The 94,149-nt window shown below is 65.5% G+C and carries 82 protein-coding genes (1 of these 82 cut by a window edge); 45 read left to right on the forward strand and 37 right to left on the reverse strand.

The window, feature by feature from the left end:
• On the forward strand, positions 1-4,316 hold the 3' portion of the coding sequence (locus tag U4012_RS22905) for an RHS repeat-associated core domain-containing protein (RefSeq protein ID WP_321801718.1). Its footprint begins 328 nt before the window's first position; only the last 4,316 of its 4,644 coding nucleotides appear in the window; its start codon lies off the left edge, out of view; it ends in the stop codon at positions 4,314-4,316.
• A 71-nt stretch (positions 4,317-4,387) separates the two neighbouring features.
• A complete protein-coding gene (locus U4012_RS22910; protein ID WP_321801720.1) occupies positions 4,388-4,747 on the forward strand; it encodes an SMI1/KNR4 family protein in 360 nt (119 codons plus the stop codon).
• Positions 4,748-4,805: 58 nt separating this feature from the next.
• On the opposite strand, the gene U4012_RS22915 is transcribed toward U4012_RS22910, so the two are convergent.
• Positions 4,806-5,120 carry a hypothetical protein gene (locus tag U4012_RS22915; RefSeq protein ID WP_321801722.1) on the reverse strand — a complete coding sequence of 105 codons (315 nt, stop codon included), beginning with the start codon at positions 5,118-5,120 and terminating at the stop codon, positions 4,806-4,808.
• A 661-nt stretch (positions 5,121-5,781) separates the two neighbouring features.
• On the opposite strand from U4012_RS22915, the gene U4012_RS22920 reads away from it, so the two are divergent.
• The 3 genes from U4012_RS22920 to U4012_RS22930 all read left to right on the forward strand — a co-directional run bounded on the left by U4012_RS22920 (position 5,782) and on the right by U4012_RS22930 (position 7,554).
• A complete protein-coding gene (locus U4012_RS22920; protein ID WP_321801724.1) occupies positions 5,782-6,312 on the forward strand; it encodes an imm11 family protein in 531 nt (176 codons plus the stop codon).
• Positions 6,313-6,550: 238 nt separating this feature from the next.
• On the forward strand, positions 6,551-7,081 hold the full coding sequence (locus U4012_RS22925; protein ID WP_321801726.1) for a hypothetical protein: 531 nt from the start codon (positions 6,551-6,553) through the stop codon (positions 7,079-7,081).
• 173 nt (positions 7,082-7,254) lie between these two features.
• Positions 7,255-7,554, forward strand: coding sequence for a hypothetical protein (locus U4012_RS22930; protein ID WP_321801728.1), 300 nt, complete (start codon positions 7,255-7,257; stop codon positions 7,552-7,554).
• Between the two features lie 103 nt (positions 7,555-7,657).
• Here the strand turns inward: U4012_RS22930 and icmH are convergent, their stop codons facing one another.
• The 3 genes from icmH to tssJ form a co-directional block, all read right to left on the reverse strand.
• Positions 7,658-8,440 carry a type IVB secretion system protein IcmH/DotU gene (gene icmH, locus U4012_RS22935; RefSeq protein ID WP_044845934.1) on the reverse strand — a complete coding sequence of 261 codons (783 nt, stop codon included), beginning with the start codon at positions 8,438-8,440 and terminating at the stop codon, positions 7,658-7,660.
• Positions 8,437-9,783 carry a type VI secretion system baseplate subunit TssK gene (gene tssK, locus U4012_RS22940; RefSeq protein ID WP_321801731.1) on the reverse strand — a complete coding sequence of 449 codons (1,347 nt, stop codon included), beginning with the start codon at positions 9,781-9,783 and terminating at the stop codon, positions 8,437-8,439. Before tssK ends, icmH begins: the two co-directional genes overlap by 4 nt.
• Positions 9,784-9,885: 102 nt before the next feature.
• The gene (gene tssJ / locus U4012_RS22945; RefSeq protein WP_044845932.1) at positions 9,886-10,497 is read right to left on the reverse strand and encodes a type VI secretion system lipoprotein TssJ; all 612 of its coding nucleotides are present in this window, start codon (positions 10,495-10,497) and stop codon (positions 9,886-9,888) included.
• Between the two features lie 378 nt (positions 10,498-10,875).
• Here tssJ and U4012_RS22950 point away from each other — a divergent pair, with 378 nt between their 5' ends.
• The 14 genes from U4012_RS22950 (at position 10,876) to U4012_RS23015 (ending at position 29,257) form a co-directional block, all read left to right on the forward strand.
• The gene (locus tag U4012_RS22950; RefSeq protein WP_044845931.1) at positions 10,876-11,517 is read left to right on the forward strand and encodes a tetratricopeptide repeat protein; all 642 of its coding nucleotides are present in this window, start codon (positions 10,876-10,878) and stop codon (positions 11,515-11,517) included.
• Between the two features lie 44 nt (positions 11,518-11,561).
• Positions 11,562-12,077, forward strand: a complete 516-nt coding sequence (gene tssB / locus U4012_RS22955; protein WP_059465242.1) for a type VI secretion system contractile sheath small subunit — start codon at positions 11,562-11,564, stop codon at positions 12,075-12,077.
• Positions 12,078-12,092: 15 nt separating this feature from the next.
• A complete protein-coding gene (gene tssC, locus U4012_RS22960; RefSeq protein WP_006751237.1) occupies positions 12,093-13,583 on the forward strand; it encodes a type VI secretion system contractile sheath large subunit in 1,491 nt (496 codons plus the stop codon).
• 70 nt (positions 13,584-13,653) lie between these two features.
• A complete protein-coding gene (locus U4012_RS22965; RefSeq protein ID WP_006477093.1) occupies positions 13,654-14,157 on the forward strand; it encodes an Hcp family type VI secretion system effector in 504 nt (167 codons plus the stop codon).
• Positions 14,158-14,219: 62 nt separating this feature from the next.
• The gene (tssE, locus tag U4012_RS22970; RefSeq protein WP_044845929.1) at positions 14,220-14,705 is read left to right on the forward strand and encodes a type VI secretion system baseplate subunit TssE; all 486 of its coding nucleotides are present in this window, start codon (positions 14,220-14,222) and stop codon (positions 14,703-14,705) included.
• Between the two features lie 77 nt (positions 14,706-14,782).
• Positions 14,783-16,618, forward strand: coding sequence for a type VI secretion system baseplate subunit TssF (gene tssF / locus U4012_RS22975; protein ID WP_124487868.1), 1,836 nt, complete (start codon positions 14,783-14,785; stop codon positions 16,616-16,618).
• Complete coding sequence (gene tssG, locus U4012_RS22980) at positions 16,582-17,682, forward strand: type VI secretion system baseplate subunit TssG (protein WP_257775214.1); 1,101 nt, start codon at positions 16,582-16,584, stop codon at positions 17,680-17,682. Before tssF ends, tssG begins: the two co-directional genes overlap by 37 nt.
• 40 nt (positions 17,683-17,722) lie before the next feature.
• Complete coding sequence (gene tssH, locus U4012_RS22985) at positions 17,723-20,392, forward strand: type VI secretion system ATPase TssH (protein WP_321801739.1); 2,670 nt, start codon at positions 17,723-17,725, stop codon at positions 20,390-20,392.
• 44 nt (positions 20,393-20,436) lie between these two features.
• Positions 20,437-21,558: a type VI secretion system protein TssA gene (gene tssA, locus U4012_RS22990; RefSeq protein ID WP_321801741.1), complete on the forward strand. Its 1,122-nt coding sequence runs from the start codon at positions 20,437-20,439 to the stop codon at positions 21,556-21,558.
• Between the two features lie 67 nt (positions 21,559-21,625).
• Positions 21,626-24,187: a type VI secretion system Vgr family protein gene (locus U4012_RS22995; protein ID WP_321801743.1), complete on the forward strand. Its 2,562-nt coding sequence runs from the start codon at positions 21,626-21,628 to the stop codon at positions 24,185-24,187.
• On the forward strand, positions 24,187-25,209 hold the full coding sequence (locus U4012_RS23000) for a DUF4123 domain-containing protein (RefSeq protein WP_321801745.1): 1,023 nt from the start codon (positions 24,187-24,189) through the stop codon (positions 25,207-25,209). The genes U4012_RS22995 and U4012_RS23000 overlap by 1 nt, the downstream gene beginning before the upstream one ends.
• Before the next feature lie 13 nt (positions 25,210-25,222).
• On the forward strand, positions 25,223-26,047 hold the full coding sequence (locus U4012_RS23005; RefSeq protein WP_052664705.1) for a DUF3304 domain-containing protein: 825 nt from the start codon (positions 25,223-25,225) through the stop codon (positions 26,045-26,047).
• A 143-nt stretch (positions 26,048-26,190) separates the two neighbouring features.
• Positions 26,191-26,970, forward strand: a complete 780-nt coding sequence (locus U4012_RS23010; protein ID WP_321801846.1) for a hypothetical protein — start codon at positions 26,191-26,193, stop codon at positions 26,968-26,970.
• A complete protein-coding gene (locus U4012_RS23015; RefSeq protein ID WP_321801748.1) occupies positions 26,963-29,257 on the forward strand; it encodes a DUF2235 domain-containing protein in 2,295 nt (764 codons plus the stop codon). The genes U4012_RS23010 and U4012_RS23015 overlap by 8 nt, the downstream gene beginning before the upstream one ends.
• Positions 29,258-29,425: 168 nt before the next feature.
• Here U4012_RS23015 and U4012_RS23020 read toward each other — a convergent pair whose 3' ends face one another.
• The 5 genes from U4012_RS23020 to U4012_RS23040 all read right to left on the reverse strand — a co-directional run bounded on the left by U4012_RS23020 (position 29,426) and on the right by U4012_RS23040 (position 37,071).
• Positions 29,426-30,001, reverse strand: a complete 576-nt coding sequence (locus tag U4012_RS23020) for a DUF3592 domain-containing protein (RefSeq protein ID WP_321801750.1) — start codon at positions 29,999-30,001, stop codon at positions 29,426-29,428.
• A 40-nt stretch (positions 30,002-30,041) separates the two neighbouring features.
• Positions 30,042-30,992, reverse strand: coding sequence for an OmpA family protein (locus tag U4012_RS23025; RefSeq protein ID WP_321801752.1), 951 nt, complete (start codon positions 30,990-30,992; stop codon positions 30,042-30,044).
• Between the two features lie 4 nt (positions 30,993-30,996).
• Entirely contained in the window at positions 30,997-31,986 is a 990-nt protein-coding gene (gene tagF, locus U4012_RS23030) for a type VI secretion system-associated protein TagF (RefSeq protein WP_044845917.1), read from the reverse strand.
• Positions 31,983-35,924, reverse strand: a complete 3,942-nt coding sequence (gene tssM, locus U4012_RS23035; RefSeq protein ID WP_321801754.1) for a type VI secretion system membrane subunit TssM — start codon at positions 35,922-35,924, stop codon at positions 31,983-31,985. The genes tagF and tssM overlap by 4 nt, the downstream gene beginning before the upstream one ends.
• 301 nt (positions 35,925-36,225) lie before the next feature.
• Positions 36,226-37,071: a M15 family metallopeptidase gene (locus tag U4012_RS23040; RefSeq protein WP_044845915.1), complete on the reverse strand. Its 846-nt coding sequence runs from the start codon at positions 37,069-37,071 to the stop codon at positions 36,226-36,228.
• Between the two features lie 121 nt (positions 37,072-37,192).
• Here U4012_RS23040 and U4012_RS23045 point away from each other — a divergent pair, with 121 nt between their 5' ends.
• Together U4012_RS23045 and U4012_RS23050 are read left to right on the forward strand one after the other, a co-directional pair.
• Positions 37,193-38,158 (forward strand): phage tail protein, encoded by a 966-nt coding sequence (locus tag U4012_RS23045; RefSeq protein ID WP_321801757.1) that lies wholly within the window; start codon positions 37,193-37,195, stop codon positions 38,156-38,158.
• A gap of 204 nt (positions 38,159-38,362) precedes the next feature.
• Complete coding sequence (locus U4012_RS23050) at positions 38,363-39,391, forward strand: transporter (RefSeq protein WP_321801848.1); 1,029 nt, start codon at positions 38,363-38,365, stop codon at positions 39,389-39,391.
• Between the two features lie 181 nt (positions 39,392-39,572).
• On the opposite strand, the gene U4012_RS23055 is transcribed toward U4012_RS23050, so the two are convergent.
• Entirely contained in the window at positions 39,573-41,741 is a 2,169-nt protein-coding gene (locus U4012_RS23055; protein WP_124487880.1) for a M1 family metallopeptidase, read from the reverse strand.
• A gap of 645 nt (positions 41,742-42,386) precedes the next feature.
• On the opposite strand from U4012_RS23055, the gene U4012_RS23060 reads away from it, so the two are divergent.
• From U4012_RS23060 to U4012_RS23075, 4 genes are all read left to right on the forward strand, one after another.
• Positions 42,387-42,884 (forward strand): LEA type 2 family protein, encoded by a 498-nt coding sequence (locus U4012_RS23060; RefSeq protein WP_321801760.1) that lies wholly within the window; start codon positions 42,387-42,389, stop codon positions 42,882-42,884.
• Between the two features lie 167 nt (positions 42,885-43,051).
• Complete coding sequence (locus U4012_RS23065; RefSeq protein ID WP_321801762.1) at positions 43,052-43,384, forward strand: YegP family protein; 333 nt, start codon at positions 43,052-43,054, stop codon at positions 43,382-43,384.
• Between the two features lie 146 nt (positions 43,385-43,530).
• Complete coding sequence (locus tag U4012_RS23070) at positions 43,531-44,664, forward strand: methyltransferase (RefSeq protein ID WP_124522201.1); 1,134 nt, start codon at positions 43,531-43,533, stop codon at positions 44,662-44,664.
• Between the two features lie 88 nt (positions 44,665-44,752).
• Entirely contained in the window at positions 44,753-45,643 is an 891-nt protein-coding gene (locus U4012_RS23075; RefSeq protein ID WP_321801765.1) for an SAM-dependent methyltransferase, read from the forward strand.
• A 75-nt stretch (positions 45,644-45,718) separates the two neighbouring features.
• On the opposite strand, the gene U4012_RS23080 is transcribed toward U4012_RS23075, so the two are convergent.
• Both U4012_RS23080 and U4012_RS23085 read right to left on the reverse strand, forming a co-directional pair.
• On the reverse strand, positions 45,719-46,291 hold the full coding sequence (locus tag U4012_RS23080; protein WP_321801767.1) for a DUF1415 domain-containing protein: 573 nt from the start codon (positions 46,289-46,291) through the stop codon (positions 45,719-45,721).
• 82 nt (positions 46,292-46,373) lie between these two features.
• Positions 46,374-46,997 (reverse strand): TetR/AcrR family transcriptional regulator, encoded by a 624-nt coding sequence (locus U4012_RS23085; protein ID WP_044845907.1) that lies wholly within the window; start codon positions 46,995-46,997, stop codon positions 46,374-46,376.
• A gap of 217 nt (positions 46,998-47,214) precedes the next feature.
• On the opposite strand from U4012_RS23085, the gene U4012_RS23090 reads away from it, so the two are divergent.
• From U4012_RS23090 to U4012_RS23100, 3 genes are all read left to right on the forward strand, one after another.
• The gene (locus tag U4012_RS23090) at positions 47,215-48,498 is read left to right on the forward strand and encodes an MFS transporter (RefSeq protein WP_044845906.1); all 1,284 of its coding nucleotides are present in this window, start codon (positions 47,215-47,217) and stop codon (positions 48,496-48,498) included.
• 157 nt (positions 48,499-48,655) lie between these two features.
• Positions 48,656-49,261 (forward strand): nitroreductase family protein, encoded by a 606-nt coding sequence (locus tag U4012_RS23095; RefSeq protein ID WP_044845905.1) that lies wholly within the window; start codon positions 48,656-48,658, stop codon positions 49,259-49,261.
• A gap of 359 nt (positions 49,262-49,620) precedes the next feature.
• Positions 49,621-50,871, forward strand: a complete 1,251-nt coding sequence (locus U4012_RS23100) for an Hsp70 family protein (RefSeq protein WP_321801770.1) — start codon at positions 49,621-49,623, stop codon at positions 50,869-50,871.
• A 103-nt stretch (positions 50,872-50,974) separates the two neighbouring features.
• Here U4012_RS23100 and U4012_RS23105 read toward each other — a convergent pair whose 3' ends face one another.
• The gene (locus U4012_RS23105; RefSeq protein ID WP_006477070.1) at positions 50,975-51,178 is read right to left on the reverse strand and encodes a cold-shock protein; all 204 of its coding nucleotides are present in this window, start codon (positions 51,176-51,178) and stop codon (positions 50,975-50,977) included.
• A gap of 421 nt (positions 51,179-51,599) precedes the next feature.
• On the opposite strand from U4012_RS23105, the gene U4012_RS23110 reads away from it, so the two are divergent.
• On the forward strand, positions 51,600-53,198 hold the full coding sequence (locus U4012_RS23110; protein WP_321801773.1) for an APC family permease: 1,599 nt from the start codon (positions 51,600-51,602) through the stop codon (positions 53,196-53,198).
• Between the two features lie 115 nt (positions 53,199-53,313).
• Here the strand turns inward: U4012_RS23110 and U4012_RS23115 are convergent, their stop codons facing one another.
• The 7 genes from U4012_RS23115 to U4012_RS23145 form a co-directional block, all read right to left on the reverse strand.
• Positions 53,314-54,105 (reverse strand): DODA-type extradiol aromatic ring-opening family dioxygenase, encoded by a 792-nt coding sequence (locus tag U4012_RS23115; protein ID WP_059607887.1) that lies wholly within the window; start codon positions 54,103-54,105, stop codon positions 53,314-53,316.
• Positions 54,106-54,329: 224 nt separating this feature from the next.
• A complete protein-coding gene (locus tag U4012_RS23120; protein WP_321801776.1) occupies positions 54,330-54,926 on the reverse strand; it encodes a UbiX family flavin prenyltransferase in 597 nt (198 codons plus the stop codon).
• Positions 54,927-54,939: 13 nt separating this feature from the next.
• Positions 54,940-55,251, reverse strand: a complete 312-nt coding sequence (gene grxD / locus U4012_RS23125) for a Grx4 family monothiol glutaredoxin (RefSeq protein ID WP_011883132.1) — start codon at positions 55,249-55,251, stop codon at positions 54,940-54,942.
• 67 nt (positions 55,252-55,318) lie between these two features.
• Complete coding sequence (prmC, locus tag U4012_RS23130) at positions 55,319-56,161, reverse strand: peptide chain release factor N(5)-glutamine methyltransferase (RefSeq protein ID WP_321801779.1); 843 nt, start codon at positions 56,159-56,161, stop codon at positions 55,319-55,321.
• 7 nt (positions 56,162-56,168) lie between these two features.
• Positions 56,169-57,251: a peptide chain release factor 1 gene (prfA, locus tag U4012_RS23135; RefSeq protein ID WP_044845899.1), complete on the reverse strand. Its 1,083-nt coding sequence runs from the start codon at positions 57,249-57,251 to the stop codon at positions 56,169-56,171.
• Between the two features lie 85 nt (positions 57,252-57,336).
• Positions 57,337-58,635, reverse strand: coding sequence for a glutamyl-tRNA reductase (gene hemA / locus U4012_RS23140; RefSeq protein ID WP_044845898.1), 1,299 nt, complete (start codon positions 58,633-58,635; stop codon positions 57,337-57,339).
• Positions 58,636-58,661: 26 nt separating this feature from the next.
• Entirely contained in the window at positions 58,662-59,423 is a 762-nt protein-coding gene (locus U4012_RS23145) for a response regulator transcription factor (RefSeq protein ID WP_044845897.1), read from the reverse strand.
• 171 nt (positions 59,424-59,594) lie between these two features.
• On the opposite strand from U4012_RS23145, the gene U4012_RS23150 reads away from it, so the two are divergent.
• From U4012_RS23150 to U4012_RS23165, 4 genes are all read left to right on the forward strand, one after another.
• Positions 59,595-59,849 carry a hypothetical protein gene (locus U4012_RS23150; protein ID WP_044845896.1) on the forward strand — a complete coding sequence of 85 codons (255 nt, stop codon included), beginning with the start codon at positions 59,595-59,597 and terminating at the stop codon, positions 59,847-59,849.
• A gap of 18 nt (positions 59,850-59,867) precedes the next feature.
• Positions 59,868-61,682 carry an aminopeptidase P family protein gene (locus U4012_RS23155; protein ID WP_321801783.1) on the forward strand — a complete coding sequence of 605 codons (1,815 nt, stop codon included), beginning with the start codon at positions 59,868-59,870 and terminating at the stop codon, positions 61,680-61,682.
• 66 nt (positions 61,683-61,748) lie between these two features.
• Positions 61,749-62,300 carry a cysteine hydrolase family protein gene (locus tag U4012_RS23160; protein WP_321801785.1) on the forward strand — a complete coding sequence of 184 codons (552 nt, stop codon included), beginning with the start codon at positions 61,749-61,751 and terminating at the stop codon, positions 62,298-62,300.
• Complete coding sequence (locus tag U4012_RS23165; RefSeq protein ID WP_321801787.1) at positions 62,297-62,920, forward strand: HAD-IA family hydrolase; 624 nt, start codon at positions 62,297-62,299, stop codon at positions 62,918-62,920. Before U4012_RS23160 ends, U4012_RS23165 begins: the two co-directional genes overlap by 4 nt.
• A 143-nt stretch (positions 62,921-63,063) precedes the next feature.
• On the opposite strand, the gene ettA is transcribed toward U4012_RS23165, so the two are convergent.
• The 3 genes from ettA to gcvA form a co-directional block, all read right to left on the reverse strand.
• Complete coding sequence (ettA, locus tag U4012_RS23170) at positions 63,064-64,731, reverse strand: energy-dependent translational throttle protein EttA (protein ID WP_044845892.1); 1,668 nt, start codon at positions 64,729-64,731, stop codon at positions 63,064-63,066.
• 189 nt (positions 64,732-64,920) lie between these two features.
• On the reverse strand, positions 64,921-65,229 hold the full coding sequence (locus U4012_RS23175; protein ID WP_124487898.1) for a DUF3761 domain-containing protein: 309 nt from the start codon (positions 65,227-65,229) through the stop codon (positions 64,921-64,923).
• A 113-nt stretch (positions 65,230-65,342) separates the two neighbouring features.
• Positions 65,343-66,260 carry a transcriptional regulator GcvA gene (gene gcvA / locus U4012_RS23180; RefSeq protein ID WP_044845890.1) on the reverse strand — a complete coding sequence of 306 codons (918 nt, stop codon included), beginning with the start codon at positions 66,258-66,260 and terminating at the stop codon, positions 65,343-65,345.
• Between the two features lie 193 nt (positions 66,261-66,453).
• On the opposite strand from gcvA, the gene U4012_RS23185 reads away from it, so the two are divergent.
• From U4012_RS23185 to U4012_RS23205, 5 genes are all read left to right on the forward strand, one after another.
• The gene (locus U4012_RS23185) at positions 66,454-67,773 is read left to right on the forward strand and encodes an MFS transporter (protein ID WP_321801792.1); all 1,320 of its coding nucleotides are present in this window, start codon (positions 66,454-66,456) and stop codon (positions 67,771-67,773) included.
• Positions 67,774-67,876: 103 nt separating this feature from the next.
• Entirely contained in the window at positions 67,877-68,221 is a 345-nt protein-coding gene (locus tag U4012_RS23190; RefSeq protein ID WP_321801794.1) for an MmcQ/YjbR family DNA-binding protein, read from the forward strand.
• A 38-nt stretch (positions 68,222-68,259) separates the two neighbouring features.
• Positions 68,260-68,454 carry a hypothetical protein gene (locus U4012_RS23195; RefSeq protein WP_124571704.1) on the forward strand — a complete coding sequence of 65 codons (195 nt, stop codon included), beginning with the start codon at positions 68,260-68,262 and terminating at the stop codon, positions 68,452-68,454.
• A gap of 223 nt (positions 68,455-68,677) precedes the next feature.
• A complete protein-coding gene (gene gabP, locus U4012_RS23200) occupies positions 68,678-70,069 on the forward strand; it encodes a GABA permease (protein WP_321801798.1) in 1,392 nt (463 codons plus the stop codon).
• Between the two features lie 333 nt (positions 70,070-70,402).
• Complete coding sequence (locus U4012_RS23205; RefSeq protein ID WP_321801801.1) at positions 70,403-71,272, forward strand: alpha/beta fold hydrolase; 870 nt, start codon at positions 70,403-70,405, stop codon at positions 71,270-71,272.
• A gap of 415 nt (positions 71,273-71,687) precedes the next feature.
• Here U4012_RS23205 and ychF read toward each other — a convergent pair whose 3' ends face one another.
• Positions 71,688-72,782, reverse strand: a complete 1,095-nt coding sequence (gene ychF, locus U4012_RS23210) for a redox-regulated ATPase YchF (RefSeq protein WP_044845885.1) — start codon at positions 72,780-72,782, stop codon at positions 71,688-71,690.
• Between the two features lie 247 nt (positions 72,783-73,029).
• On the opposite strand from ychF, the gene U4012_RS23215 reads away from it, so the two are divergent.
• The 4 genes from U4012_RS23215 (at position 73,030) to U4012_RS23230 (ending at position 77,697) form a co-directional block, all read left to right on the forward strand.
• Positions 73,030-74,208, forward strand: coding sequence for a UbiH/UbiF family hydroxylase (locus U4012_RS23215; protein WP_124487905.1), 1,179 nt, complete (start codon positions 73,030-73,032; stop codon positions 74,206-74,208).
• A 90-nt stretch (positions 74,209-74,298) separates the two neighbouring features.
• Positions 74,299-75,027: a DsbC family protein gene (locus U4012_RS23220; protein ID WP_044845883.1), complete on the forward strand. Its 729-nt coding sequence runs from the start codon at positions 74,299-74,301 to the stop codon at positions 75,025-75,027.
• Positions 75,028-75,153: 126 nt separating this feature from the next.
• Positions 75,154-76,953, forward strand: a complete 1,800-nt coding sequence (locus U4012_RS23225; protein WP_321801805.1) for a PDZ domain-containing protein — start codon at positions 75,154-75,156, stop codon at positions 76,951-76,953.
• Between the two features lie 147 nt (positions 76,954-77,100).
• Entirely contained in the window at positions 77,101-77,697 is a 597-nt protein-coding gene (locus U4012_RS23230; RefSeq protein WP_044845881.1) for an FMN-dependent NADH-azoreductase, read from the forward strand.
• A gap of 128 nt (positions 77,698-77,825) precedes the next feature.
• On the opposite strand, the gene U4012_RS23235 is transcribed toward U4012_RS23230, so the two are convergent.
• The 8 genes from U4012_RS23235 to rpe form a co-directional block, all read right to left on the reverse strand.
• Positions 77,826-78,767, reverse strand: coding sequence for a uracil-DNA glycosylase (locus tag U4012_RS23235; RefSeq protein WP_321801808.1), 942 nt, complete (start codon positions 78,765-78,767; stop codon positions 77,826-77,828).
• A gap of 13 nt (positions 78,768-78,780) precedes the next feature.
• Positions 78,781-79,407, reverse strand: coding sequence for a CYTH domain-containing protein (locus tag U4012_RS23240; protein WP_321801810.1), 627 nt, complete (start codon positions 79,405-79,407; stop codon positions 78,781-78,783).
• The gene (gene trpC / locus U4012_RS23245) at positions 79,407-80,192 is read right to left on the reverse strand and encodes an indole-3-glycerol phosphate synthase TrpC (protein WP_044845878.1); all 786 of its coding nucleotides are present in this window, start codon (positions 80,190-80,192) and stop codon (positions 79,407-79,409) included. The genes U4012_RS23240 and trpC overlap by 1 nt, the downstream gene beginning before the upstream one ends.
• Positions 80,193-80,221: 29 nt before the next feature.
• Positions 80,222-81,253 carry an anthranilate phosphoribosyltransferase gene (gene trpD, locus U4012_RS23250; protein WP_039318793.1) on the reverse strand — a complete coding sequence of 344 codons (1,032 nt, stop codon included), beginning with the start codon at positions 81,251-81,253 and terminating at the stop codon, positions 80,222-80,224.
• 13 nt (positions 81,254-81,266) lie between these two features.
• A complete protein-coding gene (locus tag U4012_RS23255) occupies positions 81,267-81,866 on the reverse strand; it encodes an aminodeoxychorismate/anthranilate synthase component II (protein ID WP_044845877.1) in 600 nt (199 codons plus the stop codon).
• Positions 81,867-81,879: 13 nt separating this feature from the next.
• Positions 81,880-83,373 carry an anthranilate synthase component I gene (gene trpE / locus U4012_RS23260; protein WP_059449739.1) on the reverse strand — a complete coding sequence of 498 codons (1,494 nt, stop codon included), beginning with the start codon at positions 83,371-83,373 and terminating at the stop codon, positions 81,880-81,882.
• Between the two features lie 358 nt (positions 83,374-83,731).
• Positions 83,732-84,478 carry a phosphoglycolate phosphatase gene (locus U4012_RS23265; RefSeq protein ID WP_321801815.1) on the reverse strand — a complete coding sequence of 249 codons (747 nt, stop codon included), beginning with the start codon at positions 84,476-84,478 and terminating at the stop codon, positions 83,732-83,734.
• 4 nt (positions 84,479-84,482) lie between these two features.
• The gene (gene rpe, locus U4012_RS23270) at positions 84,483-85,169 is read right to left on the reverse strand and encodes a ribulose-phosphate 3-epimerase (protein WP_321801817.1); all 687 of its coding nucleotides are present in this window, start codon (positions 85,167-85,169) and stop codon (positions 84,483-84,485) included.
• Positions 85,170-85,345: 176 nt separating this feature from the next.
• Here rpe and apaG point away from each other — a divergent pair, with 176 nt between their 5' ends.
• Together apaG and U4012_RS23285 are read left to right on the forward strand one after the other, a co-directional pair.
• Positions 85,346-85,720 carry a Co2+/Mg2+ efflux protein ApaG gene (gene apaG, locus U4012_RS23275; RefSeq protein WP_057924835.1) on the forward strand — a complete coding sequence of 125 codons (375 nt, stop codon included), beginning with the start codon at positions 85,346-85,348 and terminating at the stop codon, positions 85,718-85,720.
• Positions 85,721-85,799: 79 nt separating this feature from the next.
• The gene (locus U4012_RS23285; RefSeq protein WP_415750397.1) at positions 85,800-87,032 is read left to right on the forward strand and encodes a murein transglycosylase A; all 1,233 of its coding nucleotides are present in this window, start codon (positions 85,800-85,802) and stop codon (positions 87,030-87,032) included.
• A 136-nt stretch (positions 87,033-87,168) separates the two neighbouring features.
• Here the strand turns inward: U4012_RS23285 and paaK are convergent, their stop codons facing one another.
• From paaK to paaN, 5 genes are all read right to left on the reverse strand, one after another.
• Positions 87,169-88,467, reverse strand: coding sequence for a phenylacetate--CoA ligase PaaK (gene paaK / locus U4012_RS23290; protein WP_044845874.1), 1,299 nt, complete (start codon positions 88,465-88,467; stop codon positions 87,169-87,171).
• A 38-nt stretch (positions 88,468-88,505) separates the two neighbouring features.
• Entirely contained in the window at positions 88,506-88,958 is a 453-nt protein-coding gene (paaI, locus tag U4012_RS23295; RefSeq protein WP_321801824.1) for a hydroxyphenylacetyl-CoA thioesterase PaaI, read from the reverse strand.
• Position 88,959: 1 nt separating this feature from the next.
• Positions 88,960-89,751 (reverse strand): 2-(1,2-epoxy-1,2-dihydrophenyl)acetyl-CoA isomerase PaaG, encoded by a 792-nt coding sequence (paaG, locus tag U4012_RS23300; protein ID WP_321801826.1) that lies wholly within the window; start codon positions 89,749-89,751, stop codon positions 88,960-88,962.
• A gap of 45 nt (positions 89,752-89,796) precedes the next feature.
• Entirely contained in the window at positions 89,797-90,999 is a 1,203-nt protein-coding gene (gene pcaF / locus U4012_RS23305; protein WP_321801828.1) for a 3-oxoadipyl-CoA thiolase, read from the reverse strand.
• Positions 91,000-91,086: 87 nt separating this feature from the next.
• Entirely contained in the window at positions 91,087-92,793 is a 1,707-nt protein-coding gene (gene paaN / locus U4012_RS23310) for a phenylacetic acid degradation protein PaaN (protein ID WP_044845870.1), read from the reverse strand.
• Between the two features lie 129 nt (positions 92,794-92,922).
• Here paaN and U4012_RS23315 point away from each other — a divergent pair, with 129 nt between their 5' ends.
• On the forward strand, positions 92,923-93,699 hold the full coding sequence (locus tag U4012_RS23315) for an enoyl-CoA hydratase (RefSeq protein WP_321801831.1): 777 nt from the start codon (positions 92,923-92,925) through the stop codon (positions 93,697-93,699).
• The last annotated feature ends 450 nt before the right edge of the window (positions 93,700-94,149 follow it).

Genomic DNA, 94,149 nt, shown 5'->3' on the forward strand with positions numbered 1-94,149 from the left:
CGGCACGGCCGCTGCTGGCGCTCGTGCGCAATCAATTGCTGGTGTCTCGCGGAAATCTCGGCGCGGCGCTCATTTCGGTGCTCGTCACGCACGTCAACGCCGCGGCCGCGACCGAAATCGAGAACTTCCTGAAGACCCTGCAGGACGTTCTTGTCGAACTGCTGAACGACTGCGCGCATAAGGCGCAGGAGTTGATGCTCGGTATTGCTACCGGGCTGGAACTCGCCCTCAAAGGGCAAATTTTCGACAGCAGCGCCAACGTGCGGCGTACTGCGCAGATCGCCCGGAAGATGGACAAGCGGTCCTGGTACAACCCGATGCTGGTGGTCGATGCGATCGAGTACGGTTACGAAGGTTCGATCGCGTTGGGGAAGGAAGCCGGGAACGCGACGGTCGGGACCGCTGCGAAGCTTGCTCCGGACTCGTGGCTGCAACCGTTCCGCGATATCGTCGCGTTCCTGAAGGACGAGGCGCCGAAAGTCGCGAAGGCGATCCGCGATCTGAACGGCAGCGAAGAAGGCAAGATGCTGTGGCTGATCGCGCAAGTGATCGAGGCCGTGGCAAGGGTGCGCGCACGCGGGAAGCTTCACGAAAAGACCGCCGACGTGCCGCCCGGCGGCAAGGGGCGCGCGCAGCATGAGCGTCCTCAGGAGCCGGCGGGTGCGATCGGACAGCAGGCGCATGCGGAAGGTGCCGGCCAGAGTCCTTGTAAAAGTTGCGGAATTGGCGCATCGACCGGGTCGATCGATTTTGCTTTCGGCGATGAGACTTTCACTCACACGGACTTTGAACTGCCCGGCGCACTGCCGCTCGTCTGGGCGCGCACGTACCGGTCGCGCCTTTCCGCATACGACAACGGGGAACTTGGCGCGCGGTGGCTCACGCCGTATACGACGCGCATCGATGTCGAAGGCGATACATGGTTCTTTCGCGATGCCAGCGGGCGCAGCATCGAATATCGAGCGCTTGCAGCCGGAAGTGTGCATGACGATCTCGCGGAAAACCTGACGCTGACGCGTCTGGACGAGACGTGGGTCACGATCGCATACGGCCACGACGAGCTTCACGTGTATGAACGGCGCGGCAATGCGTTCCGGCTGGCGATGCAGAAGGACCGTGCGGGCAATACGATCACGCTCGATTACGACGCGCTCGACCGCGTGGCACGCCTGATCGATGCGAGCGGCAACGTGCTGTCGTTCGAGCACGACAAGCAAGGCCGGATCGTGCTGATCGAGCAGGTGCTGGACGATGGAAAGCGCCGTACGCTTGCGAGTTACGCCTATGACGAAGCGGGCGATCTCGTGCGCGCAACCGACCGGTATGGCAACGCATGGAGCTATCAGTACCACCGTCATCTCGTGACGCGCTATACCGATCGCACCGGCCGCGGGATGACGCTCGAATGGGACGGCGCGGACGCTGAAGACAACGCGAACGCGAAATGCGTGCGCGAGTACGCGGACGACGGTAGCCTCGATATCCGCCTTGCATGGCATCCGAACATTCGGCTGACCTACGTGACCGATGCGCTCGGTCAGATGTCACGCTACTACTTCAACATCAAGGGATACGTTTATCGAATCGCCTATCCGGACGGCAGCGAGGAATGGTTCCGGCGCGACGAGCATAACAATCTGACGCTGCACATTCTGCAGGACGGCAGCATCGAGCAGATGCGTTATGACGCACGTGGCAACCGGACCTGGCACGAGCGCGCGGACGGCAGCATCGTCGAGATGGCGTACGACGACAAGGATCAGATGATCCGGCTCGTCGATCCGAACGGGCATGTGTGGCAGCGCAAGTACGACGATGCGGGCAATCTCGTCGAGGAAATCGATCCGCTCGAGCATGCGACGAAGTACGCCTACAACGACAAGGGGTTGCCTACGCAGATCACCGATGCGAAGGGCGGCTCGAAGGCGCTTGGATACAACGACGCCGGGCAATTGACGAGCTACACGGACTGCTCCGGAAAGAAGACGGAGTGGCGGTACGACGATATCGGCCGCGTGATCGAGACAAAGGACGCGTCCGGTGGCGTGGTTGCCTATGGTTATGGCCCGAACGGCCAATTGACGGAGACGCGTTCGCCGGCCGGTGTCGAGCACGTGCAATACGACGCTGAAGGCCGGTTGTTGCGGCATACGGATCAACTCAATCGATCGACCCGATACGGCTACGATGCAGTGGGTCGTATTGCGAGCCGCGCGGACGCGCTCGGGCAGACGATTGCGTATCGCTACGACCGTATCGGCCGCTTGACCGCGCTGACCGATGCGAACCTTGCGACGTACCAGTTCCGCTACGATCCGGCGGGGCGGTTGATCGAGGAAATCGGTTTTGACGGCAAGTCGACGCGTTATCAATACGACCCGGACAGCGGTAGCCTTGTTTCGGTTGATGAAGCGGGTTGCGTGACGTCGATCGACGTCGACGCAAACGGTCGCCTGATGAAGCGTGTGGCGGGGGAAAGCGAGGAACGGTTTGCCTACGACCGGAGCGGCAGGCTGATCGACGCGGTGAACCGGTACAGCCGCGTGCAGTTCTTCTTCGATCCGGTCGGCAATCTGGTGCGCGAACATCACGCGTACGATTTGTTCGGCGAGCGGCGTAGCTACGTCTGGCACCACGAATACGACGAGCTCGGCAACCGACGACGTACCGTGCGGCCGGATGGGCATGCGGTTGACTGGCTGATGTATGGCTCGGGGCATGTGCACGGGATGCTGCTCGATGGCGACGAGCGTGTGCAATTCGAGCGCGATGACCTGCATCGCGAGACGGTACGCGTGTTGTCCAGCAAGGTCGGACAGCGCACGCATTACGATCCGGCAGGACGCGTACTGCAGCAGACGATCCAGCGATCGACCTCGCCCGCGCCGCTCGCCGAGCGGCGGTATCGCTATGACGCGGTCGGGCAATTGTCGCGGATCGAGGATAGTCGCAAGGGCGGGACGGACTATCGATACGATCCGGTCGGGCGGCTGATCGAGGCGATCAGTCCGGTCGCGAAGGAGCGGTTTGCGTTCGATCCGGCGAGCAACATCATCGATCCGGTGCGGTCCCCCGAAACGCCGGCCTCCCGTTCGAGCCCGGTGCGGCCGGAAAGCACGTTGCCGGTCGAGGTGCCGAAGGTGTTGGGCAACCTGCTGAAGGCGTATGCGGGGATGCACTTCGAGTACGACGCGCGCGGGAATCTGGTGCGCAAGCGCACGCCGGCGGGGGAGCAGGAATACGAGTGGGATGAGTTCAATCGCTTGCTGTCGGCGCGGGTTGCGGAGGCGTCGCGGCAGAGTCAGTCACGGTATTTCTATGACGCGTTCGGTCGTCGTATTGCGAAGGAGGTGAATGGCGAGCGGACGGTGTTCGGATGGGATGGCGACACGCTGGCGTACGAGAGCGATGGCGAGCGTGGCACGCACTATCTTTACGAGCCGGGAACGTTTGTGCCGCTGGCGCAGTATGTGGCGGAACCGGTTGAAGGAATCTCGACGCCGGAGTGGAAGAGTACCGACCGCTATGTGCCGGAGGAGGATCCGCTGCAGAAGATGCCGGAGCGGCGGGGTGACGCGGCGCTGTTCTATTACCACTGCGATCAGATCGGGACGCCGCAGTTGCTGACGGATGACGACGGCGACGTCGTGTGGGAAGCGTCATATAAGGCGTGGGGCGAAGCGCGGGAGGTCATTGCGCGAGCGTCGAAGGCAGCTGGGATCACGGCGAGGAATCCGCTGCGGTTTCAGGGGCAGCAGGGAGATGACGAGACGGGGCTGCATTACAACCGGTATCGGTACTATGATCCGAGTAGTGGCCGGTTTATTAGCAAGGACCCGATCGGTCTCGCGGGAGGTATCAATGTCTATCAATACGCGCTCAACCCTGTAGAGTGGATCGATCCGCTGGGTTTGAGTCGCTTCAAGAAAGGGAGCTGGGGGCCGTGTAAGAAAGGTACAGGTCTCACGTACACTGTTTTTCAGCAGGATATTGATTGGGATATGGAGCATCGAGGGAAAACCAATTTGCAACGAGCAATGGAAGGTGGTGCGCCATTTATGATGAAAGGCGGCGTGCCTCAGCAGATTCAATTGCACCATTCTCGTCAGCAATCAACCGGTCCCTTGTTCGAAGTAACAACCAGCACACATAGGGCTGCCAGGGGCGCAGGTCGCGAGGCATTGCATCCGTATGGAAATCAAAAGAATCCTGATTTCCCCGTTGATCGCGATGCCTTTGACATTGATCGAAAGCAATACTGGCAGGATCGCGCGGCAGAGGCAAATGCATCAAAAAATGGAGGGTGTAATCTGTGATTCCATCAACAGTCGATCAGTATCTGGCTGGATCTACCGGTGACGTCGCCAGAGGTGATCCGAAAGCAGCCATGAGGGCACTTCAAGATCTGGGCGTTGCTTCGGATACTGATTTTGGGCAGTTCTACCTCAAGTATCAGGGCGGCTTTATAAGTTCGCGACCTGTTGCTGAGTTGCTTGATATCGAGGGGCCATCTATTCCCGCAATTCCGGACCAAACGGATTATGTTAGGGATCGCTACGGTATTCCGGAGCAGTATCTGGCTTTAACGTCGGATGAAAGCGAAGGTATGTACCTGTACAGTAAGGATGATGGTGCTGTCTACGATCTCGATATTTCGGTTTTAAACGATTTCATAAATGGGAAGATCCCGGCTCGCTGGGCTACGTTTAATGATTTCTTGATATGGTATTTTGAGTCACGGGTATAGATAAAAAGGGCCGCGAGAGCGGCCCTTGTTGTTTGTGTGATGAGTTGAAACTCGGCGTTCAGGTGGCGGTGATGGTGAGCTTGCCGTGTTCGAAATGAACGCGAACCTTCTGACTAGCGTGGAAACCTGCATTGTGGACCAGCTGTTGATGTCCACGCAAAATTGACCCACCTGAGGCAGCAATTTTCATCGAATTTTGACACACACGATCGAACGGCGTCGTATAAGGCGTGGGGCGAAGCGGGGAGATGATTGCGCGAATTTCGAAGGCCGCGGGCATCGTACGAAGAACCCGCTGTAGTTTCGGGGGGCAGGTGTTGAAAATAAAGGGCAGCGATGTTGGCAGTGTTGCGGGAATTTGGTGGAATTTCATTCATCTTTGATTTGAAAGAGTGTGAGGTATTCCTCGGGACGCTCAATGGTCTCAAGGAACGTCAAAAATTCGAAACGCTCGTGAGTGATAGATCGGGCGGGGAAGTGACGATGGCTTTAGAAATACAAAAGATGGTGCGGAGGTTATTTTGTCGGCCGAGGCGTGTGAATATGCCGGTCACAAACTGGAGGAGTTGAAGATGGGTGGATGATTTTCGACGCCTGAATTCGTACGGTTGAGAAATTTGAAATCGAATGGCAAGGTCGTGGATACTTTTTTTGTTCTCAGAAATTAGCCTTGCAAGCGCGAATCGTATCAAAGGATTCGATCGATCTTGCGGGTGGCGATAACCTCTATCAATATGCGCCGACCCCGATGCGGTGGATCGATACGCATCACGAAACGCCCATACGCCGATGACTGCGAGAAGATCTCGCAGATGAATGAGAAATCAACAATGACGTGACGATAGGAAAGCAGCAGGGTTGGGGCCAGAAACAGTATGACCAGGCTCTGCGCGGAATCATTGCACGAGAGCGGGCCGAGCTGAAAGCAGGGAACCGTATGCTCAACAAGAACCATCGATCATGGGCGTGTCCAAACTGAGTGAGGAAATATGACGAAAATCTGGACCACAGAGGCGGACTATCCGGAAAGTCGGATGGCGCTCTACGATGAGGTAAAAAATGGCGTGGATCGCTTCGAGTTGCAGGCGGCAACTCGCCTCGTAAGATCTGATCCATTGGTATTCGAGCTTCCCAAAAAGGGTCTTTCAAAGATTCAAGATTACGGCGTCATCTGGTCGGACATCTTGATTCCGCTCGTAAGCGAAGCGGTGCGTATTGCGATTGAGGAGCTGGCGATTGACGGCGACGTACAGTTCATTCCGGCAGTTATTAAATCGAATGGAGAGGCTATCGGTGGCTCATACTTTCGTCTCAATCCGATGAGGAAAGTTGACGTGGTCGATCACGACGCTTCTGAGCCGATAGTGGTGAAAATATCGGGATTCCCTGATGCCAAAGTCGGCTTCAAAAAGATGGTCTTGCGCTCCGATTTCTCTGCCAATGGTATTGGCCGGCAATACGACTCTCCGACATACATTGTCGTGGGGGATCAACTGGCTGACGCTGTATTGCGTGCCACGAAGAAGGGAGTCAGGTTCACAACGGGTATCCCGCCGGCCGGTTGATGCCAAACTGACCGACTGCTCCCCCGGAGCAGAGCGCACATTCGGCCATTGGGTTCGATAGTTGGGGCGAGGCGAAGCAACTCGCAAGTAGTCTTGGCGGAGTCAGACTGGGATTGGCCAGGATGTGACTTGATATGGTTATTATGCGATCCGTTCCGTAATTTTTATCCTCTTGTCGTTCGTAACAGCGTCATATGCCGACGATTTCTGGCCGAGAGCTGCAGCGGCCCCTGATCTGATGCATCCGAAGCTCTTCAAAGCCAATGGTTTGAGTTTCCAGCTTCCGGCAGATTGGCGGATCACGGCAAACGATCCGCTCCAGGGCACCGATGGCCGAGGAGTTAGTATCGAAGCCGACAAATCCGCATTCGAGGTACTGAATCTGGACGTCGTCGTTCAGGTGCTGCGAACCAAGGTCGCACCTTCTTCCGAAGGTACGGCGCAGTACCTGTACGAGAGCCAGGTCGACGACAAGCCCGCCCAGTACGCGAAGCCGGAATTTGCACCGTTCATGCTGAACGGCAAGTATCCGGCGCTTGCTTCGCGCTATATGCACACGATCTTCAATCAAGACGAACTCTACGCGCATCGTCTCGATCTCGTCACCAGCAAGGTCTGTGGCAAGGGCTGGACCTGCGTGATCTTCTCGTCCGGATTGGCCGCGAACGAGCGCGCCGCCGAAGCAGGGCATGGCCAAGATCTACGAAACGGTCCGCTACCAACCCTGAAGGGCAGTCCGACGCGGGAAACTAGACGTGGTCCCGAATGACGGTATTACATGAGCCAACTGACCGACAGCCGCCACAGCGCCAACCCCGCGCATACGAACTTGGCATAATCACGCCTTGCTCGACACGAGCGCCGCTGCGCAGACACGCTTGTGCAACCGCCGCATCTTGGCTCGGGCGTATTGACTCCAGTCCCGTTACCACCGCAATACCCATGTCGACCATCACCGCGACCACCGCGTCGCTGAAACACATTCTCGAACATCCCGGCGATTTCTCCGGTTGGCTCTGTTTGCCGCCGATGCCGTGGACGCTCGATACAGAGGGCGCATTCACCGAAGCCGCCACGCCGCCCGCTACCGCACCGCAACCCGGCTGGCGCGTCACGCTGAATAGCGCGACGATCGAGGACATCGTGATCAACGCGCATGACCAGGTCGACGAACCGAGCGTCGCGCAATTGTTCGACGCGTTCGTGTTCTACGTCGACAACGAGGAATTCATTCTGCTCTGACGACGCACGACGCACGACGACGCGCCCCACGCGCCACAGTAAAAAAGGACCGCCGAGCGGTCCTTTCTTCACGAAGCGTCAACATCCGAACGAAGCCTGCCCCTCAAGGCAACGAAATCGTCAAATTCGCCGACTCCGGCCCGACCTTGATCACCTGCGAATAAGGCGCCAACGCCTGCAGCGTCTTGTCCTTGAGATAGGTATTGAGCCCGAGATACCCGAGCAGGGCCACCAGCGCAAACACGGCCCCGATCGCCCAAACCGGCACCTCCCGCTTCAGCCGATGCGCGATCTGATCCGGCAGCGGCCAATGCGGCGCAAACGCCGCCCGCTTGCCCTTCATATGCGCGATCTCATCCCCCAGCCGCGCGGTGAGGTAAGCGAGCTTCTCCGGCCCCTCGAGCAGATACTTGCCCTGGAACCCGAGCAGCAGGCACATATGAAACACCTCGAGCGACTGCAACCGCGCCGCGCCTTGCGCGCGACATTCCTCGAGATACTGAAAGAACTTCTCCCCCGCGAGCTGCTCGCCGAACAGCACGAGCTGCAGCGGCCGGCGTTCCCAGTCGGTGCGGATCTTGAACTGCGACGACAGCACCATTTCATCGACCGCCGCGCAATACGCGAACTTCGCGCCATACACGTCCTCGGCCGGGATGTTCAGCTTCTTCGCGCCACGCTCGAAATCCGCCAGAAACTCCTGGATCTTCGTGCTGAACTCGCTCGCGCTGTCCGGCTCGCGGCCGTTCTTGAGCAGGAACAGCATGAAGAACCCGTCGTACAGCAGGTCGAGCAGCGAACGGGCCTGGAACGCGGCGTCGGTCGACGCCGGGGTATGCAGCGGGGCCGGCGCGTTGTCGCCGAACAGGGAAGGCGCGTAGCTCATGATGTGACCGCGATCAGTTCGAATTTCAGGTCATTGATGCCAGTCGGCGCGTAGATCATCGCGGACTGGGCCTGCAGCATGCGCTCGTACAACGCGCCGCGCGAGTCGAGCTGGAAATAGCATGCACCGGGCCGCACCGGAATCGCGGGCGGCACCTGCGGCATGTACGACAGCCGCACGCCGGGCATTGCCGACAGCACGAGCTTGTCGACGTCGTCGGGCGCGCCGACCTTGAAGCGCGCCGGCACCGCATCGATGAGCTCGACGTTCGGCATGTCCGCTGACACCGCGAGATAGAACTCGGTCTTGTCGTCGATCTTGCCCGAATCGAGGCGGCCGAGGTGGAACGACGGACGCACCTCGTCGAGCGTGATCGCGAAGTAGCGCGTCGAGATCACGGTGTCGAGCAGCTCGCGCAGCATCAGGTCGAGACGCGCAAAGCTCGGGCCCGGATCGTCATGGCGATACACGGGCAGGTCGGCGAGCGTGTAGCCCTTCGAAAACGTCATCAGCTGCCCCGCGAGGCGCAGCAGTTCCTGGAATAGCCGCTCCGGATGCAGCGCCGCGTGCTGGTGCAGGTGCGCGAGCGTCGCGAACGCGGCGTTCGCCGTGTGCAGCAGCCAGAACGACGCGATGTCGCCCGAGCGGAATTCGATGATGTTCTTCGACGGTTCGCGGTGAAAACCGTACAGTGCGTTCACCTTCGCCTGCAGCGCGTCGACGAGCTGGCGCAGCCGCTGGTGCAGGATCGGCGACGCGTCGATCGCGAGGCACGGCGGCACGAAGCTGTCGTCCATCTCGAAGCCGGACGTCGCGGTGCGGCGCACGCGCACGAGCGGCACCGACAGCAGCTGGTCGCGCGGCTCGCTGTGCGCGATCAGCTTGACCTGCGTCTTCAGGAACGTGATGTCGGCTTCGGCGGCGTCGGTGAAGTTGTCGGCGACGCTCGTCTGCTCGCTGACGAAGCGCGTGATGAAGCCGGCGGCCGGATCGTCGCTGTAGTTGGTGCCGTTCTCGCGCAGCGGGTGCAGCGCGAGGTAGAACACGAATTCGTTGATGCCGTCGGGCAGCGTGTCGAGCGCGATCGGCGGCGGCAGGTCATCGGCCTGCGGCGCGGCGTAAAGCGCGCCGTCCGGGAACACGAGCGCGAGCTCGGCCACGCGCAGCACGTTGCTGCCGAGCGCATCGCGGTCGATGCGCACCGAGCGCACGCCCCAGTTGTACGGCTGGATCGCCTGGATGGATTCGAACAGGCGCGCCTCGTGGTACGCGTCCTGCCGCTGAAAGTGTTGAGGCCGGAGGAACAGCCCTTCCCCCCACAGCACCTTGGCCGTATAACTCATGTCAAATCCGGTTAATGTCGCGTTGCGATGTAATCGATTTGTTCGTGCCCGAATTAATCGCCATTTTGTTAACTCTTGTTAAATGACATTCGTGCGTCATGTTTAACCGCAGGTCACCGACGAAAGCAAATTCAGCGGTTGCGAAGGCGCACCCTGTTGCGGTGCGATGACAGAGCCGTCGGTGACCGTCATCGCGCAATTATGCAGGCCGATGATTATGCCGGATTTCTCCGACTTTGCCGGGTCGAACGTCAGTTTCCATCGCTGGATTGCGGGATCGCGGAACAGCGCGACGATGCCGAATGCCTGCGCTTCGCGCGATAGCTTTTCGGTTGCCGTATAGCGCTGGCCCGGAATCAGCGTGATTTCACGCACGTTCAGCAGATCGGCGCCCAGCGCGGCCTTTTCCTTGGTCGGATCGGTGAATGCATCGAACGGCGCTTGCTGGAACGAAGTCGGATCCTTCAGCGCGTAGAGCCTGACCACTAACGCGAGCGGCTTGTGATCGTTCGCGGCATTGAGGTTCGGCGCGGCGGCGAGCGTGAGCCCGATGTTGCGCGGCGGTTTCTGGGCATCCGGCACGTCGGGCTTGCCGACGCCGGCGGCCTGCATGACGGCGCTCGCGGCGGAGCCGAGCAGCGGGGCGGCCGCGCATCCGGCCAGGAGCGCGCAGGCAATCAGCGGCAGCGCATAGCGAATCATGGACGATCTCATCGTGTTTCCGGCGTGCCGCCTTTAACTCCCCTGTCAAAACTGCCGGGTATTTCCGCGTTCGCCGCGAATCCCCGGCGTATCGGCCGTTCAACTATTAAGCACACGCGCCCGGCAGCGTGCCTTCGGAAATTTTTTCCGTCGTTCGCGCAAAGCGTTGCAGGCCAAGTAAAACTTGCGCATTCCGGTCGATGCGAAAGCCGTCGGCCAGCCGCTGCCAGAGGCGTTTCGAGGGGGTAGCGCACGATTTTAAAAGGAATTACTCTGCACGCAGCGATTGAATTATGAAAAATTGATCGGTACTATACCCGCGCGCTTCTTGCAAAGCAAAAGAACCAGATTCTCAACGATTTTAATACTCACGCGCCGGTGGATATAACGATGAAAGACCGTCTCTTCGCAAAACTTTCTGGGGTAGTGCTGGCTTGCGGCGTGATCGCCGGTTGTGCGAGCCAGCCGCCGGCGCCGCCGTCTGCCGAGGTGTTCAACAAGTCGCTGGCCGATGCGGACGCCGTCGCGAAATCGGGTGACCAGGACAAGGCGCTCGGCCTGTACCAGCAGCTCGCGAAGTCGGATCCGACGCGCGAGGAGCCGTGGTCGCGCATCGCGCAGATCCAGTTTGCCCAGAACCACTACGGCCAGGCGATCGTCGCCGCGCAGGAAGCACTGCAGCGCGACGCGACCGACCGTCAGGCGAAGAGCGTGCTCGCGGTCGCGGGGCTGCGGATCGCGACGCAGTCGCTCGGCGAACTGCGCCAGGATTCGTCGCTCGCAGGCGATGCGAAGTCGGACGCGCAGGCGCTCGCGAAGCAGCTGCGCGACACGCTCGGCGAATCGGCGCTGTTCCCGCCGGAGCAGAAGACGCAAACGCGCAAGGTCGTGCGTCGCCAGATTCACCGTCCGAAGGCCGGCGCCGGCGCTGCAACCGAGGTCGCCGCCGGTGCTGCCACCACGCCGACGGCGTCGGGCAACACCGCGCCGCAGAAGGGCGGCGCCGATCCGTTCAGCGCACTGCGCAACTGACCGCAACTGACGCGATAACCACAACTAACCTGGGAGCCGTCGAGATGGCCAAGAAAGAAAGCATTCAGAAAAGCTTGCAGAAAATACGGCCGCCGCGCGTCCAGCTGACCTACGAGGTCGAGAAGGGCGACGCGATCGAGGTAAAGGAACTGCCGTTCGTCGTCGGGGTCGTCGGCGATCTGGCGGGCCAGTCGGAAGTCGAGCAGCCGAAGCTGCGCGACCGCAAGTTCGTCAACATCGACCGTGACAACTTCGACGACGTGATGAAGGCGATCGAGCCGCGTGCCGCGTTCCAGGTGGAAAACCGCCTGAGCCCGGAAGGCGGCAAGTTCGCGGTCGACCTGAAGTTCCGTTCGCTGTCGGATTTCAACCCGGACGAAGTCGTCGAACAGGTCGAGCCGCTGCGCCGCCTGCTCGAGGCGCGCTCGAAGCTCGCCGACCTGCGCAACAAGCTCGCCGGCAACGACAAGCTCGAGGACCTGCTGTCCGAAGTGCTGAAGAACACGCAGCAGCTGCAGGAGCTCGCGAAGGGCACCGGCGGCGACAAAGACGGCGAATGACGACGGAGTGTTGAGATGAACCAGCAAACGGCTGCGGCCCAAGCGAGCGGCGCGGAATACGCCGCCGGGACTTCGCTGCTCGACGACATCGTCGAGAAGAGCAAGGTCGCGAAATCCGATTCCGAGCATGCACGTGCGAAGGACCTGATCGGCGAACTCGTGCACCAGGTGCTCGACGGCACGGTGATCGTGTCGGACAACCTGTCGGCGACGATCGACGCGCGCGTCGCGGAACTCGATCGCCTGATCTCCACGCAGCTGTCCGCGGTGATGCACGCGCCGGAATTCCAGCGCCTCGAAAGCACGTGGCGCGGGATGGATTACCTGGTCAAGGAAAGCAACACCGGCCAGACGATCAAGATCAAGGCGCTGCACGCACCGAAGCGCGACCTCGTGCGCGACTTCAAGGGCGCGAGCGAGTTCGACCAGAGCGCGCTGTTCAAGAAGGTCTACGAAGAAGAGTTCGGCACGTTCGGCGGCTCGCCGTTCGGTGCGCTGATCGGCGATTACGAGATCTCGCGCCAGCCGGAAGACATGTACTTCATCGAGCAGATGTCGCACGTCGCGGCGGCCGCGCACGCGCCGTTCATCGCGTCGGCGTCGCCCGAGCTGCTCGGCCTCGAGTCGTTTTCCGACCTCGGCAAGCCGCGCGATCTCGGCAAGGTGTTCGACACGGTCGAATACGCGAAGTGGAAGTCGTTCCGCGATTCGGAAGACTCGCGCTACGTCGGCCTCACGCTGCCGCGCTTCCTCGGCCGCCTGCCGTTCAATCCGAAGGACGGCCAGACGGCGGAGAACTTCAACTTCGTCGAGGACGTCGACGGCACCGAGCACGACAAGTACCTGTGGTGCAACGCGGCGTGGGCGTTCGCGGCACGCCTGACGGCCGCGTTCGACGACTTCGGCTGGTGCGCGGCGATCCGCGGCGTCGAGGGCGGCGGTCTCGTCGAGGACCTGCCGACGCACACGTTCAAGACCGACGACGGTGAAGTCGCGCTGAAGTGCCCGACCGAAATCGCGATCACCGATCGCCGCGAGAAGGAGCTGAGCGACCTCGGCTTCATCCCGCTCGTGCATTGCAAGAACTCGGATTACGCTGCGTTCTTCGCCGCGCAATCGGTGCAGAAACCGAAAAAATACAGCACCGACAGCGCGAATGCGAACGCCGTCCTGTCCGCCCAGCTTCAGTACATCTTCTCGGTATCGCGCGTCGCGCACTACCTGAAGGCGATGATGCGGGACAAGATCGGCAGCTTCGCATCGGCGCAGAACGTAGAGACTTTCCTCAACCGGTGGATTTCGCAGTACGTCCTGCTCGACGACAACGCATCGCAGGAACAGAAGGCGCAATTTCCGCTGCGCGAGGCATCCATACAAGTGTCGGAGATTCCGGGCAAGCCGGGCTCGTATCGTTCGGTCGCGTTCCTGCGTCCGCACTTTCAGCTCGACGAACTCTCGATTTCTCTGCGACTTGTCGCTGATCTGCCCAAACCGGCAAATTCATAAGCGAGTAAATCGCCCGGGCGGGCCGCCTGGGTAGGACGTTAAAACCACCTCTTTGGGGAGTCGAAGGGCCATGTTACATATGCACTTGCAGTTTGGTAGTCCGGCGGTGAAGGGTGAATCCGCGGACAAGGACCATCAAGGCTGGATCGAGCTGAAATCGTGGGATCACTCGATCGTTCAGCCGCGTTCGGCAACGGCATCGACCGCAGGCGGTCACACGATGACGCGCTGCGAGCACGGCGACATGATTTTCACGAAGGAAATCGATTCGTCGAGCCCGCTGCTGTATCAGCACGCGTCGGGCGGCACCACGTTCGATGAAGTGACGGTCCATTTCTCGCGCGCGGACGGTGAAGGCAAGCGCGTGCAGTATCTGGAAGTGAAGCTCAAGTACGTGATCATCTCGAGCATCGCACCGAGCGTTCGCGAAGAAGGTCTGCCGCTCGAGACGTTCTCGCTGAAGTACGCGGCCGTGCAGTGGAAGCAGACCCAGCAGAAGATCGGCGGCAACCAGGGCGGCAACACGCAAGGCGCCTGGAGCCTGACGAAGAACGACAAGACCTACGCGGTCTAAGGTCGGTTGCGGCAACGGGGCGCTCGGCGTCCCGTTGCCGTTTTCGCTGTGCACGCCGGCCGATGAAAAGATTCGAACCCAGTTTTCTCGACAAGCTGTTCGACGACGAACCGCATCTGCCGGCCTCGGCCGCGATGCGGCAATTGTCGCTGGACGAGCTCAAGAACACGGTCGCCCGCGACGTCGAGGCGATCCTCAACACTCGTATCGCGCACACCGAAATCGAGCTGGCCGCGCTGCCGGAATGCCAGAAGTCGGTGCTGACCTACGGGCTGAACGATTTCGCGGGGCTGAGCCTCGCGAGTCACTACGACCGCGCGTTCATCTGCAAGTCGATCCAGCAGGCAATCGCGCGCCACGAGCCGCGGCTGCAGCAGGTGCAGGTGACGTTCGAGCTGAACGAGCAGTCGACCAACGCGCTTTACTTCGCGATCCAGGCGCTGCTCGTCGTGCATCCGGCCGAGGAGCCGGTGAGTTTCGATGCGATGCTGCAGCCGTCGACGCTGCAGTATTCGGTCACGCGCGCACGCGCGGCCAGAATGCTGTGAATCGAGCTGCCGAGCGGGCCGGACCGCCCGGTGGTGGATCAGGGTCCGGCAGGAAATATTGAGGTTCGGGGTCGTCGATGGAAGAATTGCTGCCGTATTACGAGCGCGAATTATCGTTTTTGCGGCGCTATTCGCGAGATTTCGCCGAGCGCTATCCGAAGATCGCCGCGCGGCTCGCGTTGTCCGGCGAGCACTGCGAGGATCCGCACGTCGAGCGGATGATCGAGTCGTTCGCGCTGCTCGGCGCGCGCATCAACAAGAAGCTCGACGACGACTACCCGGAATTCACCGAAGCGCTGCTGGAAGTGCTGTATCCGCACTACCTGCGGCCGTTCCCGTCGTGCTCGATCGCGCAGTTCACGCCGGCGTCGCCCGGCCAGCAGACCGAACCGGTCGTGATCGACCGCGGCACCGAGCTGAAGAGCCGCCCGATCCGCGGCGTGCAGTGCCGGTTCCGCACCGCGTACGACGTGACGCTCGCGCCGATCCGCATCTCGGAGGCGCGCTACACGCCGGTCGCGCTCGCACCGAGCGCGACGGTGCTGCCGTCCAACGCGACGGGCGTGATCTCGATCACGTTCGAATCGCTCGCCGCGCAGCTCGATCTCGGCGCGCTGAAGCTGCCGACGCTGCGCGCGCACCTGCACGGCGAGCAGTCGTTCGTCGCCGCGCTGACCGACTGCCTGTTCGTCAACGTGCTCGGCGCGTACGTCGAGCCCGAGCGCAACGGCCGCTGGACCGCGCTGCGCAAGCTGCCGATCGCGCACGCCGGCTTCGACGAGGACGACGCGCTGATCGACTACCCGGCGAAGTCGCACCCCGCGTATCGCCTGCTCACCGAATACTTCGCGTTCCCCGACAAGTTCGATTTCGTCGATTTCGATCTTGCGGCGATCGCGCGCGCGTCGGGCCGCTGCCAGCGCGCGACGCTGCATCTGGTGCTGCAGGACGTGCGCAGCGATTCGCACGTCGCGCGGCTGCTCGAGTTGCTGACGGCCAGCCATTTCCGGCTGTTCTGCACGCCGATCGTCAACCTGTTCCGCCAGCATGGCGAGCCGATCCGCATCACGCACCGCGCGGTGTCGTACCCGGTGATCGCCGAAGCGCGCCGCGCGTTCGCGTACGAGGTGTACTCGATCGATTCGGTGAAGCTCGTCCGGCAGCAGGCGCATGAAGAATCGGTGATCGAGTTCCGGCCGTTCTATTCGCTGCATCACGGCGAATCGGCACGGATCGGCCACTACTGGTTCGCGCGCCGCAACGACTGGGTCGCGCAGAAAAGCCCCGGCTACGAGACCGAGATCTCGATCGTCGACATCGACTTCGAGCCGACCTCGCCGCAGACCGACACGCTGAGCCTCGACCTCACCTGCACGAACCGCGACCTGCCGGCGATGCTCGCCTTCGGCCTCGAAGGCGGCGACCTGTTCCAGGAAGGCGGCGCGCAGACGAGCGGCATCTCGATGCTGCGGCGCCCGACGCAGAGCGTGCGCTTCGAGCGCGGCCGCGCCGCGCACTGGCGGCTCGTGTCGCATCTCGCGCTGAACCACGTGTCGCTGGTCGCGCACGGGCTCGCGCCGCTCAAGGAAATGCTGACGCTGTACGACCTGCGGCGCACCGCCGTGTCGATGCGCCAGATCGACGGCCTCGCCGGCGTCGAGCAGCGCGGCGCCGTGCAGTGGCTGCCCGGCAAGCCGTTCGCGACCTTCGTGCGCGGCATCGAGATCCGCCTGACGATCGACGAGGAGCACTTCGTCGGCGCGAGCCTCGCGTCGTTCGTACGCGTGCTCGACAGCTTCTTCGGGCTGTACGTCCATCTCAACAGTTTCGTTCAACTAGTCGTGGTGTCGAAGCGCACCGGCGAGGAGATCATTCGATGCAAGCCCCGCACCGGCGAATCGATCCTGGCGTAGTCGACGCGCTGCTCGACGAGCCGCACCGCTTCGAGTTCTTCCAGGCGGTGCGCGTGCTCGAAGGGCTGTTCGCGCGGCAGGCGTCCGATGCCCCCGGCGCGTGGCGGCAGGGCGACGTCGTCGCGCAGCGCATCGAATTCCGCAACACGCTGTCGCTCGGCTTTCCGCCGAGCGAGATCGAAGGCGCCCGCTCGTTCGACGACGACGGCACGCTGCTCGACTCGGGCGAGGATCGCGGCGCCGCGCTCGCGGCCGGCGAGCTCGGTCACGTCGAACTGACACCCGCATTCTTCGGGCTGCTCGGCGGGCAGGGCGCGCTGCCGCTGCACTACACCGAGCAGATCGTCGCGCGCGAGCACCTGAAGCGCGACCACGCGGCGCGCGCCTTCTTCGACGTGTTCTCGAACCGCGCGACCGCGCTGTTCTACGCGGCGTGGAAGAAATACCGGCTGCCGTTCCATTACGAACTCGACCGCGACGAGCGCTACCTGCCGCTCCTGCTCGCGATCGCCGGCGTGCCGAGCGACGAGGTGCGCGACAGCCTCGCGGCCGGCGCGGGCGGCGTGCTCGACGAGGCCGTCGCCGGCTACGCGCTCGCCGCGCGGCACCGGCCGATGTCGGCCGCCTACCTGCAGCGCACGCTGTCCGATTACTTCCGCGTGCCGGTGAAGATCGACCAGTTCGTCGGCAAGTGGTACGACGTGCCGCCCGACCAGCTGAGCGTGCTCGGCGAGGTCAACGCGGTGCTCGGCGCGACGGCGCTCGTCGGCGAACGCGTATGGCAGCGCGACATGCGCGCGCGGATCGTCGTCGGCCCGCTGTCCAAGCGCGACTACGAGGCGTTCCTGCCCGGCGGCGCGCAGGCCGTCGCGCTCGAGCGGATGCTGACGCTGCTCGCCGGCGTCACGCTCGAATACGAGGTGAAGCTCGTGTTGAAACGCACCGAGGTCGGTGCAAGTGTGCTCGGCGCGGGCTCGCGGCTCGGCTGGGACGCGTTCCTCTGCACGCGCGACGCGGCCGAAGACCGCTCGGACGCTCGCTACGAACTGCACGTGATTCACTGATTCCGAACGACAACAAACAATCGAACCTGAGATCGACGCCATGAGCACGCCCCTGAAGACCCTGATCACGAAACTGAACCCGCTGTGCCGGCACGCGACCGAGCGCGCGGCGAGCGCGTGCCTGGCGCGCGGCCATTACGAGGTCGATCTGGAGCATCTGTTTCTCGCGCTGCTCGACCAGGCGACGGGCGACCTGCCGCTCGCGTTGCGTGCGAGCCGCGTCGATCCGCATGCGCTGCGCGCCGATCTCGAGCGCGAACTCACGCGCCTGAAGACGGGCAACACGCGCACGCCGGTGTTTTCCGTGCACCTGATCACGCTGTTCGAACAGGCCTGGTTGATCGCGTCGCTCGATTCGCAGCTCGGCCGCATCCGTTCGGGGCACCTGCTGCTCGCGCTGCTGACCGCGCCCGATCTCGCGCAGTTCGCGCAGCGCATGTCGTCGCAGTTCGCGGAAATGAACGTGACGGACCTGAAGCACAAGTTCGACGAGATCATGGCCGGTTCGAGCGAAGCCGAGCCGCGCCAGGCGGATGCGGAAGGCAGCGACGTCGCGCCGGCCGCCGACGGCGCCGCGCCCGCGGCCGGCCCGTCGAAGACGCCCGCGCTCGACACGTACACGACCAACCTCACGCAGCGCGCGCGTGACGGCAAGATCGACCCGGTGATCGGCCGCGAAGCCGAGATTCGCCAGGCGATCGACATCCTGATGCGTCGTCGCCAGAACAACCCGATCATGACCGGCGAGGCCGGCGTCGGCAAAACGGCGGTCGTCGAGGGTCTCGCGCTGCGGATCGCGGCCGACGACGTGCCGCCGCCGCTGCGCGGCGTCGCGCTGCACGTGCTGGACATGGGCCTGCTGCAGGCCGGCGCGAGCGTGAAGGGCGAGTTCGAGAACCGCCTGAAGAGCGTGATCGACGAGGTGAAGAAGAGCGCGCACCCGATCATCCTGTTCATCGACGAGGCGCACACGATCATCGGCGCGGGCGGCCAGGCCGGCCAGAACGACGCGGCGAACCTGCTGAAACCGGCGCTCGCGCGCGGCGAGCTGCGCACGATCGCCGCGACGACCTGGAGCGAATACAAGAAGTACTTCGAGAAGGATGCGGCGCTCGCGCGGCGCTTCCAGGTCGTGAAGGTCGAGGAGCCGAGCGAGCCGCTCGCGGCCGCGATGCTGCGCGGGATGTCCGGGTTGATGGAGAAGCACTTCAACGTACGGATTCTCGACGATGCGATCACCGAGGCCGTGCGCCTGTCGCATCGCTACATCAGCGGCCGCCAGCTGCCGGACAAGGCGATCAGCGTGCTCGACACCGCGTGCGCGAAGGTCGCGCTCGCGCACAGCGCGACGCCGGCGGCGATCGACGACACGAAGAAGCGCATCGAGCGCATCGACGCGGAAATCGCGTCGCTGGAGCGCGAAGCGGCGGGCGGCGCCGCGCACGACGAGCGCCTGGGCGAGCTGCGCGGCGCGCGCGACACGGCGCTCGCACAATTGACCGAGGACGAAGCGCGCTATGAAGCCGAGCGCGCGATCGTCGTCGAGATCACCGAACTGCGTGACACGCTCGACCGGGCGCGCGGTCCGTCGGAAGACGGCGAGCCGGTCGACGTGTCGGCCACGCGCGAGAAGCTGGCCGAACGCGTCGCGGCGCTGCACGCGCTGCAGGGCGGCGAGCCGATGGTGCCGCTGCAGGTCGACGGCCACGTCGTCGCCGAGATCGTCGCCGCGTGGACCGGCATTCCGCTCGGCCGGATGGTGAAGGATGAAATCGACACCGTGCTGAACCTGCAGCCGCTGCTGACCGCGCGCGTGATCGGCCAGGACCATGCGCTCGACGCGATCGCGCAGCGCGTGCGCACGGCGACCGCGAACCTCGAGGATCCGAACAAGCCGCGCGGCGTGTTCATGTTCGTCGGGCCGTCGGGCGTCGGCAAGACCGAGACGGCCCTCGCGCTGGCCGACATCCTGTACGGCGGCGAGCGCAAGATGGTCACGATCAACATGAGCGAGTACCAGGAAGCGCACAGCGTGTCGGGCCTGAAGGGCTCGCCGCCGGGCTACGTCGGCTACGGCGAGGGCGGCGTGCTGACCGAGGCCGTGCGCCGCAACCCGTATTCCGTCGTGCTGCTCGACGAGGTCGAGAAGGCGCATCCGGACGTGCTCGAGATGTTCTTCCAGGTGTTCGACAAGGGCACGATGGACGACGCCGAAGGGCGCGAGATCGACTTCCGCAATACGCTGATCATCCTGACGTCGAACGTCGGATCGGCTGCGGTGATGCAGGCGTGCCTGAACAAGCCGGCCGAGGAACTGCCCGATCCGGACGCGCTCGCCGAGGCGCTGCGCCCGCAGCTGTACAAGACGTTCAAGCCCGCGTTCCTCGGCCGGATGAAGGTCGTGCCGTACTACCCGATTTCCGACGACGTGCTGGCCGAGATCATCGAGCTGAAGCTTGAACGGATCCGTCGCCGCATCGAAGCGAACCACAAGGCCGCGTTCGAGTGGGACGAATCGCTCGTCGACGCGGTGCTCGCGCGCTGCACCGAGGTCGATTCGGGTGCCCGCAACGTCGACCACATTTTGAACGGCACGCTGCTGCCGGAGATCGCGGGCCACGTGCTCGGCCGGATCGCCGACGGCGCGGCCATCGCGCGCATCGCCGTGCGCGCGGACGAGGCCGGCGAATTCGCCTATACGGTCGAATGAGCCTCCGCACGCGACATCTCATGCATCAACGGATTCACTGAACCATGCCGATCAATCTCCCCGAGCTGCTGACGCCGATCAGCGATGCGTCGCCCAGCGGCGACGACCTGCTGTTCTCGAACGAATTCGACGCGATCCAGGACGCGCGGCGCTACGACGATCCGACGCTCGACCAGGGCGAGTGGGTGACCGAGATCAAGGAGGCCGACTGGGGCTTCGTCGTCGATCATGCGGGCGCGCTGCTGCGCACGCGCACCAAGGACCTGCGGCTCGCCGTGTGGCTGACCGAGGCGCTCGCGCTGGAGGACGGCATCACCGGCCTCACCGAAGGCTATGCGCTGCTGGAAGGCCTGTGCCGCGACTACTGGGACACCGTGCATCCGCTGCCGGAAGGCGACGACGTCGAATACCGGCTCGGCAACGTCGCGTGGCTGTCCGGCCGCACGGCCGAGCTGCTGCGCGGCATTCCGGTGACCGACGGCGCATCGAACGCGTTCACCACGCTCGACTGGGAAGTCGCGCAGCATGTGGCGCAGGCCGTGAAGCGCGACCCGGAACATGCGGACGACATCGCGCGCGGCAAGCCGTCGGTCGAGCAGGTCGATGCGTCGCGGCGCGTGACGTCGATCGCGTTCTACACGACGCTGCTCGCGAACCTGAAGGCGTTCGAAATCTCGCTCGACGCGTTCGAGGAGCGGCTCGTCGAACGCGCCGGCGATTCGGCGCCGAGCTTCCGGCAGACGCGCGACGCGTTCGAGACCGTGTACCGGCTCGTCGAGCGCTTCGCGCGCGAGCAGGGCTATACGGGCAGCGTGCCGCATGCGCCGTCGGCGCCGCAGGCGCAGCCCGAGCGCATCGAGCCGAGCTTCGGCGACGCGTTCCACACCGAGGAGACCCATGTGCAGTCGCAGACCGCTCCGCGTCCGCCGGTGACGCAAATGATCGCCGGCATCCAGAACCGTGCGCAGGCCGTCGACCAGCTGCGTGCGGTCGCGCGCTACTTCCGCCAGACCGAGCCGCACAGCCCGGTCGCGTATCTCGCGGACAAGGCCGCCGAATGGGCCGACATGCCGCTGCACAAGTGGCTCGAGAGCGTCGTGAAGGACGACGGGTCGCTGTCGCACATCCGCGAGCTGCTGGGGGTGAGGCCCGACGAGCAGTCGTGAGCCGCCGCTTGTTGACCTGAGAGCGCGGGCCCGGCGGGCTCGCGATGAACGAGAAGAAGGGTGACGCATGAACGTGACCGAACTGGCACAGGCGATTCGTGGTGGCCTGATCCAGCAGGATCGGCTGCTGAAGACGGATATCCCGTCGCTGCCGAACAATGCGCTCGTGCCGCGCCGCGCCGTGACCCGTTCGGCGCTCGGCCGCGATTTCAGCGTGGCGCTCGATCTGGTGTCCACCGCGAGCGACGTCGAGCTCAAGACGCTGATCGCGCAGCCGATCACGCTGTGGATCCAGCAGCCGGACAAGTCGTATCTGCCGATCAACGGCTATGTCCACACGGCGCGACGGCTCGGCGCCGACGGCAGCCTGTCGAGTTACCAGCTGCGCTTCGCGTCGTGGATGCATTTCCTCAAGTTCCGCAGCGACATGCGGTACTGGCAGGACCAGCCGGTCGACGCGATTCTCTCCGACGTGTTCGATACGCATCCGCAGGCCAGAGGCCAATACCAGTTCGCGTTGTCGAAACCGTTGCCGTCCCGGTCGTACTGTCGCCAGAGCGAAACCGACTGGAACTTCGTGCACCGGCTGATGGAGGACGAAGGGCTGTTCGGGTTCTGGCGGCACAGCGAAGACGGGAACGCGCATACGCTCGTCATCACCGACGACGTGCATGCGGTCGATGCGCTGTACCCGAATGTCGTTACGTTCGATCGTTCCGGCAGCGGCACCGAAACCGCCGGGTTTACGCAATGGACCGCATCGCGGACGTTGCAAAGCACGCTGCACACGACGCGCACGTTCGACTACAAAGCGCCGTCGTCGGCGGGCAATCCGAACGGCACGTCGCTGCCGACCAAGGCCGGCCAGGGCGACCTGCCGGGCCAGGCGGAAATCTACGAATATACCGGCGCGTACACGTATCCGGGCCAGGACCGCGGCGAACACCTGTCGAAGATTCGTCTCGAGGAATGGGAGTCGCGCGCGAAGCGCTTCTTCGGTGTGGGCGGCGTGCGCGCGATCGATGCCGGCCGGCGCTTCACGCTGAGCGGTCATCCCGAGCACGATCGCGATTCGGCGAGCGAGCGCGAGTTCGCGGCCATCGGCGTCACGCGGTACATCGAGAACAATCTGCCGGTTTCGGACCACGAAGCGAGTTTTCCGCATAGCCTGCAGGACCAGCTGGCGCAGGTGAAGGCCGGTCACGGGGAAGCGGCTGCGTTCCAGGTCGCGCATGACGACGGCTCCGCCGGGTTCTATCTCGTCGAGGTCGAAGCGCAGCGCGCGAGCGTGCCGTACCGCAGCCCGTTCGAGCATCGCAAGCCCGCGATGCAGCTCGAGACGGCGATCGTCGTCGGGCCGAAGGGCGAAGAGGTTTATACGGACGAGCTGAACCGGATCAAGGTCATGTTCGTCTGGGACCGCCAGAGCGAAGGCCGCGAGAACGCGTCGTGCTGGATGCGTGTCGTGCAGTCCGATGCCGGCGGCGGGTACGGCGGCGTGCATATTCCGCGGGTCGGCGAGGAAGTGCTGATCGGCTACATCGGCGGCGACTGCGACCGGCCGATCGTCATGCATCGCGTGTACAACGGTGCGACCAGGCCGCAGTGGCATAGCAACGGGATCCTGTCGGGCTTCCGGTCGAAGGAGTATGCGGGATCGGGGCACAACGAGATGGTGCTCGACGACGCGACCGGGCAGAACCGCGCGCGCCTGTTCAGCAGCAGCGCGAATTCGCTGCTTCACCTCGGTTATCTGATCGAGCAGAACGGCAATACGCGCGGTGCGTATCTCGGCTCCGGCTTCGACCTGCGCACGGATGCGTACGGTGCGATGCGTGCCGGGCAGGGCCTGTACGTGACGACGCATCCGAAGCAGGCGAACAGCCAGCCGCTCGACGTGAGCGAAGCGAAGCAGCAGCTTGGCAATGCTGAGGGGCTGATCGAATCGATGTCGCAGGTCAGCGAGATGCATCAGGCGGAGAGTCTCGGCACCGGTCGCGATGCGCTCAAGCAATTCGCCGAGGCGACGCAGAACAGCGTGGCGGGGGCGGCCTCGGGTGGCGGCAGGACTGCAGGCGGCGGGACGGGGAATGCGAATGCGTTCAAGGAGCCGGTGATGCTGTTCGCGAGCCCGGCGGGGATCGGGGTGGCGTCGCAGCAGTCGGTGCATCTGGCAAGCGACCGGCAGACCAATATCGTCAGTGGTCAAAGTACGTTCATCATCAGCGGGAAGTCTCTGATCGCCGGCATCCGGGATCGCATCAGCCTGTTCGCGCAGAACGCCGGGATGAAGCTGTTCGCCGCGAAGGGCAAGGTCGAGGTTCAGGCGCATGCGGACAGCATCGAACTCACAGCGCAGAAGACCGTGAAGATGATGGCGGCGACCGAGGCCGTCGACGTGGCCGCGAAGCAGGAGATCCTGCTCACGTCGGGTGGCGCCTATATCCGGATCAAGGGCGGCAACATCGAGATTCACGCGCCGGGGAAGGTAGATTTCAAGGGCGCTCAGCACCAGTTCAGCGGACCGACGAGCATGCAGTATCCGCTGCCCGCGATGCCGGGCGGCACGTGCAAGCAATGCGTGCTGAATGCACATAGCGGTCGTGAATCGATGGTTGAGGCGGATTGATGGACGAAGTCAACGATACGGGTGACACCATCGAGATGGCGGCGGATGGGCCCAATCCGCGCGAGTGTGAATGGCCGGCGTTCGTGGAGACGCTGAAGGCATCGCTGGAGCACGAGGCCGGCGACGGCAGACCGATGCGTCTGTACGTGCTCGTCGACACGCGCGGTTATCAGGAGCTGGACACGCAGCTGGCAGCCGTGCGCGGCCTGCGTTACGCGTCCCTTTGGACCGATACCGGGCTGGATGCCTATACGGATATCGCACCGTACCTGATTGCGTTCGACAGTCGCGCACTCGACGGCGGGGATGCGGAGCAGCATCGCGTGCTGCGTCAACTATGGCTGGACGCCGTCGATCTGCATGCGGTGACGTGGTTGTGCTCGGCGTGGTCGTTCGACGCGCTGGATGCGCATCTGCGCCAGTACGTGAAGTACGCGCTGCCGAACGGTCGCGCGTACTACCTGTTCTTCTTCGACAATCATGTATTCGGGCGGCTCCGACAGGTGTGGAGCGACACGCAGGCGCGGCGGTTCGTCGCGCCGTTTAGCGAGATCCGATATCGCGATCGTCGGCTCGACGAAGTCGTGTGGCGCAACGACACGCCGGCGGTTGAAGGTGTGATGTCGGCAAGCGACGCACCGGACCTCAGCGAGCGGCAGCACGCGCTACTGATCGAGCTCGGGTACCCGGACAAGCTCGTGCTGAAGTTTCGCGAGACGATGGCGGCGGTGGTCGATCACCTGTCCGATGCGGAACTCCATGATCAGGTTGTCGAGCAACTCGAACGCGCAGCAGCGCACGGGATTGCCGAAGAAGCGGAATTGCAGTGCTACGTGATGACGGGCGTGCTGGTTGCGCCCCGGTTCGACGAGCATCCGGCGGTGCGGGTGTGCCTTGGGGCCGTGGCTCATGGAGAGACGACGCTCAATGACGCACTGGCGACGATCGACGACGCGACATGGGATGCGATTCGCGATGCGCACGAGCGGGAATCGATGGAGGTGCGTCGTGGCGTGGCGTAGGTCAGTACCGGCGATGTGCCTGGTTGCGGCGGCTTTGAGCGCGTGTGGCAAGTCGGAGCCGACATATAGCGGCGTTTCGGTCATCGCTCACAACTATCTGCCGTACAACCTGGACGGATTTACGATCACCGATGCCCACGGAAACAAGGCGGGTGGGGGGAACAGCTTGCCGGGTGGTGGGGGCGGGTTAGCTTGTTGTTACAAGCTCCAGGGTACCGAGTTCACGGTCAAATGGAATTATGTCGACGTCGACCAGTGGCACAAAGGTAACGAGGAAACGCTTCATGCCGAGGCAAAGGCCACGTTGTCGCAGTCGAATGTTCCGGAGAAGGTGGGCGATCGAATTCTCGAAGTTCACTTCTATCCGGATCGCCACGTCGAACTTCAGTTCCCAGGTGCGCTGATTAATGGATCGCGTATTCAGATGACCGAGGTGTCGCGCTGGATGACGAGCCAGTTTCAGGAGCAATTGAACAAACGATACGACGAGCGTGATGACCAGCAGTTTCGTCGCATCGCACGTGTCGTTGCTGCAGCGTGGTTGAAATACAGGCTGACTGAGATCGATGACTTGAAGCAGTACGCTTACTACAACGTGCTGGTGAATAGCCGGTTCGACGCGCATCCTGAGATTCAGCGAGTCCTGAAAGCGGCTGCCAATCGACCCGGTGCGTTCGCAGCGTCGATGCGATCTCTGCCGAGGAACGTGCTCTCCGAGTTGACGAGCGACAAATTCGAGTCGGTGACCGTCCCGATGATTCCGGACGGCTTGTTGCCGCTGCCGCGAACACCGGAGGCGATGCGGGCGATTCGAGCGACAAGAAGCGGACGTGTCTGACGGCGTGGAAGTGCTACCGGTGCAGTCCGTACGTCGGCAACGCATGTTGGACAATATTCGGAAGGAAAATATCAGTGAATAGAGCAACGAGATTTTCGAGGCTGGCGAATCGTGTCCTGGCGGGGTGCCTGCTCGTGACGGCTATGGCGGCGTGCGGGAAATCGGAGCCGACATACAACGGGATTTCTGTCATAGGCCGGAATTATCTGCCGTACAACATGAGTGGTTTCACGATCACCGACGAATTTGGCAACACGGCGAGTGGCGGCGGCGACGACCCGCCGGGAGCCGGCGGCGGCAGCGTGAAGTGTTGCTACAAGCTCAAGGGCACGGAATTTGTCGTCAAGTGGAATTACTACGATGTCGACCAGTGGCATAAGGGCGACAAGCAGATGTTCCACGGTGAGACGAAGGTATCGATGCCGCAGTCCCAGACACCCGACGATGTGGGGGGCCGGATTCTCGAAGTGCATTTCTTCCCGGATCGGCATGTCGAATTTCAGTTTCCAGGTCAGTTGCTTGATGATGCACGTCTGCCGATCGTCGATGTTGTGAAGTGGATGAAGCAGTACCAGACGCAACTCGATAGACGATACGATGAGCGCCAAGATCAGCAGTTTCGACGTGTCGCTCGTATCGTCGCGTCGGCATGGTTGAAATATCGTCTGACGGACCGTGACGATTTGGAGCAGTACACATACTTCAGTTTGCTCATTAACAGCCGATTCGATGCGCATCCGGAGGCTCAGCGCATCTTGAAGACCGCAGCCAGCCAGCCAGGTGCATTTGCGAAGTGGGCGCTGTCGGTTCCAAATCACGTGCGCTTCGAGGTAGCGAGCGGGAAATTCGTGTCGGTGGCCGTGCCGCCGATTGCTGACGGTTTGCTGCCACAGTCGCGCGTGGAGGAGAAACTGCATGGTTGAGAAAATCAAGCTTGATCCGGACGACGCAACGCCGATGTCGGTGAATTCGCAACTGGTTTCCCAGAATGCGAATCTCTATCCGAAGGGTGACTGCATGCCATGTGGCGCGACGATTCGCATGGGGTTCTTTTTTGATGCCTTTGGTCGTAACGCGGATCTCGACGACAAGGCAAGTTCCCGATACTCGAATATCTGCCGCTTATGGGAGGCTCACCGCGATAACGACGACTCGCGTCGTCCGGTCAATCAGTTCTGGTACCGCTTCTACTATTCGGGGTTGGGCACGCCGCTGAACGAGTCAGCCAAGGCCGACGAATTGATCAATGCAGGCGTAGCCGCCGGCAAGATGGCGGGCAAGAAGGCATTGAGCGGCGCGGAGTCGGTCGCCAAGTCGTTCACGCGCGTTAATACGCCAATCAAACAAGCGAGCGTGAAAAAGCGTGTCGACGACGTCAAGAAGCAACTCGTCGATGGGTTTCTCGAGGGGGATTTTTCGCTTCGACCAATCGACAAAGCATTCCAGAATCTTCGGAAGGATATCGAGCGCATCCCCGATCAGGCGCGGCGTGTGATGAACGTGTTGAATGCATCGCCGGAGCGTTACTGGGAACGAACCAAGGCTACCGGAACGCTGCTGTGGCGCAACGCGAAGAACGACTTCAAGAACAACGTCAAAGGCGCTCCGATGAAGGCCGGCTGGGCGGTCGCGCGCAGCCTTTTTGTCGGTATAGCGATGGAGAACGTGCCGATCGTGCGTGACAATTCCGTCATGGCCAAAGCTTTCGGCACAGGTGTCGATACGCGGTTGATCGCAGCCAAGGATCAGTTCAAGGCTGCGTACGAGGTCGTCAAGAAGCAGATGCCGAAAGTTCGGGTGATCGAGGTGTCGGTGTTCGGCGCGGATCGAGGGTGCGTGCTCGCACGTGCGTTCATCAACGATCTGGCGGAGAAATACAAGCGCAGGGACGACACGGATCTCGCTATTGAAGGCGTGCCGATTCAGATCAAGTTCGTCGGATTGCTCGATGCAGTTTCGTCCATCATGTCGGAGGAGGCCGGCGAGTTGATCGGAATGGTGCCTTATCTGGGTATGCTCAAAACCAGCTTCAAGGATCGTCCTCTCGCCATCCCGGCCAGTGTGCAGCGCTGCGTTCATTTTGCCGCTGCGCATGAGATGCGCTTCTATCAGCGTCTCGACAGTCTCGAGAAAACTCGTGGCGAACAGTTTCTCTATCCGGGTACGAGCAGCGATGTCGTGGGTGGTGCACCAAATGGTTCGCTTGGTCTGAATGCCGAATTGATGCGGGTACCTTTGCGCGACATGCTGTTGGAAGCACTAAAGGCGGGTGCAGTGATGGATACGATGGAGGATCTCTATCTCTACAAGAACGATACGTTCGGCAGATTCACGATCGCCCAACCCATCAACTGCGACGGTAAGCAATATCGCATCAAGCAACTGGTCGATGCCTACCGTACCCTCGTCCCCCGCAAGCCCGGCGCCGACTTCATGGAGCATTCGAAAGTCTTCATGCGCTGGATCGCAGCCCGCTACATGGATCCCGACTTCCGCCGCACGATTGCCGACCCGGTTGCCGACTGGAAACGCAACATGAGCGACGCCGACCTGCAGCGCAAGACGGCGAAGTCGCAACTCGACTGGGAACTGCAGCGACAAGGCATCAACATGAGCATGCTGGCCAGCCGCAGCCAGGAGGACCAGGCGAAGCTGCGGGGCATGAAGGCAGCGAGCGACGCGGCACAAAAGCGCTATGAGAAGCTGATCGCGGAAGCGCCGAAGGACTATTCGACGGTCTGGGAGCGTCTCGAGAAGGAAGCGGCAAAGAAGCTGCGCCGCGCGTCGTATCAGGACGGCCTGAAGCAATCCGCCGAGCGTATCCGTAACATGCCGGATTCGTGGGACTCCAATAACAAGGCGAGCGCGGACGCGATCGAGGCGGCTATGCTGCCGGAAGCCGAGATGGAGCTGGTGTCGGCCTGGAAGGAAGGGGTCGAAGGCAAGCATCCGCTTCCGCAGGAGGTCATGGCGCTGTTCGACATGCTTGTCCACGATACGTTGTTGACGAGCTGGCAAGACCACGTGCTGGCGCCGTCACTGTACTTCCGCACTCGCGACAAGGATACGTTCGGGTCGAGCGATCTCGCAAAGGAAGCGAAGCAGCGCAAGAAAGACGATCTTGCCGCGGCACGTATCGACCAGGCGGCCAAGCAGAGCCAGGAATGGGCGCGGGGCTACAAGGGCGGCACAACTCCCCCCATTCATTGAGCGGCGTTGCTGGATGACGGAGCGCGTGCCTCGCTGTCTGTCAGGGAAGAGCGCTCCGGGAGATGACCGCCATATTCGAATGCTGAACCGCCGAACATCGACTCACGGCAGATTCAGCATGGCGCCTGGTCTACAAGCAACTCCGCGAAACCGGCCTGCACGTCCGCATCACGCACCGCTGGCGCGATTCCGCGCGCGCCGTGCTTTGCGCCGCACCGCATGCTTTTTGCGATCCTCGATCCAAGGCAGCAGCGAAATGCTCACCGCACACAGCATCAACCCGCCGACCAAGGCGAACAGGCCGAACCCGATTTCTCGTACCCATTCCCCGCCCACAACCGCTTCGTTGCGCCGCGCAATACCCGGAAACATCGGCGAAACGCGCAGACCATCGTTCGCGGCCTCGCTGCAATACGTCTTCGTGAACGCGGCGAACTGTTCGCGATCGATGTTCGACGCGGCGGAGCGCGAATAAACAGGCGACCCGGCAGGCTGCCACGTCGTGTCGTAGTGCTGCGTTTGCCCGGCACCATAGCGGAAGACGGCGCGCGCCTCCCATGTCACGTCGGACTTGCCATATCGCAGAGACAACTCGCATCGCTCGACAAAGGCGGGGACATGAGGCCATGCGCCAGCGCGAACGAGGATGGCCGAATTGATGACGCCCGATGCGCCCACCAGCACGAAGACCGCACCGAAAACCAGAAGAATGGCCGATCGCAAGCAGCGCAGAGCGAATTTCATCGGAATTGCTGGATTCTCGCCATGCCCCCGAATGCTCCGCTTACTGCCCCACCCGGAACTCGATCCGCCGATTCCTCGCCCGCCCCTCGGCCGTATCATTCGGCGCGATCGGCTGATCCGGCCCGACCCCCGTCGTCGTCATCTGCTGCGGCGGGATGCTCTTCGTGATCAGATACCCCTTCACCGCATCCGCACGCGCCTGGCTCAGCGCGATGTTCGACGTCCGGTTCCCGGAGTTGTCGGTATGCCCGATGATGTCGACCGTGCGGTTCTGCATCTTCGCGAGCGCGGCCGCCATCTGATCGAGAATCTGCCTGCCTTGCGGTGTGAGCGTCGCACTGCCCGTTTCGAACTCGATCGTGCGATTCGCAAGCGTCTGGTCGAGCAGCCCCTGCTCGGACGCCGACACGCGCAGCCCGTTCTTGATCGTATAAGTCGGATTCAGCGTATTCGCCATGTCGCTCGCGAGCTGCTGGCGCTGCGCCTCGTTGTGCACCTCGCCCTTCATCTCGATCTGCGTGCCGTTGATCTTCAGCTGGCCTTTGCTGATCTGCTTCAACTGCGCGCCGAGCAGCTTCTGCACGTTCGCGCTCCAGTTCGGCGGCGTCGCGACGTCACCGACCTCGATCTGGTCGACCACGTTCGCCGCGCCGTAGGTGTCGCGCAGCTTCTGCAGCACGGCGGCCTTGGTCGCCTCGTCGGGCACCTTGCCGCCGACCACCACCTGGCCGGGCGACGCGTTCGCGGGCGGCGGTGCGATCGTGCCGGCCGTGCCGCGCACCACCGTGCCGGACGCCGTGGCCGGCGCGGCACCGGGGTTGGCGTTCGCGGGCAGGGCGGCGGTCGCGACCGTGCCATTGCCGACCGGCGTGACGGTCGCGCCGCCCGTGTTCTGCGCATGGGCCGCGCCGCAGGCGACGAGGCCCGCGGCGGCGAGAGCGGATACGAAGGGCGACAAGCGCGTGCGCCGGACCTGAATCGTGCGTTGCATCCCGTCAGCCTCCGATGAACGCTTCGCGGAAGGCGTCGATGGCGACGCGCAGCGACAGTTGCGGTTGGTCGAGGTAGCTGACGAGCTTGCTGATCTGGTGATCGTTTTGCGCATGGGCGTCGATCCACTCGGGATCGTCGATGTCGATGTTGTGGGCGGCGTAGGTCTGCGGATCGACGACGCTCAGCAGCGTCTTCGACGACGCGCCGTTGAAGCCGATGATCAGCCGTTCGCGTTCGGCGATCGTGCCGATGAAGATCGCGAGCTCGAAGTCGGCCTGCGCGACGAACGGTGCGATCAGTTCGAGCCAGAACGCGGCGACGAGGCTGCGATAGAACGGGTCGACCGGCAGCGGCAGCGTGAGGCCGCGCTCGATGTGCGACGAGCCGCTCTGCATCACGGGCCGCAACAGCGAACCGAGCGCGAGCATCGCGCCGCGCAGCCGCACCGGATGACCGCTTTCGAGCAGCATCTGCTGCAGGCCGTACAGCGACTGGTGTTCGATGAAGTCGTTGAAGGTGCCGTCATGCGACGTGCCGGGGCCGCCGACGTCGATCGGCACCTGCGTATCGCCGAGCGCCTGCAGCGCGCCGGGCGGCTCCTCCTTCGCGAGCAGCGCCGGCATCTGCGCGGCGACGCGCGACCACAGCCGCGCGAACGCGAGCGGGCTGCGCGCGAGGAACGCGAGCGGCCGGTCGACCTCGAGCGCGGTCGCGCCGAGGAACGGGAAACGGCGCATCGACACGTCGTGGCTCGCGACCATGTGGCCCGCGATGGCGAGCTTGCTGCGCGAGCCGAGGAACGCGAAATGCATCGGCTTCGCATCCTCGTAGACGATCTTCCAGCGCGGATCCTCCGCGAGCAGTTCGAGTGCTTGCGCGATCCAGCGATCGAGCGTCTGCAGCAACTGCGGATTGTGCGGGCTCTTCACGAAGTCGCCGCGCGACGGAATCTTGCCGAAGTAGGCGATCTGCGCCTGAACGGTTTGCGTCATTGCGCCCCCTGTGCGTTCGTTGCGGTGGCGGCCGCGACGGCCGGTGCGGCCGCCGGCGCGCCCGAGCCGGCCTGCGTCGCGTTCTGCGCGGCACCCGCGCTCGCGTCGGCGACCGACGACGGCAGCTGCAGGCCGCGCAGGCTCTGCTGCTGCGGCTGGTCGCCGCCGCTGCTGGTCGGCTGCGACGTGCTGATGATGCGCATCGTCACCGACACGTTCACGCTGCCCTGGACCCACGTGAGGTCGAAGGTGCCGTCCGGATGGCGCTTGCGCTGCGCCGAGTTGATCAGCTTCTCGAGACCGTAGCGGCCCGGTTCGTTGACGAGCTGCACCGTGCGGCCGTCGAAGGTCGTCGCGGACAGCGTCGCGCCCGGCGAGCCCTGCGGGTTCGGCCACACGAAGTTGGTCCACTGCGGCGGCGTGTTGCGGTAGCGCAGCTGCTGGCCGTCGATCGCGATCGTGTATTCCGTCGTGCCCGTGCTCGGCTGCGGCAGGATCTGGAACACGGTCTGCGGTTCGGCCGCCGCGGCCGCGCCGCCCGCGGCGCCGCCGGCGAGCGGCGCGACCCAGCGCGCGAAGCCGTTCGTGAAGTCGGGCGTGAGGCCGATGCCCATGTCGCCCCACGTGCGGGCGGCGAGCGTGTCGCCGCGGCGTACCGCGAGCGGGCCCAGCGTCGTGCCGACGAACTTCGCGATCGCACCGTCCGGACCGAACACCTGCGCGATTTCACCGGCGCCGGCCTCGACCTTCGCGTTCGCCGCGAACGGGTACTTGGTCGCGAGCGAGCTCTGGAACGGCTGGTAGACCTGCGCGTTCCATACCTTGTTGACTTCCGCGCTGGCCGGCTGGATCACCACCGAGAACGCCTGCATCAGCGGCCGCACCAGCAGCGGACGCAGCGACTTGCGTTGCGAATCGGTGAGGCCGGTCAGCATCTGCTCGTCGACGAACTTCAGCGAATCGGCGAGTTCCGAGCCGTTGCCGTCGAGCGTCTGCTGCATCAGCTGGCGCGCGCCGGGGCCGGGGTCGCCCTGGTTCTTGATCACGTTGAAGCGCGTACGGACCTTCGACAGCGAGTCCATATAGCCCTTGAGCATCGACGTGCCGTCGTGCGTCGCGACGATCCGCGCGAGCCCGATGAACTCCTGGCCGATCGGACCCATCGGCACCTCGGCCGGATTGCCGTTGATGTCGATGTTCGCGGCCGCCACCTGGCCGGCCTGCGAGCGCGTGAACAGCTGCTTGACCCAGTTCACGACGCCGGTCTGCGCCTTCTTGATCGCGACGTTCGCCAGCGACGGGTTGTCCCACGACGTCTGGTCATACGCGGTCTCGAGGATCTTGCGGATCGGCGAATCCTGCGGGTCGCCGAGGCGGTTCATCCCGTCGACGGCCTGGCCGAAGCTGCTGAAGCCCTGCACCGCGATGCCCTGCATGAACTTCTGCCAGTGCTGCGCGTACTCGGTCTTGTACATCCCGACGAGCGTCTTCTGGATCTGCTCGGGGCTGCCTTCCAGCGTCAGGTCGTCCTGCGTCGACGTGTTCAGCACCCAGTCCTTCGCCTGCAGTTCCTTGGTCGCCGCGTCGCGGATCGCCGGCTGCACGTAGTCGAACCACGCTTCGCGCGTGAACGTGCCCGGAATCGCATAGCTGCCGGCGACTAGCCCCTGGTTGCCGTCGCCGACGATGCGCGCGATGGTCATCGGCGCGAAGCGGGTCGACGCGCGCGCCTTGATTTCCTCGTAGACGCGCTGGCGGGCCGGCATGCCGCGCACGACGCGGCGCAGGTTCTCGCGGGTCTGGTCGACGAGCGCGAGGTTCGCGTCGATCATCGGCCAGTCGTTGTCGTTCACGCGGGCGAGATAGAACGAGATCATGCGCTCGGCGCTCTTGATCATCTCGTCGCGCGGCATGTTGCCGCGATTCGTCTCGAGCCAGCCGCGCCAGAAGCGGGCGAGCTGGTCGGTCAGGTGCGCCTGTTCGACGTGACGCTTGTCGGACAGCATCAGGTAGGTCTTCAGCGCGTTGTACGCGTCCTGCACGTTGGTCGGCGACGCGTCGCTGTAGAGGCCGCCTTGCGGCGCGGCCGGCTGTTGCGGCGCGGCGGCCGCCGCCGCGGATGCGCCTTGCGCGGCGCCGGCGAGCGGCGTGGCGCCCGGCGGGTTCGTCGACACGGGAATCGCGCCGCCCTGCACGGCACCCGATTCCGGCGGGCGCGTCATCGGCACGAGCTGTTCCGGGTGCGCGTTCACGTCCTTCATGAACGACGCGAGGTTCTGCGAGACCGGCGCCAGCAGGATCTGGCGCACGCCGTTGTAGTACTCGGTCAGCAGGTGCTGCTCGAGACGGTCGCCCTGGTACAGGCCGAGCGACACCGACACCGGCTTGTCGCGGCGGAACTGTTCGAGCTGTTCGATGCGGTCTTCCAGGATGTCCATCGCCTGCAGGCGCGACTGCAGGTCGTTGCGGCCCTGCTGCAGGCGCGTGACGTTGTCGAGGTCGGCCTGCACGTTCGCGACGAGCTGCTGGTTGCCGATCGTCGACCAGGTCCAGCCGCCGAGCGCGAGCGCGAGCGCCGCGACGAAGCCGAAGAAGGTCGCGTAGCGCAGCCGGGTCTTGGTCGGGCTCGCGAACTGGCGCACGGTCTGGCGGTCCGCGAAGATCACCTTCGAGAACAGGTCGCGCAGGAAGAAGCCGTTCTTCGAGAACGCGCTGTGCGGCTTCGGCAGCGCGCTCGCGTCGAGGCCGAAGCGGTGCGCGATGCGCTGCGCGGCGGCGCTGTTGGTTTCGCCTTCCTGCAGCGCGCTGGTGAAGTAGAAGCCGCGGAAAATAGGCTTGTACTGGAACGGGTTATTCTCGAACAGCGTCGCGAGGAACGCGCGCAGCGACGGCTTGATCGTCGAGAATTCGAGCGGGAAGCTCAGCTGGCCCGGCGACAGCCGGTTGCCGCGCGACAGCGACAGCTGCGCGACGCTGATTTCCTTCAGCCCTTCGTACAGTTCCTCGAAGTGCGTGTCGAACTGCGCGACCACGTCGCGCTTGTCATCGGGCTCGTAGGGCAGGGTGGCGCCCCACACGCGGTCGTATTCGTGCTTGTCGCTGCTGCTGAAGAATTCGGTGAAGCCGGTGATCAGGTCGGCCTTCGTGAACATCACGTAGACCGGCGCAAACACCTCGAGCTTCTCCGTCAGCTCCTGAACGCGCTGACGAAGGTTCTTCGCGAGGTTGATCGCGAACTCGGGGCGGTTGCCGGTGAGTTCGGCGATGCTCGCGGTGACGATGATGCCGTTGATCGGCGCCTTCGGACGATAGCGCTTCAGCAGGCCGAGAAAGCCGAGCCATTCGCTGCGGTCTTCCTCGTGCACCGAGTAGCGGCCGGCCGTGTCGAGCAGGATCCCTTCGGTCGTGAAGAACCAGTCGCAGTTGCGCGTGCCGCCGATGCCGTGGATCACCGCGCTGTTCTTGTCCGCGAACGGAAACTGCAGGCCGGAGTTCAGCACGGCGCTGCTCTTGCCGGCGGCCGGGTTGCCGATCACGATGTACCACGGCAGTTCGTACAGCGCGGAGCCGCCCGACACCTGGCCGATCTTCGACGTCTTGATCGTCTTCACCGCGTCGGACAGGCGCGTGCGCAGCACGTCGAGGTCGGCGGTTTTCGTGTCGGGTGCGAGCGCGGCCGCGGCCGGCGCGGCGATCTTGCCGGTTTCCGCCTGCTCTTCGAGCACCTGGCCGAGCTGCCGGTTCGCGCGCTTCACGCGCCAGCGGCGCACCAGTGCGACGCCGAGCCACAGCACGAGGATCGCCGCGAAGGCGACCGCCGCCCACAGGAGCGGCAGCTGCAGCATGTCGGCAGCGATGAAGAGAATCGCCGCTAGCGCGACGATCCCGACAATCGAGAGCGTACGCGGATGAGTCAGCACGTTGAGGATGCGTTGCATAGGACGTTCAGGTTCCGGTGCGATTCGGTGAGGCGACGCAGGCGCGCCGAGCGGCAAGCGTGGCGCCGCGATGTGTCGCCATGCTGTCAAACGGGATGAAGGGGGCTGGCATCAATGCGCCCGCGGCATCGGAGAAGGCGCGCGCAATAATGAAAGGACGCTGTGAGAATTAAAACGGAAGCGGCTGCCTGAAAAAATCGCGCAACGGAATGCCCGATCGTTTGCACCGCCCAAATCGTTTCCTGCCGGGTGATTAAAAAGCCCCATGCCGCCCTCATTATTTCTTGTCCGGTAGCCCTGACTAGCTGCCGCGTCCCAGTTTAAAACCGGGTTTATGGTATTCCACGTGCCCGAGATCCATCATTTTCCAACGGCCTCCCCAGGTCAGGCCGACTTGCTCGGCGACCTGTCCGTACAACTGGTAGCCGCGCATCGCCCAGGGATCTTTCTCGGAAATGACCAGCTTGCCGTCGCGCAGAAACGCGTTGTCGGCCGCGAGCCCGAACTGGTGATAACTCTGGAAGGCCGCCGCATTGGTCACGTTGGTGCCCATCTGCGCGAGCCGGTTCTGTCGTTCCGGACTCCGATAACCTTCCAGCAGCGCCATCTCGTAACCATATTGTTCGTGCATGATCTTGTAGACCAGCAGCAAACGCGTACGGAAATCGGGATCCAGCAGGTTCCAGTCGCGGCTTGCATCTCTCAGCGCAGGCCGCACCTGTTCGACTTCCTTCGTGGCAAAGACTTCCGGCGGCAACGGCGGCGGCGGCACGAGCTGTTCGCCCTGCAGCAGCGCGGCGATCTTCTCGTCAGGCACGCGCGCCGTGTCGTCGTACTGAAATAATTGCCGACCGCGTAACGCAATGGCCACCAATGGCGGCGTCGCAAGAATACCTGCCGATACCATAATCATCAAGCGCCGCCGGATCAGTAAATTTTGCACGTCACTTAATGCGCCGCGCGTAACGGTTGCCGATTTAACAATTTGACTTCGCGTACGTGCGGCGTGATCGTTCGCGCGGCGCGTCAGGCGGCCGCGAAACTGGGCGACGGATTCGAAAACGGTCGCGCGGATACCCGGTAAAAGCAACAGTGCCGCAACCGCGACGGCAAGGGCGAAATAGGCGACGAGTGCGACGGCAATCAACGAAATCCCCGGAAATTGGAATTGATTGTGTTTTGCAATGCTTGCTCTTAGAATCAGGCTGCTTTGAGAGGCCGGGCTATATTATCGCGGTGAATTAAACCAGGATTCAATGAGACGCTGAATGAGTGCGCCGGAAAATTCAAATTCGAAAACCCCGCCCAGCCTGCTATCCGATACCAAACCGGCAGGCGGGGGCGAACCGCAGCAGTCGCGCATTCTCGCGAATCTGGAAGGACGTGTCACGCCGCCGGCCGAACCGCCGCGCCGTTCGCTGAAGGGGCCGATCGCGGCCGTCGTCGCGCTCGTGGTCGCCGTCGGCGGCTGGGGCGCATGGCGCTGGCAGCAGCAATCCGGCGAGGCGGCCGTCGTGGCCGCCACGCCCGTGCAGGCACCGGCAAAGGCCGAGCCGGCCAGCGCCGCCGCCGTGCAGGTCGCGCAGAATGCCGCGTCGGCTGCGCCCGTCGTGCAAACGGCGACGATCGTCAACGACGATGCCGCGTCCCAGACCGTTGCGCCCGCATCGGGCGCGTCGGGCGCGGACAATAGCCGCTTGTCGCGCGCGCTCGCGAACGGTGCCGACGATGCATCGGGCGCAGCGACGGCGGGCGCCGTCGCCGCGACGGCTGCCGCAGCAGCGGCGACGACGAAATCCGCGAAGGCCGACGCCGCGAAGAGCGACAAGGTAGCCCCCCGCAGCAAGGCCGATGTGAAGGCCGACGCGAAGGCGGAGGCTCGCAAGCATCACAAGGAACAGCAGGCGGAGCTCGCGCAGGCGAAGAAGCGTCGCGAAGCGACGACCCGTTCCGCGAGCGCGAAGGCATCCGGGAAGGACGACCCGGATGCGGACCTGCTCGCCGCGCTCGTCGCCCGTACGAAGCCGGCCGACAAGAAGGTCGCCGCGCAGAAGGGGCAGGTCGTGCCGACCAAGACGGCCGCCGCGACGGGCGGTTCGCTCGCATCGCGCGTGAAGGATTGCGCGGAGCGCGGCTTCTTCGAGGATCAGCTGTGCCGCTGGCGCGTCTGCGACGGCCACTGGGGCAAGGATCCGGCCTGCCCGACCGCTGCGCAGTCGGAGACGCGGCAGTAACCGGCATCACACCAGCCTGCACATCGCACCTGCGCCGCCCACCGGGCGGCGCGTTGTTTTTGGGGACGTCTTACGCCGGACGGCAGGATGTGACAATGTCACGAAAATGCCGCATGCATCGGGCATACGTTTCCTTCCATTTCCCGGCGTGGCGCCGCAATGCGCGATGCGCGGCGCGGCGAGCGCCGCACGACCTTCGACACGATGGACCTGATCGTACAGACTTACGGCGCCGATACGTCCGGCATGGTGTGCGGATTCCGCTTCGTCCCGGGCGGATCGGGCGCGATGCTCGATGCCGATGCGGCCGCCGCATGGCTGCGCGCGTGCCGCGAGCGCGATGCGGCCGCATCGGACGATTTCGTCTGGCTGCACTTCAATCTCGCGCACGGCGCGAGCGAGCGCTGGATGCGCACGCACCTCGGATTGTCCGACAGCTTCTTCGAATTCCTCCACGAAGGATCGCGCTCGACGCGCATCGAGCAGGAGGACGGCGCGCTGCGCGCGATCGTCAACGACGTGATGTTCAACCTCGAGCTGACGCCGTCGGAAATCGCGACGCTGTTCGTCCACGTCGAGCGGCGCATCATGGTCACCGCGCGGCTCAAGCCGCTGCGCTCGGTCGATACGCTGCGCGCCTGCGTGCGCGACGGCGAGCGGTTCCGGTCGCCGGCCGAACTGCTCGTGCACCTGCTGCGCGACCAGGCCGACCTGCTGATCCAGATCATGCGGCGCACGAGCATCGACGTCGATCGCATCGAGGATCGCTTCCTGTCGCAACGGCTCACGTCGAACCGCATCGAGCTCGGCGCGATGCGCCGCACGCTGACGCGGCTGCAGCGCATGCTGGCGCCCGAGCCTGGCTCGATTTTCCGGCTGCTCGCGAAACCGCCCGCGTGGCTGCACGCCGAAGACGTGCAGGAGCTGCGCGAATCGACCGAAGAGTTCTCGCTGGTGCTCGCCGATCTGTCGGGGCTCAACGAGCGGATCAAGCTGTTGCAGGAAGAGATCGGTTCGCGGCTCGACGAGCAGAACAACCGGACGCTGTTCACGCTGACGCTCGTGACCGTGATCGCGCTGCCGATCAACATCGTCGCGGGCTTCTTCGGGATGAACGTCGGCGGCGTGCCGTTCTCGGAGAACAAGCACGGGTTCTGGCTGATGGTGCTGCTGGTCGCGGGCTTTACCGCGCTCGCCGCGTGGTGGGCGTTTCGCCGGCGCGACGATCGCTAGGGCTCGCTATTGGCGTGAACAGGCGCCAGGCCGGCATTGGCGGGGCGCCGCACGCGGCGGCAACAAAAAACAGGCCCCGCATCCGGGGCCTGCGATAGGAGGTGAAGGGACGTGAAGGGACATGAAGCGTCGAACGCCGGCCGGCGCCGCGTATCGCGCGGCACCGGCCGGCCGGATCACGTTACTGAACCAGCGTCTTGCGCGGCTTGAACATGCCCTGGTAGCGCAGCGACGGACGTTCCTTCACCGTCGGCGCGATGCCGCCGAAGCTCGGCGTCTGGCGCAGCTTCATCGCGGCCGGCGAAGCGACCGAGCCGATCGACGTCGAGCGCGAAGCCGGCGCGAGGTTGTTCGCGACGAGCAGCGCGGCCTCGCTCTTCAGGTTCGCGAGCAGCACCGGATCGACCGAGCTGTTGACCTGCGTGAGCAGGCCGCTCCACGCGGCGTCGCTGTAGTTCACGACGTAGTAGTCGAGACCGCTCGGATCCGCGACCACGCCCGTGCAGCCGTCGATCCGCGTCTGCGTCTGCGTATCCTTCAGCGCGAGCGTCGTGCGTTTCGCGAGACCCTGGCCGTACGCGAGCGTGATCGGTACCGTCCACTGCAGGCCCGGATACGCGTTCTTGTTCGGGAACGGCTGCTGTTTCAGCGTGACGACCGTCTGGTTCTTCGTCATGTCGCACTGCGTGTCGAGCGAGATCAGCGGCACGCCCGTCTGGCGCACGTAGCTGTCGCCGATCGGGCCGACCGCCTGGCCGCTTTCCTTCGACAGCGCATCCCACAGGCGCTTCGGCGTGCCGTTGCCGAACGAGTAGTCGACCAGGTATTGTTGCAGGCCCTTTCGCAGCGTCTGCTCGCCGAGATAGTTTTCGAGCGTCTTCAGCACATGGCCGCCCTTGTCGTACGTGAACGCGCTCGCGCTCAGCACGAAGTCGTTCGACGCCCAGTCGTTGAAGTTCGGCGCGACCGGGAACGCGTTCGGGCCGATGTCGCGATTGATCACGCGGTACTTGTTCTTCACCTGGTCGAGCCAGCTGAACTCGTCGGGGAAGAACTGGATCGTCGTCTTCGTCTCGAAGAACGTCGCGAACGACTCGTTGAGCCAGACGTTGTCCCACCAGTCGGCCGTGACGAGATCGCCGAACCACTGGTGCGCGACTTCGTGCGTCAGCACCTCGTTACCGTAGCGCGACATCGGCTGGCCCGGTTGCGGCAGGATGTCGTCGGCGAACTCGAGGATCGACCCCCAGTTCTCCATCCCGCCGAAGTTCAGGTCCTTCTGCTCCTTGAACGCGTCGTTCGCGGCGACCGTATCGAACTTCGTCAGCGGCAGCGGGATACCCGTGTAGCGGTAATAGAAATCGAGCGCCTGCTTGGTGCGGTCCATCGCCGGCTTGGCCCAGTCGCTCATGCCCGGCGGCGTGAACACGCGCAGGTGCAGGCCGCCCTTGCCGCCCGGCAGCGGGCTCGAGAAGTCGTCCTCGTAGGTATCGAACATGCCGCCGCCGAAGAACAGCAGGTACGACGGCATCGGCGGCGTCTTCTCGAACTGCACGAGCTTGTAGCCGCCGCCGACGTTGGTCGACGGCTTCTCGGCCGCGTTCGACACGACGCGCCAGTTCTGCGGCACTTCGGCCGTCACTTCATAGGTCGGCCGGAAGGCCGGCTCGTCCCAGCCCGGGAACCACTGGCGCGACAGGTTGGTTTCGCCCTGCGTGAGGATCGCGCCGCTCGTCTTGCCGTCGGTGCCCTTCAGGTCGACGCGGAACACGCCTTCGGCGGCCGAGCAGCCCGGATACGGGTCGTCGCCGCAGCTGCCGCCCGTCTGCGTGGCCGGATCGTCGTACGACTTGAAGTTGATGATGCCCGACCACTCCATGTGCAGCGAATAGTTGCCCGGCGCGATCGTGCCGGCGACGGGGCGCAGCTGGTAGAAGTCGCCCTTGTCCTGCGGCGTCGCGATCAGCTGGATGTTGCCCGGCTGCAGCGTGATGCGGCCGTTCGTGAACTTGATCCGGTGGCCGGCGATCACGATGTTGTTGACCGGCTTCAGCACCTTGATCTCGACGTCGGCGCGCCCGTCGAACGCGTTCAGCGCATCGTTCGGGCGGAACCACAGCCGGTAGTTGACCGGTACCACGGTGTCCGGCAGCTCGACGGGCGACACGCTCTTGTCGACGTTGGAGGCTGACGGCGGCGTGTTGGCGGCGGGCGACGAGCTCGAGTGCGGCGCGCCGGCGGAGCTGAGTGCGGAAGCCGAGCCGACGCCGCTGTCGTCGCCGCCGCACCCGGCGAGCGCGAGTGCGGCAACCAGCGGCAGGTAACGCATCTTGTGAATGTTGATCGACATGACTGAAACCTCGATTGTTGAAAGAATCGTTCAGTGCTGCGAAAACGCCGGCAAAAGAAATCCCTCGCCGTTAATCAGCAGCGACGAGAAATGCCAATGACGGATTATTCGAAAAGACGGTCGGCCGACTACGTGAAGGTAATCATGGTTTACTGCCCCCTCTGTGTTTCCGGATGTCGGTTAACTGGCCGGTTCAAAATGGCCGGGCGCGGGTTGTACTGAATTGATTTCGCGCGCACGACACGGGGCCGCCCGCCCTTGTGCGGGCGTGCATTCCCTTTGAACCGACGACCCACGGGGCTGGCCGTACCAGGCCGCAGGACGGAAGGACGGCGTGTCGCCGTTCCGTAAAATCGCCGTCATACGGCTTGAAGGTTTGTCGGCCTGCTCGAAGGATGCGTAAATATACTTGATGGTTTTGGGTAAAGGAAACGAAAAAATTAGAAAGTGCTTCTCTTGAATTTTTCGCGCGTCATTGAATGCTGGGAAGCATTAATTCGCTTTCTGTTTAGCATGTCGTTTCCGTAGTTTTAATCTATTAACGATCTCGCCGGTGCGCGAAAACTACGAATCAGGGCGTGGCGCGGCGCGCTCGGTACAATGCGGCGACGACCCGCCGATCGATTGCCGCAAGGAGGCCAGCCCATGCCACGAGCCCTGTTCCGTATCGCGCCGCTGCGCGCCATGCTGCTGCTGCTGTTCGCCGCCGTCTTTGCGCTCGGCGGGTGCGCGGGCCTGACGCGCGAGCCCGTGAGCGTGACCGTCGCCGGGCTCGACCCGCTGGCCGGACAGGGCCTCGAGATGCGCTTCAGCCTGAAGCTGCGCGTGCAGAACCCGAATGACACGCCGATCGAATACGACGGCATTTCGGTCGCGCTCGACCTGAACGGCACGCCGTTCGCGAGCGGGGTCAGCGATCGCTCGGGCGTCGTGCCGCGCTTCGGCGAGGCCGTGATCGACGTGCCCGTTTCGGTGTCGGCGTTCGCCGCCGCGCGGCAGGCGTGGAACCTGCCCGGCGCGGCAGCCAGCGGCGAGTTGCCGTACGCGCTGCGCGGCCGGCTCGCCGGCGGCGTGCTCGGCACCGTGCGTTTCCGCGATGCGGGCACGTTGCGCATGCCGGCGACGCCGGGGTGGGGCGGCTAGACGATGCCTGCGCGACGCCCCGGATGCCGGACCGGACGAAGCGGCGCAATCGCAGCGCCGTCTGACGATTCCTGACGATCGTGTTTCGTGCGCCTTACGTTTTGCGCTGCAATCGCGTTTAGACTGCCTCGGTCCGGAGGGCCGGACGACTTTTTGGAGAGGGCACCATGGCAGCGAAATTCGTCATCAAGAAAGCGAACGACGGGCAGTTCCTGTTCCACCTGAAGGCCGCCAACGGCGAGATCATTCTGCGCAGCGAGCTGTACAAGACCAAGGCGTCGGCGGAAAACGGCGTCGCGTCCGTGCGCAAGAACGCACCGGACGACGCGCACTACGAGCGCAAGACCGCGAGCAACGGCCAGTTCATGTTCAACCTGAAGGCCGGCAATCACGAGATCATCGGCACGAGCGAGCTGTACAAGGCTGAAGCCGGCCGCGAGAACGGCATCGCGTCGGTGAAGCAGAACGCGCCGGACGCGGCGCTCGACGACCAGAGCTGACACGCCGCGAGCATCGCGCGGGTGGCGGCCAGGGCGGTCGCCCGCGCTTTGCCGCGCGGGCAAAGCGCGGTATGGTGTGGTCCGCGCGGCGCACTCCGGTAGTCCGGTAGCGCCGCCTGTCTGAAGCCAACCGTAGCCGAGCTCGCGTGACCGATTTCCCCGTTTTCCACTGGACCGACGCCGACGGCGCCGAACATGCCGTGCGCTGGCGCTCCGAAGCCGGCGTGCAGCCGCCGAAGCGCGCCGTGCCCGCCGACGACCGCGTCACCGCCGACGCGGCGTACCGCCTCGCGTGCGAGGGCACCGCACTCGTCTGGCAGGGCGATTTCCAGAATGCGCGCCAGCTCGTGCAGGCGATGGCGCGCCGCGTCGAACGCAAGCCGAAGAAGGCGAAGGCCGCGGTCGGCGTCGACGCGTTCAACCTGCACCGGCTCGCGCAATCGCAGCGCGCCCGCACGCTCGGGATGCTGCTGATCCCGCTCGACGCCGACTACACGATCCCGCTGCGCCGCGCGCCCGACGTGCGCGCCGCGTGCGAGGAAGCGTACGGCCCGGGCGGCGCGCCGTCGGTCGTGTCGCTGCGCGAACTGCTCGGCCTCGTCGGCGCGCACGAATGGCGCAAGAAGGGCGTGCCGATCCCGGCGCTCGGCGGCGCGCCGATCCATCCGCATTACGGCGTGTTCTCGCCGGTGCGCGGCGAATACGTCGAACTCGTCGCGCGCACGCCGCTGCCCGCGACCTCGCTCGCGTTCGACATCGGCACGGGCACCGGCGTGCTCGCGGCCGTGCTCGCGTCGCGCGGCGTCGAGCGCATCGTCGCGACCGACCAGGATCCGCGCGCGCTCGCATGCGCCCGCGAGAACGTCGCGCGGCTCGGTCATGCCGGGCGCGTCGACGTCGTCGAGGCCGACCTGTTTCCGGCCGGCCGCGCACCGCTCGTCGTCTGCAACCCGCCGTGGGTGCCGGCCCGTCCGAGCGCGCCGATCGAATACGCGGTCTACGATCCCGACAGCCGCATGCTGCGCGGTTTCCTCGCGGGGCTTGCCGACCATCTCGAACCGGGCGGCGAAGGCTGGCTGATCCTGTCCGATTTTGCCGAGCATCTCGGGCTGCGGCCGCGCGACACGCTGCTGCAATGGATCGACGAAGCGGGCCTCGTCGTGCTCGGCCGCGAAGACATCCGCCCCGCACACCCGAAGTCGGCCGACGCGGACGATCCGCTGCACGCCGCGCGCCGCGCCGAGGTCACGTCGCTCTGGCGGCTCGGCGCGCGAGCCTGATCGCGTATTTTCGGTAAACTGTCGCCATTCCTCACGAATTCCCGCCGCCGGGCCGTGGTCGCCGACCGTGGCCCGGCGCCGTTTCACGATGTCGAACAAGACCTACGAAATCCGTCCGGAGCAGTCCGTCGAGCTGCTGAAGGAACTGCACATCCTGACCCGCGACGGCAAGCTGAACCAGGACAGCCGCCGCAAGCTGAAGCAGGTCTATCACCTGTTCCAGTTCATCGAGCCGCTGCTCGCGAGCGTGCAGGCCGACAAGGGCGGCGTGACGCTCGTCGATCACGGCGCCGGCAAGTCGTATCTCGGCTTCATCCTGTACGACCTGTTCTTCAAGCAGCAGCCGGGGCACGGCACGCCGGCGTTCGCGTCGCACGTGTACGGGATCGAGACGCGCGAGGAACTCGTCACGCGCTCCACCGAACTCGCCGCGCGGCTCGGATTCGGCGGGATGTCGTTCCTGAACCTGTCGGTCGCCGATTCGATCACGTCGCCGAAGCTGCCCGAAACGGTCGACGTCGTCACCGCGCTGCATGCGTGCGACACGGCGACCGACGACGCGATCCGGTTCGCGCTCGCGAAGCGCGCGCAGCACATCGTGCTGGTGCCGTGCTGCCAGGCGGAGGTCGCGGGCGTGCTGCGCAAGAACAAGGGCAAGTCGCTCGCGAACGCGCTGACGGAAGTGTGGCGGCATCCGCTGCATACGCGCGAATTCGGCAGCCAGATCACCAACGTGCTGCGCTGCCTGCAGCTCGAGGCGCACGGCTACCAGGTGAGCGTGACCGAGCTGGTCGGCTGGGAGCATTCGATGAAGAACGAGCTGATCATCGCGCAGTACAAGAATCTGCCGCGCCGCAAGCCCGGCGAGCGGCTGCACGAGATCCTCGGCATGTTCGGGCTTGCCGAACTGAACGAGCGCTTCTTCGCGCCGGCGCCCGCGGCGGCGGCCGGCGAGGCCGTCGAGCAGTCCGCGGACTGAAGCGGACCGAGGCGGACTGAAGCGGACCGACGTCCGGCCCGTCCGCCACGCGCCAGCCACCCGCCGCGCGACGCGTCAGACGTCGTCGCCCGGCCGGCGCATCCATTCACGCCAGCCGTCATGGCCGAGGCGGCGCAGCGTTTCCTGGTTTTTCTCGTAGATCGCGGATGCGTCCGGGAACGCATCGACCGCGCGCGCGATGCTGTCCTCGCGCAGCAGGTGCAGGATCGGATACGGCGCGCGGTTCGTGTAGTTCTCGATGTCGTCGGCTTCGCTGCCTTCGAACCGGTACTCGGGATGGAAGCTCGCGATCTGCAGCACGCCGTCGAGTCGCAGTTGCCGCACGAGCCGCTCGGCGAAGAACAGCGCATCGTTGTAGTCGACGAAATCCGCGAACGCGTGCGGATAGATCACGAGCGTCGTGTCGACCTGCTGCGGATCCGCTGCTTCGAGCGCGCGCAGCTCGGTTTCGAGATCAGCGAGTGCGTCCTCGAGCGTCGTCGCTTCGCTGATCGCGTAGCGTACCTGGTCCTTCACATAGACGCTCTTCGCGAACGGGCACAGATTGAGCCCGATCACCGCGCGCGCGAGCCAGTGCCGCGTGGCGGCGAGAATGTCGTCGTGGGAGTCGGGGCGGGTATCGGTCATGGCGGAGGCGGTCGGGCGAAGCGGCAGCGAGGGCCGCATTGTAGCCGGAGCGGGCACGCCGGGGCGGGGCGTGCGCCGCCTGTCACGCGCAGGCGGCTTCGATCAGCTGCGTGGCCAGCGCGGGCGCGGTGCCGATCGGCGTTTCGCCGTGCCGGTAGGTCTGGCTCGCCGCATAGATGCCTTCGACGATGAGCGCGAGCGCGTCGGCGAGCGCTTTCGGCTGCCGGGCGCCCGCGCCTTCGCACAACTCGACGAGCCGCTTCATCAGCTGTTCCTTGTTCTGCGCGACGCGCTCGCGCGCCGGATGCGACGTATCCGGGAATTCGGCCGCGACGTTGACGAACGGACAGCCGCGATAGTCCTTCTGCGTCGCGCGTTCGGCCAGATCGACGAAATACTGGATCAATTGCGCCTTCGGCTGGCCCGGATGCTTCGCGACGCTGGAATCGAGACGCTCGAAGAAGCACGCATCCATCCGTTCCAGATACGCGAGGATCAGCTCGTCCTTCGACGAGAACTGGCGGTACAGGCTCATCTTGTTGACGCCCGCGCGCTCCACGACCGCCTCGACGCCGACCGCGCGCACCCCTTCCTTGTAAAACAGCTCCTCCGCGGCGCGCAGCAGGTGTTCCTGCGCGGCGGCCGCGGCGATCGGCCGGCGCGTGCGGCGTGCCGGCGGCTTGTTGGCGGCCTCGATGCCCGACATGATGACCCTCGACTGCGTGGTGAATTGCTTGACATGTTACCGACTGGTCACTACGATCGCAACACACTTGTGACCGAGCGGTAACAATGCCGACCGGATCGACAGACAAATGCCACGTATCGGCCCGGGTCAGCCGATGCAGCGTGCGGCGGAGGTGGCCCGGAGGTGAGGCGGGGCTGGCGCGCGAGCGCGGGCCCGCCAACTGGAGAGCGACAACATGAACTGGGCAGTGACACGAATCGGCGGGCGCTTCCACTACGGATGGCTCGCGGCGGCGGTGGTTTTCCTGATCCTGCTGGCGGCGGCCGGCACGCGCGCGACGCCGAGCGTGCTGATGGTGCCGCTCGAGCGCGAACTCGGCTGGAGCCGCGCGGCGATTTCGCTGGCGATTTCGGTGAACATCGCGCTGTACGGCCTGACGGGCCCGTTCGCGGCCGCGGCGATGCAGCGTTTCGGGCTGCGGCCGACGATCCTGACCGCGCTCGTGACGATGAGCGCGGGCGTCGCGCTGTCGTCGATGATGACGCAGAGCTGGCAGATGGTCGTGATCTGGGGGCTGATGGTCGGCTGCTCGACGGGTGTCGTCGCGCTGACGCTGTCCGCGACCTTCGTCACACGCTGGTTCCATGCGCGGCGCGGTCTCGTGATGGGCATCCTGACCGCGAGCACGGCCACCGGGCAGCTCGTGTTCCTGCCGATGCTCGCGGCGATCGCGCAGCGCCACGGCTGGCGGCCGGTCGTGCTGGTCGTCGCGGTGGCGGCCGCGATCGTGATTCCGCTGGTCGCGTTCCTGCTGCCCGAGCGACCGGCCGACGTGCAGCTGCGTCCGTACGGCGAGCCGGCCGACGCGCCGGCGGCGCCCGACGCGACGAAGGAGAACCCGCTCGCGGTCGCGTTCCGCACGCTGCTGACCGCGAGCCGCTCGCGCGACTTCTGGCTGCTGTTCTTCAGCTTCTTCATCTGCGGCGCGAGCACCAACGGCTACGTCGGCACGCACCTGATCGCGATGTGCAGCGACTACGGGATGTCCGAAGTGCAGGGCGCCTCGCTGCTCGCCGCGATGGGCGTGTTCGACCTGTTCGGCACGACGCTGTCGGGCTGGCTGTCCGACCGCTACGACAACCGCGTGCTGCTGTTCTGGTACTACGGGCTGCGCGGGCTGTCGTTGATCTACCTGCCGCATGCGTTCGGCATCGACTTCTTCGGTCTGCCGCTGTTCGCGATGTTCTACGGGCTCGACTGGATCGCGACCGTGCCGCCGACCGTGCGGCTGGCCACCGACGTGTTCGGCAAGGCCGCGGCGCCGGTCGTGTTCGGCTGGATCGTCGCCGGCCACCAACTGGGCGCGGCGTTCGCGGCGCTCGGCGCGGGGCTGCTGCGCGCGAGCCTCGGCACCTATACGATCGCGTCGATGATCTCGGGCGCGCTCTGCATCGTCGGTGCGCTGATCGTGCTGCGGATCAATCGCGGCCCGTCCCGCGCGGCCGCGCAGGCCGCCTGAGCGCGGTGCGCCGGCCGGCCCGTGCGCGGGTGCGGCCGGTCAATGCAAGATCGGTGATTTGCATTGCGCGGGATGACCGGGCGCGCGACGGCTCAAGCGGTTATGCTTGCGGTTCGCCGGGCGTTCGCGCCCTTCATCGATGTCAGCGAGGAACCGCATGTCCGTCAAACCTGCTCCTACCACTGTTTCGATTCACGACCTGATCGCCGGCCGCTGGAGCCCGCGCGCGTATTCGGACGAGCCGATCAGCGCCGCCGATCTGCACGCGGTGCTCGAAGCGGCGCGCTGGGCGCCGTCCGCCTACAACGCGCAACCGTGGCGCTTCATCGTGTTCGATCGCACGCAGGACGAAGCGGCGTTCAAGCACGCATTCGCGACGCTGGTGCCGTTCAACCAGGGCTGGAACGCGCCGGCGCCGGTGCTGATCGCCGTGACCGCGCATACGCTCACGCCGAAGGGCGAGCCGGCGCCGACCGCGCTGTACGATGCGGGCGCGGCCGCGATGTCGCTGGTGCTGCAGGCGCACGCGCTGGGTCTCGCCGCGCACCAGATGAGCGGCTTCGATGCGAAGGCGTTCCGCGATGCGTTCGAGATTCCGGCCGACGTCGCGATTCCGGCGATCATCTCGCTCGGCCACTACGGCAACGTCGACAAGCTCGACCCGGTGTTGCGCGAACGCGAAAAGGCGCCGCGCACGCGCCACGCGATCGGCGAGGTCGTGTATGCGGGCGCATGGAAGAAGGGTTTCGACGCCGCAGCCTGATCGCGCAAGCGGGCAGGCGTGCGTCGAGCACCTTGTCCGCACCGGTTGCCGGTGCGCCGCAAGCGGGCAGCGGGGCGCGTCGGGCACCCCGTCTGCACCTGTCGCCGGTGTGCCGCAAGCGGGTGCCGGGGCGCGTCGAGCACTCTGGCCGAACCTGTCGCCGGTGCGCTGCAAGCGGGCGGCGGGGCGCCTCGGGCACCCCGTCCGCCCCTGTCGCCGGCATGCCGCAGGCGCGCCTGATCTCCGCCCCGGGCCGGTTGCACCGCGCCGGCGGCCGCCCCCGGTTGTGATCCGGCGGGCTTCATGTTAAAAAGCCCGTCCTTTCCGTTTTCGCGCCGGCCATGCTGCGGCACCTTCCCATGACTTACTGCGCGATCGATTTCGGCACGTCCAATTCCGCCGTGGCCCTGCCCGACGGCGACGCCATGCGCCTCGCGCCCGTCGAGGGCGACCACCTGACGCTGCCCACCGCGATCTTCTTCAACAACGACGAGCAGACGGTCGAATACGGCCGGGCGGCGCTCGCGTCCTATATCGACGGTTTCGAAGGCCGCCTGATGCGCTCGATGAAGAGCATCCTCGGCTCGCCGCTCGCGGAAACGACGACGGATCTCGGCGACGGTAGTGCGATGGCGTACACGGAGATCATCGCGCGCTTCCTGACGCACCTGAAACGCAAGGCCGAAGCGCGCGCCGGCGCGCCGATCGGCCGCGTGGTGCTCGGCCGGCCGGTGTTCTTCGTCGACGACGATCCGCGCGCCGACCGTCTCGCGCAGGACCAGCTCGAAGCGGCCGCGCAGTCGGTCGGGTTCGCGGACGTGCATTTCCAGTACGAACCGATCGCGGCCGCGTTCGACTACGAGTCGCGCCAGCAGGCCGAGCGGCTCGTGCTGGTCGCCGACATCGGCGGCGGTACGTCGGACTTCTCGCTGGTGCGCGTCGGGCCGGAGCGGATGGCGCGCCTCGAGCGCAAGGACGACGTGCTCGCGCACCACGGCGTGCACGTCGCGGGCACCGACTACGACCGGCGCGTCGAGCTGGCGGCGATCCTGCCGGCGTTCGGCTACCGCGCGCTCGATCCCGAGGGACGCGAGCTGCCGAACCGGATCTACTTCGACCTGGCGACCTGGCACCTGATCAACACGGTCTACACGCCGAAGCGGCTGGGCGAGCTGAAGCTGATGAAGCACCTGTACCAGGACGTGCGGCAGTACGACCGGCTCACGCGCGTGGTCGAGCAGCGGCTCGGGCATGCACTGATGGCGCGCGCGGAAGAAGCGAAGATCGGTGTGGCGGCGGGCGGGGAGACGATGATCGACCTGAACGACGTGGAAGAGGATCTGCAGATCGCGTTCGACGCCGAACGCCTCGTCGACGCGAGCGTCGACGACACCGCGCGCATCGTCGATGCCGCGCGCGAAACGGTGCGGCTGGCGGGCGTCGCGCCGCGCGACGTCGGCGCGCTGTATTTCACCGGCGGCTCGACCGGGCTCGCGTTCCTGTCGGGTGCGCTCGCCGGCGCATTCCCGGACGCGCAGCCGGTGTTCGGCGATCGCCTCGCGAGCGTCGCGACCGGGCTCGGCATTCACGCGCAGCGGCTGTTCGGCTGACCGGAGGCCATTCTCGATCGGCGGCGGCCGCATGGCTGCCCGCGCCGGAAAACAAAAAGCCCCGCCGAAGCGGGGCTTTTTTACACGAATTATCGCGCCGAACTTAGACCGGACGGATGTTCGCAGCTTGCAGACCCTTCGGGCCCGTCTTCACTTCGAATTCAACCTTCTGGTTTTCTTGCAGCGTCTTGAAGCCTTCGACGCGGATTTCCGAGAAGTGCGCGAACAGATCGTCGCCGCCGCCTTCCGGGGTGATGAAGCCGAAGCCCTTTGCGTCATTGAACCACTTGACGGTACCGGTTGCCATGTTACTTGTTCCTAAAAAGATAAAACGGGGCCGAGGCCCATGGGGTGCGGAAAATCAAGGAAGGGGGTAATGGGACCAACCGGAGTACCGTTGATGGGCGAACTACGAAAGAACCAATTCACTCGCCGCTTGAAATCCTGCAACGTTGTTTATACGGGTAATCGGTCGCGCGGTCAACCGGATTTCCATGCACTCAGGGTTATTGCGGAGTTAAGGTTTACAAACCTTGCAAACGATGCGACTTTTTTGTAGGGGCCGAACGATTTTGGCGCCAACTTGGAGGTGCAACCGTTAAACTACGCGCCGCGTGGACGGGTTGCCCCGATCGGGTGATCCTTCCCCCCAAAATTGCATGCGCGCTGCTGTCCGAGCCGATCCCGGACCGCGGGCCGACCATGCTTTTTGAGACATAGGAGAGGATGTGAAGAGTTCTATTCAACGGAACATCGGCCCGTTTGCACTGATGCTGACGGGGCTGGGTTCGATTATCGGTTCGGGCTGGCTGTTCGGCGCCTGGAAGGCTGCGAAGATTGCCGGTCCGGCGGCGATTTGCGCATGGATCATCGGCGCGGTCGTGATTCTCGCGATTGCGCTGACGTACGCTGAACTCGGTGCGATGTTCCCCGAGTCGGGCGGCATGGTGCGCTACGCGCGCTACTCGCACGGTTCGCTGGTGGGCTTCATCAGCGCGTGGGCGAACTGGATCGCGATCGTATCGGTGATCCCGATCGAGGCGGAAGCGTCGATCCAGTACATGAGCACGTGGCAGTATCCGTGGGCGCATGCGCTGTTCGTGAACGGCGAGCTGACGACACCCGGCCTGCTGCTGTCGGCCGTGCTGGTCGTCATCTACTTCTTGCTGAACTACTGGGGCGTCAAGGCCTTCGCACGTGCGAACACCGCGATCACGATCTTCAAGTTCCTGATCCCCGGCCTCACGATCCTCGGCCTGATGCTGTCGAGCTTCCACTCGGAAAACCTCGGCACTGCATCGAATGCAAGCTTCGCGCCGTACGGCTGGTCGGCCGTGCTGACCGCGGTCGCGACGAGCGGTATCGTGTTCGCGTTCAACGGCTTCCAGAGCCCGGTGAACCTGGCCGGCGAAGCGCGCAATCCGTCGCGCAGCGTGCCGTTCGCGGTGATCACGTCGATCCTGATCGCACTCGTGATCTACGTGCTGCTGCAGACGGCGTACATCGGTTCGGTGAATCCGGCCGACGTCGCGAAGGGCTGGTCGCAGTTCAACTTCTCGTCGCCGTTCGCCGAACTCGCGATCGCGCTGAACCTGAACTGGCTCGCGATCCTGCTGTACGTCGACGCGTTCATCAGCCCGAGCGGCACCGGTACGACCTACATGGCGACGACCACGCGCATGATCTACGCGATGGAGCGCAACAACACGATGCCGAAGATGTTCGGCAACGTGCACCCGATCTACGGTGTGCCGCGCCAGGCGATGTGGTTCAACCTGCTCGTGTCGTTCATCTTCCTGTTCTTCTTCCGCGGCTGGAGCTCGCTCGCGGCAGTGATCTCGGTCGCAACGGTGATCTCGTACCTGACCGGCCCGATCAGCCTGATGGCGCTGCGCCGCGCGGCGACCGACATCGAGCGTCCGCTGTCGATCCCGCTGATGAAGCTGATCGCACCGTTCGCGTTCGTCTGCGCGTCGCTGATCCTGTACTGGGCGAAGTGGCCGCTGACGGGCGAAATCATCCTGCTGATGATCGTCGCGCTGCCGGTGTATTTCTACTTCCAGGCGAAGTCGGGCTGGACCGGCTGGGGTGCCGACCTGAAGGCTGCATGGTGGCTGGTCGCCTACCTGCCGACGATGGCCGTGCTGTCGCTGGTCGGCAGCAAGGAGTTCGGCGGTTACGGCGTGCTGCCGTACGGCTGGGACATGCTGGTCGTCGCGGCAATCTCGCTGGTGTTCTACTTCTGGGGCGTGAACACCGGTTACCGGACCAGGTATCTCGACGAGCGCGAGGCGCACGACGAGATCCTTGAAGGGGTCGGTGCCTGACGCCTGACCTGCCACCGGAATCGGCGGTGGCGGAAAGCGCAAAAAAGCCCGTCCGAGCGATGCTCGGGCGGGCTTTTTATTTGTGCTCGGCGCTTGTGTCGCCGTGTCGCGCGATTCAGGCGGCCGCGCTTGCGAACACGTAGTTCGTCATCGCGAGCACGCGTTGATACGTGCCGAGCGACTGGATGCCGAGCTGGTAGTCGTCGTCGGCTGCGCCGAGCGCGGTGAACACCGGCAGCAGGTGCTCGTCGGTCGGATGCATCAGCGCCGCGTGCGGCGCCTGCCGGCGATAGTCGAGCAGCGCGTCGACGTCGCGCGCGGCGAGCTTCGCCTCGAACCAGTCGGTGAATTCCGCGACGCGCGGGTCCGCATCCTCGGGCGCCGCGCTGAAATCGGCCGCGCGCAGGTTGTGCGTGATCTGGCCCGAGCCGATCACCATCACGCCTTCGTCGCGCAGCGGCCGCAGCGCGCGGCCGAGCGCGAAGTGATGGGCCGCGTCCGCACGCGGCTGGATCGACAACTGCGCGACGGGCACGTCGGCTTCCGGGAACATCAGCAGCATCGGCACCCACGCGCCGTGGTCGAGGCCGTGCTCGGTCGTCGCGGTCGCGATGCCGGCCGCGTTCAGCAGCGCGGCCGCCCGCTCGGCGACCTCGGGCGCGCCCGGTGCCGGGTAGCGGATCTCGTACAGTGCGCGCGGGAAGCCGTAGAAGTCATGGATCGTTTCCGGGTGCGCGGCCACGCTCGCGACCGGCTGCTGCGTGCCCCAGTGCGCGGACAGCATCAGCACCGCGCGGGGGCGCGGCAATTCGGCGCCGAGGTGCGTGAATGCGCCGGACGGCAGCGTCGGGTCGATCGGCAGCGTCGGGGCGCCGTGTGACAGGTAAAGCGAAGGCAAGCGGTTCATGGTGGGGAGCCTGCAATAGTGGGTTGCCTGTGACTATAGGCGCGCACCGGACATTGATAAATCGGCTTGCCAGAATTTGATTGAATCGCGATGGTTGATAATTCGGCCGATTCGGGTGCACGGGAGCAGGCGCGGGGAGGCTGGGCGCGGCTGGATCGAACCGGAAGGCGGCCGAATCGACGAAGATGCGCGGAGAACGGCGCCGAAGCGCCGCGTCGAGCGGCTTACCGTGCGGGCCGGATGCCGGCCCACGGCGTCGTCATCGGTGCGCTGAGCGCGAACTGGTCGAGCACGCGCGTGACGGTCTGGTCGACGAGTTCCTCGATCGTCTTCGGCATCGCGTAGAACGCGGGCAGCGGCGGAAACACGATGCCGCCCATTTCGGTCACGGCGGTCATGTTGCGCAGATGCGCGAGGTTGAACGGCGTTTCGCGCACCATCAGCACGAGACGGCGGCGTTCCTTCAGCGTGACGTCGGCCGCGCGCGTGATCAGGTTGTCCGACAGGCCGTGCGCGACGCTCGCGAGCGTCTTCATCGAGCACGGGGCGATCACCATCCCGTCGGTTGCGAACGAACCGGACGCGATCGTCGCGCCGACATCGCGTACCGAATGCACGACATCCGCCCGGCTTTCGACTTCGGCCTTCGACAGCTGCAATTCATGCTGGATATTGAGCCAGCCGGCGTTCGAAACCAGTAGATGCGTTTCGACGCCGCCGGCGGCGCGCAGCAATTCGAGCAGCCGCACGCCGTAGACCGCGCCGGTGGCGCCGGTGATCGCGACGATCAGCCGGCGTGGCGGCGCGCTGGGAGATGCCATCGGGAACGGGGCGTTACGCGGCGGCGAACAGTTGCTGCAGTTCGCCCGACTGGTACATCTCCATCATGATGTCCGAGCCGCCGATGAATTCGCCCTTCACGTACAGCTGCGGGATGGTCGGCCAGTTCGAGAATTCCTTGATGCCCTGGCGGATCTCGTCGTCCTCGAGCACGTTGACCGTCTTGAACTGGTCGACGCCGCAGGCTTTCAGCACCTGCACGGCGCGGCCCGAAAAGCCGCACATCGGGAATTGCGCGTTGCCCTTCATGAAGAGCACGACCTGGTTTTCGTCGACGATTTGCTTGATACGTTGTTGGGTGTCCATGACTGACCTTGCGTTGGCGGGGCGTTAGAACGAAATGATAGCGGATTTCAACCGGGCGGGCCGGCCGTCAGACGGGCCGGCGGCCGCCCGTGGTGCGTTCGATCGCGGCGAGATCGGCGAGCGATTCGACCGCGACGAAGCCGCGTGACACGAGCAAGGCACGCACGGCTTCGGCCTGGTCGTAGCCGTGCTCGATCCAGAGCGTGCCGCCCGGTTTCAGGTACGCGCCGGCGCCTGCGACGATCGTGCGGATCGCGCTGAGGCCGTCGGCATCGTCGGTGAGCGCGCCGCGCGGCTCGAACCGCAGGTCGCCCTGCGCGAGGTGCGGATCGTGCTGCGCGATGTACGGCGGATTGCTGACGATCGTGTCGAACGCGAGCGTCGGATCGAGCGCGGCGTACCAGTCGCTCTGCAGCCAGTGCAGCGGGCCGCCGGGGCGGCGCGCGTCGAGCAGCTTGTGCGCGTTGCGCCGGGCGACGTCGAGCGCGGCCGATGAGCGGTCGAGCGCCCACACGCGTGCGTCGGGCCGTTCGGCGGCGATCGACACGGCGATCGCGCCGCTGCCGGTGCCGAGATCGAGCACGGCCGGATGCGGGCGACCGTCGATCGCGTCGAGCGCGGCTTCGACGAGGAGTTCGGTTTCGGGGCGCGGGATCAGCACGTCGGGCGTCACATCGAACGGCCGGCCGAAGAATTCGCGCATCCCGACGAGCTGCGCGACCGGCTCGCCCGCCACGCGGCGCGCTTCGAGCGCGCGGTAGCGCGCGATCGCGGCGGGCTCGAGCGGGGCGTCGCCGCGCGTGATCAGCTGCGTGCGGGGCCAGCCGAGCGCGTACGCGAGGAGCACGCGCGCATCGACCGGGTCGAGCGGCGACGCGCGCAGCAGATCGTCGGCGGTGGTGTCGGACATCGCGACCTCAGTCGGTGTCGCCGAGCGACGCGAGCAGTTCGGCCTGGTGTTCGGTGACGAGCGCGCCGATCAGTTCGTCGAGATCGCCGTCCATCAGCGCCTCGAGCCGGTACAGCGTGAGGTTGATCCGGTGATCGGTCATCCGGCCCTGCGGGAAGTTGTACGTGCGGATCCGCTCCGAGCGGTCGCCCGAGCCGATCAGGCTCTTGCGCGTCGCCGCTTCCTTCGCGTGCTGCTCGTGATACTGCTTGTCCTTGATGCGCGCGGCGAGCACCTTCAGCGCACGATCCTTGTTCTTGTGCTGCGAGCGGTCGTCCTGGCACTCGACGACGATCCCGGTCGGGATGTGCGTGACGCGCACCGCCGAATCGGTCTTGTTGATGTGCTGGCCGCCCGCACCCGACGCACGGAACGTGTCGATCCGCAGGTCGGCCGGATTGATCTCGACCTCGCCGATTTCGTCGGCTTCCGGCATCACCGCGACCGTGCAGGCGGACGTGTGGATGCGCCCCTGCGTCTCGGTCGCCGGCACGCGCTGCACGCGATGGCCGCCCGATTCGAACTTCAGCCGCGAGTAGGCACCCTGGCCGGCGATCCGCACGATCACTTCCTTGTAGCCGCCGAGATCCGACGGGCTCTCCGACATCATCTCGACCTGCCAGCGCTGGCGTTCCGCGAAGCGCAGGTACATGCGCAGCAGGTCGCCCGCGAACAGCGCCGATTCGTCGCCGCCGGTGCCCGCGCGGATTTCGAGGAAGATGTTGCGGTCGTCGTTCGGGTCCTTCGGAAGCAGCATCTTCTGCAACTCGCCTTCGAGGCGAACCATGCGTTCCCGCGCGCTGCGAATCTCGTCTTCGGCGAAATCGCGCATCGATGCATCGGCGACCAGCTCCTGCGCGGCCGTCTCGTCGCTGCGCGACTGGCGCCACAGCGCGTACTGCTCGACGACCGGGCCGAGTTCCGCGTGTTCGCGCGTCAGCTTGCGGTACTGGTCGAGGTCGGCCGTGACGTTTTCGCGGCTCAGCAGGTCGTTCAGTTCGGCCAGCCGGATAGACAGCTGGTCGAGCTTGCGTTGCATGCTCGTCTTCATGGTGTGGAGCGACGCTCCCGGACAAAAGGGGTATTCGAAAAGGATAGGCCGGCGCGCGGCCGGCGGCAGGGGCAACCGGCCGGCGCTAGTGGCCGGACTGGTCGTTCGAGCGCGGCGCGTGCTGGTAGAACCCGCGCATCAGGTCGATCAGCGAATCGCGGTCGGTGCCGTTCACGCGGTTGAGCGCGCTCGTCGGGCCGTGGATCAGCTTGTTGGTGAGCGCCTGCGACAGCGCTTCGAGGACGGCGGCCGGATCGTCGCCGCGCGCGAGCAGCTTCTGCGCCTTCTCGACTTCCGCGCGGCGCAGCGCGTCGGCCTGCGTATGCATGTGACGGATCACCGGCACGACGCTGCGCGTGTCGAGCCACTGCATGAAGTTCTGCACGCGGGTTTCGATGATCGTCTCGGCTTGTGCAACCGCGGCCTGGCGCGATGCGTTGCCTTCGCGCACGATCGCACCGAGATCGTCGACGGTGTAGAGGAACACGTCCTTCAGCTTGCCGACTTCCGGCTCGATGTCGCGCGGCACCGCGAGGTCGACCATGAAGATCGGCCGGTGGCGGCGCGCCTTCACCGCACGTTCGACCGCGCCGAGGCCGATGATCGGCAGCGTCGACGCGGTGCACGACACGATGATGTCGAATTCGTGCATGCGGGCAGGCAGGTCCGACAACGGCATCGCGCGGCCGTTGAAACGTTCGGCGAGCCGCTGGCCGCGTTCGGCCGTGCGGTTCGCGACGACGAGCTCGCGCGGGCTCTGCGCGGCGAAGTGCGTCGCGCACAGCTCGATCATCTCGCCGGCGCCGATGAACAGCACGCGCTGATCCGACACTTTTTCGAAGATGCGCTGCGCGAGGCGGACCGCGGCGGCGGCCATCGACACCGACTGCGCGCCGATCTCGGTCGTGCCGCGCACTTCCTTCGCGACGGCGAACGTGCGCTGGAACAGCTGGTTCAGATAGGTGCCGAGCGCGCCGGCTTCCGTCGCGGTGCGTACCGCATCCTTCATCTGGCCCAGGATCTGCGTTTCGCCGAGCACCATCGAATCGAGACCCGACGCGACGCGGAATGCGTGCCGGACCGCTTCCGACTGCGGCAGCGCATAGACGTGCGGGGCGAGCTCGTCGACCGGAATCTGGTGGTACTCCGACAGCCAGCGAATCGCACCCTCGCGGGCGGCCCGATCGTCGGTCGCGCAATAGAGTTCGGTGCGGTTGCAGGTGGAGAGGATTGCCGCTTCGGGCGCATTCGGCGCCTGGGGGCCGAGGAACACGTTCTTGAACGTGACGAGAGCCGGCTTGATTTGCTCGAGCGGAAACGCCACGCGTTCGCGCAGGGCGACAGGCGCAGTGTGGTGGTTGATTCCGATCGTGAGGAGTTGCATATCGAGGGCTATCGTTTAGCCTCATATTATAGCGTTTCAGCGATTTCCTCACTTGCGGCATACCGGGCATCGGCGTGGCGCGGCCTCGAATTTGGGGGCTCGATCGGCACGCGGTCGAGCTGGTAGCCGTAGCCGTAGAGCGGCAGAAGCCGGTAGCCGCGCTCCGGAAGCAGCCGCAGCTTGCTGCGCAGCCGGGACGCATGGGTGTCGAGCGTGCGCGACTTCATGTCGCGGCGGCGGGCCCAAACCGTCTCGAGGATATGCGCGCGCGACACGGGCCGCGACAGGTTCGCGAACAGCAGCTGTGCGAAGCGGAACTCCTTCGGCGTGAGCGCGACGATCGCATTGCCGAAGCGCACGAGGCTGTGGGTCGCATCGAATGCGTATTCTCCATACATTTCGCGCGAGCGATTCGGCGGCCGCCGGACACCCGCGCGCCGGCTCAGCGCGTTGACGCGTGCGAGCAGCTCGGGGCCGCTCACCGGGCGCACGAGGCAGTCGTCGGCGCCCGCGTGCAGGCACGACACGACTTCGCTTTCGCGCGCTAGCTGCATCACGGCGATGGCCGGCAGCCCGGGCAGGATCGCCTGCGCCCGCGGAATGACTACCTCGGCCGGCTGGTCGCCGGCCCAGTTGCCGATGATCAGCATGTCGCAGGTATCGGTGGCGAGCCACTCGAAGAACGCCGCGCTGGACGGAAACGCGTGGCACACATGACCGCCGGCGAACAGCAGGCGGTTCAGGAGCGCAGCATGATGCGCCTCCGGATCGATGAGAGCGATTCGCATGAGGATTTCTTCAATACGCCTGCGGGTGCGCGCTTGCCATAACGTCGGGTCGGCCCCTACACTCGAATGTTCGCGGCGCCCGGCTGGTCTCGGGTTCGATGGATGAATCGATGCTAGCCGCTGGCAACGTTCACGCCTATGGGACGAATCTGAATTTATAGAAGGCGTCGAATGAACTGGTTTGGAATCCTTGTCCTGGGAGCGGCCGTCGGGCTGTTCGGCCGGTGGCTGCATCCGATGCGGCGCACGGGCCGGCCGGCATGGTGGATCGTGGTGCTGGTCGGCATCGCAGGCGCCGCCGCCGCGCGCATGGCCGGCAATCTCTCTGGACTGTTTTACGACGGCGAAACGCTCGAATGGCCGGTCTGCACCGGTGTCGCGTTCCTCGCCGTAGCCGTGACGGTCGCCGTGTCGGCCCGTCGCTGAACGCTCTCAGGTGAAATCATGAATGCCCGTCTCCCCGAAGTCTCGTCGGTGCCGGCCCGCCTCGCGCTGCTGCGCGGCGCGATGGTCCGCGAGGACCTGGCCGCCTATCTCGTGCCGTCCGCCGATCCTCACCTGTCCGAGTACCTGCCCGAGCGCTGGCAGGCGCGACGCTGGCTGTCCGGTTTCACGGGCTCGGTCGGCACGCTGGTCGTGACCGCGGATTTCGCGGGCTTGTGGGTCGACAGCCGCTACTGGGTGCAGGCCGAGGCCGAACTCGCAGGCACGGGCGTCCAGCTGATGAAGATGACGGGCGGGCAGCAGAGCGCGCCGCACGTCGACTGGCTTGCGCAGAACGTGCCGGCCGGGGCGACGGTCGGCGTCGACGGCGCCGTGCTCGGCGTCGCGGCGGCACGCGCGCTGACGGCCGCGCTGAGCGCGCGCGGCATCGCGCTGCGCACCGATCTCGACCTGCTCGACGCGATCTGGCCGGAGCGCCCGGGGCTGCCGGGCGACGCGGTGTTCGAGCATGTGGCGCCGCAGGCCGACACGACGCGCGCGAGCAAGCTCGCCGAAGTGCGCCGTGCGATGCACGCGCAGGGCGCGCAATGGCATTTCGTGTCGACGCTCGACGATCTCGCGTGGCTGTTCAACCTGCGCGGCGCCGACGTCAACTTCAACCCCGTGTTCGTCGCGCACGCGATGATCGGGGCCGATCGCGCGACGCTGTTCGTCGCCGACGGCAAGGTGTCGCCGGCGCTGGCCGCGTCGCTCGCGCAGGACGGCGTCGAGGTCCGCGCGTACGACGCCGCGCGCGCGGCGCTCGCGGCGCTGCCCGACGGCGCGACGCTGCTGATCGATCCGCGCCGCGTGACGTTCGGCACGCTCGAGGCCGTGCCGGCCGGCGTGAAGCTGATCGAGGCCGTGAACCCGTCGACGTTCGCGAAGTCGCGCAAGACGTCCGCCGAGATCGAGCACGTGCGCGTGACGATGGAGCACGACGGCGCCGCGCTCGCCGAGTTCTTCGCGTGGTTCGAGCAGGCGGTGAACCGCGAGACGATCACCGAGCTGACGATCGACGAGCGACTCACGGCCGCGCGCGCACGGCGCCCCGGCTACGTGTCGCCGAGCTTCGCGACGATCGCCGGCTTCAACGCGAACGGTGCGATGCCGCACTATCGCGCGACGCCCGAGTCGCACGCGACGATCGCCGGCGACGGCCTGCTGCTCGTCGATTCGGGCGGCCAGTACACGACCGGCACCACCGACATCACGCGCGTCGTGCCGGTCGGCACGGTCAGCGACCTGCAGCGCCGCGATTTCACGATCGTGCTGAAGTCGATGATGGCGCTGTCGCGCGCGCGCTTCCCGCGCGGCATCCGCTCGCCGATGCTCGACGCGATCGCGCGCGCGCCGATGTGGGCGGCCGGGCTCGACTACGGCCACGGCACCGGTCACGGCGTCGGCTACTTCCTGAACGTGCACGAGGGCCCGCAGGTCATCTCGCACTACGCGCCGGCCGAGCCGTACACGGCGATGGAAGAGGGGATGATCACGTCGATCGAGCCGGGCGTGTACCGGCCCGGCAAGTGGGGCATCCGGATCGAAAACCTGGTCGTGAATCGCGCGGGCGGGCAGACCGAATTCGGCGATTTCCTCGCGTTCGAGACGCTGACGCTCTGCCCGATCGACACGCGCTGCGTGCTGATCGAGATGCTGCATGAAGAAGAACGCGCGTGGCTGAACGCGTATCACGCGACCGTGCGCGAGCGCGTCGGCCGGCACGTGAGCGGCGACGCGAAGGCGTGGCTCGATGCGCGCACGCAGCCGATCTGACGCGACGCGCAATACACGACAGATACCGGCCGCGCGACGGCCGGACCACGACGGAGAGGGCAATCGATGGCAGACACCGCAGTGATCGTGATCGACATGCAGCGCGGGCTGGTGCAGCGGGCGCGGCCCGCGTACCGGCTCGACGACGTCGTGTCGGGCATCAACCGGCTGACGGCGGCGGCACGTGCGGCAAACGCGCCCGTGTGCTTCGTGCAGCACGACGGCGATGCGGACGACGACATCGTGCCCGGCACGCCCGGCTGGGAACTGCATGAGGAACTGATCGTCGGTCGCGCCGACTGGCGCATCCGCAAGCAGGTGAGCGATTCGTTCCACGACACGCCGCTCGCCGCGCAGCTCGACGGCCATGGCGTCCGTTCGGTGCTGATCTGCGGTTATGCGACCGAGTTCTGCGTCGATTCGGCCGCGCGCCGCGCGACACTGCTCGGCTACCGGACGACCGTCGTGTCCGACCTGCACACGACGAACGAGCGCGCGCACCTGTCGGCCGCGCAGATCGTCGCACATCATCACTTCGTGTGGGAAAACAATACGCTGTCGGGCAATGCGGTGACGCCGCGTCCGCTCGCCGACGTGCTCGCCACGGAGTTCGCATGACGATCAAGGCGGTGGTGTTCGATTTCGGCGGCGTGCTGATCGACTGGAGCCCCGAGTACCTGTACCGGCAGCTGATTCCGGACGAAGCCGAGCGCCGCTGGTTCCTCACGCACGTGTGCGCGATGGACTGGGTGATCCGGCAGGACGGCGGGCAGACAATCGACGAAGGGACGAGCGAGCTGGTCGCGAAGTTTCCGGCGCACGAGACGCTGATCCGCGCGTTCTACGCGCGCTGGCACGAGATGATCGGCGGCGTGCTCGACGAAGGCGCCGCGCTCGTCGACCGGCTCGATGCGCAGGGGATGCCGCTCTTCGGGCTGACCAACTGGTCCGCGCAGACTTTTCCGTATGCGTGGGACAACTTCCCGGTGCTGCGGCGCTTCAAGGACATCGTCGTGTCGGGTCGCGTGAAGCTCGTGAAACCCGATCCGGCGATCTACCGCGAGATGCATGCGCGGATCGAGCCGCACCTGCCGGGCATTGCGCCGCATGAGCTCGTGTTCATCGACGACAACGCGAAGAATGCCGCGGCCGCGACGGCACTCGGCTGGCATGGCATTCATCACACGAGCGCGGCCGCGACCGAGACTCGTTTGCGCGAGCTGGGCGCGCTCGCGTAGGCGGCGCGCCGGACGCCGCAGCCGAATGCAGACAGGCGGATGAAAAAAAAGCGGGCCATGAGCCCGCTTTGTCGTTCTGCCGATCCGGAAGCGGCCGCGTTCGGCACCCGGCGTCGCGTCGCCGGATGCACGGGCCGCATCGTTCAGCGGCTGATCGGCTTGTAGCGCAGGCGCTTCGGCTTCGCGGCTTCCTCGCCGAGGCGCGCACGCTTGTCGGCTTCGTATTCCTGGTAGTTGCCGTCGAAGAACGTGACCTGCGAATCGCCTTCGAACGCGAGGATGTGCGTCGCGATCCGGTCGAGGAACCAGCGATCGTGCGAGATCACCATCACCGAGCCCGCGAATTCGAGCAGCGCGTCTTCCAGCGCGCGCAGCGTTTCGACGTCGAGGTCGTTCGACGGTTCGTCGAGCAGCAGCACGTTGCCGCCGGAGATCAGCGTCTTCGCGAGGTGCAGGCGGCCGCGCTCGCCGCCCGACAGGTTGCCGACGATCTTCTGCTGGTCGCCGCCCTTGAAGTTGAAGCGGCCGATGTACGCACGCGACGGCGTTTCGTACTTGCCGACCGTCAGCACATCGGCGCCGCCCGAGATTTCCTCGAACACCGTCTTCGAGCCGTCGAGCGCATCGCGGCTCTGGTCGACGTACGCGAGCTTCACGGTCGGGCCCATCACGACTTCACCCGAATCCGGCTGTTCCTTGCCGGTCAGCATCTTGAACAGCGTCGACTTGCCGGCGCCGTTCGGGCCGATGATGCCGACGATCGCGCCGGCCGGAATCTTGAAGTTCAGGTTGTCGATCAGCAGGCGGTCGCCAAACGACTTGCTGACGTTCTTGAACTCGATCACTTCATTGCCGAGGCGGTCGCCGACCGGAATGAAGATTTCCTGCGTTTCGTTGCGCTTCTGGTATTCCTGGCTGTTCAGCTCCTCGAAGCGCGCGATACGCGCCTTCGACTTCGCCTGGCGGCCCTTCGGGTTCTGGCGCACCCACTCCAGTTCCTTCTTGATCGCCTTCTGGCGCGCCGATTCCGACGCTTCTTCCTGCTTCAGGCGCTCTTCCTTCTGGTCGAGCCAGCTGCTGTAGTTGCCCTTCCACGGAATGCCGTGGCCGCGGTCGAGTTCGAGAATCCACTCGGCCGCGTTGTCGAGGAAGTAGCGATCGTGCGTGACGGCGACGACGGTGCCCGGGAAGCGCACCAGAAACTGCTCGAGCCAGTCGACCGATTCCGCGTCGAGGTGGTTGGTCGGTTCGTCGAGCAGCAGCATGTCCGGCTTCTCGAGCAGCAGCTTGCACAGCGCGACGCGGCGCTTTTCACCGCCCGACAGGTGCTCGATCTTCGCGTCCCATGCCGGCAGGCGCAGCGCGTCGGCGGCCACTTCGAGCTGCTGCTCGGGGCTGCCGCCGTCGCTCGATGCGAGGATCGCTTCGTATTTCGCCTGCTCGGCCGCGAGCGCGTCGAAGTCGGCGTCCGGTTCCGCATAGGCCGCGTAGATTTCCTCGAGCTTCTTGTTCGCCTGGAACAGGTCGCCGAGGCCTTCCTCGACGGCTTCGCGCACCGTCTTCGTCGGATCGAGCTGCGGTTCCTGCGGCAGGTAGCCGATGTTCAGGTTCGGCATCGGCGTCGCTTCGCCTTCGATGTCCTTGTCGACGCCCGCCATGATGCGGATCAGCGTCGACTTGCCCGAGCCGTTCAGGCCGAGCACGCCGATCTTCGCGCCGGGAAAGAACGACAACGAGATGTCCTTCAGGATCTGGCGCTTGGGCGGCACGATCTTGCCGACCCGGTTCATCGTGAAAACGTATTGGGCCATTTGGGTGTGAAACTCAGAAAGGGTTGAGACTGCCGCGCAGCGCATCGGCGTGCGTGGCGTCGGGTGATTCGGTACGGAGCGTGCCGCGCGGGGCGCGGCGGTGTCGCCGCGGGTTGGCGGCGCGAGCGCGTATTGTACTTCGGCGCCGGCTGCCGCTGGCACCGCGCTGGCCGTTCGGCCGACCCGCGTTCACAGCCATCCGGCGACGCCGCCGTGCCCGGAGCAGGTGCCGCGCCGATGGCGGCTGAAGCTGTACGTGCCGTCGCGGCAGCGCGCGCTCGCGCCCTCGGGCACGCGGCCCGATTTCGAATGCGCCGGTGCATGGACGGTGTCGCCGTCGCGATTGCGGTACGTGTCGTGCCGGTCGAGGTCGGCTTCGCTGCCGTAGCCGGGCGACGCGCGATAGGCGTGCGCCGCGGGCGGCAGGGCGGCGCACGCGACGAACAGCGCGGCCGACAGGGTTGCGATGCGTGTCGCGCGGCGGAGCAGGGCTGGCATGGTCTCTCTGCTGATGTCGTTGTCCGTTGCCGGTGGCTGGCGGACCGACGGCCCGGGCCGCATGTTAGCCGATCGGCTCGAGATCGTTGCCGCCGCCCCGCGCTGCAGCGACGCTACGCTGTGCCCGTCATCGATGCCGCGCCGTCGGCCTGGGCGGCCTCGAGAATCCACCGACGGAACGCGGCGACTTTCGCGCGCTCCGCATGATGCGGCGGATAGACGAGGTAGTACGCGAAGTCGTCGAGCCACGCGACGTCGGCAAGCTGCACGAGCCGGCCGCTCGCGAGCTCGCCGCGCACCATCGCCGCCGGCAGCAGGCCGGCGCCCTGGCCGGCGAGGATCGCCTGCAGCAACAGACTGGAATCGTCGAACGCGGGGCCGCGCGGCGGGCCGAAATCGGCGATTCGCTGCGCGTCGAACCAGATGTGCCAGCCCTTGCGTTCGGCGTCGTGCAGATGCGGCCATCCGGCCAGGTCGGCGGGCGTGGCCGGCATGCCCAGCCGCGCGACGAGTTCCGGCGCCGCAAGCGCGACGATCTCCACGGTCAGCAGCCGTTCGCTGCACAGCCCGATGTAGCGGCCGAGACCGTGGCGGATCGCGACGTCGACGCCGTCGCGCGAGAAATCGGCGAGCGCATGGCTCGCGACGATCTGCAGGTCGACGTCCGGGCATGCATCGCGGAACTGCGCGAGGCGCGGCACGAGCCATGCGGATGCGAAAAACGGCGTGACGCTCACCGTCAGCACGCCGCTGTCGGCGGCGCCCGACACGCGCTGCGACGCGTCGGCGATTTGCCGGAACGCGTTGCGCACGGGCGGCAGATAGTCGCGGCCCGCGGCGGTCAGCAGGATGCCGCGGTTCACGCGCTCGAACAGTTGCACGCCGAGATGGGTCTCGAGCGTGCGGATCAGCTGGCTCACCGCGCCGGGCGTGACCGACAGCTCTTGCGCTGCCGATTTCACCGACAGGTGGCGGGCCGCCGCCTCGAACGCGCGCAACGCGTTGAGCGGTGGCAGACGGGAACGGTTCATTGAGTTTTTCTAAAGCGAAAGGCCGACGAAATATCGTTTGAGGCAAGGCATGCGCGCGAGTACCGTTGTCGCGTCGGATCCGATTCGTCACGGCTGACTTGCGGCGGTCGATGCGACCAACATAGTTCAACTATATCCATGAGGCAATCCGGACGCCGCGCGGCGTCCGGCGGAACCTGAGAGGAGCATCGTCATGAGCGGCCCGCGCGCGTCGCGCGTCTTCTACGGCTGGTATGTGGTGGCGGCCGCGTTCGCCGTCACGTTCGTCGGCTTCGGCAGTGCGTACACGTTCAGCGCGTTCGTCGAAGCGCTGCAGCGGGATTTCGCCGCATCGCGCGGGCAGATCTCGCTCGTGTTCTCGCTGGCCGGCTTCCTGTATTTCGGCTTCGGCATCGTCAGCGGCCCGCTTGCCGATCGTTTCGGCTCACGGCGGCTCGCCGTCACCGGCATGTTGCTGACGGCGGCGGGTCTCGCGGCGGCCGGCGCCGCGCATACGCTGCTGCAGGTCTATGTCGCGTACGGGCTCGGTGTCGGTCTCGGCGTCGGCTGCGCGTATGTGCCGGCCGTCGGCGCCGTGCAGCGCTGGTTCGTGCGGCGGCGCGGCTTCGCGTCGGGGCTCGCGGTCGCGGGGATCGGCGTCGGCACGCTCGTGATGCCGCCGCTCGCCTCCGCGCTGATCGCGCACGTCGGCTGGCGCGGCGCCTATTTCACGCTTGCGGCGCTCGCCGTCGCGATCGGCGCCGGGATGTCGCTGCTGATCGAGAACGACCCGCGCGGGCGCGGGCTGTTGCCGGACGGGGAGGCCGTGCATCCCGCCGCCGGCGGAGGCTTGCCGGAAGCGGGCGGGCACACGGCAGGGGCCGCGGACTCCGTGAACGCTGCTGATCGCGCGCGGGCTGCCGCAGCGGCGCCCACCGGCGCGACGCTGCGCGAGGCCGTCACGTCGCGGCCGTTCGCGAGCCTCTACGCGGCATGCCTCGTGTGCTCGTTCGGCGTCTTCGTGCCGTTCGTGCACCTCGTGCCGTATGCGCTCGATCATGGCGTCGCATCGTCGACGGCCGTGCTGCTGCTCGGCGCGATCGGCGTCGGCAGCACGGCTGGGCGCTTCTTTCTCGGCGGCCTCGCCGACCGCTTCGGCCGCCGCGCATCGCTGCTCGCGATGTTCGCAGGCATGGCCGTCGCGCTCGTCGCGTGGGCCGGCGCCGGCAGCGTCGCGACGCTGGCCGCGTTCGCACTCGTGTTCGGCGTGTTCTACGGCGGCTGGGTCGCCGTGCTGCCCGCCGTCGTGATGGACTACTTCGGCGGCCGCAACGTGAGCGCGATCATCGGCGTGCTGTACACGAGCATCGCGTTCGGCACGCTGATCGGGCCGGCTGCGGCCGGTTTCATCTACGACGCGGGTGGCGGTTATCTCGTGCCGATCCTGGCCAGCGCGGCCGCCAATGCGATCGCGTTCGCGATCGTCGCCACCACCGGCCGCGCGCAGATGGCCGTGCGCGCGGCCGGCCGCTAGACGCGCGTCGCCCGCTGCAAGGCACGGCGCCTTCCAGCTAGGCGCGATCTACGATTTCCGCTACGGTGGCCGGAACTCGATCATCGACGGCTGGAGGCGCATCGTGACATTCGACGAAGTGCGGCAGATCGCGCTCGCATGGCGCGGCGTCGAGGAGGGGACGTCGTACGGCACGCCCGCACTCAAGGTGAAGGGCAAGACGCTCGCGCGCCTGCGCGAGGACGGCGATACGCTCGTCGTGAAGGGCGTCGGCCCCGACGAGCGCGCGTGGCTGATCGAAGCGGAACCCGACGTGTATTACCTGACCGACCACTATGCGGGCTGGCCGATCGTGCTGGTGCGCCTGTCGGCCGCGCATCCCGACGCCGTGAGAAACCTGCTTCTGCGCGAATGGCGCGCGATCGTGCCGGCCAAATGGCGCGACGCAGGGCCGGACGACGCCAACTGAGCCGCGCCGGCGCGGCACGCGATCCGCTTCGACGGAACGTGTTCACCATGATGCCGAGCGGGCACGCGCCGTCATCACTTGCCCGATCCGGCTGCCCGCAGGCGGACGCCGAACCGGATCATGCGTTGCATCGGTTCGCATCGATGCAACAAGTGGATCCATCGAAATTCTTCAATTGGTTCTTAGTGAAGAACCGTTTGATGCTTACACTCCTTCGCTTCGAAGGCGGCTGACCGACAGCCGACGGAAGGGGCGTACGCGATGCGCCGGCACCTCGTGCGCCGCATCGCACCCGCGGCTTCGCAGACTGCGTCGCGCACCGACCGGAACAGCTCGACCCGGCTTCCTGCCCGTATGCGCGCATGCGCGGCGGGCTGCCGGGTTCAACAACGACAACTCCCCGCCGCCTTCACGCGACACCCGGTCATACCGGAACCGTTTTTTGGAGAGAGACACATGAGTGGAAGCAAGACAGGCCTCGGCACGGGTCTGAAGCAGCGGCACGTGACGATGATGTCGATTGCCGGCGTCATCGGCGCGGGCTTGTTCGTCGGCTCCGGCCACGCAATCGCGGAAGCCGGCCCGGCTTCGATCCTCGCGTATGCGATCGCGGGCGTCCTGGTCGTGCTGGTGATGCGCATGCTCGGCGAGATGGCCGTCGCGCATCCGGACAGCGGTTCGTTCTCGACCTATGCCGATCGCGCGATCGGCCACTGGGCGGGCTTCTCCATCGGCTGGCTGTACTGGTGGTTCTGGGTGCTCGTGATCCCGATCGAGGCAACCGCTGCGGCTACCATCCTCAATGCGTGGTTCCCCGGCGTCGCGACCTGGATCTTCGCGCTCGGCATCACGCTGCTGCTGACGATCACCAACCTCTTCTCGGTCAAGAACTACGGCGAATTCGAATTCTGGTTCGCGCTGATCAAGGTTGTCGCGATCGTCGTGTTCCTGTGCATCGGCGGTGCGGCGATCGTCGGCATCGTGCCCGCGCCGGCCGTATCGGGCGTGTCGAACCTCTTCGCGCACCAGGGCTTCATGCCGAACGGCGCCGGCGCGGTGCTCGCGGCGATGCTGACGACGATGTTCTCGTTCCTCGGTACCGAGATCGTGACGATCGCGGCCGCCGAGTCGGACAACCCGCAACGCCAGATCGTGCGTGCGACCAATTCCGTCATCTGGCGTATCACGCTGTTCTATCTCGGCTCGATCCTCGTCGTCGCGGCGATCGTGCCGTGGAACGATCCGCTGTTGCCGAAGCACGGCTCGTATCAGCGTGCGATGGAGCTGATCGGCATTCCGAACGCGAAGGCGATCATCGACGTGATCGTGCTCGTGTCGGTCGCGAGCTGCCTGAATTCCGCGCTGTACACCGCATCGCGGATGCTGTTCTCGCTGTCCAAGCGCAACGACGCACCTGCGTTCCTGCACAGCACCGATTCGACCGGTACGCCGCGTGCGGCCGTGCTGGCATCGACCGCATTCGGTTTCCTGACCGTGATCGCGAACTACCTGATGCCGGAGCAGGTGTTCGGCTTCCTGCTGGCGACGTCGGGTGCGATCGCGCTGCTCGTGTATCTCGTGATCGCGATCTCGCAGCTGCGGATGCGCAGGACGCTCGAATCGGGCGGCGCCGACCTGACGCTGCGGATGTGGCTGTTCCCGTGGCTCACGTGGGCGGTGATCCTGTTCATCTGCGGCACGCTGACCGTGATGTTCGTCAGCGAGGAACACCGGATGGAAGTCGGTGCGACGGCCGTGCTCGCGCTGCTCGTGTTGTTTGCTTCGTGGCTGAACAAGCGCGGTCGTGAAGCGCGGGCGGGGGCGGGGCGGCGGGTGTCGGCGATGTGATGAAGTGACGATGCGGCAGCGGGCGTGAGCGTTCGCTGTCGGTAGACACGGGGATTCCCGTCGTGAAAGTGGCCCGATCGGCATTGGCGATCGGGCCATTTGTTTTGCACCAGCAAACGGAGGCACTTGACGTGGAACCTGGAGCGTTCATCACCACGGCGAATCATTGACATAAGGACTCGCAAAATCGAACTCGTCTGATTTCATCGCCGACGCCCTCTCCATACATTGGTCACATCGAGAACTGGAGTGAATCGATGGAAGGATCGATTTGGCGAGCGTTGATTGGTCATTGCGTCTCGAAACGAGATCGCTCGTTCGTTATCGAACACAATGACTGAGCCATCACTTCCCCGAGTGCGCGTTGCGTTTCGCGCCGTCGACGGGTACGCGCTGCAGGGCACCTATTTCCCGGCAGCGGCCGATAGCCGTTCACCCGTGCTCGTCTGTCCTGCAACCGGGCTGCGTCAGTCTTTCTATTTTGCGTTCGCGGAGTGGCTGCGCGATAGCGGCCATCCGACGTTCGTATTCGATTACCGGGGGATCGGCGCATCGCTCGACGAGAGCCACGTCCGCCATTCGCGCGCCCGCAAACAGGATTGGGGGCAACGGGACATGCCCGCTGCGCTCGACTGGCTCCTCAACGAAACCCGAGCAAGCGATGCGCACCTGATCGGACATAGCGCGGGTGCGCAACTGGTCGGCCTGATGCCGAACCACGCATCGGTTCGCTCGCTGTGTGCGATATCCGCCTCCTCCGGTTACGTCGGCAACATCGGGTGGCCGACGCGAATCGCCGCGTCATGGTTGGTGCATCTTTATGTACCGGTTTTTGCAAGCCTGTTCGGCTATGTGCCAGCCAGAGCACTCGGTTGGGGCGACGATCTGCCGGCGCAGGTCGGGCTGCAATGGGCGCGATGGTGTCGCCGCCCCGGATACGTCGCGAACGAGTTCGGGCGCGGCGTCACACACCATTACTACGGCGAATTCTGCGCGCCGATCACGGTCGTCGCGGCAGTCGACGATCCGCTTGCAACGCCGGCCAATATAGAAGACTGGCTGCGATGGTTGCCGCGCGCCAGAAGCCATATCCACTTCATCAGTCCGGAAAACTGCGAAGGCCGAGCAATCGGTCACGTCGGCATGTTTCGCCGCAGCCATTCATCGCTGTGGCCGGAACTCGCCGCAGGATTGCAACGTTGAGGATTCCGGCGTCGCACGGGTGTATGGCGGGCGCTCGATTCGAATCGGACCAGCATGAATTGCCACGCGTGGAGAGATCAACTTGTCGCCGAGCGAGCGCTGCAGCAACTGGTCGACACGCTGGTGTGCGAGCGGCCTCGGCGCAGGCAGAAGCTCGAAGCAGGATCGCAAAGCGGAAGAAAGCGCGCGGCGCATCATGCGAAAAATCGACGCGTAACGCATAGAGCCATGGTTCGATGCGACCTGCGGCACAGGCGATCTGTGTAACGGCGGCGACGAAGGAAATGACGTAAAGGTTATCCGCGACCACTCATCGCAAACCTTCACGAACCCGTTCGAAATGAAAAAAGCCCGCGACTTCCGCGGGCTTTTCCTGGTTACCGTGACACTGCACGAAACAGCGTCTGTTGATGCGTCAGACGTTGAACAGGAAGTTCATCACATCCCCGTCGTGCACGACATATTCCTTCCCTTCCGCGCGCATCTTCCCGGCTTCCTTCGCACCTTGTTCGCCCTTGTACGCGACGAAGTCGTCGAATGCGATCGTCTGCGCGCGAATGAAGCCGCGCTCGAAGTCCGTATGAATCACGCCGGCCGCTTGCGGCGCCGTGTCGCCGATATGGATCGTCCACGCGCGCACTTCCTTCACGCCCGCGGTGAAGTAGGTCTGCAGGCCGAGCAGCTTGAAGCCTGCGCGGATCACGCGGTCGAGGCCCGGCTCTTCCATGCCCATGTCGGCGAGGAACGCTTCCTTGTCCGCATCGTCGAGATCGGCGATTTCCGCCTCGATCGCCGCGCACACCGCGACCACCGGCGAGTTCTCGCTTTCCGCATACTTGCGCACCACGTCGAGGTGCGGGTTGTTCTCGAAGCCGTCGTCCTTCACGTTCGCGACGTACATCGCCGGCTTCGCGGTGATCAGGCAGAACGGCTTGAGCAGCGCCTGCTCGTCGTCCGACAGATCGAGGCCGCGCACGGCCTTGCCCTGGTCGAGGTGCGCGCGCACCTTCTCGAGCACCGCGGCGAGCTTCACCGCTTCCTTGTCGTTGCCGGACTTCGCGGCCTTCGAGTAGCGCGTGAGCGCCTTCTCGACGGTGCCGAGGTCGGCGAGCGCGAGTTCGGTGTTGATCACTTCGATGTCGTCGATCGGGCTGACCTTGCCGGCGACGTGGATGACGTTGTCGTCCTCGAAGCAGCGCACGACGTGCGTGATGGCATCGGTTTCGCGGATGTTCGCGAGGAACTGGTTGCCGAGGCCTTCACCCTTGCTCGCGCCCGCGACGAGGCCCGCGATGTCGACGAATTCGACGACGGCCGGCACGATGCGCTCGGGGTTGATGATCTCGGCGAGCGCCTTCAGGCGCGTGTCAGGCACTTCGACGATGCCGACGTTCGGCTCGATCGTGCAGAACGGGTAGTTCTCGGCGGCGATGCCGGCCTTGGTCAGCGCATTGAACAGGGTGGACTTGCCGACGTTGGGCAAGCCGACGATGCCGCATTTGAGACTCATGGAATCCTTCGGACGGGTGGAGCGGCGCGGCCGGACAAGGCACGGCGGCGCGGGAAAATAGGGACGGCCGGCGCGCGGGGCGCGGCGGGCCGACGTTCAAAGGCGCTATTGTACCGTGCCGACGCCCCGGTTTCCGGCCTTCACCCGAACGCCCGATGCGACGGGCCGCCGCGCTGCCGGACCCGCCTGCGATTCTGCTGATTTCCCGCAAAGTCCGGCCGCGTAAGGGATTGGCCCCACGGCTATAATGCCCGCCATGACTGCCCACCACACCTTCGATGTCGCCGTGGTCGGCGGCGGGCTCGTCGGCAAGACGGCCGCGCTCGCACTGACCCAGTCCGGCTACAAGACCGCCTTGCTCGCCCAGCCGGCCACGCCGCGCCCCGCCGATCTCGCGTTCGACACCCGCATCTACGCGCTGTCGTCCAGCTCGCAGGCACTGCTGGAGCGGCTGCGGGTCTGGCAGGCGCTCGATCATGGCCGGCTCGCGCCGGTGTACGACATGCGCGTGTACGGCGACGCGCACGCGGAACTGCATTTCTCCGCGTACCAGGCCTCCGTGCCGCAACTGGCCTGGATCGCCGAATCGTCGCTGATCGAGACGTCGCTCGACGCGGCGCTGCGGTTCCAGCCGAACCTCACGTGGTTCGACGCGCGCGCGCAGGGCTTCGACGTGCGCGACGACGCAGCCGTGCTCACGCTGTCGTCGGGCAAGGTGCTCGAAGCGGACCTCGTGGTCGGCGCGGACGGCGCGCATTCGTGGGTGCGTTCTCAAATGGGGGCCAGGGTCGAGCGGCGCGATTACCGGCAGACGGGCGTCGTCGCGAACTTCAAGGCGTCGCTGCCGCACCGCGAGACGGCCTGTCAGTGGTTTCACGAAGGCGAGATCATTGCGTTGCTGCCGCTGCCGGACGGTCACGTGTCGCTCGTGTGGTCCGCGCACACCGCGCATGCGGACGAACTGCTCGCGCTCGATCCCGCGCAGCTCGCGGCGGAAGTCGAGCGCGTGTCGCACGGCCAGGTCGGCACGCTGGAATGCGTGACGCCGGCGGCCGGCTTCCCGCTCGCGCTACAGACCGTCGACAAGCTGATCGCCCCGCGCGTCGCGCTGGTCGGCGATGCCGCGCACCTGATCCATCCGCTCGCGGGGCAGGGGATGAACCTCGGGCTGCGCGACGTCGCGGCACTCGCCGATGCGATCGCGAACAAGGAGAGCTTCCGCAACCTCGGCGACACGGTGCTGCTGCGCCGCTACGAGCGCTCGCGCCGCGAGGACATCCGCGCACTGATGGTCGCGACCGACGGGCTGCAGCGGCTGTTCGCGGTTCCGGGCTCGTTCGCGAAGGCGGTCCGCAACGCGGGCATGGCGTTCGTCGGCGCGCAACCGCTCGTGAAGCGCTGGCTCGTGTCGGCCGCGCTCGGCTGAGCGAACCTTCGCGCCCTCGGCCTGTCGGACTGGGCTCCGTTACGGCGTACACTGTGACGTGCACTCCGATTGAGCTGAAGGAACGACAGGATGAAAAAAACGATCCGCATCGCATCGCTGGCGCTGGCCGTCACGATGGCGACGCTCGGCTGTACCGCGCAGGCCGACCAGACCACCGACAAGCTGAAAGCCACGCTGCAAGCGCGTCTCGGCAACGACGCGCCGATCAAGAGCGTGTCGAAGTCGCCCGTCGCGGGCCTGTACGAAGTGAACCTCGGCACGCAGATCATCTATAGCGATGCAGCCGGCGACTACGTGCTGCTCGGCGATCTCGTCGACACCAAGACGCACAAGAACCTGACCGACGCGCGCCTGTCCGACCTCAACAAGATCGACTTCGCGAGCCTGCCGCTCGCGAACGCGATCAAGGTCGTCAAGGGCAACGGCGCCCGCAAGATCGCGGTGTTCTCCGATCCGAACTGCCCGTACTGCAAGCGCCTCGAGACGACGCTGCAGTCGGTCGACAACGTTACCGTCTACACGTTCCTGTATCCGGTGCTGTCGCCCGATTCGACCACGAAGTCGAAGGCGATCTGGTGCGCGACCGATCGCGCGAAATCCTGGGAGGGCTGGATGCTTGACCATCGCGTGCCGACCGGCGCCGGCGCCTGCGATACGACCGCGCTCGACAAGAACCTCGCGCTCGGCCGCGGGATGAACGTCACCGGCACGCCGACGATCTTCCTGCCCGACGGCCGCCGCCTGCCGGGCGCGGTGTCGGCCGACCAGCTGAACCAGGCGCTCGCGTCGAGCAAGTAACCGGCGACACGCCGGGCCGCACGGCCCGGCCAGCGAGGGGCGCCCGCGATCTCTGCCGGCGCCTCTCTTCGTTTCCGCCGCCGTATTCCGTCTGATTTCCCGTCCGATTTTCGACCGATTGCCACGATGACCCAGCCGATCCGCTATTCGATTGCCCCGAAAGATCTTGCCGCGCACCTGTTCGAAGTGACGGTGACGGTCACCGATCCCGATCCCGAAGGCCAGCGCTTCTCGCTGCCGGTATGGATTCCGGGCAGCTACCTCGTGCGCGAGTTCGCGCGCAACATCGTGACGCTCGCCGCGTTCAACGACGCGGGCCGCAAGGTGCGGATCGCGAAAACCGACAAGAACACGTGGCAGGCCGCGCCGGTGAACGGCGCGCTGACGTTGCGCTACGACGTGTACGCATGGGACCTGTCGGTCCGCTCCGCGTATCTCGACGACTCGGGCGGCTTCTTCAACGCCACGGCCGTGTTCCTGAGCGCCGCCGGCCGCGAGGATGCGCCATGCGAGGTCGACATCGCGAAACCGGCGGGCCCGGCGTTTCGCACGTGGCGCGTCGGCACGTCGTTGCCCGAGGCACGCGGGACCAGGCGCTACGGGTTCGGCGCGTATCGCGCAGCGAACTACGACGAGCTCGCCGACCATCCGGTGACGATCGGCGAATTCGCGCTGGCGACGTTCGACGCGCACGGTGTGCCGCACGACATCGTGATCGCCGGGCGCGTGACGCAGCTCGACATGGAGCGGCTGCGCACCGACCTGAAGCGCGTGTGCGAAGCGCAGATCGCGCTGTTCGAACCGAAATCGAAACAGGCGCCGATGGACCGCTACGTGTTCATGACGCTCGCGGTCAGCGACGGCTACGGCGGCCTCGAGCACCGTGCGTCGACCGCGCTGATCTGCAACCGCACCGACCTGCCGGTGAAGGGCCGGTCGGAAACGACGGAAGGCTATCGCACGTACCTCGGCCTTTGCAGCCACGAGTATTTCCATACGTGGAACGTGAAGCGCATCAAACCGGCCGCGTTCGTGCCGTACGACCTCGCGCGCGAAAACTACACGTCGCTGCTGTGGCTGTTCGAAGGCTTCACGTCGTATTACGACGACCTGATGCTGGTGCGCAGCGGGCTGATGTCGCAGGACGAATATTTCGCGGCGCTCGGCCGTACCGTCGGCGGCGTGCTGCGCGGCACGGGGCGCCTGAAGCAGAGCGTCGCGGACAGCTCGTTCGACGCGTGGATCAAGTACTACCGTCAGGACGAGAACGCGACCAACGCGATCGTCAGCTATTACACGAAGGGTTCGCTCGTCGCGCTTGCGTTCGATCTCGCGATCCGGGCGCAGACGCGCAACCGCAAGTCGCTCGACGACGTGATGCGTCTGCTGTGGCAACGCTACGGCCGCGAGTTCTATCGTGGCAAGCAGGCGGGTGTCGAGGAAAACGAGGTCGAGACGCTGATCGAGGAAGCGACGGGCGTCGCGCTCGGCCGGCTGTTCGCCGACGCCGTGCACGGCACGCGCGACCTGCCGCTCGCCGACCTGCTCGCGCCGTTCGGCGTGACGCTCACGCCGGAGGTTGCAGCGGGTGCGACCGCGAAGCCGACCATCGGCGCGCGGCTGCGCGGCGGCGCGGACTGCACGCTGGCGGCGGTCTACGAAGGCGGCGGCGCGCATCGGGCGGGGCTGTCGGCGGGCGACACGCTGATCGCGCTCGACGGGCTGCGCGTCACCGGCACGAACCTCGACATGCTGCTCGCGCGTTACCGGCCGGGCGACAAGGTCGAGGTGCACGCATTCCGCCGCGACGAGCTGCGGACCGCGAAACTGAAACTGGACGGGCCGGAAATCGCGCGCTACCGGCTCGCGGCCGCCGCGAAACCGGCTGCCGCGCAGAAGGCCCGCGAAGCCTGGCTGAAGGGCTGAGCATGCACGGGCGGGTTTCGGGGCGCGATCATGGATTGTTCTGTTGCTGCAACAATCCGTCGCCCTGAACCCGCTTTTTCGCGGCCATGCGGCCACGCACAATGGCGTCACTCGCGCTACCGAAGCGCAACCAAACCGGAGCCTGACATGACGACCATTCTGCAAATCAATTCCGCGGCGCGCTCGCAAGGTGCGCAATCCACGCTGCTGGCCAACGAACTGACGGCAAAGCTGCAACAATCGAACCCCGGTTCGAAGGTCGTGGTTCGCGACCTGCTGGCCGACGCGCTGCCGCACCTCGATGAATCGGTGCTCGGCGCATTCTTCACGCCGGCCGACCAGCGCAGCGCGGAACAGAATGCGATCGTCGCGAAGAGCGATGCGCTGATCGCCGAACTGCAAGCCGCCGACATCATCGTGATCGGCGCACCGATGTACAACTTCGGCGTGTCGTCGCAACTGAAGACGTATTTCGACTGGATCGCCCGCGCAGGCGTCACGTTCCGCTACACCGAGAACGGTCCGGAAGGCCTGATCAAGGGCAAGAAGGTTCACGTGGTGACGGCCCGCGGCGGCAAGTACCTGGGTACGCCGAACGACAGCCAGACGCCGTACCTGCGCTCGTTCCTCGGCTTCATCGGCCTGACCGACGTGAACTTCATCCACGCTGAAGGCCTGAACCTCGGGCCGGATGCGCAGAGCGCCGCGCTCGCCAGCGCACGCGAAGCGATCGCTGCCGTCTGAGGCCGACGCGGGTGCGGTGCACCCGCTGCGTCCGACGGATGAAAAAAACGCCGCGTCCCGAAAGGGGCGCGGCGTTTTTGCTTGATGCGGACGAAAGCGAAACGTGAAGCGCTAAACGCGCAACGCGGTTATGCAAGCGTTTCGGCCACCTCCGGCAGGCGCCAGTCGATCGGCGCGCGCCCAGCGTCGACCAGATAGTCGTTCGCGAGCGCGAAGTGGCGGCAACCGAGGAAACCGCGGTGAGCGGACAGCGGCGACGGATGCGGCGCCTCGAGCACGCAGTGCGCGCTCGCATCGAACAGCGCGCGCTTCGCCTGCGCATGCGCGCCCCACAGCATGAACACGAGGCCGCGATGGCGGCTGGCGAGTTCGCGGATCAGCGTGTCCGTGCATTGCTCCCAGCCGCGCTTCGCGTGGCTCGCGGCCGCACCGCGCTCGACCGTCAGCACGGTGTTGAGCAGCAGCACGCCCTGGCGCGCCCAGGTATCGAGGCAGCCGTGACGCGGCGTGTCGTGGCCGAAATTCGCGGCGATCTCCTTGAAGATGTTGCGCAGCGACGGCGGCGTGCGCACGGCCGGCGGCACCGAGAACGCGAGGCCGTGCGCCTGCGGCGTGCCGCGGTCGTCGCCGTGGTACGGGTCCTGGCCGAGGATCACGATCTTCACGTCGTCCGGGCTCGTCAGGCGCAGCGCGCGGAACACGTCGGTCGGGTAGACCGTCTTGCCGGCCGCGCGTTCGTCGTCGACGAAGCGGCACAGCGGCGCATACGCGTCGCTGTCGGTGAAGGGTTTCAGCACGTCGCGCCAGACGGCCGGCAGCGCGTCGAATTGCGCGGCGAGGTGCGGGACATCCGCGACAACAGGGGCGGCGGGAGTGCCGGGAGCGTCGGCGGCAGCGGGCTGCGGCGCGGCGGAAACCGGCGCGGCGGCCGCGGCCTTCTTTGCGGGCTTGCGCCCGGCTGCGGCCGGCGCAGGCGCCGGGGCGGGAACATCGTCCTGCGCCGTTTCCGGCACGGGATCATCGAACAGCGACGCCTGCTGCGGCGTGCGGAAAGTCTTGCGGGTTGCCATGCGTGATGCGGGTTTATTGCGCGCGCAGCCGGTAGCCGCGTTGCGCCTTGCTGATGTTTTCGGGGGCGAGGCCCGGCAGCGCTTGCTGCAGTTCGGCGGCGAGTGTCGCGAGCGCCGCTTCCGGGCCGTCGATCAGTTCGAGTTCGATTTCGCTGATCGGTTCGCGGCGCGTATCGTGTTCCGCCTGGACGACGATCTCGCCGACGTCCACCGCGGCCTCGACGGTTGCGCCGCCGATTGCGACGCGCCACAGCGTACGCGAAAAATCCGTCCGGAACAGCGCGTGCAGCGCGGGCGCCGCATCGCGCAGCGCGCCGGCAGCCTCCGGCACGTCGCACGCGGTGACCAGCGCATCGATTTCGAGCGCATCGCCGGCGACGGGCAACTCCCATTCATGGCGGCGATGCAGGCCGGCTTCCGCGCTGCCGACCGTCTTGAAGGTCTGCAGCCAGCCGTGCGGCGTGCGGCGCACGCGCACCGCGCTCTTCGAGCGCGCCAGCGCGAGGTCGGGCGTGTCGTAGTAGACGTTCGCCAGCGCGATCACGTTACCGGTTTCGCCGGTCAGCGTCTCGAAAAAGCGCCGCGCCGCATCGGCCTGGCCGGCCGGCAGCGCGAGCTTGATTTCCTTTTCGATCGCCATCAGAAGAACATCCGCGCCAGTTCCTCGCCCGGCTGGTCGGCGCGCATGAACGCTTCGCCGACGAGGAACGCGTTCACGTTCGCCGCGCGCATCGTGTCGACGTCGGTGCGCGACAGGATGCCCGACTCGGTCACGACCATGCGGTCCGGCGGAATCATGTCGAGCATGTCGAGCGTGGTCTGGATCGTCGTCTCGAACGTGCGCAGGTTGCGGTTGTTGATGCCGAGCAGCGGCGTCTTCAGCGTCAGCGCCTGTTCCATCTCGTCGCGGTCGTGAACTTCGACCAGCACCGCGAGGCCGAGCGAGTGCGCGTACGCCTCGAGGTCCTGCATCAGCGGCGTGTCGAGCGCGGCCGCGATCAGCAGGATCGCGTCGGCGCCCATCGCGCGCGCCTCGAGGATCTGGTACGCGTCGACGATGAAGTCCTTGCGCAGCACCGGCAGCGTGCACGCCGCACGCGCTTCCTCGAGATAGCGGACGCTGCCCTGGAAGAATTGCTCGTCGGTCAGCACCGACAGGCACGCCGCGCCGTGGGCCGCATACGAGCGCGCGATGTCGGCCGGCACGAAATGCTCGCGCAGCACGCCCTTCGACGGGCTCGCCTTCTTCACTTCGGCGATTACCGCCGCCTGGCCCGCTGCCTGCTTCGCGCGCAGTGCGCCGACGAAGTCGCGCAGGTCGCGCGCCGATGCGTCCAGTTTCAGTGCCTCGAGCGGCGTGCTGCGCATGGCCGCCGCGACTTCTTCGCGCTTGACGGCGATGATTCGGTCGAGAATGTCGCTCATGTGGGTTCCTGCTTGATTCGTAAAGGGAGTCAGCGCTTGAACTGCTGCGTGAAGCGCACGAGTTCGTCGACCTTCGCGCGTGCCTTGCCGCTCGCGATCGCTTCGCGGGCGAGCTGGATGCCGTCGGCGATCGATTCGGCGATATTGGCTGCATAGAGCGCGGTGCCCGCGTTCAGCGTGACGATCTCGCGTGCGACACCCGGCTGGTTGTCCAGCGCGCCGAGCAGCATCGTGCGCGATTCCTCGGCATTTTCCACCTTCAGCGTGCGGTTCGATACCATCTGCAGGCCGAAGTCCTCCGGATGGATCTCGTATTCGTGCACCTTGCCGTCGCGCAATTCGCCGACGAGCGTCGCGGCGCCCAGCGACACTTCATCCATCCCGTCCTTGCCGTACACGACCAGCACGTGCTGCGCGCCGAGGCGCTGCATCACGCGCACCTGGATGCCGACGAGGTCGGGGTGGAACACGCCCATCAGCTGGTTCGGCGCGCCGGCCGGATTGGTCAGCGGGCCGAGAATGTTGAAGATCGTCCGCACGCCGAGCTCGCGGCGCACGGCCGCGATGTTCTTCATCGCCGGATGATGGTTCGGCGCGAACATGAAGCCCATGCCGGTTTCGGCGATCGATGCGGCAACCTGGTCGGGCTGCAGGTCGATGTTCACGCCGAGCGCCTCGAGCACGTCGGCGCTGCCGGACTTGCTCGACACGCCGCGGTTGCCGTGCTTCGCGACCTTCGCGCCGGCCGCCGCCGTGATGAACATCGACGCGGTCGAGATGTTGAACGTGTGCGCGCCGTCGCCGCCCGTGCCGACGATGTCGACGAAGTTCGAGTTGTCCTGCACTTCGACGTGGTTCGCGAATTCGCGCATCACGGTCGCGGCGGCGGCGATCTCGCCGATCGTCTCCTTCTTCACGCGCAGCCCGGTGATGATCGCGGCCGCCATCACGGGCGACATGTCGCCGCGCATGATGAGCCGCATCAGGTGCAGCATTTCGTCGTGGAAGATCTCGCGGTGCTCGATCGTGCGTTGCAGCGCTTCCTGCGGGGTAATCGTCATCGTGCGTCTCCCGTCAGGCTGCCGGCGCGGCCGCGCGGGCCGCTGCGCGATTCTGCTTCAGGAAATTCTCGAGCAGCGCATGGCCGTGCTCGGAGAGGATCGATTCCGGGTGGAACTGCACGCCTTCGACCGGCAGCGTCTTGTGGCGCACGCCCATGATCTCGCCGTCGTCGGTCCATGCGGACACCTCGAGGCAGTCGGGCAGCGATTCACGTTCGATCGCGAGCGAGTGGTAGCGCGTGACGTCGAAATGCTTCGGCAGGTCGGCGAACACGCCGCGGCAGTCGGTTTCGATCCGGCTCACCTTGCCGTGCATGATGGTCTTCGCGCGCACGACGCGGCCGCCGAATGCTTCGCCGATCGCCTGGTGGCCGAGGCAGACGCCGAGGATCGGCTTCTTGCCCGCGAATTCGCGCAGCACGTCGAGCGTGATGCCCGCGTGCTGCGGATTGCTCGGGCCGGGCGACAGGCAGATGGCGGCGGGGTTCAGGCGCGCGATGTCGTCGAGCGTGATTTCGTCGTTGCGATAGGTGTGCACGTCCTCGCCCAGTTCGCCGAAGTACTGGACCAGGTTGTAGGTGAACGAATCGTAGTTGTCGATCATGAGCAGCATGGTCAGTCTCCGGTCAGAAGTCGCTATCGAGGCCGTCCTGGACCTGTTCGGCCGCACGCAGCACCGCGCGCGCCTTGTTCTCGGTCTCTTGCCATTCGGATTCGGGCACCGAGTCCGCGACGACGCCGGCTGCCGCTTGCACATACAGGTTGCCGTTGTGGATCAGGCCCGTGCGGATCGCGATCGCGAGATCCATCTCGCCCGAGAACGACAGGTAGCCGACGGCGCCGCCGTACAGCCCGCGCTTGATCGGCTCGAGCTCGTCGATCAGTTCCATCGCGCGCACCTTCGGCGCGCCGGACAGCGTGCCGGCCGGGAACGTCGCGCGCAGCACGTCGTAGTTCGTCATGCCGGGCTTCAGCTTGCCTTCGACCGAGCTGACGATGTGCTGCACGTGCGAGTACTTTTCGATCACCATTTTGTCGGTCACCTGCACCGAGCCGATTTCCGCGATGCGGCCGACGTCGTTGCGCGCGAGGTCGATCAGCATCACGTGCTCGGCGATTTCCTTCGGATCGTTCAGCAGTTCGGTCGCGAGTTCCGCATCGCGCTCGGGCGTGTTGCCGCGCGGACGCGTGCCGGCGAGCGGACGGATCGTGACGATCTGGTCTTCACCGCGCTTTTCCTGGCGCACCAGGATTTCCGGCGATGCGCCGACCACGTGGAAATCGCCGAAGTTGTAGTAGTACATGTACGGCGACGGATTCAGCGAACGCAGCGCGCGATACAGCGACAGCGGATTGTCGCGATACGGCTTCGTCAGACGCTGGCCGACCTGGATCTGCATCAGTTCGCCGGCCGCGATGTATTCCTTCGCCTGGCGCACGGCGGCCAGATAGTCTTCCTTCTTGAACTCGCGGAACGTCTCGGTGCGCACACTCGCCGACGTGACGGGCGGCTGTACGGTCGTGCGCAGGCGCTGCTTCAGCTCCCGCAGGCGCTGCTTGGCCTTCGTATAGGCTTCCGGCTGGGCCGGGTCCGCATAGATGATCAGATAGAGCTTGCCGGCGAGGTTGTCGATCACCGCGACTTCTTCGGTGAGCAGCAGCTGGATGTCGGGCAGGCCGAGATCGTCGCGCGGCGCGGTGTTCGCGAGCTTCTTCTCGATGTAGCGCACCGCGTCGTAACCGAAATAGCCGGCGAGGCCGCCGCAGAAGCGCGGCAGGCCCGGGCGCTGCGCCACCTTGAAGCGCGCCTGGAACGACTCGATGAATTCGAACGGGTCGCCGTCGTGCGTCTCGACGACCTGGCCGTCGCGCACCACTTCGGACACGCCGTTGCGGGTGCGCACCAGCGTGCGGGCGGGCAGGCCGATGAACGAATAGCGGCCGAAGCGTTCGCCGCCGACCACCGACTCGAGCAGGAACGAGTTGGCGCCCGCGCGTTCAGGCTGGGCCAGCTTCAGGTAGAGGGACAGCGGCGTTTCGAGGTCGGCGAGCGCTTCCGCGATCAGCGGGATGCGGTTGTAGCCTTCGTTCGCAAGCGATTGGAATTCGAGTTCGGTCATGTTCCGGTCCTGTTCGGGACGAGCGGCGGCGTGCGCCAGGGATCACTTGACGCTGCGCGGGCTGCCGTCGGCGAAAGGGCGGTCGATCGAGAAGTGCCTGTTGCCGGCCGGCACGCCGGGCGTGAACGTCGCGAGCCTGCGGCCGGTCCTGAACGCAAGCGTTCGGACGCGGTAGAACTCGAGGTGGTGCGACGATCGGCGCGCGGCTGCGCAGCGAGATAAAAAACGGCGCTGAAGACGTGCCTCAGCGTACCTCATCGAAGAGGTTAGCGCGACCAGCGACGCCAGGGCCAGGCTCCCCGGTCGATGCTGCTCAGACTCCGTTTTTTATTCAGAAACATGCGGATGGAAGAAATAATCAGAGGGTTGGCCGGCCGGCATTGTGCGCGGTGATCGCGCGGGCTGCGACCAGCAACGAATCGACTATACCATCCGAATTTATCGTTTGTATAGCTTTGCCGTGGTTGTAGCCGTAGGGCACCGTCAGCGTCGCCATCCCGGCCGCGCGGCCCGCCAGCGCGTCGTTTTCCGAGTCGCCGATCGCGACCGCCGCGTCCGGCGCGACGCCGAGCGCTTCGCACGCCGTCAGCATCGGCAGCGGATCGGGCTTCTTGCGCGCGACGCTGTCGCCGCCGAGCACGATGCCGAAGCGATCGATCAGCCCGTATTGCTCGAGCAGCTCGACCGCGAAGCGGTGCGGCTTGTTCGTCACGCATGCGAGCCGGATGCCGGCCGTGCGCAACGCATCGAGGCCGGTTGCGACGTCCGGATAGAGACGCGTGTGGCGGCCGTTGATCTTCGCGTACTCGGTCTGGTAGATCGCGAGCGCGTCGTCGAAGCGCGCGTGCGCTTCGTCGGGCGTGAAGCGCGGCTTCAGCACGCTCTGGATCAGATGCTCGGAGCCCTTGCCGACGTAGCCGATCACCTCGTCGCGCGACGTGGCCGGCGCGCCGAGCTGCGCGAGCATTCCGTTCAGCCCGGCCGTGAAATCGTCGGCCGTGTCGACCATCGTGCCGTCGAGGTCGATCAGTGCCGCGTCGATGCGCGGCGTCGCGAAACGGACCGCGCCGTCGGCTGCGGGCCCGGCCAGCGAGGAATCGGCCACGGCGTCAGCTCCGCGCGACGGTGCCGAGCGCGGCACGCATCTCGTCGATCACCGTGCGGTAATCGGGCTTGCCGAAGATCGCCGAACCCGCGACGAAGGTGTCCGCGCCGGCCGCCGCGATTTCCGCGATGTTGTCGGCCTTCACGCCGCCGTCGACCTCGAGCAGGATCTCGCGGCCGGTGCGCTCGGTGTACGCGTCGATGCGGGCGCGCGCTTCGCGCAGCTTGTTCAGCGTTTCCGGAATGAACGACTGGCCGCCGAAGCCCGGGTTCACCGACATCAGCAGCACGAAGTCGAGGCGGTCCATCACGTGGTCGAGATAGTTCAACGGCGTGGCCGGGTTAAACACGAGGCCGGCCTTGCAGCCGTGATCGCGGATCAGCGACAGCGTACGATCGATGTGGTCCGAGCCTTCCGGGTGGAAGCTGATCAGGTTCGCGCCGGCTTTCGCGAAATCGGGCACGATCCGGTCGACCGGGCGCACCATCAGGTGCACGTCGATCGGCACCTGCACGTGCGGGCGGATCGCCTCGCAGACGAGCGGGCCGATCGTGAGGTTCGGCACATAATGGTTGTCCATCACGTCGAAGTGAATCCAGTCGGCGCCGGCGGCGACCACGTTGCGGACTTCTTCGCCGAGCCGTGCAAAGTCGGCCGACAGGATGCTGGGAGCGATGCGGAATTGAGTCATGACAGGGGAGCGGGGACGCTGCGGCGCAAAACCGCCATTCTACCGTCCGGCGACCCGGTGCGCGGCGACGGGCCGTGCGGATGCGGCCCGATTCCGCATAGAATGCCGAACCAGTGCGGCGCGCCCGCGGCCCTGCCGCTCGAGTCGGCGCGGCGGTTACCTACAGCGGAAACACCATGAGTCAGTATCAGTTCACCGTTTCGGTGAAAACCAGCTACTTGCCGGAACAATCCGACCCCGATCGACGTCAATACGCATTCGCGTACACGCTGACCATCCGGAATACCGGGCAGGTCGCGGCCCAGCTGATCGCGCGTCACTGGATCATCACGGACAGCGAAAACCACGTGCAGGAAGTGAAGGGGCTCGGCGTCGTCGGGCACCAGCCGCTGCTGCAGCCGGGCGAACAGTTCGAATACACGAGCTGGGCCGTGATCGCGACGCCGGTCGGCACGATGCGCGGCGCGTACTTTTGCGTGGCGGAGGACGGCGAGCGGTTCGACGCGCCGGTCGACGAGTTTGCGCTGCACATGCCGCGCACGCTGCATTGAGCGTGCGGGCGCTGGTCAGCGCGGCTGGCGGTCGTTGCCGCGGGCGTGCTTCTTCCTGCCCGACGACGTCCACACGACGATGAAGATCAGCAGGGCAAGCGCTACGAAGGCTTCGAGCGCGAAGATGAGCATCGGATATTGGTCGAGAAAATCTGACATGGCGGTTTCCATCAAGAACGGACATTGTATGTGGTTTGGGCCGCGGGCGGCCGGCTGGGTTGCGGCGGTCGCGACGGCGGCGCTGCTTGCCGCGTGCGGCGGCGCGCCGACGCGCACGTCGACGCTCAAGCCGCCGACCGGTGCGGCGATCGTGCCGGGGCAGGTCGCCGCGAAGCGGCTGACGCCGGTCGCATGGCAACAGGTGCCGGGGTGGCAGGACGATTCGCTGATCGGCGCGACGGCCGCGCTGCGGCAGAACTGCGCGCGGCTTGCGCGGCAGCCGGCGTGGCAGCGCGCCTGCGCGGCCGCCGATCGCCTCGACGAACTCGACGTCAGCAGCGCGCGTACCTTCTTCGAAACGTATTTCACGCCGTTTCAGCTGGCGAACACCGACGGCACGCTCGACGGGCTCGTGACCGGCTATTACGAGCCGCTGCTGCATGGCTCCCGCGTGCGTCGCGGTCCTTACCAGTACGCGCTGTACCGCTGGCCGGCCGGCTATCGCACCGGTGCCGCGCTGCCCGCTCGCGCGCAGCTCGAGCGCGCCGGCATCCTGAACGGCAACGAACTCGTGTGGGTCGACGATCCGATCGAGGCGTTCTTCCTGCAGGTGCAGGGCTCGGGACGCGTGCTGCTCGACGACGGTTCGGTGATGCGGGTGGGTTTCGGCGGCACCAACAACCAGCCGTATCGCTCGATCGGCAAGTGGCTGCTCGATCGCGGCGAGCTGACGCCCGCCCAGGCGACGATGCAGGGCATCAAGGCGTGGGCGAAGGCGAACCCGACTCGCGTGGATGCGTTGCTCGACACGAATCCGCGATTCGTGTTCTTCCGCGACATGCCGACGAAGGAAGATGCACCGCACGGCGGCGCGGACGGCCCGATCGGTGCGCTCGGCGTGCCGCTCACGGCGGAGCGTTCGATTGCGGTCGATCCGTCGTCGATCCCGCTCGGCACGCCGGTGTTCCTGCAGACCACGCGTCCGCTGACGAATACGCCGATGAACCGGCTCGTGTTCGCGCAGGACACGGGTTCCGCGATCAAGGGTGGCGTGCGGGCCGACTATTTCTGGGGGCTCGGCGACGACGCCGGCGACCAGGCCGGACGGATGAAGCAGATCGGCCGGATGTGGCTGCTGTTCCCGAATTCGTAATCCGCGGTGACGCCGGCACGCACGTGTAGCCGGCGCGTCGAGACGAGGCAGCCCGACCGGTTTTGGCCGGTCGGGCTGTTTTTTCGAGGGCCGCGCATGATCGCTGTTCCGGACCGCCGTCGTGCCGTAGCCGGTATCAGCCCTTGCGCTTGTCGATGACGCGTCGCGCCTTGCCGACCGAGCGCTCGATTCCGTTCACGGGCAATACGTTGATGACAGCCGTCACGCCGATCAGCGACTTGATGTCGTGTGCGAGCGCCTGTCTGGCCGCGTGGATCGCGGCCGTGTCGGGCGCCGTTTCGGGACACGGCTCGACGTTGAGCGTCAGCACGTCGAGCGGACCTTCCTTCGTCAGCACGATCTGATAGTGCGGTGCCAGCGCGCGCTGCTTCAGCAGCTGTTCCTCGATCTGCGTCGGGAAGACGTTGACACCCCGCACGATCATCATGTCGTCCGAGCGCCCGGTGATCTTTTCCATCCGGCGCATCGTGCGCGCGGTGCCGGGCAGCAGGCGCGTGAGGTCGCGCGTGCGGTAGCGGATGATCGGCAGCGCTTCCTTCGTCAGCGACGTGAAGACCAGCTCGCCGAGTTCGCCGTCCGGCAGCACTTCGCCGGTCTCGGGGTCGATGATTTCCGGATAGAAGTAGTCTTCCCAGATGGTCGGGCCGTCCTTGGTCTCGACGCATTCAGACGCGACGCCCGGGCCCATCACTTCGGACAGCCCATAGATGTCGACCGCGTCGATGCCCATCCGCTGCTCGATGGCCACGCGCATGTCGTTCGTCCACGGTTCCGCGCCGAAGATGCCGATGCGCAGCGAACTCTGCGCGGGATCGAGACCCTGGCGCTCGATCTCGTCGGCGATCGACAGCATGTAGCTCGGTGTCACCATGATGATGTCGGGCCGGAAATCCTGGATCAGCTGCACCTGCTTCTCGGTCTGGCCGCCGCCGAACGGGATGACGGTGAGCCCTGCGCGTTCGGCGCCGTAGTGTGCGCCGAGCCCGCCGGTGAACAAACCGTAGCCGTAGCTGACATGAACCTTGTCGCCGCGCCGCGCGCCGGCTGCGCGGATCGAGCGCGCGACGAGATTCGCCCACGTATCGATGTCGCGCGCCGTATAGCCGACGACGGTCGGCTTGCCGGTCGTGCCCGACGACGCGTGAATGCGCGAGATCTGGTCCTGCGGCACCGCGAACATGCCGAACGGGTAGCTGTCGCGCAGGTCGCTCTTGGTCGTGAACGGGAAGCGCGACAGATCCGTGAGTGTCTTCAGGTCGTCGGGATGCACGCCCGCTTCGTCGAATTTGCGGCGATAGACGGGGGAGTGCTCATACGCATGCCGGAGCGACCATTTCAGGCGTTCGAGCTGTAACGCGGTCAGCTCGTCGCGTGAAGCGGTCTCGATCGGCTCGAGCGGTAGCGGGGTAGTCATGCCTGTCTCCAGTGATTGTTATGAGCGAGCCGTGGACGTCAGCGGTCTTCCGGGAGGACCGTGCCCTTGATCTGGGCCGATTTGCCGCGAAACATCGCGACCGTTTCGCCTGTCTGGTTCGTGACGCGGATGTCGTAGACGCCATGCCGGCCGTTGCGTGTCTGCTCGATCGCCTCGGCCGTCAGCAGGTCGTTGCCGTAGACGGGGCGCAGGTATTCGATCGAGCAGCCCGCGGCAACGGTATTCAGGTTGTACGAGTTGCACGCGAACGCGAACGTCGAATCGGCGAGCGTGAAGATGATGCCGCCGTGGCAGGTCTGGTGCCCGTTCAGGAATTCCGGCCGTACGCGCATCTGCAGGCGTGCGTAGCCGGCGCGCACTTCGGCGATTTCCATGCCGAACGCGCGGCTGCAGGCGTCCGCGTCGTACATGGCCCGCGCTGTCGCACGGGCGAGCGCATCGGGGTCGAGCGTGTCGGTGGAGGTGGTCATGTCAACGCCCCTCGAACCGCGGCGCGCGCTTCTCGATGAACGCCTTCACGCCTTCCGCGTAGTCGTACGACTGGCCGAGCTTGCGCTGCAGGTCACGCTCGAGGTCGAGCTGCTGGTCGAGCGTATTCGTGACGCTGTCGCGCATCGACTGCTTGATCGACGCGATCGCGAGCGTCGGTTGCTGCGCGAGCTGGTTGGCAACTTGACGGGCCGACGCGGCGAGCGCATCGTCGTCGACCGCGCGCCAGATCAAGCCCCATTGTTCGGCCTGTTCGGCGCCGAGCTTGTCGCCGGTCAGGGCGAGCCCCAGCGCGCGTGCCATGCCGACGCGTTGCGGCAGGAACCATGTGCCGCCCGAATCGGGCACGAGCCCGATCTTGACGAAGGCCTGGATGAAACTGCTCGAGCGCGCGGCGAACACGATGTCGCAGGCGAGCGCGAGATTCGCGCCGGCGCCGGCCGCCGTGCCGTTGACGGCGGCGATCACCGGAATCGGCATGCGTTGCAGGCGGCGGATCAGTGGATTGAAATGCTCGTCGATCAGCGTGCCGAGGTCCGTGGACGCGCCCGGCGTGAAGTCGAGGTCGGCCAGGTCCTGGCCTGCGCAGAAGCCGCGCCCCGAACCCGTCAGGATCAGCGCACGCGCGCCGGCCGTCTCGACTTCATCGAGTGCCGACTGCAGTTCGCGGTGCATTGCCCGCGTGAAGCTGTTCAGCTTGTCCGGACGGTTGAGGGTGATCGTGGCCACGCGGGCAGCCTGATCGATATCCAGCTGGATCGCCTGATATGACATGCAGTGTCTCCTTCATGACTTCGTTATAGGCGCGCGGTGCGTCGGTTACACGCGTTCGATGGCGATCGCGATGCCCTGGCCGACGCCGATGCACATCGTACAGAGCGCAAAGCGGCCGCCCGTACGCTCGAGTTGATGAAGTGCCGTGGTCACGAGCCGGGCGCCCGATGCGCCGAGCGGGTGGCCGAGCGCGATCGCGCCGCCGTTCGGGTTCACGCGCGGATCGTCGTCGGCGACGCCGAGCATGCGCAGCACCGCGAGACCCTGCGACGCGAATGCCTCGTTCAGCTCGATCACGTCGAACTGATCGATCGTCATCCCGAGCTGGCGCAACAGTTTCTGCGTGGCCGGCGCCGGGCCGATGCCCATCACGCGCGGCTCGACGCCGGCGGTCGCCATGCCGACGACGCGCGCACGGCGGCGCAGCCCGTATTGATCGGCGGCTTCCGCGTTGGCGAGCAGCAGTGCGCATGCGCCGTCGTTGACGCCCGACGCGTTGCCGGCCGTCGCCGAGCCGTCCGGGCGCACGACGCCCTTCAGCTTCGCGAGCGCTTCGAGCGACGTTTCGCGCGGATGCTCGTCGACGGATACGACGAGCGCGTCGCCTTTCTTCTGCGGAATCGTCACCGGGACGATTTCCTCGGCGAGCGTGCCGTCCCGTTGCGCGCGCGCGGCTTTCTGCTGGCTGCGCAGCGCGAACAGGTCCTGGTCGGCGCGGCTGATGTCGTAGTCGATCGCGACGTTCTCGGCCGTCTCCGGCATCGAATCGACGCCGTATTGCTGTTTCATCAGCGGATTGACGAAACGCCAGCCGATGGTCGTGTCGAAAATGGCGGCCTGGCGCGCGAACGCGCTGGCGGCCTTGCCCATCACGAACGGCGCACGCGTCATGCTTTCGACGCCGCCCGCGATCATCAAGCGTGCCTCGCCCGCCTTGATCGCGCGCGCGGCGGTGCCGACGGCGTCCATGCCCGAGCCGCACAGCCGGTTCAGCGTCGTGCCCGGCACGGCGGTCGGCAGGCCCGCGAGCAGCGCGGACATGCGCGCGACGTTGCGGTTGTCCTCGCCGGCCTGGTTCGCGCAGCCGTAGATCACGTCGTCGATTGCCGACCAGTCGACGTTGCGGTTGCGCTCGATCAGCGCCTTGAGCGGCACCGCGCCGAGATCGTCGGCACGAACGTCTTTCAGGGCGCCGCCGTAGCGGCCGATGGGGGTGCGAATCGCGTCGCAGATGTAGGCGTCGGTCATGGGTGTGTCGATGTGCAACGAACCCGCCGGGTGGCGGATTCGTTCATGGTAGAGAACGTGACGGCGTTTGCACGTCGGCCATTCGGGTTATGCCGTCTGGCCGGCTTCCGCGGGCACTGCCTTCGGCGCAACATGGACGCGGCTTTGCACCACGCGGAACCGGTTGGCGACGAACGCCGGGTCGGCCAGCGCCGCGTTGGCGGCCGGGTTCGCGCCGGTGCCGTGGAAGTCGGAGAAGGCGGCCGACTGGTTGACGAACACGCCGCCCGTCAGGTTGATCGACAGCGCGACGCCGCCACGCACCGCCGCATCGTGCGCAGCGTCGAGGACCTTGTCGTCGGTACTGTAGACGGACAGCGTCAATGCGCCATGTTCCGCGGCAATTTCGCCGGCGAGATCGAGCGACTGCGCGGTCGAGTCGGTCGCGATCACGAACGAGATCGGGCCGAACCATTCCTGCGTGAACTTCGCGCGGTCGGCCACGTCGAGTTGCAGCACGAGCGGCGTGCGCACGCGAGCGTCGGCGAACGCCGGGTGCTGGAGCGTCTGGCTGTCGGCGAGCACGCGGCCGAGCTTGCGCGCGTCGTCGATGCGCGCGGTCACGCCGTCGTTCTGGATCGCGCCGATCAATTCGACCGAGCGCGCCGGGTCGCCGGTCAGCTTCTGCACGGAGACGGCGATGGCCTGCGCGACTTCGTCGAAGCTCGCGTGACCGTCGGCCGTCCGGATGCCGTCGCGCGGCACATAGATGTTCTGCGGTGCCGTGCACATCTGGCCGGAGTACAGCGCCAGCGAGAACGCGATGTTCTTGGCCGCGGCCTTCAGGTCGTCGGTCGAGTCGATCACGATCTGGTTGACGCCTGCCTTCTCGGTATACACCTGTGCCTGGTGGGCATTGCGTTCGAGCCACGTGCCGTTTTGCGTGCTGCCCGTGAAGTCGATCAGCTTGATTTCAGGACGCAGCGCGAGGTCCTGCACGAGGGCGCCGTCGTTCGGCTCGGTCGCGAGGAGCGTGACGACGTTCGGATCGAAGCCGGCTTCGCGCAGCACGTCGCGGGCGATGCGGACCGTGATCGCGAGCGGCAGGATCGCGCCCGGATGGGGTTTGACGATCACCGTGTTGCCGGTCGCCAGGTCGGCGAACAGGCCCGGATAGCCGTTCCAGGTCGGGAACGTGCAGCAGCCGAGCACGAGGCCGGTACCGCGCGGGACGATCGTATAGCGCTTGTGCATCGCGAGCGGCGGGTTCTTGCCTTGCGGCTTCTCCCAGTGCGCATCGGCGGGGATGCGCCGCAACTCGTCCCATGCATAGGCGACCGCTTCGAGTGCTCGATCCTGCGCGTGCGGGCCGCCGGCCTGGAACGCCATCATGAACGCCTGGCCCGTCGTGTGCATCACGCTGTAGGCAATCTCGAAGCTCGCGCGATTCAGTCGCGCGAGGATTTCCAGGCTGACGCCGATCCAGGCGCTCGGGCCGGCTTCGCGCCATGCACGCTGGGCCGCGGCGGCTGCGGCAATCAGTTCGTCGGGCGTCGATTTCGGGTAGCGGATGCCCAGCGCGACCCCGTACGGCGACTGCTCCGCGCCGACGGTTCCGCCGGACGCCGGCTGGTCGAGCACGAACGTGTTGCCGAGGTGTGCCTTGAACGCCGCTTCGCCATCGGCGTTCGCGCTTTCCCCGTACACTTTGGGACTCGGCATTTCCGCGAACGGGCTCCAGTACCCGCGGCTCTCGATGGCGGCGAGGGCGTGTTTCAGCGTGTCTTCGTGCTTCGTGAACAGTGCATGGGTCATGACGGCGGCCTGATGGACGTTGAGAAGGGTTGGATCGATTAATTAACCGACCGGTTGGTCGGAGAATGGTAGCATCAAACTATTCGCATGTGCGAGGCGTTTCTCATTTCATTGATCGAGGAGAAATAGATGTCTTACGAGAACATCCTGGTGGAGACCCGGGGGCGAGTCGGGCTGGTCACGCTCAACCGTCCGAAGGCGCTGAATGCGCTGAACGATGCGCTGATGGATGAGCTGGGCGCCGCGCTGAAAGCGTTCGACGCGGACGACGAGATCGGCGCGATCGTCGTGACGGGAAGCGAGAAGGCGTTCGCGGCCGGGGCCGACATCGGCATGATGGCGACCTATTCCTATATGGATGCTTACCGCGGCGACTACATCACCCGTAACTGGGAGACCGTCCGCGAGATCCGCAAGCCGATCATCGCTGCCGTGGCGGGCTTCGCGCTCGGCGGTGGCTGCGAACTCGCGATGATGTGCGACATCATCTTCGCGGCGGAAACGGCCAAGTTCGGTCAACCCGAGATCAAGCTGGGCGTGATGCCTGGCGCTGGCGGCACGCAGCGCCTGCCGCGCGCGGTCTCGAAGGCGAAGGCCATGGACATGTGCCTGACCGCACGTTTCATGGATGCAGCCGAGGCGGAGCGGGCCGGGCTGGTGTCGCGTGTGCTGCCTGCCGACAAACTGCTCGACGAGGCGATTGCCGCTGCGACGACGATCGCCGAGTTTTCTCTGCCGGCGGTCATGATGGTCAAGGAGTCGGTGAACCGTGCGTACGAGACGACGCTGGCCGAGGGCGTCCATTTCGAGCGTCGACTGTTCCATTCGTTGTTCGCTACCGAAGATCAGAAGGAAGGGATGGCGGCATTCGTCGAGAAGCGGAAACCGGTATTCAAGAACCGTTGATTCGCCGGCGGCCGGGTGGAGCTTGGCGAGCGACGGGTGTCGGTCGCCGCCATGATCGCCTGGTGCAACGAACCCCAAGCCCCCGTGCGCGGCAGCGCACGGGGGCTTTTCAAAATATTTTCACAAAGGGGTTGCGCAGACGAGGGCAGGTGCTTAGAATCACGCCTCTTTCGCGCTAACGGAAACGCAGCGCGGGGGAAGAAAGGAAGCGGTGCTGTCGGGCGGGTCGTAGCGGCCTCGGCGGTGCAGGACGTTGAACCCCAGCCGTCGCAACGAAGCAGTTAAAAAGTTGTTGACGAACTGAAAAAGACGGTTCATAATCCCGCTTCTCTGCTGCTGAAAACGCAGCGCTGCTGAGAAACACGAAGTTTCTCGCAGAAATGCTCTTTAAAAATTAACAGCCGATAAGTGTGGGCGCTTGATGGCAGCGAGCTGATCCTCGGATCAGAT

It is taken from the genome of Burkholderia sp. BCC1988, assembly GCF_905339895.1.
Taxonomy (GTDB): Bacteria; Pseudomonadota; Gammaproteobacteria; order Burkholderiales; family Burkholderiaceae; genus Burkholderia.

Bases quoted from the DNA above. Each gene is read 5' to 3' on its own strand.
- U4012_RS23120 (WP_321801776.1), bottom strand. From the start codon at position 54,926: ATGGCATCTCCCAGCGCGCCGCCACGCCGGCTGATCGTCGCGATCACC.
- U4012_RS23055 (WP_124487880.1), bottom strand. From the start codon at position 41,741: ATGTCGATCAACATTCACAAGATGCGTTACCTGCCGCTGGTTGCCGCA.
- ychF (WP_044845885.1), bottom strand. From the start codon at position 72,782: ATGAGTCTCAAATGCGGCATCGTCGGCTTGCCCAACGTCGGCAAGTCC.
- U4012_RS23205 (WP_321801801.1), top strand. From the start codon at position 70,403: ATGACTGAGCCATCACTTCCCCGAGTGCGCGTTGCGTTTCGCGCCGTC.
- U4012_RS23085 (WP_044845907.1), bottom strand. From the start codon at position 46,997: ATGTCGGGCATCGAGGCCGCCAACAAGCCGCCGGCACGCCGCACGCGC.
- U4012_RS22995 (WP_321801743.1), top strand. From the start codon at position 21,626: ATGAACGTGACCGAACTGGCACAGGCGATTCGTGGTGGCCTGATCCAG.
- U4012_RS23065 (WP_321801762.1), top strand. From the start codon at position 43,052: ATGGCAGCGAAATTCGTCATCAAGAAAGCGAACGACGGGCAGTTCCTG.
- tssE (WP_044845929.1), top strand. From the start codon at position 14,220: ATGAAAAGATTCGAACCCAGTTTTCTCGACAAGCTGTTCGACGACGAA.
- U4012_RS22950 (WP_044845931.1), top strand. From the start codon at position 10,876: ATGAAAGACCGTCTCTTCGCAAAACTTTCTGGGGTAGTGCTGGCTTGC.
- U4012_RS23215 (WP_124487905.1), top strand. From the start codon at position 73,030: ATGCCCGCCATGACTGCCCACCACACCTTCGATGTCGCCGTGGTCGGC.
- U4012_RS23005 (WP_052664705.1), top strand. From the start codon at position 25,223: ATGTGCCTGGTTGCGGCGGCTTTGAGCGCGTGTGGCAAGTCGGAGCCG.
- U4012_RS23235 (WP_321801808.1), bottom strand. From the start codon at position 78,767: ATGGCAACCCGCAAGACTTTCCGCACGCCGCAGCAGGCGTCGCTGTTC.
- U4012_RS23050 (WP_321801848.1), top strand. From the start codon at position 38,363: ATGGACCTGATCGTACAGACTTACGGCGCCGATACGTCCGGCATGGTG.
- U4012_RS23155 (WP_321801783.1), top strand. From the start codon at position 59,868: ATGAATGCCCGTCTCCCCGAAGTCTCGTCGGTGCCGGCCCGCCTCGCG.
- U4012_RS23230 (WP_044845881.1), top strand. From the start codon at position 77,101: ATGACGACCATTCTGCAAATCAATTCCGCGGCGCGCTCGCAAGGTGCG.
- U4012_RS23060 (WP_321801760.1), top strand. From the start codon at position 42,387: ATGCCACGAGCCCTGTTCCGTATCGCGCCGCTGCGCGCCATGCTGCTG.
- U4012_RS23185 (WP_321801792.1), top strand. From the start codon at position 66,454: ATGAGCGGCCCGCGCGCGTCGCGCGTCTTCTACGGCTGGTATGTGGTG.
- U4012_RS23160 (WP_321801785.1), top strand. From the start codon at position 61,749: ATGGCAGACACCGCAGTGATCGTGATCGACATGCAGCGCGGGCTGGTG.
- paaK (WP_044845874.1), bottom strand. From the start codon at position 88,467: ATGACTACCCCGCTACCGCTCGAGCCGATCGAGACCGCTTCACGCGAC.
- rpe (WP_321801817.1), bottom strand. From the start codon at position 85,169: ATGACTCAATTCCGCATCGCTCCCAGCATCCTGTCGGCCGACTTTGCA.
- tssA (WP_321801741.1), top strand. From the start codon at position 20,437: ATGCCGATCAATCTCCCCGAGCTGCTGACGCCGATCAGCGATGCGTCG.
- pcaF (WP_321801828.1), bottom strand. From the start codon at position 90,999: ATGACCGACGCCTACATCTGCGACGCGATTCGCACCCCCATCGGCCGC.
- U4012_RS23095 (WP_044845905.1), top strand. From the start codon at position 48,656: ATGTCCGTCAAACCTGCTCCTACCACTGTTTCGATTCACGACCTGATC.
- trpC (WP_044845878.1), bottom strand. From the start codon at position 80,192: ATGAGCGACATTCTCGACCGAATCATCGCCGTCAAGCGCGAAGAAGTC.
- U4012_RS23315 (WP_321801831.1), top strand. From the start codon at position 92,923: ATGTCTTACGAGAACATCCTGGTGGAGACCCGGGGGCGAGTCGGGCTG.
- tssH (WP_321801739.1), top strand. From the start codon at position 17,723: ATGAGCACGCCCCTGAAGACCCTGATCACGAAACTGAACCCGCTGTGC.
- tssK (WP_321801731.1), bottom strand. From the start codon at position 9,783: ATGAGTTATACGGCCAAGGTGCTGTGGGGGGAAGGGCTGTTCCTCCGG.
- tssB (WP_059465242.1), top strand. From the start codon at position 11,562: ATGGCCAAGAAAGAAAGCATTCAGAAAAGCTTGCAGAAAATACGGCCG.
- trpD (WP_039318793.1), bottom strand. From the start codon at position 81,253: ATGACGATTACCCCGCAGGAAGCGCTGCAACGCACGATCGAGCACCGC.
- U4012_RS23080 (WP_321801767.1), bottom strand. From the start codon at position 46,291: ATGACCGATACCCGCCCCGACTCCCACGACGACATTCTCGCCGCCACG.
- hemA (WP_044845898.1), bottom strand. From the start codon at position 58,635: ATGCAACTCCTCACGATCGGAATCAACCACCACACTGCGCCTGTCGCC.
- U4012_RS23045 (WP_321801757.1), top strand. From the start codon at position 37,193: ATGAGTGCGCCGGAAAATTCAAATTCGAAAACCCCGCCCAGCCTGCTA.
- paaN (WP_044845870.1), bottom strand. From the start codon at position 92,793: ATGACCCATGCACTGTTCACGAAGCACGAAGACACGCTGAAACACGCC.
- paaI (WP_321801824.1), bottom strand. From the start codon at position 88,958: ATGACCACCTCCACCGACACGCTCGACCCCGATGCGCTCGCCCGTGCG.
- apaG (WP_057924835.1), top strand. From the start codon at position 85,346: ATGAGTCAGTATCAGTTCACCGTTTCGGTGAAAACCAGCTACTTGCCG.
- U4012_RS23075 (WP_321801765.1), top strand. From the start codon at position 44,753: ATGTCGAACAAGACCTACGAAATCCGTCCGGAGCAGTCCGTCGAGCTG.
- U4012_RS23220 (WP_044845883.1), top strand. From the start codon at position 74,299: ATGAAAAAAACGATCCGCATCGCATCGCTGGCGCTGGCCGTCACGATG.
- U4012_RS23285 (WP_415750397.1), top strand. From the start codon at position 85,800: ATGAAGATCAGCAGGGCAAGCGCTACGAAGGCTTCGAGCGCGAAGATG.
- tssF (WP_124487868.1), top strand. From the start codon at position 14,783: ATGGAAGAATTGCTGCCGTATTACGAGCGCGAATTATCGTTTTTGCGG.
- U4012_RS23025 (WP_321801752.1), bottom strand. From the start codon at position 30,992: ATGCAACGCACGATTCAGGTCCGGCGCACGCGCTTGTCGCCCTTCGTA.
- tagF (WP_044845917.1), bottom strand. From the start codon at position 31,986: ATGACGCAAACCGTTCAGGCGCAGATCGCCTACTTCGGCAAGATTCCG.
- U4012_RS23255 (WP_044845877.1), bottom strand. From the start codon at position 81,866: ATGCTGCTCATGATCGACAACTACGATTCGTTCACCTACAACCTGGTC.
- U4012_RS23000 (WP_321801745.1), top strand. From the start codon at position 24,187: ATGGACGAAGTCAACGATACGGGTGACACCATCGAGATGGCGGCGGAT.
- U4012_RS22915 (WP_321801722.1), bottom strand. From the start codon at position 5,120: ATGAAATTCCACCAAATTCCCGCAACACTGCCAACATCGCTGCCCTTT.
- U4012_RS23015 (WP_321801748.1), top strand. From the start codon at position 26,963: ATGGTTGAGAAAATCAAGCTTGATCCGGACGACGCAACGCCGATGTCG.
- U4012_RS23115 (WP_059607887.1), bottom strand. From the start codon at position 54,105: ATGAACCGCTTGCCTTCGCTTTACCTGTCACACGGCGCCCCGACGCTG.
- gabP (WP_321801798.1), top strand. From the start codon at position 68,678: ATGAGTGGAAGCAAGACAGGCCTCGGCACGGGTCTGAAGCAGCGGCAC.
- gcvA (WP_044845890.1), bottom strand. From the start codon at position 66,260: ATGAACCGTTCCCGTCTGCCACCGCTCAACGCGTTGCGCGCGTTCGAG.
- U4012_RS22930 (WP_321801728.1), top strand. From the start codon at position 7,255: ATGTCGACCATCACCGCGACCACCGCGTCGCTGAAACACATTCTCGAA.
- U4012_RS22925 (WP_321801726.1), top strand. From the start codon at position 6,551: ATGCATCCGAAGCTCTTCAAAGCCAATGGTTTGAGTTTCCAGCTTCCG.
- U4012_RS23175 (WP_124487898.1), bottom strand. From the start codon at position 65,229: ATGCCAGCCCTGCTCCGCCGCGCGACACGCATCGCAACCCTGTCGGCC.
- tssJ (WP_044845932.1), bottom strand. From the start codon at position 10,497: ATGAGATCGTCCATGATTCGCTATGCGCTGCCGCTGATTGCCTGCGCG.
- trpE (WP_059449739.1), bottom strand. From the start codon at position 83,373: ATGACCGAACTCGAATTCCAATCGCTTGCGAACGAAGGCTACAACCGC.
- U4012_RS23105 (WP_006477070.1), bottom strand. From the start codon at position 51,178: ATGGCAACCGGTACCGTCAAGTGGTTCAATGACGCAAAGGGCTTCGGC.
- paaG (WP_321801826.1), bottom strand. From the start codon at position 89,751: ATGTCATATCAGGCGATCCAGCTGGATATCGATCAGGCTGCCCGCGTG.
- tssC (WP_006751237.1), top strand. From the start codon at position 12,093: ATGAACCAGCAAACGGCTGCGGCCCAAGCGAGCGGCGCGGAATACGCC.
- U4012_RS23150 (WP_044845896.1), top strand. From the start codon at position 59,595: ATGAACTGGTTTGGAATCCTTGTCCTGGGAGCGGCCGTCGGGCTGTTC.
- U4012_RS23145 (WP_044845897.1), bottom strand. From the start codon at position 59,423: ATGCGAATCGCTCTCATCGATCCGGAGGCGCATCATGCTGCGCTCCTG.
- U4012_RS23090 (WP_044845906.1), top strand. From the start codon at position 47,215: ATGAACTGGGCAGTGACACGAATCGGCGGGCGCTTCCACTACGGATGG.
- U4012_RS23165 (WP_321801787.1), top strand. From the start codon at position 62,297: ATGACGATCAAGGCGGTGGTGTTCGATTTCGGCGGCGTGCTGATCGAC.
- U4012_RS22920 (WP_321801724.1), top strand. From the start codon at position 5,782: ATGGCGCTCTACGATGAGGTAAAAAATGGCGTGGATCGCTTCGAGTTG.
- tssM (WP_321801754.1), bottom strand. From the start codon at position 35,924: ATGCAACGCATCCTCAACGTGCTGACTCATCCGCGTACGCTCTCGATT.
- U4012_RS23020 (WP_321801750.1), bottom strand. From the start codon at position 30,001: ATGAAATTCGCTCTGCGCTGCTTGCGATCGGCCATTCTTCTGGTTTTC.
- U4012_RS22910 (WP_321801720.1), top strand. From the start codon at position 4,388: ATGAGGGCACTTCAAGATCTGGGCGTTGCTTCGGATACTGATTTTGGG.
- U4012_RS22965 (WP_006477093.1), top strand. From the start codon at position 13,654: ATGTTACATATGCACTTGCAGTTTGGTAGTCCGGCGGTGAAGGGTGAA.
- tssG (WP_257775214.1), top strand. From the start codon at position 16,582: ATGCAAGCCCCGCACCGGCGAATCGATCCTGGCGTAGTCGACGCGCTG.
- prmC (WP_321801779.1), bottom strand. From the start codon at position 56,161: ATGTCCGACACCACCGCCGACGATCTGCTGCGCGCGTCGCCGCTCGAC.
- grxD (WP_011883132.1), bottom strand. From the start codon at position 55,251: ATGGACACCCAACAACGTATCAAGCAAATCGTCGACGAAAACCAGGTC.
- U4012_RS23100 (WP_321801770.1), top strand. From the start codon at position 49,621: ATGACTTACTGCGCGATCGATTTCGGCACGTCCAATTCCGCCGTGGCC.
- ettA (WP_044845892.1), bottom strand. From the start codon at position 64,731: ATGGCCCAATACGTTTTCACGATGAACCGGGTCGGCAAGATCGTGCCG.
- prfA (WP_044845899.1), bottom strand. From the start codon at position 57,251: ATGAAGACGAGCATGCAACGCAAGCTCGACCAGCTGTCTATCCGGCTG.
- U4012_RS23240 (WP_321801810.1), bottom strand. From the start codon at position 79,407: ATGGCGATCGAAAAGGAAATCAAGCTCGCGCTGCCGGCCGGCCAGGCC.
- U4012_RS23010 (WP_321801846.1), top strand. From the start codon at position 26,191: ATGGCGGCGTGCGGGAAATCGGAGCCGACATACAACGGGATTTCTGTC.
- icmH (WP_044845934.1), bottom strand. From the start codon at position 8,440: ATGAGCTACGCGCCTTCCCTGTTCGGCGACAACGCGCCGGCCCCGCTG.
- U4012_RS23225 (WP_321801805.1), top strand. From the start codon at position 75,154: ATGACCCAGCCGATCCGCTATTCGATTGCCCCGAAAGATCTTGCCGCG.